Genomic DNA, 113,483 nt, shown 5'->3' with positions numbered 1-113,483 from the left:
GCACATCAGGCTGGCCGAATCGCGCAGGCGGCGCTCATCGTCGGCAATCATGCTGGCGAAAGCCTCGACTCCTGGCCCAGCGTCATGGGCACGGCATCCTGCAACTGGGTGCGGGCGATCTTCAGGATGGGGGCGAACTCGCGCGCCTTGGCCTCGAAGGCGCGCGCAGGCTGGCCAGCGACGCCAGCAGCGTCTGGATGCCGAACCAGGTGGCCATCTTGACCGCCGTCGGATAGGTGTCGTTGGTGCTTTGCGAGGCGTTGACGTGGTCGTTGGGGTGGATCACGTCGTAGCGGCCACGCTCCAGGCCCAGATGCTCCAGCGCGCGGTTGGCGATGACCTCGTTGGCGTTCATGTTGGTCGAGGTGCCGGCACCGCCTGGATCACGTCGGTCACGAACTGCTCGTGCAGCTGGCCGGCGATCAGGTCGTCGCAGGCGCGCGAGATGGCGTCGGCCTGCTGCTGGTTCAGTGCGCCCAGTTGCAAGTTGGCCTGGGCGGCGGCCTTCTTGACGAAGGCGAAGGCGCGGATCAGCTCGGGCATCTGCGCCACGCTGTGGCCAGTGATGGGGAAGTTCTCCACGGCGCGCGCCGTGTGTACGCCCAGTAGGCGTCGGGCGGGATGGTCTTGGAGCCGAGGAAGTCCTGTTCTTGGCGCATGGTCGAAAATTCAGCGGTTGAAGATGATGAAGCGGCAAGCCGGGCCGCTGCGCCACTAGCCAGGGGGCCGGGCGCCAGCGGACGCCAGCGGAAAATGTTTCAGGCATGGCAGCAGGCGTGCGCCTCTTGGGCGCTGCCGGGGCTGCGCACGGGACTGACGGCGCGGTGTGCGCGCTCCAGCACCTGTGAAAATGCCCTGTCGGCGTAGTGCGCGATGGGCACGGCTGCACAGGGCATGGGCGCGATTATGACCCAATGCACAGGACGCGCATGAAGTCATCACTTGAGCGCATAACCTGGACATGCGCTGGCGCATGTTGGCGCCGGCATCCTTGTCTTTTTGGGTTTTTCTGCATGACCTCCCCTCCCCACCCCGCCTGTTGCGCTTTCACAAGCCCTGGGGCGTGCTCAGCCAGTTCACCGCCGAAGGGCGCTGGCGCGGGCTGAAGGACTTCATCGACGTGCCGCGCGTACACGTGGCCGGGCGGCTGGACGCCGACAGCGAAGGCCTGCTGCTGCTGACCGACGATGGCGGCTGCAGGCGCGCATCAGCGACCCGCGCCACAGGATGGCCAAGACCTACTGGGTGCAGGTCGAGGGCCTGCCCGACGAGGCGGCACTGCAGCAGCTGCGCGCCGGCGTGCAATTGAATGACGGCCCCACCCTGCCGGCCAGGCGCGCCGGCTGGAGCCACCCCCGGCCCTGCGCGCGCGAGCCGCCCATCCGCGTGCGCCAGAGCATCCCCGACTGCTGGATCGAGCTCACCATCCACGAAGGGCGCAACCGCCAGGTGCGGCGCATGAGCGCCGCCGTCGGCCACCCGACGCTGCGCCTGGTGCGCGTGGCCATCGGCCCCTACCGCCTGGACGGCCTGGAGCCGGGCCGCTGGGCCGATGCGCCCCTGCCACCGCGCTGCCCCGGCCAGCCTTCAGCGCAGCCGCACCCGGCGCAACTGCAGCGCGCCGTCGAGCACCAGCAGTGCCACGGCCGCAAAGATCGGGCCGTAGGTAGGCCACTGCGCCGGCGCGATGCTCTCGCCCAGCGCCAGCGCCACCAGGGCCAGCAGCACCGGCTCGACATAGCTGAGCAGGCCGAACAGCGCCAACGGCAACATGCGCGCCGCCGCCATGTACAGCGCCAGCGCACGGCGCTGACCAGGCCAGCACCGGCACCATGCCCACAGGTGGACATTGGCGGCCACCAGCGCAGTGGAGGCCGGCGCACGCAGCACGAACCACAGCGCCGCCGGAGCCAGCAGCAGCATGTCCAGCCAGTGCCCGCCCAGGTGGTCGGTGCGCAGCCACCGGCGCATGACGAAATACAGCGTGTAGCCAGGGCGACCAGCCAGGTCTCCCAGGCATGCCGCTGGCGCGCAGCACCTCGTGCGCCACGCCAGCGCCGGCCAGGGCTGCTGCCGTCCACTGCAAGGCCGACAGCCGCTCGGCAAACAGCAGCCGCCCGGCCAGCACCATGACCAGCGGCAGCAAAAAATAGCCCAGCGACACCGGCAGCGCCCGCCCGTGCAGCGGCGCCCACAGGAACAGCCACAGCTGCACGCCCAGCATGGCGGCGCTGGCCAGCAGGCCCAGCGCCAGCAGCGGCTGGCGGCGCACGCGCAGCGCTAGCAGGCGCACGCGCGACCACTGGCGCAGGCCCAGCAGCAGCGCGTGGTGAAGGGTAGCGTGGCCAGCACGCGCCAGCCAAAAATCTGCTCGCCGTCGAGCGGCGCAAGAAAAGGCGCCACGTAGTACATGGCGCCAAACAGCACGGATGCCGCGATGGACGCGGCCAGACCTTTGATCACGGGGGCAGACGAGCTTGGGAGGGGAGAAAAGACACGCCCGGGAAAAAACGCCCGGGCACGCATGACAGCAACTGGACGGCAGCGCCCAGCCTGGCAAGGGCGCGTGCAGCCGGCGCCGGGGACTGGTGCCGGAGCCGCTGCAGCCAGGCAAGCGCGGATTATCAGGCCGCACAATCCGCAGTGCCGCTGCCGGCAGCATCCGCGCTGTGCGCCTGCATGGCGCGCAAGACGCCGGACGCAAAACCGCCGGACGCACCACCACTTCCTCACATGTCCACCGCCGCCCTGCTGTGCCTGGTCATCGCCGTGAGCGATGGCGACACCCTCACGGTGCGCTGCGCCGCGCGCCGCCCCGAGCGCGTGCGCATCGTCGCCATCGATGCGCCGGAGCTGCGCCAGGCCTTTGGCCGACAGGCGCGCGAGAACCTGAAGCGCCTGTGCTTTCGCCAGCGCGCTGAACTCCATACCCTGGGGCGCGACGCCTATGGCCGGCACCTGGCGCGGGTGCGCTGCGCCGGGCAGGACGTGGCCACAGCGCAGGTCGCCGCCGGCCTGGCCTGGCTGTCCACGCGCCAGCCGGCGCAATACCGCGATCTGGCCGCCCTGCAGGCGCGCGCCCAGGCTGCGCGGATCGGCCTGTGGTCGCAGGCCAGGCCCATGGCGCCGTGGGACTACCGGCGCCGCTACCCGGCCAAGCGGTAGCGTTGGGCGTCGGGCGGGTTTTCATGCAAAACACTCATCGCTCACCCTTCCCCAGGCAATGGCGCGCTCAGAGCAAATCGGCGCGCAGCTCGGCTGCGCTGCGCGGCGACAGCAGGCCCGGGGGCACGTCGAACACCGTCTTGCAGCCGTGCTGGCCGGCGGCGTGCAGCCGGTGTACGGCGCGCGCATAGGCCACCAGCACGCTGGCCGTGAACTCCGGGTTGCTGCCCAGCGTCAGGCCGTACTCGATGACCTGCTGCACGCCGTCCGAGGTGTTGCCGCTGCGGATCACGAAGCCGCCGTGCGGCATGGTCGAATGCTCGCGCGCCAACTCCTCGGCGCTGATGAAGTTCACCGTGGTGTCGTATTGGTCGAAGTAGTGCGGCATCTCGACGATCTGGCGGCGCACGGCCTCGGCGTCGGCCCCATCAGCGAGCACGACGAAGCACTCGCGGCGGTGCTTTTCGCGCGTGGTCAGCTCGGGCCGCGTGCCGCTGCGCACCTGCTGCACCGCCGCCTCGATGGGAATGGTGTATTGCACGCCGCCGGCCACTCCAGGCACGCGGCGGATGGCGTCCGAGTGGCCCTGGCTCAGGCCCTTGCCCCAGAAGGTGTAGGTGGCGCCCTCGGGCAGCAGCGCCTCGCCCATTAGGCGGTTGAGCGAGAACATGCCCGGATCCCAGCCGGCGGAGATCAGCGCCGTGGTCTGGCCAGCGCGCGCGGCGGCATCGACGGCGGCAAAGTGCTCGGGGATGCGCGCATGGGTGTCGAAGCTGTCCACCAGGTTGAAGCGCGCCGCCAGCTGCGGGCTTTGCTCGGGCAGGTCGTCCTTGGAGCCGCCGCACAGGATCAGCACATCGAGCTGGCCCTGGTGGCCGGCCAGCTCGTCCATGTGATGCACGGGCACGTCCGCGCCCTGGACTTTCAGTTGCGCCGGCGCGCGCCGGGTGTAGATGCCGGCCACGCGCATGTCGGGGTTGCGGGCAATCGCCGCCTCGACGCCACGGCCCAGATTGCCGTAGCCGACGATGCCGATGCGGATGGGTTGCGTGCTGGGGTGCTGATCCATGGTGGATGTCTTTCAGTGGAAGGGAAGCAAGAAACGGACAAGAGACTATGAAGGGACGATTTTTCTTATCAAAAATGATAGCTGCTTACGCTTTCCTGGCAAGGGTTTGAGTGCTTTTTCACTCATGAAACCGCCTGAAAACGCCCGGACAGCAGCTCCGGCAGGCGCGCCGCAGGCAGGCGAAAGCCGCAGGCCTGGGCGTGGCCGCCGCCGCCCATGCTCACCGCCAACGGCGAGCAGTCGTAGCCGCGCTGCGAACGCAGGCCGACCTTGACCTGACCGTCCTCGGCCACCGTCCACATCAGGGCAAAGCTGCCGCTGCGCTGCGAGACGATCTCGCCCACCAGACTGTGGAAGGCCCCCGGCGCATTGACCATCAGGCCGGCCTGGCCGTTGAAGACCAGCGGCTGGGCGGCGCGTGCCACGTCCTGCGCCAAGTGGCGGAATTTCTCGTCCATGGCCCGCCCGCGCGCCACGAAGTCCTGCACCTGCCGGGCAGAGAAATCGGCGATCTCGCTCCAGCGCGCAAAGTCGAACGGTTCCAGATCGAGCGCGGCGACGAAGCCCGCCGTCTGCTCATGGCGCCAGTGCCACAGGTCGCGATCCTCGACGAAGCGCACCAGATCGGGCAGGGGCTGTTCGGGAAAAAAGTAGTCCCAGGCCAGGCGCGCACCGGACTTGTCCATGTCGAAATGCACGGCGCCGCAGCGGCACTCGAAGCCGGCCAACTGCTCGGCGGCACTCTTGTGGTGATCCAGCAGCACCAGCCGCGCCGCCTGGGCGGCTATGGCAGCCAGCAGTTCGGGGCCAAAGGCAAAGTCCAGCACATAGACAAAGCGACCGGCCAGTGGCGGCAAATCCTGCAGCGACTGCACCTGGCCATGCGTCAGGCCGACGCACTCGGCGCGCCCGCCATAGAAGCGCCAGGCCGCCAGCGCGGCGGCAAAGCCGTCGGCGCAGCGCCCGTGGTAGAGCACCAGCGGTGCGGGATCGTCAGGGCAAGGAGCCAGCAGCAGGGACAGCGGCAGCCGGGTGGAGCGCAGAGTGGCAGTCATCGGTACACATTGTGCTGCAGCGCACAATGCGCGCCAGCTGTCCGGAAAAAAATTCCTGGACAGCAGCGGGGTGGCTGTGGCGGCTGCGGTCGCCGCCCCACCAGGGCCGGGACTCAGGGCGTGACCAGTATCCGGCTGCGCGGCTTGGCCTCGCGCTGCGGGCGCGCCCATTTGCGCATCCCATCGCGCCCGCTGGCCGAGCGCAGCAGCAGCGCGCCCCCGACGACGGCGTGCAGCACAGCGCGAGTGCGCGAGGGCGTGAAGAAGGCGCAGGCGATCAGGCCGACGCCGGTCAGCAGGGTGATTTCGTGCTCCAGCGGAGCGCTCTCGCGCGCATCGTCGTAGGCGATGACGTTGCTCATGGTCTCGCGCAGGTCGGAGGAGTTCATGTCGGCTGTTCCTTACAGGATGCGGGCGGCGCACCGCGCACCGCCCGGGGTCGGCAACCCAGGACGCCACCGTAGGCTGCGCGCGGTGCCGCGCACGCCATCGCCCATGCCCTGGCGCTGTAGGAATGGCGCGCCAGCGGCTCGATTACGCTTGCCCCGCCCTGCCCATCCCACCCACAGCCGAAGAATGCGCCCAGAAAAACCCATGCAAGAAGCCTCCTGCGCGCCCTCGCCCCTACCCATTCTGTGGCGCGACGAGCACCTGGTGGCCGTCCACAAGCCCGCCGGCTGGCTGGTACACCGCACCGGGCTGGATGCCGGCGAGACGCGCTTCGTGCTGCAGACGCTGCGTGACCAGCTCGGCCAGCGCGTCCATCCGGCACACCGCCTGGACAAGGGCACTTGCGGGGTGCTGCTCATGGCGCTGCACGCCCAGGCCGCCCGCGCCCTGGCCGAAGCCTTTGCCGCGCAGGCCGTGGACAAGCGCTACCTGGCCCTGGTGCGTGGCTGGGCGCCGGCGCGTGCCGAGGTGGATCACGCCCTGCGCCCGCACGACGCCGCGCCCGATGCCGCAGCGCAGCCAGCCCACACCCGCCTGTCGTGCCTGGCGCGGCTGGAGCTGCCCGAGGCCAGCGATGCACGCTTCGCCAGCACGCGCGCATCGCTGGTGCTGGCCGAGCCGGGCACGGGCCGGCGCCACCAGATCCGGCGCCACCTCAAGCACATCGCCCACCCCATCATCGGCGACGCCACCCACGGCAAGGGGCCGCTGAACCGCTGGTGGGCGGCGCGGCTGGGGCAGTCCCGGCTGTGGCTGCACGCCTGGCAACTCAGCCTGGCGCACCCGGTGACCGGCCAGCCCCTGGTCATCAGCAGCGGCCTGAGCTGGCCAGGTGCCGAGCTGGGTGCAGCCACGGCGCCCGGGCATCTGCAAGACTGGCAGCACCTGCTGACCGGCCTGCCCTGGCAGGCTGGTCAACTCTCGAAACCATAGCTGCCAGCGCTTGACTGGCGTGGCTTTGAGGCCAAAAAGATGTCAAAAATCCCCTTTCCAGCCCTTGCCTGCCGATTTGTTTGCCGACTTGCCTGTCGATGCGTGCGGGAGCGGACGGCGGCGTCCTACCGGCGCTGGCGCCGCCCGGCCCTGGTGCGGCGTCGGCTCCTGGACACACTGGCCGCAGGCAAACCTGCCCGCCATTCCAGGAGGACACCCATGCAGCAAAAGACCAGCCCAAGCGGCCAGAGCGGCCAGACCGACCACCACGGCGCCACCCTTCACGGCCAGGTTCACTACCGCGAGGGCGACGGCCCGCAGTTGACCATCCCGGCGGGCCGGGTGGAGCTGTACCCGGCAGCCGACAGCGTGATCGTGCGCTGGACGACGCCTGACGACTCGGCAGGCCAGGCCGCCCTGACGCACGCGCAATACCAGCAATACGTGCAGGCCGGCCAGATCGTGCCGGCCCGGCAGGGGCAACGATAGTCCGCTAGTCCGCTGGCAACGACTGCCGGCAGCGCCCGCCTGGGGGTCTTGGGTCGTGCGCTGGGCGGCGCTGGGCGCTGGCACAACGCGCCACGCGCCATCTTCTGCAGGCGCAGCAAGGCGGATCCGCCACCACACCTGGGCAGGTTGGCAGTTGGCTACCATGCCCCATGCCCGCCCCCGCAGCCTCCCCGCCTGAGCAGACCACCTCGCCGGACGCCGGCACCGGCCTCTTTGCGCACACTCCCCCAGCCCGCAGGCATTGCGCTGGCTGCTGCACGCCGCCCTGCCCGACAAGAGCCGGCACAAGGCAGCAGGCTGGTGGCAGCAGGTGGACTTCCTGGTCACGCGCAGCCATGTGGACGAGGATGGCGACGCCTTCCACGACGGCCTGTTTATCAGCGACTGGAAGCAGCACGACTTCTGGCTGGCCCTGCCCGACAGCGCGCCGCCGCCATCCGGGGCCGGCGGCATCAGCCGGGCGCGCAATTGGCTGCAGCGCCTGGCGCCAGCGCCGCGCGCCAACGCCTGGGGCTGCTGTGCCAGTGGCGCAGCTACGACGCAGCCGGCCAGCCCGGCGCCTGGAGCCGGCTGGAGCCGGAGGCGGACAGCGCTGCCGCTGCCGCCCACGACACGGCCCCGGACGCTGCTGCCCTGGCACCACCGCTGCCCAGGCCCTACTGCCCCTGTGGCAGCTCGTGCTGCACTACTGGCGCACTGCCGAACACGAGCGCCGCAGCGGTCGGCTGCTGCGCGCCCGGCTGCACGCCAGCCTGACGCCCGAGCGCGTCATGGCGCTGGTGCAATTGCCCCTGTTCACCGACCGCCTCAACGACTGGAGCGACCCCGAGCGCGCCGGCCTGTGGCTGGACGACACCTGGGCAGGGCGCGCGTGCCCGGCTGGCATGGTGGCCGGCGCCAGGGCGCGGCTCTCAAGCTGAGCTGGCGCAACGGCCAGGAGCGCCCCGGCGACGCCGAGGACGACGCCCACGCCAGCTACCAGATCGAAGTGCTGGCGGACGACGCACCGCTACCCTCCGCACAGCCCACCCGCCCGGGCTGGCGCTGAGCTACAGCCAGCGCCAGAGCCAGGTGCGCACGCCCCTGCCTGCCGATGCCGCGCTGCACCTGCAGCAACTGTGCGCCCTGTTCACCGAGGTCGAGCAGCGCCTGCTGGCCGATCAGGCCCAGCAGGAGCAGCGCCTGCACGCCGGCCTGGACACGCTGGCGCCCACCCCCTGGAGCCGGCGCTGCTGCCGCCCCTGCCGCCGCACGCCAGCGATGCGGAGGTGCTCGGCCCGCAGATCATGGCCTTGTCGCGCGTCTGGCAGGAGGCCGGGCGCAGCTACGCCGCCGCCGTGCGCGCCCGCTGGGCCGGGCAGGCGGATCGGATTGCGGCGGCAGATGACGCGGCAAGCGATGCAGCAGACGGCGCAGCAGGTGCTGCAGCAGCGGCAGCGCCGCAGCCGCCGCAGCCGCCGGCGCCACAGGAGCCGCCCGGGCCGCCAGCTCCCGCTGTGCGCGACACCCGCACCCCCTTGCAGGCCGCTTCCGTACTGCGGCTGCGCCGTCGCATCCAGGCGCTGGGCGACGCCGGCCTGAGCGAACGCCTGCACCAGCGCTTCGTCTTCGCCCCGGCCGCCTATGCCGCCCACGCAGCGCGCCACGGCCTGCGTGTGCAGGCGCTGCGCTGGCAGGCTGATGGGGCGTTGCTGTGCTGGCTGCAGCCGGACGCATCCCGGCAGTGGCCGCCGTGCTGGCGCATCGCGGCGCAGGGGTTGGACATCGCCCCGGTGGACGAGCCGCCGCCCGCCCCGCCAGCCACCACCCGGGCCACCTGGCACGACGTGGTGCTGCAGGCCGATGCCGGCGGCGACCTGGCGGGTCACGGCGCCGCTGGGCAGACGCTGTGGCGCCACCACCTGGGGGCAACGCCGACCTGCCTGGCGCTGGCACCGGACGATGGCGGCCTGCTGGCCGTCGGCACCCAGGCCGGCCATGTCGTCCTGCTGCGCAAGCGCGCCGCCCCGGATGCGCTGGCGCCCGCCACCTCGCGCTATCAGGAGGTGCGCCGCATCCTATTTTGGGACGATGCCGGCACGGCGCTGGCGTGGTGATCCGCGCGTCCGACGCATAACGCACCACACCCCTGCGCGCGAGCACGCCCTGCGGCCCTGCCCAGGCTTCGGGGGCACGGCGGCAGCGCCGCGCCCGCGCCTCACTCGCCCGTGCGGCGCGCCCGGCGTTCGTCGCGCTTGCGCTGCTCGGCGCGGCGCTCGGCGCGCTCGGCCTCGCGCTCGTGTGCAGCCGCCAGCCAGGCGGCATATTCGTCCGGCGTCTCCAGCGTCACGCGCCCGATGCTGCCGCTGCGCAGGTCGGTCAGCACGATCTCGGCGGCCTTTTGCAGGTTCAGCCGCCCGCCGCTCATGACCGCGCCGCGCTTGCGTGCGATCAAATCCAGCAGCTCATCGTCGTGCAGCGCAGCGATCTCGGCTTCGGGCCGGGCCAGCTTGTAGCGCGCCACCAGCAAGGCGGCGTAGTGCTGCTTGAGGTAGGCCAGCAGCGCCATGGCCACCTCCTCCTCGTCATAGGCGTTGCGCCCCACGGCGCCGCTGGCAGCCAGGCGCTCGCCGCTTTCGGGCACGACGATGCGCGGCCACAGCATCCCGGGCGTGTCCCAGAGGTAGAAGTCATCGTCCAGCACGATGCGCTGCTCCTGCCGGGTGATGCCGGCCTCGTCGCCAGTCCTGGCCTCGCGCCGGGCCGACAGGGTGTTGATCAGCGTGGACTTGCCGACATTGGGCACGCCCACGATCAGCACGCGCATGGGCCGCGCCATGCCCCGGCGCGTGGGCGCCAATTGCCGGCAGCCCTCGATCAGCCGGCGCGCCGGGGCCGTGTCCGAAGCGTCGAGCGCAATGGCGCGCGTGCCGGGGCGGGCGTTGTACCAGTCCAGCCAGGCCGGCGTGCGCGCGGCATCGGCCAGATCCTGCTTGTTGAGCACCTTGAGCGTGGGCCGGCCCTCGGTCAACTCGGCCAGCAGCGGGTTGGCGCTGGAGGCCGGCAGGCGCGCATCCAGCAGCTCGATCACGACGTCGATGTCCTTGATGCGCTGGCCGATCGCCTTGCGCGTCAGGTGCATGTGACCGGGGAACCACTGGATGGACATGGGCAGGCTTTCTCAGACAGGAGCAAAGCCCGCAAGCTTAACTGCCACCTGGGCGACCGCCCGGTTGCTCAGAAGTCATACAGCCAGAACGACAGACCTTCGACGCCGACCAGGTCGGCCATATCGGCGGCAAAGGGGGCGACGTAGTTGGGATTGTCCGGCGTGGTCGAGCCCCAGGGGTTATAGACCGTGACCGTGGTGTTGTGCGCGTCCGCCGGGTCGGCGTCCATGATGATGTAGGCGTGGCCTTCGGTGAACAGGATGCGCTGGTCGGCATCGTGGGTGTTGGCCGAAGAGCCGACGAACAAGGTGTTGCCACCGTTGAGGTATCGCGCCAGCACCTGCACATCGCTCAGGCCCTCGGGCAGCAGCTGGACGGTGGTCAAGGGTTGTGGTTGACCTGGTAGCCGACGTCCTCGGCGTCGTCGCTGTATGTCCACGAACCCGTGCCCAGGATATAGCTGCCGGCCTCACTGAAGCCGCCCTCAATGGCCCACATGGCGTTCTTGCCGTTGCTCATGGCCTCGCGGCCCAGGAAGCCCTGCTCGTTCATCTGGGCATAGGCCTTTTCCAGCAGCGGCAGCCACAGCTTGGTGTCCTGCGGAGTCAGCGTGTTGGCCAGCTTGGAGTACAGCGGCACGTCGTCCTCGGCGCTGGCCACCACCAGCTGGTTGTTCACGGTGACCCAGTGCGTCTGCCCGCGCCCGTCATACAGGCGCACGCCATAGGTCTGCTGGCCCAGGGCGTTGGCGCCATTGCTGACGAACACCGCCTCGATGGCGCCTGGCTTGGAATGCGCCACCGCCGCCGCCGAAGCCATCAGGTAGCAGGTACCCGCCGAGCCTTGGTTGACGTCGGTAAATTGCGGCCCGGCGCTGCCGAACAGCGGCGCGTCGAAGACCTTGTACACCCCGGTGGCGGCGCGCGCCTCGGGGTTGGCGGTGTCGCCCTCGGTCGTGGGGTTGGGCAAGTCCAGGCCCAGCAGCCACTTGCCGCCGAGCTTTTGCAGCTGCTCGGCGCTCGACTCGGCGTTCAGGCTGCCCAGGGCGCTGGCGCGCGTCTGTCCGCCGGTATAGAAGCTGTTGGCCCGGCTGGTGCTGACCATCTGGTCGAACACGAAGCTCAGGTAGTCCGTGCTCTCGGCGTCCTGGCCGAACAGCGCCTGGCCGCGCGCTGCGATGGCGCGCAGGTCGCCCACCAGCGCCGCGCCGACCTGCTGGCCCGGCGGCACGCTGGCGATGGCGGTGGCCACGATGTTGACCAGGTCGGCATGGCCCAGGCGCTGCCCGTCGGCGGTGAGCTGCTCGACCAGGCCGCGCACGGCCTCGGTCTGCAGCATGGCCGTCCAGCCCTCGGTCAGCGGCGTGTCGGTGCGGTTGTTCAGATCGACGTTGCGCGCAGCCTCGGCGGCGCGCACCTGCTCGGGCGTGAGCGCCGTGACCGTGCTGCTGTGCCCGCCGGTGCTGAAGCCCACCTGCACCACGTTGCCCTGGTAGTCCGCCACCCACAGCTGGTAGCCGTTGCTGGTGGCCAGCACATCGGTGATGTCCAGCGCATCGCCCAGGGTGTCCACGGTGACGGCAGCGCCACCAAAGAACAGCGGCACCAGCGTGCCCAGGCCGTTGTCGATGCACAGCTGCCCCAGCTCGTTGACGCTGATGTCCAGTTCCTGGCTGTCGGTGTAGAGCACGGTGCCGCCGCCGATGCCGCCATTGCCGTTCAGGTCGGTGCCCAGGGCGATCTCGGCCTGGATCAGCTCACGGTCGTCCAGCGCGCGCACCTCCAGCACGCTGCCCGCGTGATCCAGGCGGGCGCTGTAGAACTCGCGCGTGCCGCTGGTCGAGGTGGCATACAGGGTGTAGCCGTCGGCGGTCTTGTCCACCGCCAGGGCCACCACGCCGATGGCATCGCTCAGGGGCACGCCCTGGTAGGTGATGGCGCGGTACTCGGCGATGGTCTGGCCAAAGTCGCCCACCTTCCAGCTTTCGCGCGCGTCCACGTAGAGGATGGCCTGGTCGATGTAGCGCGCACGGCCTTCAACGGAGTCGTAGGGGATGGTCATGAAAAAGCTCCTGCCAACGCAAGAATGGATAAGGGTCTGTCTGGAAAACACCGATGGGCAGAGCGCCTGCGGATCGGCAAGACGCAGGCAAGGCACTGCCGCACGCATGGGTAACGGCACACCCGCGCCCGGTTCCACGACACAACCTGCTCAAGCCTTGGACTCAGGGTTTCCCGTATTCCAGCAAAAGCTGCCAGATTCTCAAAAAGATAGCTGTCAGCGCTTACTGGACAAGGGTTTACAGCGTTTTTGACCAAAAAAAACGGGCCTTGCAAACGGCCCGTCCTTGTGTTCTGACTCAACCGCCCGGCATCACTGCCCGCGCAGCGCCGCGCGCAGCTGCTCGCCCACCTGGGGCCGCTCGGCAAACGGGTCGGGCGGGTTGGCGCCCTGCACGATGGCGTCCATGCGGCTGCTGACGTTGCCCAGCGCCTGCGGGTGGCTGTAGATGTAGAACTGGCCTGCCGCCGCCGCGTCGAAGACCTTTTGCGCCACCTCGGCGGCGCTGACGCGGCCACTCTCGACCGCCTTCACGGTCATCGCCGCGTTGATGCGCTGGCTGGGTGTCAGCTGCTCATCCGCCATGTCGGCGGGGCGGTTGCGCTCGCTGGCGATGATGCCGGTGGGCACGAAGTAGGGGCACAGCACGCTGGCGCCCACCTGGGTCGTGACCAGCGACAGGTCGTGGTACAGCGTCTCGCTCAAGCTGACCACGGCGTGCTTGCTGACGTTATAGACGCCCATGTTGGGCGGGTTGAGCAGGCCGGCCATGCTGGCGGTGTTGACGATGTGGCCGCGCCAGGCCGGATCGGCGCGGGCGGCGTCCAGCATCATGGGCGTGAACAGGCGCACACCGTGGATCACGCCCCACAGGTTCACGCCCAGCACCCACTGCCAGTCGCGCACCGAGTTCTCCCAGACCAGCCCGCCCGAGCCGACGCCGGCGTTGTTGAACACCAGGTGCGGCGCGCCCCAGTGCTGCTGCACGTCGGCTGCCAGCTGCTCCATCTGCTGGGCATCGGACACATCGACGCGCCGCGCCAGCACCTCGGCGCCCAGGGCCTGCATCTCGGCAGCGGCGGCGTCCAGCGCATCGCGCTGCACATCGACCAGCACCAGCTTCATGCCCCGGCGCGCGCCGATGCGCGCGCACTCCAGGCCGAAGCCCGATCCGGCGCCCGTGAGCAGTGCCACCTTGCCTTCGAAGTTCTCGATCATGGCGCCTCCCGTCAGACCAGCTTGACCAGCTGCTTGCCAAAATTCCTGCCGCGCAACATGCCCAGAAAGGCCTCGGGCGCTGCGGCCAGGCCTTCAGCGACGCTCTCGCGCGGACGCAGCTTGCCGGCTGCCACCAGGGCGCCCAGCTCGCGCAGCGCCTGCGGCCACAGCTGCATGTGCTCGCTGACGATGAAGCCCTCGACCCGCATACGGTTGATCAGGATCAGCGCCGGGTTTTGCAGCGGCAGCGGCTGGCCGTCGTAGCCGGCGATCATTCCGCACACGGCCACGCGGGCAAACGCGTTGGAGCGCAGCAGCACGGCGTCCAGGATGTGGCCGCCGACGTTCTCGAAGTAGCCATCGATGCCGTTCGGGCAGGCGGCCTTCAGGGCGGCGGACATGGATTTCAAGTCCGGGTGCTGGCGGTGGTCGATGCACTCGTCAAAACCCAGCTCCTCGGTGGCGTAGCGGCACTTGTCCGGCCCGCCGGCAATGCCGACCACGCGGCAGCCCCGCGCCTTGGCAAGGGCGACGAAGGCGCTGCCCACGGCGCCGGTGGCCGCGCTGACCACCACGGTTTGCCCCTCCTTGGGGTCGATGATCTGCGTCAGGCCATACCAGGCGGTGACGCCGGGCATACCCACGGCGCCCAGGTAGTACGACAGCGGCACGTGCGTGGTGTCCACCTTGCGCAGCATCCCGGGCTGGCCGGCATCGACCACGCTCCACTCCTGCCAGCCGCCCATGCCGACCACCTGGTCGCCGCTGTGGTAGTCGGGGTGGCGGCTCTCGACCACCTCGCCTACGGTGCCGCCCTGCATGACCTCGCCCAGCGGCTGGCAGGCGGCGTAGCTCTTGGCGTCGTTCATGCGCCCGCGCATATAGGGATCCAGGCTCAGGTAGTGGTGGCGCACCAGCACCTGGCCCTGCGCCAGCGCCGGGGTGTCGGTGGTGACCAGCTTGAAGTTGGCCGCCGTGGCCTCGCCCTGGGGGCGGTTGTCGAGCAGGATTTGCTGATTGCGTGGCATGGTCACTCCTTGAGTTGCACAATGATATTCAAAATTGATAGCTATCAGCGCTTGCCTGGCAAGGCTTTCCAGCACTTTTGACCCATAACCCGGAGGGGAATCCCAGGTTTCGGGCGGTTTCAGTCGGTGGCCGGCTGGGCGCTGGCGTCGGCGCGCGGCACGTAGCGGAAGGTGCCGGTGGACTGGCTGCACAGGCGCCCCTCTTGGTCGTGGACGGTGGCCTCGGCAAAGGCCGTCGAGCGCGTGCGGTGCAGCAGCCGCCCGCGCGCCACCAGGGCGCCGCGCGAGGGCTGCATGAAGCTGGTCTTCATCTCGATGGTGACCACGCCCATGTCGGGCGTCACGCTGCGCGCCGCCACGGCCATGGCCACGTCCAGCAGCGTCATGGTGACGCCGCCGTGCGCCACGGCAAAGGAGTTGGTGTGGCGCGGCTGCACCTGGTAGCGCAGCTCGGACTCGCCATCGGCCATGTGGTGCAGCGTGACACCCAGCTCGCGGATGAAGGGGATGTCGGCGCCGAAGTCCAGCACGTCGCGCCCGGGCTGCTGCGACCCTTGCGCCTGCGTCTGCATGTCCATTGCCATCAGCCGACCAGCGCGCTCACGCCGCCGTCCACCGCCAGCCACTGGCCGGTGATGTGCTTGCCGGCGTCGCTGGCGTACAGCAGCGTGATGCCCTTGAGGTCTTCGTCGTCGCCCAGGCGGCGCAGCGGCGCCTGGAGGGCCATTTTTTCCTCGCCCAGCTGCTCGATCAGCACAGTGGCCATCTTGGTCTTGAAGAAGCCCGGGCAGATGGCGTTGACGGTGATGCCGTAGCCGCCCCACTCGCCGGCCAGCGCGCGCGTGAAATTGATGACTGCGCCCTTGGAGGTGTTGTAGGCGATGGTCTTCATCTGCGCCGGGTTGCCGCCCAGGCCGGCAATGGAGGCAATGTTGATGATGCGCCCGCCCTTGCGCCCGATCATGCTGCCCTTGGCAATCGCCTGCGACAGCAGGAAGTAGCCGCGCACGTTCAGGTTCATGACCTTGTCCCAGGCGGCGGTGGGGTGGTCTTCGGCCGGTGCGCCCCAGCTGGCGCCGGCGTTGTTGACCAGGATGTCCACGTGGCCGAGCAGGGCCAGCGTCTCGCGCGCCAGGCGCTGGATGTCGTCCTCGCTGGCGCAGTCGGCGGCGATCCACTGGGCGTCGATGCCAGCGGCCTGCAGTTCGGCGGCGGCCTCCTGCAAGTCCTGCGCCTTGCGCGAGCTGAGCACGATGCGCGCGCCGGCCTCGCCCAGGGCATGGGCCATCTGCAGGCCCAGGCCGCGCGAGCCGCCCGTGACCAGGGCAGTCTTGCCGGAAAGATCGAAAAGTTGCTGCACCGTGCGTGCCATGGTGGGGGTCTCCGTAGGGTTGTGAGTGAGGGAAAACAAGCGGCAATCATTGTGCCGGCCCGGGTACGGGCGCCCCTGTCGCATGGGCGATTGCCCGGCCCGGTGCTCAGGCAGCATCGGCGCATCCCGGCAGGCACCATCGATGCGGGGGTGAAGAATTATCAAAAATAATAGCTATCAGCGCTTGCCAGACGGGGCTTTCAGGCTGATTTGATTGTTAAAACAGAGCGGAAACAGGCTGCTTCGGACGGTTTTGGGGCGGCCTGGGGTCTGGAGGCGGGGTTTTGCGGCGTTTTTTTGCTGATTTTCAGGTCAAATCGGCTGCAAACCCTTGCCGGGCAAGCACTGACAGCTATCAAAACAGGAGTTCTGCGGGGCTGATGCAGGCGGTGTGCTGCCATGCGCTGCGCCCGATGCAGGCGTGCGCTGTCCTGGCTCCTTCCCCCGCTGGGGGAAGGCCGGGATGGGGGCCGGCTGGTTCTGGCGCGCCATGCCGTGCGGCCAGCGTCGCTGGCCCCCACCCCAGCCCTCCCCCAGGGGGGGAGGGGGGAAGAGGTGCTCCTCAAAGGATGAGGGGGTGAAGACGCACCCTCAAGAGGCAGAGGAAGCAAGCGCCTCAGCTACCCACGGTCAGCGTATCGAATGCCACGATGTTGCGGCTCTCGCGGCTGAACTCCACGCCCACCAGATGCACCGGCCCGCTGGCGCGGTATTTGTCGGCGTAGTTTTTCTGTTGCAGCTGCTCGATGGCCCGCCCTTCAGGCACCAGCTCCACGACCTTGAACTCGAACAGCCAGGTCTGCCCCAGCCAGCGCAGCGCCATGTCGATGCGGCCTTGGTTGGTGGCGTCCTCCAGCACCATGTCCAGCCCCAGCGCAGCAAAGTAGCTGTAGAAGACGCTGGCCCAGTAGCCCTCGTATTGGGCGATGGGGTTGCCCCGGTACCAGTCGTGCGGGATGCTGGCAAAGAAGCTGTGCAGCAGTTGCTGCAGCCCCGCGAGGTCGCCCGCTTCGAGCAGGTCATAGACCGGGTTGATGTAGCGCTCGGGCACTTCGGTGGCGCCGCACAGTGCGCCCAGCAGGCTGTTGTTCAGGCTGGTCTTGACTTCCAGGTTGGGATAGGACAGCTGCAGCGCCAGCCGCCCGGGGCGGTAGCGCTCGCCGGTGATGGTGAGGTAGCCGGCCTGGAACAGCAGCGCTTCGGTGGCGATGTTGTCCACCTCGAAGCTCGACAGCAGCGTGGCCGACTCGAAGACGTTTTCCAGCGCGGGCGTGAACTGGCGCCGCCGCGTGAGCAGCTTGACCAAAAAGGTGGGCGTGCCGGTCTCGAACCAGTAGGGCTGGAACTGGCGGTTGCGAAACAGCAGCAGCACATCGAAGGGTTGTAGACCGACTCGCCGCGCCAGCTGTAGCCGTTGTACCAGCGCCGGATCTCGCCTCGATCCAGGCCGGGCAGCTCGGGCGCAAAGACGGTGTCCACATCGTGGTCGGTGTAGCCGCAGATGCTGCTGTACTCGGGGCTGATGGTGATGTCTTCCAGGTTGTTCAGGCCCGAGAAGATGCTCACCTTGCTGAACTTGGATACACCGGTCAGCAAGGCAAAGCGGATGTGCGCGTCGCTGTCCTTGATGACGGAATAAAAGTCCTTGAGCACCTCGCGCAGCTGCAGCGCCACGTCCTGGTCTTCGATGCGGTCGAGGATGGGCTTGTCGTATTCGTCGATCAGCACCACCACGCGCTGGCCGGTCTGCTCGGCCAGATGGTGGATCAGGCTGCGAAAGCGCTCGGCGTGGCTGCTGTCGGTGCGCGGGCAGCCGGTTTCGTCCTCATAGCGCTTGAGGTGCGAGTCCAGGCGTGATTGCAGGTCGGCAGCATCCTGCACCATGCCACCGCCAAAGCTGAAGCGCAGCACCGGGTACTTGACTGACCAATCCCAGTGCTGCTCGGCGTGCAACCCCTCGAACAGCGCCCGGTTACCCTCGAACAGCTCCTTGAGCGTGTCCAGGAACAGGCTCTTGCCGAAGCGCCTCGGACGCGACAGGAAAAAGTACGAGCCTTGCGCTATCAGCCGCAGCGCAATCGGCGTCTTGTCCACGTAGTAGCAGTCCTTGGCACGGATCTTGGCCAGGGTCTGGATGCCGATGGGGAGTTGCTTGCGGGCCATCGGGGCATTGTAGGAAGGCCCAGACTCCACAGCGCCCGCAGAAACCAGGCTCCAGCCGCCACGCCGCAGCCGCTTCATACTGCGCAGATCCCTAGCTGAACCTCCATCACCCATGTTCGATCTGGCTCTCCTGATTGGCCGCTTCCAGCCCGTACACAGCGGCCACGTTGCCCTGCTGCGCCACGCCCTGGCCCAGGCGCGGCGGGTGCTGGTGATTGCCGGCTCGGCGCACCAGGCACGCACGCCGCGCAACCCCTTCACCTGGCAGGAGCGCGCCGCCATGCTGCTGGGCGCCGCCCCGAGGCCGGCGCCCAGCGCCTGTACGTGCTGCCGGTGCGCGACTACTACGACCAGACACGCTGGGCCGACGCCGTGCGCGCCGCCGTGGCGCCGCACGCCGGGGCCGGTGCGCGCATCGCCCTGGTCGGTCATTTCAAGGACGCCAGCAGCAGCTATCTGGATTGGTTCCCGGACTGGCAGCTGGTCAGCCTGCCGCGCCAGGGCGGCATGGACGCCACACGCATCCGCGATGCCTGGCTGGGCGCCCTGCCGCCTCCAGCGCCGGGCACCACGCACCCACCCGCCGAGCTGGATGCCGCGTTGGACGCAGCCCTCGCCCCGCTGCTGCCCGACCTGCCCCCGCCCACCCAGGCCCGGCTGCGCGCCGCTGCCCATACGCCGGCCTACGCCGAGCTGCAGCGCGAGTGGCAGATGCTGCGCGAGTACCGCTCCGAGTGGGCCTGCGCGCCCTATCCGCCGGTTTTCGTGACCGTTGATGCGCTGCTGCTGTGCCAGGGCAAGGTGCTGCTGATCCGCCGCGCCCAGGCGCCGGGCCGGGGACTGCTGGCCCTGCCCGGCGGCTTCATCGAGCCGCGCGAGACGCTGTGGCAGTCCTGCCTGCGCGAGCTGGCCGAGGAGACGCACTGCACCCTGCCCGAGGCCACGCTGCGCGCCGCGCTGCGCGACGTGGCCGTGTTCGACCACCCCGAACGCAGCCAGCGCGGGCGCGTCATCAGCCATGTGCATTGCTTCGATCTGGGGGACGCCGCCCTGCCCGAAGTGCGCGGCGGCGACGACGCCAGCGCCGCGCAGTGGGTGGACGTGGCGGCGCTGGCAGCGCTGGAGGACCAGTTCCACGACGACCATTTCCACATCCTGGATCACTTCCTGGGTCTGAACCTGGGCCGGGCGAGCGCCCAAGGCATCCGGCAGGCAGACGTCGCCCCAATGGTTGTGCCATGAGCGTTGTGCGTTGTGCGCGAACAGCCCAGAGCTCCGACGCACAACGCACAACCAGCCTCATGGCCCCGGCCAGGGGCCGGGCGCTACGATTGTCCAATGCCTGCCTCGGCCCCCACCCCACCACTGTCCACGTCATCGAGTACCCTGCCCCTGGACGCCCAGGGCATCCACGCGCTGGCCGCACGCTCCATGTTCGAGCTGTTTTCCAGCATCAGCCAGGGCATGTTCCTGATCGACAGGAGCGGGCGCATCGTCTGGGTCAACGACAGCTACCAGCGCTTTCTGCCGGCGCTGGGCCTGCAGTCGGTCGATGACTTCCTCGGCCACATGGTCGAGGACGCCATCCCCGGCACGCAGATGCGCCGCGTGCTGGAGACCGGCCAGCCCGAGCTGATCGACCTGCTCACCAACCGCGCCGGCACCTTCGTGGTCAGCCGCATCCCGCTGCGCGACGAGGCGGGCGGCATCATCGGCGCCATCGGCATGGTCTTCTTCGAGCACCCGCAGACCACGCTGCGCCCGCTCATCAGCAAATTCGCGCAGATGCAGCAGGATCTGGACGACGCCCGGCGCGAACTGGCCGCACGGCGCAGCCACCCCTGGCCAACAGCGCCGGCCACGGCCAGCGCCGGGCCAAGTACACCTTCGCCAGCTTCATCGGCACCAGCCCGGCGGCGGCCGAGGTCAAGCGCCAGGCACGCCGCGCCGCCGGCTCCAGCAGCCCGGTGCTGCTGCTGGGCGAGACCGGCACCGGCAAGGAGCTGCTGGCGCACGCCATCCATGCCGCTTCCAGCCGCGCCGGCGGGCCGTTTGTCAGCGTCAACATCGCCGCCATCCCCGAGACGCTGCTGGAGGCCGAGTTCTTCGGCGTCGCTCCCGGCGCCTACACCGGCGCCGACCGGCGCGGGCGCGACGGCAAGTTCAAGCTGGCCGACGGCGGCACGCTGTTCCTGGACGAGATCGGCGACATGTCCATCCACCTGCAGGCCAAGCTGCTGCGGGCGCTGCAGGAGGGCGAGATCGAGCCGCTGGGCAGCAACCGGCTGGTGCCCTTCGACGTGCGCGTGCTGGCCGCGACCTCGCGTGACCTGCCCGCCCTGGTGCGCGCCGGGCGCTTTCGCGAAGACCTGTTCTACCGCCTGCACGTGCTGCCGATTCGCGTGCCGCCGCTGCGCGAGCGGCGCGGCGACATCCCGGCGCTGGTCGAGGCACTGGGCGAGGAGCTGGCGCTGCGGGGCGGCGACGCCCCGCCCGAGCTGCTGCCCGATGCCCTGGCTCTGCTGGCAGGCCAGCCCTGGCGCGGCAACATCCGCGAACTGCGCAACGTGCTGGAACAGGCCGCCATGCGCAGCGACCGCCAAAGCCTGGATGCCGCGCAACTGGCGCGCGTGCTGCGCGAGGCCGGCAGCGAGCCAGTTGCCGCCGCCCCGCTGGATGATGCACCGCACGGCGCGCCGGACGCCGCCAGCACCGCCCAGGCAGCGGACAGCGAGGCACTGCTGCTGCGCCCGCTGCCGCAGCAGATCGCCGAGCTGGAGCGGCGCGCCATCACCGCCGCCCTGCGCGCCCACGGCGGCAACAAGCTGGCCACGGCGCGCACCCTGGGCATCTCGCGTGCCAAGCTGTACGAGAGACTGGGTAGCGTGATACTGGAAAACCCTGATCATTGATCGAGCAACTGCCTGGATTCCAGGCAGTTTTTTGCCTGAAATCCGGACAGATACAAGAATGAGGGCGGGCCATCAGGCCATTTTTTCGAATTGAGCGCTTGGCGTGAGCATTCGCAGAACCCATACCGCACAACGCACAACGCACAGCCATTCAGAACTGGCACGGCTTGTGCAATAGCTTGTCCATTTACTTCACTCACAAATTCACAACAGGAGACCTTCGCCATGTATCGCCGCTCCCTGGTGGCCCTGGCCGCCCTCGCAGCCACCGCCGCGCTGTCCACCTCCGCCCTGGCCCAGTCCGAGATCCGCATCGCCCACATCTACAGCAAGACCGGGCCGCTGGAGGCCTACGGCAAACAGACCCAGACCGGCCTGATGATGGGCTTGAACTACGCCACTGGCGGCACCATGGCCGTCAACGGCAAGAAGCTGGTGGTGCTGGAAAAGGACGATCAGGGCAAGCCCGACCTGGGCAAGAGCCTGCTGGCGGCGGCCTACTCGGACGACAAGGCCGATCTGGCGGTCGGCCCGACCTCCTCGGGCGTGGCGCTGGCCATGCTGCCGGTGGCCGAGGAGTACAAGAAGATTTTGCTGGTCGAGCCGGCCGTGGCCGACTCCATCACCGGCGACAAGTGGAACAAATACATCTTCCGCACCGGGCGCAACTCCAGCCAGGACGCCATCAGCAATGCCGTGGCCATCGACAAGCCGGGCGTCACCATCGCCACACTGGCGCAGGATTACGCCTTTGGCCGCGATGGCGTGAAAGCCTTCAAGGACGCGCTCAAGAATGCCAAGCTGGTACACGAGGAGTACCTGCCCACCAACACCACCGACTTCACCGCCGGCGCCCAGCGCCTGATCGACAAGCTCAAGGATCAGCCCGGGCGCAAGATCATCTGGATCGTCTGGGCCGGCGCGGGCAACCCGTTCAAGATCGCCGACCTGGACTTGAAGCGCTACGGCATCGAGATCGCCACCGGCGGCAACATCCTGCCGGCCATGGCCAGCTACAAGAACTTCCCCGGCATGGAGGGCGCGACGTACTACTATTTCGGCATCCCCAAGAACCCGGTCAACGAGGCCCTGGTGGCCGAGCACTATCGTGAGTTCAAGTCGCCGCCGGACTTCTTCACCGCCGGGGGCTTTTCCGCTGCCATGGCCATCGTCGCCGCGCTGAAGAAGACCGGCGGCGAAACCCGCGCCAACACCCTGATCAAGGCCATGGAGGGCATGAGCTTCGAGACGCCCAAGGGCTTGATGACCTTCAGGCGCGAAGACCACCAGGCCATGCAGAGCATGTACCACTTCAAGATCAAGGCCGACCCGGCCTTTGCCTGGGGCGTGCCCGAGCTGGTGCGCGAGATCAAGCCCGAAGAGATGCAGATCCCCATCCGCAATCAGCGCTGAAAACCCGCTCTTGTTGTCTCGCTTCCTCCCCCCAGAGGGGGAAGGAGTCACAGCCCAACCATCCGTTTCTCGCCCGAAACCCATGCTGGAAACCCGATCCCTGAGCGTGCGCTTTGGCGGCCATGTGGCCGTCGATGGCGTGAGCTGCGCGTTTGCGCCGGGCACGCTCACCGCCATCGTCGGCCCCAATGGCGCGGGCAAGACGACCTACTTCAACCTGATCTCGGGCCAGCTCAAGGCCAGCAGCGGGCAGGTGCTGCTGGCCGGGCGCGATCTGTCGGGCCTGCCGGCCTCGGCGCGCACCCGCGCCGGGCTGGGGCGGGCCTTCCAGCTGACCAACCTGTTTCCCGGCCTGTCGGTGCTGGAGAACGTGCGCCTGGCCGTGCAGGCCACGCAGGACGGGCGCCACCGCCGTGGCCTGAACCTGTGGAGCGTGTGGAGCGACCACCGCCAGCTGACCGAGCGCGCCCAGGCCATCGTGGACAGCGTGGCGCTGACCCTGCGCCGCGATGCCCCCGTGGCCAGCCTGCCGCATGGCGACCAGCGCAAGCTCGAAGTGGCCCTGCTGATGGCGCTGGAGCCGCAGGTCTACATGTTCGACGAGCCCACCGCCGGCATGAGCCACGACGAGGCGCCGGTCATCCTGGAGCTGATCCGCCAGCTCAAGCGAGATGCCAGCAAGACCATCTTGCTGGTCGAGCACAAGATGGACGTGGTGCGTGAGCTGGCCGACCGCATCATCGTGCTGACCAACGGGCAACTGGTGGCCGATGGCCCGCCCGCCGAGGTGATTGCCTCGCCGGTGGTGCAGCAGGCCTATCTGGGCGTGCGCGAGAGCGCACCGGGGGAGCCGGCATGAGCGCCCAGGCAGTGCTGACGCTGCAGGGCGTACACACCCACATCGGCGCCTACCACATCCTGCACGGGGTCGATCTGGCCGTGCCACGCGGCCAGGTCACCATGCTGCTGGGGCGCAACGGCGCCGGCAAGACGACCACGCTGCGCACCATCATGGGCCTGTGGCGGGCCTCCCAGGGCAGCGTGCAATGGCAGGGGCGCGACATCACGCGCCTGGCCACGCCCCGGATCGCGCAACTGGGCATTGCCTACGTGCCCGAGAACATGGGCATCTTCGCCGACCTGACGGTGCAGGAAAACCTGGTTCTGGCGGCACGCGGCGCACGCAGCGCCCAGCACATCGACAGCGCGCGGCTGCAGTGGATCTTCCAGCTCTTTCCAGCCGTGGAAAAGTTTTGGCACCACCCGGCGGGCAAGCTCTCGGGCGGGCAAAAGCAGATGGTGGCCGTGGCGCGCGCCATCGTCGAGCCGCGCGAGCTGCTCATCGTCGATGAGCCCAGCAAGGGCCTGGCGCCCAGCATCATCAACAACATGATCGACGCCTTTGCCCAGCTCAAGGCCAGCGGGGTCAGCATCCTGCTGGTCGAGCAGAACCTGAGCTTCGCCCAGCGCCTGGGCGATGGCGTGGCGGTGATGGACAACGGCCGCATCGTCCACGCCGGCAGCATGGCCGAGCTGGCGGGCGATGCGGCGCTGCAGCAAGCGCTGCTAGGGCTGGCCTTATGAATCCCGGCGCATCCGAATCTTTCTCCCACAAGGGGAAGGAGCCAACCCCATGATCACCCGCGACCTCGACTGGAAACCCCTGGCCCTGGTGCCGCTGCTGGCCCTGGTCACGCTGCCGCTGGTCGGCTCGCCCTCGACCTGGCTGACGCTGACCATTGCCGGGCTGGCCATGGGCATGATCGTGTTCATCATCGCCTCGGGCCTGACCCTGGTCTTCGGCCTGATGGACGTGCTCAACTTCGGCCACGGGGTGTTCATCGCCCTGGGGGCGTTCGTGGCCACCAGCGTGCTGGGCGCCATGAGCGACTGGACGGGTTCGTCCGAGCTGTGGCGCAACCTGCTGGCGGTGCTGCCGGCCATGGTCGTTGCCATGCTGGTGGCCGGCGCCGTGGGCCTGGCCTTCGAGCGCTTCATCGTGCGCCCGGTCTATGGCCAGCACCTCAAGCAGATCCTGATCACCATGGGCGGCATGATCATCGGCGAGGAGCTGATCAAGGCCATCTGGGGGCCGCAGCAGATCCCGCTGCCGCTGCCGGACGGCATGAAGGGCGCCTGGCTGCTGGGCGATGCCGCCGTCGAGAAATACCGCGTAGTGGCGGTGCTGGTCGGCCTGGCGGTGTTCGCCCTGCTGGCCTGGCTGCTCTCGCGCACCAAGGTCGGCCTGCTGATCCGCGCCGGCGTGCAGGATCGCGAGATGGTCGAATCGCTGGGCTACCGCGTCCAGCGGCTGTTCATCGGCGTGTTCGTCGCCGGCAGCGCGCTGGCTGGCCTAGGCGGCGTGATGTGGGGCCTGTACCAGCAAAGCGTGGTGCCGCAGATGGGCGCGCAGGTCAACGTGCTGATCTTCATCGTCATCATCATCGGCGGCCTGGGTTCGACCTCGGGCGCGCTGATCGGCGCGCTGCTGGTCGGGCTGATGGCCAACTACACCGGCTTTCTGCTCCCCAAGGCTGCGCTGTTTTCCAACATCGCGCTGATGGTCGCGGTGCTGCTGTGGCGCCCGCAGGGCGTGTATCCAGTGGCCAACCGCTGAAGGGCTGCACACCATGCTGATGAACCGCATCCTCTCGGGCGACCGCCCCGGCAGCCGCGTGCTGGCGGCGCTGCTGCTGGCGATCTTCTTCGGGCTGGCGCTGGCGCCCTTCCTGTTTCCAGGCGTCAAGGCGCTCAACGTGGCCGCCAAGGTGCTGGTGTTCGTGGTACTGGTGGCCAGCTTCGACCTGCTGCTGGGCTATACCGGCATCGTCAGCTTCGCCCACACCATGTTCTTCGGCATCGGCGCCTATGGCATCGCCATCGCCACCACGCGCCTGGGCGCCACCTGGGGCGCGCTGGCCGTGGGCACACTCGGAGCGCTGGCGCTGGCGCTGGCGCTGGCGCTGGCCGTGGGCCTGTTCTCGCTGCGCGTGCGCGCCATCTTCTTTGCCATGATCACCCTGGCCGTGGCGGCGGCCTTCCAGACGCTGGCCTCGCAGTTGTCGGACTTCACCGGCGGCGAGGACGGGCTGACGTTCCGGATGCCCCTGCTGCTGTCGCCCAGTTTCGAGCCCTTCGAGGATGACTTCCTGGGCGTGACCATCGACGGGCGGCTGGTTTCGTACTACCTGCTGTTCGTGGTCGCGCTGGCGCTGGTGCTGGCGCTGCTGCGCATCGTGAACTCGCCCTTTGGCCGGGTGCTGCAGGCGATCCGCGAAAACGAGTTCCGCGCCGAAGCCATCGGCTATCGCGTAGTCATCTATCGCACGCTGTCATCGGTGCTGTCCGCCCTGTTTGCCACGCTGGCCGGCTGCCTGCTGGCCATCTGGCTGCGCTACAACGGGCCGGACACCTCGCTGTCCTTCGAGATCATGATGGACGTGCTCTTGATCGTCGTCATCGGCGGCATGGGCACGATCTACGGCGCGGCCATCGGCGCGGTGCTGTTCCTGGTGGCGCAAAGCTATCTGCAGGACTTGCTGCGCCTGGGGCACGAGGCCACCGCCGCCCTGCCCTGGCTGTCCACCCTGCTCTCGCCCGACCGCTGGCTGCTGTGGCTGGGCCTGCTGTTCGTGCTGTCGGTCTATTACTTCCCCACCGGCGTGGTGGGGCGGCTGCGCGCGGCGGCCCTGCACCGGCGCAGCGCCTGACCTGTTTCGCGGCTATCCAAGGCTTTCGACCATGAGCACTTCCTGCACTCCCCGTTCGCGCTACGCCACCTGCGCCGGCTATGAGATTCACTACACGGAATGGGGCGATCCGCAGGCGCCCGTGGTCATCGCCTGGCACGGCCTGGCGCGTACCGGGCGCGACATGGATCCGCTGGCGCAGCACCTGGCCGGGCGCTGGCGCGTCATCTGCCCGGACACCCTGGGGCGCGGCCTGAGCCAGTGGTCGGCGTGGCCCGACCAGGAGTACTGCCTGGCCTTCTATGCCCGTCTGGCCGCCGAGCTGTTCGAGCGCCTGGACATCGGACAGGCGCACTGGATCGGCACCTCCATGGGCGGCGCCATCGGCACGCTGTGCGCCGCCGGCCTGGCCGAGCCGCAACTGGCCGGGCGCATCCGCAGCCTGCTGCTCAACGACAACGCGCCGCAACTGGCCGAGGCGGCACTGGCGCGCATCCGCGCCTACGCCGGCCAGCCGCCCAGCTTTGCCACCATGGCTGAGTTGGAAGCCTTTTTCCGCCAGGTCTATGCGCCCTATGGCTGGCTGAGCGACGCGCAGTGGCAGCACCTCACCGAGACCTCGGCGCGGCGCCTGCCCGACGGGCGCCTGACGCCGCACTACGACCCGGCCATGGTGCGCCAGTTCACGGCGCATGACGACGACTACCTGATCTGGCAGCACTACGACGCGCTGGCCCTACCGGTGCTGCTGCTGCGCGGCGTGGACTCCGACCTGGTGCTGCCCGGCACCGTGGCCGAAATGCGCACGCGCGGCCCGGGCGCGCGCGGCCTGCTGGAGGTGGTCGAAGTGCCGGGCTGCGGCCACGCCCCGGCGCTCAACGTGCCGCAGCACTATGCGCTGGTCGATGCTTTTCTGGCCAAAGCATCTCAAAAAGCATAGCTGGCAGCGCTTGTCCAGTAAGGGCAAAAGCCCGATTTGATTCAAAAAATTGGGCGGTATCTGCCCGTCCAGCCCCTCTCCTGGGCGCAGCGCCTCTTGAAAGCGCGCCAAATGCCCCTATCATTAGCACTCGAAGCAGATGAGTGCTAACAAGCCCCGCCTGCTGCAACCCCAGACCCCAGCGCCCGCCAACCAGCGGGCGCCTTGTTTGACCCCAACCTTTTTGCACACAGGAGAGAGCCATGAATCTTCGCCCCCTGCACGATCGCGTGATCGTCAAGCGTATCGAGAGCGAAACCACCACCGCTTCGGGCATCGTGATCCCGGACAACGCTGCCGAGAAGCCCGATCAGGGTGAAGTCATCGCCGTCGGCCCCGGCAAGTTCGACGAGGACGGCGACCGCATGGACATGAGCGTCAAGGTCGGCGACCGCGTGCTGTTTGGCAAGTACAGCGGCCAGACCGTCAAGATCAACGGCGACGAGCTGCTGGTCATGAAGGAAGACGACCTGTTCGCCGTGGTCGAGAAGTAATTCTCCCCAGCGCACACCGCATCAATTTTCATAGCTGCTCACGCTTGCCCAGCAAGGGTTTGCAGCCGATTTGAACCAAATTCAGGAATAGAAAAATGGCAGCAAAAGACGTAGTGTTCGGCGGCGAAGCCCGCGCCCGCATGGTCGAGGGTGTGAACATCCTGGCCAACGCCGTGAAAGTGACCCTTGGCCCCAAGGGCCGCAACGTGGTGCTGGAGCGCTCCTTCGGCGCCCCCACGGTGACCAAGGACGGCGTGTCCGTGGCCAAGGAAATCGAGCTCAAGGACAAGCTGCAGAACATGGGCGCGCAGCTCGTGAAGGAAGTGGCTTCCAAGACCAACGACATCGCCGGTGACGGCACGACCACCGCCACCGTGCTGGCCCAGGCCATCGTGCGCGAAGGCACCAAGTACGTGGCCGCCGGCCTGAACCCGATGGACTTGAAGCGCGGCATCGACAAGGCGGTCGTCGCCCTGGTCGAGCAGCTCAAGAAGCAGTCCAAGGCCACCACGACTTCCAAGGAAATCGCCCAGGTCGGCTCGATCTCGGCCAACGCCGACGAGTCGGTGGGCAAGATCATTGCCGACGCCATGGACAAGGTCGGCAAGGAAGGCGTGATCACCGTCGAGGACGGCAAGAGCCTGGACAACGAGCTGGACGTGGTCGAGGGTATGCAGTTCGACCGTGGCTACCTGTCGCCCTACTTCATCAACAACCCCGAGAAGCAGTCCGCCAATCTGGACAACCCCTTCGTGCTGCTGTTCGACAAGAAGATCAGCAACATCCGTGACCTGCTGCCCACGCTGGAGCAAGTCGCCAAGGCCGGCCGTCCGCTGCTGATCATTGCCGAGGAAGTCGAGGGCGAAGCCCTGGCGACCCTGGTGGTCAACACCATCCGCGGCATCCTGAAGGTCGTCGCCGTCAAGGCGCCGGGCTTCGGCGACCGCCGCAAGGCCATGCTGGAAGACATCGCCATCCTCACCGGCGGCAAGGTCATCGCCGAGGAAGTGGGCCTGTCGCTGGAGAAGGTGACGCTGGCCGACCTGGGCCAGGCCAAGACCATCGAAGTGGGCAAGGAAAACACCATCATCATCGACGGTGCCGGCAACGCCGACGACATCCAGGCGCGCGTCAAGCAGATCCGCGTGCAGATCGAGGAAGCCACCAGCGACTACGACCGCGAAAAGCTCCAAGAGCGCGTGGCCAAGCTGGCTGGCGGCGTGGCCGTGATCAAGGTGGGTGCTGCTACCGAGGTCGAGATGAAGGAAAAGAAGGCCCGCGTGGAAGACGCCCTGCACGCCACCCGCGCTGCTGTGGAAGAAGGCATCGTGGCCGGCGGCGGCGTGGCGCTGCTGCGCGCACGCCAGGCCATCGGTGATCTGAAGGGCGACAACGCCGAGCAGGACGCCGGCATCAAGCTGGTGCTCAAAGCCATCGAATCGCCCCTGCGCGAGATCGTGGCCAACGGCGGCGGCGAGCCTTCGGTGGTCGTGAACAAGGTGCTGGAAGGCGCGGGCAACTTTGGCTACAACGCCTCCAACGACACCTACGGCGACATGCTGGAGATGGGCATCCTGGATCCGACCAAGGTGACCCGCACGGCGCTGCAGAACGCCGCGTCCGTGGCTTCGCTGCTGCTGACGACCGAGGCCATGGTCGCCGAGGCACCGAAGGAAGAAGCCGCCGGCGGCGGTATGCCCGACATGGGCGGCATGGGTGGCATGGGCGGCATGGGCATGTGATGCCGGCCTGAGCGGCCCGGGTGGCCGCTCGCCCCCTGCCCTTTGCGGCAAAAAGGAAACCCCGCAGGTTGCAAGACCGGCGGGGTTTTTTTGCTCCTTCCCCTGTGGGGGAAGGCGGGAATGGGGGCCGGCGGGTCATGGTGCCGGTTCGCTCCCTCTCCCGCGCGCGGCAGAGGGTGGGGTGGGGGAGAAAGACAGGCGCCGGCTCAGCGCAGTTGTTGCAGCAGCGCGGCGGTGGATGCATCCAGCCCCGCCGTATCGCCGCTGGCCAGGCGCGGCTCCAGGCCCTGCGCCAGCACCTTGCCCAGCTCCACGCCCCATTGGTCGAAGCTGTTGATGCCCCAGACCGCCCCGCAGACGAACACCCGGTGCTCGTACAGGGCAATCAGCGCACCCAGCGCCTCGGGCGTGAGCGCCTCCAGCAGCAAGAAGGTGCTGGGCCGGTTGCCGCCGAAGTGCCGATGCCCGTCCTGCAGCGCATCGCGCCCGAGCATCAGCGCCTGCGCCTGCGCCAGCGCATTGGCCAGCAGGCGCGGGTGCTGCCCGGGCAGATCGCGCCCGGGGCGGCACAGGGCAATGAACTCCACCGGGATGACATCCGGCCCCTGGTGCAGCATCTGGAAAAAGGCGTGCTGGCCATTGGTGCCCGGCTCGCCCCAGATGACCGGCGCCGTGGCATAGGGCAGCGGCGCACCGGCGGCGTCCACGCCCTTGCCGTTGCTCTCCATCTCCAGCTGCTGCAAATAGGCCGGCAGCCGGCGCAGGCCGTGGCTGTAGGGCGCGATGCAGCGGCTGCCAAAACCGTGGAAGTTGCGATACCACACGTCCAGCACGCCCAAGCGCACGGGCAGGTTGCGCTCCAGCGGCGCGGTGCGAAAGTGCTCGTCCATGGCGTGCGCGCCGGCCAGCAACGCCCGAAAACCCTCAGCCCCGATGGCAATGGCAATCGGCAGGCCGATGGCCGACCACAGCGAATAGCGCCCGCCCACCCAGTCCCAGAAACCCAGCGTGGTGGCGATGCCGAACTCGGCGGCGGCGTCCAGGTTGGTCGTCAGCGCCCAGAAGTGCCGCGAAAGCTGCGCCGCGCTGCCGCCCTGCGCCAGAAACCAGGCCCGCGCCGCGTGGGCGTTGGTCATGGTCTCGGCGGTGGTGAAGGTCTTGGAGGCGATCAGGAACAGCGTGCTGCCGGGCCGCAGCCCGCGCAGCAAGCTGCCCAGCTCCATGCCATCGACGTTGCTGATGAAGTGCAGCCGCTTGCCCGGATGGCGCAGGTCATCGAGCGCCTTGACGGCCATGGACGGCCCCAGATCCGAGCCGCCGATGCCGATGTTCACGATGTCGGTGATGGCACCGTCGGCGCGTACCTGCTCGGCCAGCGCCAGCATGTGCTCCAGCACGCTGTGGACTTGCGCATCGGCCTCGGCGATTGCTGCGCTTTTCATAGCTGACAGCGCTTGCCCAGCATGGCTTTGCGGTGGATTTCGCAACAACCAATGCATGACCGCGCGGCCTTCGGTGTGGTTGATGGCAGCGCCGGCGAACAGGGCGCGGCGGTACTCCTCGACCCCGCACTCGCGCGCCAGTTGCAGCAGCAGGGCTTCCGTGTCCCGCTCGATCAGGTTCTTGGACAGATCGGCATACACATGCGGCGCCTGCTGGCTGAAATGCGCCACGCGCGCCGCGCCGCCGGCGGCAAAGGCAGCGCGCAGGTCAAAACAGCGCCCGGCCTGCGCCCAGTGCGCCTGCAGCCGGCCCCAGGCCGGCGTGCGGTCGCAGCGCGTGCGCGTGTCGCGCCAGTCGGCCCCGGGGCTGCTCATGCGCCGGCCTGCGCCTGCAGCAGCTGCTCCAGCTTGGCCGCATCGGCGGCGAAGGCGCGGATGCCCTCGGCCAATTTTTCCGTGGCCATGGCGTCCTGGTTGAGCGCGTAGCGGAAGGCCGGCTGGTCGTACTGCACGGGCTGCAGCTGCAGCGCGCGCGCCTGTGCCGGGTCGAGCGCGCGCTCCAGCGGCGCGGTGCTCGATTGCAGCTGCGCCATCAGCTCGGGCGCGATGGTCAAGAGGTCGCAGCCGGCCAGGGCGATGATCTGGCCGACGTTGCGGAAACTCGCGCCCATGACTTCGGTGGCGATGCCAAAGTGCTTGTAGTGCTGGTAGATGGCGCGCACGCTTTGCACGCCGGGGTCGTTGGCACCGGCCATGGCAGCCTCGTCCCAGTTGCTGCCGGCCTGTTTTTTGTACCAGTCGTAGATGCGGCCCACGAAGGGCGAGATCAGCTGCACCCCGGCCTGCCCGCAGGCCACGGCCTGGGCGAAGGAAAACAGCAGCGTCAGATTGGTGTGGATGCCCCGGCGCTCCAGCAGCCGCGCGGCCTCGATGCCCTCCCAGGTGGCGGCGACCTTGATCAGCACGCGCGCCGTGTCCACGCCCTCGGCCTGGTACAGCTCGATCAGGCGCTCGGCACGCGCCACGGTGGCATCGGTGTCGAACGACAGGCGGGCATCGACCTCGGTGGACACGCGCCCGGGGATGAGCTGCAGGATCTCGCAGCCAAAGCGCACGATCAGCCGATCCATCAGCGCGTCGATGTGCTGGCCGCTGCCCTGCGCCACGGCCTGCGTCAAAAGTGGCGCGTACTCGGGCTTTTGCACCGCCTTGAGAATCAGCGAGGGATTGGTGGTCGCATCCTGCGGCTGGAATTGCGCGAGCTGGCGAAAATCTCCCGTATCGGCCACCACGGTGGTGAACTGGCGCAGGGCATCAAGCTGGTTCATACACAGACCTCTCGTATGTCGTTTGGCGTTGGGCGTTTGGCGTTGCTCGTTCAGCGTCGGCTTGCCATCGGCAGGTGCGCGCGGCAAGAGCGCAAACAGTGTATGCGCGTGCAGCCGGCCCGCCTGCCAGCCGGCGCCGGGGGTGAAACTCGATAACATTCGGCGCCATGAGCTTTGATCTGGTTCTGTTCGGCGGCACGGGCGATCTGGCCTGGCGCAAGTTGCTGCCCGCGCTGGCGCAGGCGCACCGCCATGGCACGCTGCCCGAGGGCGGGCGCATCATCGGCGTGGCGCGCGACGAGTTGTCGGATGACGGATACCGTGCGCTGATCGGCCAGCGCCTGGCCGCCGTGGAGCCCGACAAGCGCCCCAGCGAGGCCGAATTCGCCCGCTTCGCCCCCTGCTGCACTACCAGCGCATGGACTTGAGCCAGCCCGGCGACTACGCCCTGCTGCGCGCGCGCCTGGCCGAGCGATCGGCGGACGTGGTGGTCATGTACCTGGCCACGGCACCGCAACTGTTCACCACCGCCTGCGAGCAACTGGGCGCCGCCGGCCTGGCCACGCCCCGCACCCGGGTGGTACTGGAAAAGCCCCTGGGCCATGACCTGGCGTCCAACCAGGACATCAACGCCCGCGTGCGCGCCGTGTTCGGCGAGCAGCAGATCTTTCGCATCGACCACTACCTGGGCAAGCCGGCCGTGCAGAACCTGCTGGCGCTGCGCTTTGGCAACGCCCTGTTCGAGCCCTGGTGGCGGCGCGAGACCATCGCCAGCATCGAGATCACCATCGCCGAGCAGCTCGGCGTGGAAAAGCGCGGCGCCTTCTACGACCAGACCGGCGCGTTGCGCGACATGGTGCAAAACCACGCGCTGCAACTGCTGTGCGCCATCGCCATGGAGCCGCCCATCAACGCGCACGCCGACGCCATCCGCGACGAAAAGCTCAAAGTGCTGCGCTCGCTGCAGCCCTGGACGCCCGAGCGGCTGGCGCACGACGTGGTGCGCGGCCAGTACGCCGCCGGGCAGCGGGCCGGCCAGCCGGTGCCCGGCTACCGCGCCGAGGACGGCGTGGCAGCGCACAGCATGACCGAGACCTTCGTCGCCCTGCGCACCGGCATCGCCAACTGGCGCTGGGCGGGCGTGCCCTTCTACCTGCGCACCGGCAAGCGCCTGGCGGCGCACGAGGCGCACATCGCCATCCACCTGCGGCCCACGCCGCACGCCATCTACCGCACGCCGCTCGCGTGCGGCGCCAACCGGCTGGTCATCCACCTGCAGCCGCGCGATGGACTGGAGCTGCACCTGTTCGCCGCCGCCGCCAACGACCGGCGCACCGGCGCTGGTGCCGCAGCCAGGCCCAGCCCGGCCCGCGAGGCGCCGGCCCTGACGCCGGTGACGCTGGATCTAGACTTTGACCAGCGCTTTGGCGCCAAGCGCGTGGGCGCCTACGAGCGCCTGCTGCTGGACGTGATCGACGGGCGGCTGAACCTGTTCGTGCGCGCCGACGAGCAGGAAGCCGCGTGGCGCTGGGTCGAGCCGATCATGGAATTTTGGGACGAGCAGAACGCGCGCGGCGACGGCCCGCGCCCCTACGCCGCCGGCACCTGGGGGCCGGGCGCAGCCAGCGCCCTGGTGGCGCGCGACGGCAATACCTGGGCCGAGGAATGCTAGAGCGCATCACCGCCTCGCTGCCCTCGCTGGCGCCGGCCGAGCAGCGCGTGGCACGCCTGGTACTGCAGGATCCGCGCGCCTTTGCCCGCCTGCCGGTGCGCGAGCTGGCCGCGCGCGCCCAGGTCAGCAAGCCTACTGTGGTGCGCTTTTGCCGCAGCATGGGCTATGGCGGCCTGGCGGACTTCAAGCTGCGCCTGGCCGGCAGCGTGAGCGAGGGCGTGCCCTTCATCCACCGCAGCGTGGACGCCGATGACGGCACGGGCGAGGTGCTGGTCAAGGTGGTGGATAACGCCGTTGCGGCCTTTCTGCAGTACCGCAATGCCGCAAGCGTCCAGGCGCTGGATCGCGCCGCCGAAGCGATTGCCGCCACCTGGCAGACCGGGCGGCGCATCGAGTTCTATGGCGCGGGCAACTCCGGCATCGTGGCGCAGGACGCGCAGCACAAGTTCTTTCGCTTAGGCATCACCAGCCTCAGCGCCAGTGACGGGCACATGCAGGTCATGAGTGCGACGCTGCTGCAGCCGGGCGACTGCGCGGTCATCATCAGCAATTCGGGGCGTACGCGCGACCTGATGGACGCCGCCGACATCGCGCGCCGGCGCGGCGCGACGACGATTGCCATCACGGCCAGCGGCTCGCCCCTGGCGCATTCGTGCCAGATCCACCTGGCCGCCGACCACCCCGAGGGCTACGACCGCTACAGCCCCATGGTGTCGCGCCTGCTGCACCTGCTGGTCATTGATGTGCTGGCCACGCGCGTGGCGCTGCGCATCGGTGAGCCGCTGCAGCCACTCTTGCAGCAGATGAAGAACAACCTGCGGGCCAAGCGCTATACCTGAGCGGGGGCTTTTTCTCCCTCCCCCACTGGGGAAGGGCAGTGCCTCAGGCCGGGCGACCGTAGGTCGCCGTGAAGCTGGCCTTGGCCAAGGTGTTCATGTTGACCATGAAGCCGGCCAGCGCCGCCGGCGCGTCATCCGGCACGTCGATGCGCGCCACCGACAGGGCATGGACGGTGAAGATGTAGCGGTGCGGTTTGTCGCCCGGCGGCGGGCACATGCCGCCCCAGGCGTATTGGCCATAGTCGTTGCGGATGTGGCGCGCGCCGGCTGGCAGATTCGCCCCGCCCTTGGCGCCGGCGTCGGCGGCCAGCTCGGTCGTGTCAGCCGGCAGGTCGATCACGTACCAATGCCAAAAGCCCGAGCCGGTGGGCGCATCCGGGTCGTAGCAGGTCACGGCAAAACTCTTGGCACCCTCGGGCGCACCCGACCAGCGCAGCACGGGCGAGCGGTTCTCGCCACCGCAGCCGAAATCGTTGAACTCGAAACGCGCGTCTATGCTCGCGCCGTCCACGATGTCCGGGCTGCTCAGGTTGAAGTTCTGGCTCATGGTCGATTCCTTTCCTGTGGGGTCAATGGTCGGTGAACTGCTGCGTGCTGTAGCGGCTGGTGGGCCGGCGCGCCAGCAACGGCAGGCCGGTGGCAGTATCGCGCGGCTGCAGCGCGATCCAGTCCAGCAGCAGGTCGGCGTCGAGCACGCCGATGTCCAGCCGACGCTCGGGCGGCACGCCGGCCAGGGTCAGGTTGCGGTCGCCACCGCGTGCCGTGTACTGCGGCACGAACAGGCGGTACATGCGCTTCTCGTCCAGCGCGCCCCAGCGGTCGCTGGCCGGGTCGTGGAGCTGCAGCTCGCTGATGCGCGCGCCACGCGGGCGCGTCACATCGACGGCAAAGCGCAGCCCGGCGGCGTAGGGGTACGGCCCAGTGGAGCCACCCGGCCCCAGACGGCCTCGATGCCGTCTTCCAGCATCCCCTTGAGCTCGGCCCCGCTCACGTCCAGACGCCACAGCGTGTTGCCAAAGGGCAGCACGCCGATGATCTGCTCGGCAGTCACCGTGCCCAGCAGCGGCGTGCGCACACCGCCGCCGTGCTGCAGCGCCACGTCAGCCCCGCCATAGCGCAGCCGCGCCACGTCCAGATAGGCCTGGGCGACGAGCTGCTGGATGTCGCCGCCATGCTGATCGACGTGGCCCAGGGCGTTGCAGGCGGCGCTGGAGCGGCCATGATCCAGACTGCCCGGCCCGCCCGGCACGCGGCGCGCGCACAGCTCCTCGGGCACCACGGCGACCGGCGTGCGGGCAAAGTCGGCCACGCGCGCCTCGAAGGGCGCCAGCGCCGCCAGGGCAGCGGCGGAGGGCTGGGTCACGCGCAGAAAGCCCGTGGCTGCGCGGCTGGCGGCCAGCTGCTGCGCCAGCGCCGGCGCGGGCGGCTGGCCATCGACGCGCATGGTCTCGCCCACCAGCACATGCGCCGTACCGCTGCAATCGAGCACGTTGCCGCGCGCGTCGAAGCGCACGCGCAGCTCGCCCAGCACCTGCGAGAACTCGGCCGCCTGCACCACGCAGACCGGCTGGCCGTCGGCATTGCGCGTGCGCGCCGGGTACGCGCCCGTGGGCGTGCCCAGTCCGGCCTGGGCCATGGCCGGCGGCCCCAGCAGGGTGTGCGAGTCGCCGCCGACGATGACATCGACGCCGCGCAGGCGCTCGGCCAGGCGCAGCTCGGCCTCGTGGCCGACGTGGCTCAGGACGATGATCTTGTCGATGCCGCGCGCGCTGAGGCGGTCGATCTCGCGCTGCACCGCTGTGGCCTCGTCCTCGAACTGCGTGCCGGGGTCGGGCGCCGAGGACACCCGGGTCTTGTAGGCCACGGTGACGCCGACTATGCCGATGTCCTGCCCGCTACGGCGCAGCACCACCGAGGGCTGCACCATGCCGGGCGCGCGGCTCTCGTGCAGCGCGGACGCAGCGCCGAAGCGGGTATTGGCACTGAGCACCGGCACCGGGCAGCGGCCTGCGGCCAGGCGATCCAGAAAGCCCTTGAGCGTGCTGTCGCCCTTGTCGAACTCGTGGTTGCCCAGGGTGAAGGCATCGAAGCAGGCCACGTCCATGAGGGCTGCATCGGCCTCGCCGGCGCTGCCGGCGCGCTCGAAGTACAGCGTGCCGGTCAGCGCGTCGCCGGCGTGCAGCTTGAGCACATTGGGGCCGGCAGCGGCGGCCAGTTCATCCAGGGCGCCGGCCACGCGGGCAAAGCCGCCGACCTCCATGGCGACAGGGATGCGCCGGCCCGCGCCGTCGTCGAGCTGCACCGTGGCGGCGCGCGGCTGCAGGTTGGAGTGGTGGTCGTTGAGGTGCAGGATGGTCAGCTGGTAGGCCGCATCAGCGGGCGGCAGCGGCTGCACCGGGCCGGAGCCGCCACAGCCGGCCAGCAGGAGGGACAGGGCGAGGGCCGCAGCGCCCGCAGCAGGCCCCCTCACCCCCACCCTCTCCCGCACGCGGGAGAGGGAGTCGGAACCGGGCGCGCTCTTGCTCGCTGGGAAAGGTCTGGAGGCACCGTCGGCGCACGCAAGCTGCGCCAACTCGTCTGCCCGCTCCCCCCTTGGGAGAGGGCTGGGATGGCCCGTGGCGCGCTGGGCCGGGTATTGCTTCGGTGCTCCCTCCCCCTCTGGGGAAGGGCTGGGGTGGGGGCCAGTTCGGGCGCTGCGCTCACTGCGGGCGCGGCTCCCATCCCGGCCTTCCCCCAGCAGGGGAAAGAGCGCAAAAACACGCAGCCACCTGGACATTGCAACTCTCATTTGCATAGCTATCTCCGCTTGCCCAGCAACGCTTTGCGGCATTTTTCATGCAAATTCACGGCCCTGCCGGGTCGATGCGCCCCTCCTGCACCGCATGGCAGGCCACGCGCGTGCCGTCGCCGGCGTCGAGCAACTCGGGCCGCTCGACGCGGCAGCGCTCGTTGGCCCAGGGGCAGCGCGGGTTGAAGGCACAGCCCGGCGGCGGATTCAAAGGGTTGGGCACCTCGCCCTGCACCGGCGTGCGCGCCCGGCCCGTGTCGTGCATCTTGGGGATGGCGTCGAGCAACATGCGTGTGTAGGGGTGGCGCGGCGCGGCAAACAGCGTGGCCTTGTCGGCCAGCTCCACCAGGCGACCCAGGTACATCACGCCGACCTGGTCGCTCACATGCCGCACCACCGCCAGGTTGTGGCTGATGAACAGATAGGTCAGGCCCTGCTGGCGCTGCAGGTCTTTCATGATGTTCAGCACCTGGGCCTGCACGGACACGTCGAGCGCCGAGGTCGGCTCGTCGCAGACCAGGAACTCAGGCTCGGTGGCCAGCGCCCGGGCGATCGAGATGCGCTGGCGCTGCCCGCCCGAGAACTGGTGCGGGTACTTGGCCGCGTCCAGCGGCGACAGGCCCACGGACTGCAGCAGCTCGCCCACGCGCTGGGCAAGTGCCGCCTTGTCGGTCAGGATGCCGTGCTCGCGCAGCGGCTCGGCGATGATGTCGCGTACCAGCCAGCGCGGGTTCAGGCTGGCATAGGGGTCTTGAAAAATCATCTGGATGCGCCGGCGCATGGCGCGGGCATCGCGCCCCTTGAACGCCGCGTGCGCATCCTGCCCGTCGAAGGCAAAGCCGCCGCGCGTGGGTGCGTACAGGCCCACCAGCAGGCGCGCCACGGTGCTTTTGCCACAGCCCGACTCGCCCACCAGCGCCAGCGTCTTGCCGCGCTCGATGTCGAAGCTCACGCCATCGACGGCGTGCAGCAGCAGGCGCGGCTTGCCCTCCAGCACGCGGTTGAGCCAGGGCGGCGAGACATCGAAGGTGCGCGCCAGGTCGCGCGCCTGCACCAACGGCTCTCCTCTTGCTCCCTCTTCCCCTGGGGAAGGGTTGGAGTGAGGGCCGGCGCCGCCACCCATACCGTTGGTATCCATCAAACCGGCCCCCATCCCAGCCTTCCCCCAGAGGGGGAAGGAGCCAATGCCGGCAGGGCTATGCGATTCGTTCATGCGGCCTCCTTGCGGTCGGCGGCGTGCAGCCAGCACGCGGCCTGGGTGGCGCCGGCGGGCATCAGGTCGGGGCGCTCGACGCGGCAGCGCTCGAAGACCTGCGGGCAGCGCGGATTGAAGGCGCAGCCGCGCGGGATGGCGTTCAGGCGCGGCATGGCGCCGTCGATCTGGTTGAGCCGCTCGCGCTCGCTGTCCATGTCGGGGATGGAGGCCATGAGGCCGGCGGTGTAGGGGTGCGCCGGGTGGTTGATGACCTCGTGTACCGGGCCGATCTCGGCCACGCGCCCGGCATACATCACGGCCACGCGGTCGCAGGTCTCGGCAATCACGCCCATGTCGTGCGTGATCAGCATGACGGCGGCGCCGCGCGTCTTGCAGATGTTCTTCAGCAGTTGAATGATCTGCGCCTGGATGGACACGTCCAGCGCCGTGGTCGGCTCATCGGCCACGATCAGCTGCGGCTCGGCGGCCAGCGCCAGGGCGATGACCACGCGCTGGCGCATCCCGCCGGAAAACTGGTGCGGGTAGTGGTCGATACGCTGCTCGGCCGCCGGGATGCCGGTGTCCCGCAAGAGCTGCACGGCGCGCTCGCGCGCCTCGGCGGCGCTCACCGGCAGATGCGTGCGTATGGTCTCGGTGAGCTGCTGGCCGACGGTATAGAGCGGGTTCAACGAGGTCAGCGGATCCTGAAAGATCGCGCCGATGCGCCGGCCACGGATGTGGCGCATCTGCTCATGGCCCAAGTGGTCGATGCGCTGGCCCTCCAGCAAGATTTGCCCGCCAGCCACGCGCCCGGGCGGCTCCAGCAAGCCGATGATGGACGCGCCGGTGAGTGACTTGCCGGCGCCGGACTCGCCCACCACGCCCAGGATTTCGCCCGGGGCGATGGCAAAGCTCACGTCGTCCAGGGCGCGCAGTGTGCCGCGCCGGCTGGGGAATTCGACGATCAGGTTCTTGACTTCAAGTAAGGACATACAGCATTCGCCCCGGTTTCAGCGCAGGCGGGGATTGAGCGCGTCGCGCAGCCAGTCGCCCAGCAGGTTCACCGACAGCGCGATCAAGACCAGCATGACGCCCGGGAACACGGTGATCCACCACTCGCCGGAGAACAGGTAGTCGTTGCCGATGCGGATCAGGGTGCCCAGCGAGGGCGAGGTCGGCGGCGCGCCCACGCCCAGGAAGGACAGCGTGGCCTCGGTGATGATGGCCGTGGCCACCTGGATGGTGGCCAGCACCATGACCGGCCCGAGCACGTTGGGCAGCACATGCCGGCGCATGATGCGAAAGGCGGGCACGCCCGTGACGCGCGCGGCCTGCACGTATTCCTTGCTGCGCTCGACCAGGGTGCTGCCGCGCACGGTGCGCGCGTACTGCACCCAGCCGGTGAGCGAGATCGACAGGATCAGCACGCCGAAGGCCAGCGACTCGGGCGCGTTGGGGAACATCGCCCGGCCCACGCCGGCGATCAGCAGGGCGATCAGGATGGCCGGGAAGGACAGCATCACGTCGCACAGGCGCATCAGCACGGCGTCCACCCAGCCGCCGGCAAAGCCGGCCCACAGGCCCAGCGCCACGCCGATCACCACCGAGATCAGCACCGAGGCCAGGCCGACGATCAGCGAGATGCGCGCGCCATAGATCAGCGCCGACAGGATGTCGCGGCCCTGGTCGTCCGTGCCCAGCAGGTATTTGCGGCTGCCTTCTTCCAGCCAGGCCGGCGGCAGGCGGGCATCGCCCAGCTCCAGCGTGGACAGATCGAACGGGTTGTGCGGCGCCACCCAGCCGGCAAACAGCGCGCAGACCACGCACGCCAGCGCGATCAGCGCAGCCACGATGGCCACGGGAGAGGTGCGAAAGCTGTAGGCGACATCACTGTCGTACCAGCGCGAGAGGGTGTGGATCATGATGGGTCGACGCTGAAGAAAAGCGCCTGCGGTTGGCTGGCTGCGGATGTTGCTCCCTCTGCCGCGCGCGGGAGAGGGCTGGGGTGAGGGCAATGGAGACTGGCGCAGTGCCCGAACCGCCCCCTCACCCCTGCCCTCGCCCCCGAGGGGGAGAGGGAGCAAGAGGCGGATGCGGGCCTGCACGCCGCGCCATCGAACTGAAACCTCATGGTCACACCTGCGCCGCCGCCAGCGGCATACCCTGCTCGACCAGCCCGGCCAGCAGCGCCGCGCCCAGCGGCAGCACCTCGTCGTTGAAGTCGTAGCGGCTGTTGTGCAGCGTGCTGTGCCCCGCGCCCATGCCCTGGCCCAGGCGCAGGTAGGCGCCGGGCCGGGCCTGCAGCATGAAGGAAAAATCCTCCGCACCCATGCTCGGCTCCAGGGCGCGCTCGACGTTGTGCTCGCCGACCAGGCTGGCCGCCACGTCGCCAGCAAAGCGCGCCTCGGCAGGGGTGTTGATGGTCGCCGGGTAGATGCGCTCGTAGCGCACGCTGGCACTGGCGCCAAAGCCCAGGGCAACGGCGCTGCAGACCTCCTGGATGCGCTGCGCCACCATGTTCTGCACGGCCGGATCGAACGCACGCACTGTGCCGACCAGCGTGGCCGTGCCCGGCAACACGCTGAAGGCGCCCAGGTCGCCCGCCTGCACGGCGCAGACGCTGAGCACGGCGCTGTCGATGGGCCGCACGTTGCGCGCCACGATGCTTTGCAGCGCGGTGACGATGTGCGCCGCCACCAGCACCACGTCCACCGTCTGGTAGGGGTGCGCGCCGTGGCCGCCGCGGCCGGTGATGTCGATGGTGATGCGGTCGGCAGCGGCCATCATGGCGCCGTCGTTCAGGCCGACGGTGCCCGGCTTCATGGCCGGCCAGTTGTGCATGGCATAGACCGCATCGACCTTCCAGCGCTCGAACAGGCCGTCCTCGATCATCACGCGCGCGCCGCCCAGGCCCTCTTCGCCCGGCTGGAAGATCAGCACCGCCGTGCCGTCGAAATCGCGCGTGGCCGCCAGGTAGCGCGCCGCGCCGACCAGCATGGTGGTGTGGCCGTCGTGGCCGCAGCCGTGCATCAGGCCGCTCTTGCCCGAGCGCCAGGCGAATTCGTTGTGCTCGGTCATGGGCAGCGCGTCCATGTCGGCGCGCAGGCCGATCATGGCTTTGCTCCCGCGCCCGCGTCCGTGGATGATGCCCACCAGGCCGGTCTTGCCGATGCCCTCGTGGATCTCGTCCACGCCGCAGGCACGCAGCGCCTCGCGCACGCGCGCGCCGGTATAGATTTCCTCAAAGCCCAGTTCGGGATGTGCGTGCAGGTCGCGGCGCAGCGCCGTCAACTCGGGGTGGAACTGGGTGATCTGCGCGAATGCGCGCCCGCCAGCCTGGTAGCGCGGGGTTGCCACGATGCTCATGTCAGTGCCCTCCTGCCTTGCCCGAGACGCGCAGGCGCGGATCGACGGCAAAGTACAGCAGATCCACCACCAGGTTGATGACCACGAAGATCAGTGCGATCAGGCACAGGTAGGCGGCCATGACCGGGATGTCGGCAAACGTCACCGCCTGGATGAACAGCAGGCCCATGCCCGGCCACTGGAACACCGTCTCGGTGATGATGGCGAAGGCGATCAGGCCGCCGATCTGCAATCCGGTGATGGTCATGACCGGCACCAGCGTGTTCTTCAGCGCGTGGCCGAAGTGGATGGCCCGGTCTGTGAGGCCGCGCGCGCGGGCGAACTTGATGTAGTCGGTGCGCAGCACCTCCAGCATCTCGGCGCGTACCAGCCGCATGATCAGCGTGAGCTGGAAAATCGCCAGGGTGACCGCCGGCAGGATCAGGTGGTGCCAGCCCTTGAGGCTGAGCAGGCCGGTGCTCCACCAGCCGATCTGCAGGGTCGGCCCGCGCCCGTAGCTGGGAAACCAGCCCAGCGTCACCGAGAACACCAGGATCAAGAGGATGCCGATCAGGAAAGTCGGCAGCGACACGCCCAGCAGCGACAGCGTCATGAAAACCTGGCTGAGGAAGGTGCCGCGCTTGAGCGCCGCATAAACGCCCATGGGCACCCCGACCAGCAACGCGATGGCTGCGGCCACCAGGGCCAGCTCCAGCGTTGCCGGAAAGCGCTCGGCGATCAGGCGCGAGACCTTGGCGCCCTGGCGCAGCGACAGGCCGAACTCGCCCTGCGCGGCATTCACCAGAAAATGCCAGAACTGCACGATGAAGGGCTGATCCAGGCCCAGCGAGGCGCGCATCTCGGCCACCTGCTCGGGCGTCGCATCCTGCCCCAGCAGGAAGACCACCGGGTCGCCCACGAACTGGAACAGCATGAAAGAGATGAAGGCCACGGTGACCATGACGATCACGGCCTGCGCGAGGCGGCGAAGAATGAAGGCAAGCATGGATCGGTCAGGTGCCTTGAAAAAAGGGGCGCATGGTAGCCGATGGGTTCCATCGGCAGCCCATGCACGGCGCAGCCGGTGCATGTGCCGCACCGGCTGCGCCCGGGCGCAGGGTCGTCAAGGGGCGATCAATTGATCTTCACCGTGCGGATGTCGATGCGGTTGTCCGCGCGATGCACCAGCTCGACGTTCTTCTTCATGGCCCAGGGGATGACCTGGTCGTACAGCGGGATGTGCGAGACGGTGTCGTTGGACAGCTGCAGGGCCTCGGTCATCATGCGCGCGCGCACCGGCGCGTCGGTCTCGACCTTGATGCGATCGACCAGGTAGTCCATGCGCTCGTTGCTGTACTTGCCGACGTTGTAGTTGCCGTCGCCCCCCGTGCCGACGCTGCGCACCAACGACTGCAGGCTGTACAGGCCGTCGAAGGTCGGCACGCCCCAGCCCAGCAGGTAGATGCTGGCCTCGCTGCGCTGGATCATGGGAAAGTAGGTCGCCACGGGCAGGGTGCGCAGCTTGGCCTTGACCCCCACGCGCGCCCACATCGCCGTGATGGCCTGGCAGATCGCCTCGTCGTTGATGTAGCGGTTGTTCGGGCAGGCAAAGTCCACCTCGAAGCCGTCGCCGTAGCCAGCCTCGGCCAGCAGCTTCTTGGAAGCTTCCACGTCGTAGGGAAAGCGCTTGCCCACGCCTTCAGTCCAGCCCGCCACCTGCGGCGCCACCAGCGTGCCGGCAGGCTTGCCCAGGCCGCGCAGGATGTTGCGCGTGAGCGTGTTGACGTCGATGGCCTGGTACAGGGCCTTGCGCACGCGCACGTCCTTGAGGGGTTCTTGCCCCGGACGCTGCCGCCCACCAGCTCGTCGCGGAACTGATCCATGCCCAGGAACAGGGTGCGGTTTTCCAGGCCGTCGATGACCTTGAGGTCGGCGTTGGAGCGCAGGCGCGGCAAGTCCTGCGGGGCCGGGTCGAGCAGCATGTCCACCTCGCCCGACAGCAGCGCGGCAATGCGCGTGGCGCCGGACTTGATGGGGGTGTAGACGATCTCGGTCACGTTGCCGTCCATCTTGCCCCACCAGTTGGGGTTGCGCTTCAGAACCATGCGCACGTCGGGCTGCCAGGATTCGAGCGTGAAGGGGCCGGTGCCCATGGCGTTGCGGTGGGCGAAGTTCTCGTCCGTGCCCTTGATGTCCTTGGGTTCGACCGAGCGGTTCTTTTCGGCCCACGCCTTGCTCATCATGCGCAGCTCGGTCATCTGGCGCAGCAGCACCGGGTTGGGGGCCTTGAGGAACACGTCGATGGTGCCGGCATCGACCTTGGCCACGCGGTCTATGCCCTGCACGTAGGGGCCGTAGTTGGAGGTCTTGGCCATGGCGCGCTGGATGGAGTAGGCAGCGTCGTCGGCGGTGAAGGGCGAGCCGTCATGGAACTTCACGCCCTGGCGCAACGTGAAGCGCACCTGGGTCGGGCTGATGTTGGCCCAGGCGGTGGCCAGTTGCGGCTCGACCTCGAAAGTCTTGCTGTTGTAGTACACCAGGCTCTCATACACATAGGCATGGATGCCGTTTTGCAGCGCGTTGTTCTGCGAGTGGATGTCCCAGGTGGAGATCTCGCCCTGGCTGGCCCACTTGAAGGTCTTGGCATGGACAGCCGGCACCATCGTGAATGCCGCAGCAGCCGTCATGGAAAGAAGCAACCTTGTGAGTCGCATGAAATACCCCTTGTCGAGTGTGTAGGTGAAAGCCGTGACTATGCCGCAGCCGCGAGGCAGTCCAGGCGTAGGGAAAGCACGGTGCAGGTGTATTGTGCTTCCGTGCTTGTGATTCGATGTCCATCGGCCCGAGCCATGCCGAACCGGGCACCGGGCCGGCAGCGATCAGCAGGGGGCGGACACAAAAAAACCTCCTGAGGGAGGTTTTCTTGTAGGCAACCGGCCAGGCGGGGCGCCTGACCGGAGAGCCGCGTCAGAAGCGGTGGCGCAGGCCGACGGTGAAGCCGGTGCGGTTGCGGGCGCCGTTGGCATCCAGCGCCATGCCGGCACCGCCGCTCACGCGGGTGTGATCGACACCGAGATAGGCGTCGGTGCGCTTGGAGAAGGCATAGTCCACCACACCGACCAGGAAATTGGCCTTGCCGTTGAAGGCGCCCGAAGCCGAGCCGGACTGGCGCGCATGGTAGTAGTGCAGGCCTGCATTGATTTGCGGCGTGACCTGGTAGCCGAAGCCGACCTTGTACATCTGGCGCTTATCGGCGTGATTGACGAGGTTGGCAAACGATGCCGGATTGGTCGCCACAGCGCCCATGCCGGGCATGAAGCCGCCATTGGAAGAACCCGACCAGTAGGCTCCCAGCAGGCCGCTGTCGATCAGGCCGGCAGCACCCAGCACATACGCGTCCTTGCGCTTGTTCAGGCCATAGCCGGCATTCACATAGATCGGGCCGCTGCGCCAGGAGCCACCCAGAGTCCAGGCATCGACCTTGGTGCCGCCCGGCAGTGTGGTGCGCTGATAGCCACCACCGGCAGCAATGCCACCGGCGCCATAACGCAAATAGCCGCCTGCGGTCTTGACGGCACCAGCTCCGCTCACCCCGGCTGCCCCAACTTTGGCGATGGTGTTGTTCTCGTCGAAGGAATACTGCAGCGCACCACGGATGGCACCAAACTCTGCCGTGTACTTGATCATGTTGCTGGCGCGCGCACCCATGGACATGCCGATTTCCGGCTTGTAGGCTTCCATGTAGGGCGAGTACGGGAAGGACGCGTAGGTCGTGGTCACCACGTCGAACAGCACGTTGTACTGGCGACCCAGGGTGATGCGTCCGAAACCACCCTGCAATGCGACCCAGGATTGCTGGAAATAGTTGGTAGAGGAGGCAACGGCTCCGTCATCGGTCGTAAAGCGATTTTCCAGATTCACCAGCGCCTTCATGCCGCCACCCAGATCCTCGGTCACGTTGATGCCCCAGCGGCTTTGCGACATGCCGCCGCCAATCATCTGTGTCCTGGAGCCATCGGCAGCCGCCCCTTCATGGTTGGTGTGGCGGATGGCGGCATCGACGATGCCGTACAACTGGACGCTGCTGCCGCCAGCCTGGGCGAACAGCAAGGGAGAGGCAGCTGCGAGAGCAGCCAGGACAGCGGTTTTCTTGACGAGGGAACGCATGATCTTTTGTAACTTTCTGTGGAGGATGGGGGAGGCTTGATTCTAAAAACAGGCCCTCATCCAGCAAGACCGCATCGCATTTCTGCCACAGGCGTTTACCCTAGTTTGGTTACATTGTTACCCAATCAGCAATAAAAAAGCCGCTGCATGAAAGCAGCGGCTTTTTGTCGTTTTCAACAGAAGCTGGTCAAGCCAGCACGTTGATTAGAACGAGTGGCGCACGCCCAGGGACAGGCCAGTCTGGTTTTCGCCCATGCCAGGAGCACCGTTGCCGATGCCGCCTGCGCCCAGGCCCAGGTTGGATGCGTCCTTGTTGCGCATGTGCGCCACCGTGCCGTACAGAGCAGTGCGCTTGGACAGATTGTGGACATAACCCAGGCTCAGCTGGTGTGCCTTGGAGGAGATGGCCTTCTGGTCGTACATGGCGTACTGGGCGCGCACTTGGCCGGCACCGACCGGAGCCGTCAGGCCCAGCGCGTAGGAGTTGAGCTTGTCGGAACCCGACAGGCCAGTCACCTTGTAGCGAGCCTGCTGGATGATGGCATTGAGCTTGACCACGCTCAGGTCATAGGAGCCGCCCAGAGTCCACATTTCCTTGCGGCCATCGGCAGAGCCGCCCAGCAGGGGGTACGCGATGTCGCGGCGGTCGGCAGCCAGGGTCACGCTCAGCGGGCCGTTGTCAAAGGCAGCGAAGGCGCCCATGTAGCGGCCATTCTTGCCGGTCACCTGCTCGTCGAAGCCATAGCCCAGGCCGCCGGTGAAGCCGCCGAAGTTGGGCGTGTAATAGGCCAGCATGTTGCTCTGGCGATAGGCGTCAACCGTCGAGATATTCCAGCCATGGAACATGCCGAAGCCGACTTGGCCGAACACGTCATACGAGCTGACCTTGGTGTAGGAGGGCACCAGGTCGCGGCCCAGGCGCACTTCACCGAAGCCGCCCATCAGGTTGACCGTGGAGCGGCGCTTGAATTCCAGGCCCGTGCCGCTGGCGCCGCCGGACTTGCCGTCACCGGCGTCGGGGTTGTGACCAGCTTCCAGCCAGAAGCCTGCCTTCAGGCCACCGCCCAGGTCTTCCACGCCGCGGAAGCCGATGCGGCTGGTGGCGTTGCCGTTGACGCCCACGCCGGTCAAGCTGTCGCCGGCTGCATTGGCGTGGTTCACGTGGCTGATGTTGGTGTCAACGATACCGAACAGCGTCACGGAAGATTGGGCCATCGCCGTGCCGGAAGCGGCCAGCACTGCCAGGGCAATCAGGGATTTCTTCATTGCGAATTTCTCCAAGGTTAAACAGAGGGCCCCGGCGTGTGGGGCTCATGGATGGAAGTTTCATGCATGGCCCCGTAGGGATCCGGGCCAACCTCCTGGTGCGGAAGTTGATCCTATTGCAACAGACCAGGCCGGGATACGCAAAGGAATTCCCGTAGAGAACCCGGCAAGGGCGACATTCCGTTGTCGCAGTGCAACACCGACCTGCCCCGCTCCAGCCCCTGCGGCCCACGCATCAGATCTCGACCAGCTCCAGCCCAGTGCTGATCTGCGCCGTGTGGCCCAGCATGATGCTGGCCGAGCAGTATTTTTCATGGCTCAGGGCAATGGCGCGCTCCACCGCCTCGCGCGGCAGGTTGCGCCCGGTCACGGTGAAGTGCATGTGGATGCGGGTGAAGACCTTGGGGTCGGTCTCGGCGCGCTGCGCGTTCAGGCGCACGCTGCAGCCGCGCACGTCGTGGCGTCCGCGCTTGAGGATCAGCACCACGTCATACGCGGTGCAGCCGCCGGTGCCCGCCAGCACGGTCTCCATGGGGCGCGGCGCCAGGTTTTGCCCGCCGTTGTCCGGCCTGGCGGCGTCGATGGCGCCGTCCATGACCAGGGTGTGCCCGCTGCCGGTTTCGGCGACAAAACCCATGCCTGAGCGCGTGCCCGCCGCGCCCGTCCAGCTCACGGTGCATTCCATGAGGTGTCCTTTTCAAAGAGAGAGAAATTCGATGTGGATTGGATACAGGCTTGGCCTGTGCAGGGGATTTTGCTGCAATGCAGCACGGACTGCGCTACCATTGCCGCATTGATGGCCCGCACCGCTGCAGATCAAGCGGTCGGGCGCTTCAGCCAGTTGTCTCCTCCATCTCCTCAAAGGATGGATTAGGCCCCGGACGCTCAGCATCCGGGGCCTTTTTTTCGCCCATGCGCGGCGCGCCAGCGCTCTATGATGGCGCCCCGCCCTGCCTGCTGCAGCGCAACATCTCCCGAGCGCCGATGACCCAGCCCCAGCCCCTCACTTCCTTCGACTACCTCAAGAAGATCCTGACCGCGCGCGTCTATGACGTAGCGGTGGAATCCGACCTGCAGCCAGCGCGCAGCCTGTCGCGGCGCCTGCACAACAAGGTGCTGCTCAAGCGCGAGGATCAGCAGCCGGTGTTCAGCTTCAAGCTGCGCGGCGCCTACAACAAGATGGCGCAGTTGCCACCCGAGCAGCTGGCGCGCGGCGTGATCTGCGCCTCGGCCGGCAACCACGCGCAGGGCGTGGCCATGAGCGCCGCCCGGCTGGGCACGCGCGCCGTGGTGGTCATGCCCACTACCACGCCGCAGGTCAAGATCGACGCCGTGAAAACCCTGGGTGGACAGGTCGTGCTGCATGGGGATAGCTACTCCGACGCCTACGGCCACGCCGTGCAATTGCAGCAGCAAGACGGCCTGACCTTCGTCCACCCTTTCGACGACCCGGACGTGATCGCCGGCCAGGGCACCATCGCCATGGAGATGCTGCGCCAGGTGCAGCAGTTGGGCAGCGGGCTGGATGCGGTGTTCGTGGGCATAGGTGGCGGCGGCCTGATTGCCGGCGTGGCCAGCTACATCAAGGCGGTGCGCCCGGACATCCGTGTGATCGGCGTGCAGACGCGCGACTCGGACGCCATGGCGCGCTCGGCGCGCGAGCACGAGCGCGTGCAACTGCCCGACGTGGGCCTGTTTTCCGACGGCACGGCCGTCAAGCTGGTGGGCGAGGAGACCTTCCGCCTGGCGCACGAGCTGGTGGACGACTACGTGCTGGTGGACACCGACGCCGTGTGCGCCGCCATCAAGGACATCTTTGTCGACACGCGCAGCATCGTCGAGCCAGCCGGCGCGCTGGCCGTGGCCGCCATCAAGCAGTACGTGGCGCAGCACAAGACGCGCGGGCAGACCTATGCAGCGATTTTGTCGGGCGCCAACATGAACTTCGACCGGCTGCGCTTCGTGGCCGAGCGCGCCGAGATGGGCGAGGAGCGCGAGGCGCTGTTTGCCGTGACCATCCCCGAGGAGCGCGGCAGCTTCAAGCGCTTTTGCGAGGTCGTCGGCGCCCTGCCCGGCGGGCCGCGCAACGTCACCGAGTTCAACTACCGCATCAGCCACCAGCAGCGCGCGCATGTCTTCGTCGGCCTGTCCACGCACGGCAAGGGCGAGTCGGAAAAACTCACGCGCAGCTTCCACAAGGCCGGCTTTGCCGCGCTCGATCTGACGCACGACGAACTGGCCAAGGAGCACCTGAGGCATCTGGTGGGCGGCCACGCCGACCTGGCGCGCGACGAGCGGCTGATGCGCTTCACTTTCCCGGAGCGGCCCGGCGCGCTGTTCAAGTTCCTGAGCCTGATGCAGCCGACCTGGAACATCTCGCTGTTCCACTACCGCAACCAGGGCGCGGACTATGGCCGCATCCTGGTCGGGATGCAGGTGCCCCCCGAAGACGCCGCCGCTTTCGACGCCTTCCTGCAGGCGCTGGATTACCCCTTCGTCGAGGAGACGGACAACCCGGCGTATCGGCTGTTCCTGCAGGCCAATGGCGCCTGATTTGATGCAAAATCAGCCTCAAACCCTTGCCAGGCAAGCGCTGACAGCTATTATTTAAGTAGCAAAATCATGCAGGCCGTGCGCCACTATCTGCTGGCGGTGCAGTTTTTCACGCGCATTCCCGTCACCGGGCGGCTGGCTGGCTGGGTCGGCTACAGCCCGGACATGCTGCGCGCCTGCAGCGCACACTTTCCCGGCGTGGGCTGGCCGGTGGCGCTGGTGGCCGCTGGCGTGTACGCCCTGCTCTACCGGGGCCTGGGCGGCGGGGTGGCAGCGGCGCTGGTGGCAGCGGCGCTGTCCACCGCTGCCACGCTGGTGCTGACCGGGGGGTTTCACGAGGACGGCCTGGCCGACGTGGCCGACGGCCTGGGCGGCGCCTACACGCCCGAGCGGGCGCTGGAGATCATGAAAGACTCGCGCCTGGGCGCCTTCGGCGTCATGGCGCTGGCCCTGGCGCTGCTGACCAAGATCGCCCTGCTGGCGCAACTGTCCACGCACGGGCTGGCGGCAGTGCTGCTGGCGCTGGCCGGCGCGCACCCGCTGTCGCGTCTGTGGCCGCTGGCCACCATCCGGCTGCTGCCGCATGTGGGCGACAGCGCAACCTCCAAAAGCAAGCCGCTGGCCGATCGCATCAGCACCCGGGCCCTGCTGTCAGCCTTGCTGTGGAGCCTGCCGCCACTGCTGCTGGTGGCTGCCTGGCTGGGCACGGCGGTGGTGGCAGCCATCCTGGCCAGCGCTGCCGGCGCGGCCTGGATGCACTGGCGCTATGCGCGCCGGCTGCACGGCTTCACCGGCGACTGCCTGGGCGGCACGCAGCAATTGGCCGAACTGGGTTTCTACCTGGGCCTGGCCCTCGCCCTGGCGCAGCAGGCCGCATGAGGCAGCCGGCCAGCCCACCCGCAACAGCGCCCGGTCAGCAGGACGAAAACCCGACAGCGCAGCGCCCCGGGGCCGGCCCGTCCCCCGCCTATGGCTGGTGCGCCATGCCCAGCCCGACATTGCGCCGGGCATCTGCTATGGCCGGCTGGACGTGCCCGCCCTGGCGCACGCCAGCCGCAGCGCAGCCCATGCGCTGGCCCGCGCGCTGCCACGGCAAGTTGCTGGCGTATGGCACTCTCCGCTACAAAGATGTGAGCTACTAGCGCTTGACCTGATTGGCTTCAGGCCTGATTTGACCATAAAAATCCAGGCAGAATCACGCCTTGCCGAGCTGGACTTCGGCACCTGGGAGGGCCGCGCCTGGGCGGCCATCCCGCGCGCCGGGATCGACGCCTGGTCGGCCCAGCTGCACGACCATGCCCCCGGCGGCGGCGAGAGCCTGTCGGCCATGCTGGCGCGCGTGGCAGCTGCCCTGCAGGACGCGGCGCGCCTGGCCTGGGCGCCGGATGCGCCGGATGGCGGGGGCGATGTGGTCTGGCTGACCCATGCCGGCGTGGCCCGCTGCGTGGCCTGGCTGCAGCAGCACGGCCCGCAGGCCCGGGCCGACGCCGCCCGCTGGCCGGTGGCAGCGCCCGGCTACGGCGCCTGGGTCACGCTGGCCCTGCCGCAGCCGCCGTCGGGCCAGGCGGCATCAGGGCAGTGCGGCGAACAGGGCTGACTGCTCGAACTGCGCGAAGCGCTGCTCCAGCTCGCGCAGCAGCCGGGCCCGGGCGCCCTCGTCCACAAAGGCAGTGCGGATCGAGTTCAGCGCCATTTCCCGCATCTCGTGGTAAGTCACATCGGTGTGCTGCACGGCCTTGACGCACTCCTGCACGATGTCGGTGGCGAACATGCCCTCGTCGTCGGTCGACAGGCTGACCGGCAGGCCCAGACGCAGATAGGTCAGGAAGGGGTGCTGGCGCAGGTGCGGCACTGCGCCCAGCTTCAGGTTGCTGCTCAGGTTGATCTCGATGGGCACGGCACGCTCGATGGCGTACTGCAGCGTCCAGGGGTCGTCGATCAGGCGCACGCCGTGGCCCAGGCGCTCGGCGCCCAGCAGCAGCGCATCGCGCGGGTTGTGGCGCGCGCCCAACTCGCCGGCGTGCATGGTGCGCCGCCACGGCCGGCCCTGCAGGCGCGCCTGGGCCAGCACCGGGCCATAGACCGCCTGGCCGTGCTCCAGCGCCGGCGTGTCGCTCTCGTCGGCCAGCAGGTCGATGCCGGGGATGTAGGGCGAAGGCCCGGCGCCCAGCATGGCCTGCACCTGCGCGTCCTGCTCGGCGGCGCTGTCGGTGCGGAAGTAGGCATTGTTGAAGCGCACCTCCAGGCCGAAGCGCGCCTGCAGCCGCTGGGCCAGGGCTTCATAGCTGGTTATTTCCCCAGGGCTGATGCTTTCGGTGAACTCGACATAGGACAGGCCGGCAGCCACGGCGCGCTGCGCGAAGTCGTCGTAGGACTGCACCAGAGCGTCCCAGTCGCCGTCGATGGCCAGCGCCACCAGGCGGAAGATGGCCTCGAAGCGCTCGAAGCGATGGGCGCCCGGCGGCAGCACCGCCAGCGCCACCAGCCGCTCGCGGTCGGCGGGCGGCAGCGACAGGTAGGACGCCTGCGCCGGCAGTGTGCCCAGCCAGGCCAGCTCATCCGGGTACAGCCAGGCGCGGCTGCCGGTGTCGGCCAGCGACTGGGCCAGTTGCGCCGCCGGGATGGGCGGGTTGCGCCGCTCCAGCAGCGTGCGGAACGTCTGCGGCGTGAGGTTGCCCCAGGGGTGGACGTGCAACATGCCGCCCTTGGGCATGGCGGCACACAGTTGGCCGATGCGCTGCGCCGCCTGCTCGGCGGGACGCGCGCGCAGGGCGTCCAGATCCAGGGGCGAGCGCTGCACGGCCTGGGTGCGGCTGGCCTGCACCTGACGCGCGTGGCGCTCCTGCAGCTGCGCCAGATCGGCCTCGGTGAAAGCCTCGTGCGGGGCCGGGGCCAGCCACTGCTGCCACTCCTGGCGCGAGATGGTGCGCTGCGCCAGCGGCACGCGCAGATCGGCATGGCGCTCGGCCACCCGCTGCTGCACCAGCTCGAAGCGCGCCTGCTGGCGCGCCAGCTTGGCATCCAGGTCGAGCGGGTGCAGGGCATCGTCGCTGCCGCCAGCGCAGGCGCCCAGCAGCAAGGCCAGGCCCAGCGAGGCTGCGGCACGCAGCGCGCGGTTCGGATTCAGGACGTGCATGGCGGGGTTCCTCCTGGTTTCGGTTTTGCGCGCGCCGCACTGTCGGGCACAAGGCCGGCCTTGGACAGCGCTGCTTGCGGGGCGGAAGTTGTGGCGTGCAGCCCTTTCCTGGGCGGCTGCGCGATGAGCGCCGAGCGCGTTTGGCGTGAACGGCCCGAAAGCGCTCAGCGCTCGCCGCCTCCCGGCCTGAGCGGCATCTGCAGCGCCAGGCTGCTGGCCGCGCCCACGGCCGGGCCCAGCAACACCTCGCGGCGCGACAGCGACTGCACCACCAGCCCCGGCTCGACCACGGCGCCGACGCGATAGGGCCGGGCCGGCTGGCCGTCGATGGCGATCAGCGCCGCGCCGCCGCCGCTCTGGCTGCCGGCCAGCACGCCGTGCAGCACCAGCCGGGCGGGCGCAGCCGGTGCTCCCTGCTGGATCGACGGCTGCGCCGCGCCCGCGCCCAGCAGCCGGGCGACGGCCTGGCTGTCGATGCGCAGGGCCGGGGGCGCCGCGCCCGGGGCCGGCCCCGCTGCCGGCGCCGCCAGGGCCAGCGCCCAGTACAGCGCCCCCGCCCCGGCCAGCGCCCACAGCGCCAGCGTCGCCAGCCGCACACGCCACAGGGCGGAAGATGCAATTTGTGCCATCGGGCGATTATTTATCATTGCCTGATGCGCTTTTTCTCTTCCCTTCGCCGCCTCGGGCGGCTGCGCCGCGCGGCCGGCTTCACCCTGATCGAGCTGATGGTGGTGCTGGTCATCATCGGCGTGCTGGCCGCCCTCATCGTGCCCAACGTGCTCGACCGCGCCGACGACGCGCGCAGCACGGCGGCGCGCACCGACGTCGCCAACATCATGCAGGCGCTGAAACTCTACCGGCTGGACAACCAGCGCTACCCCAGCGCCGAACAAGGCCTGCAGGCGCTGGTGGCCAAGCCCAGCGCCGGCCCCATCCCCGGCAACTGGCGGCCCTACCTGGAAAAGCTGCCCGCCGACCCCTGGGGCCGGCCCTACCAGTACCTCAACCCCGGCATCAAGGGCGAGGTCGATGTCATGAGCTTCGGCGCCGACGGGCAATCGGGCGGCGAGGGCAAGGATGCCGACATCGGCAGCTGGCAGTGAATGAGGCCCCCACGGTCGCTCACTGCGTGTGCTCCCTGCCCCCCCAAGGGGCCGCGTCTCGCCTTGGGGCGGCCCGGCGGCGAGACCGTGAGGCCCCCACGGTCGCTCACTGCGTGTGCTCCCTGGCCTGGCCCTCTATCGCAGCGTGGTCTCGTAGTCCTGGTATGCCGCGCCGCGCCACGAGGGGCTTCACCCTGCTGGAGTTGCTGGTGGTACTCAGCATCATGGCGCTGGCCACCGCCGGGGTCGGCCTGGCATTGCGCGATGGCGGGGCCACGCTCTTGCAGCGCGAGGGCGAACGCCTGGCCATGCAGCTCGAAGTCGCCCGCGCCCAGTCGCGCGCCAGCGGCGTGCCGGTGCGCTGGCGCAGCGATGCGGCGGGCGGCTTTGCCTTCGACGGCCTGCCCGGCGCCCTGGGAGCGCGCCGGCCCTGGCTGGATGGCGCCACCGGTGTCAGCCGCATCAGCGGTGCAGGCGGTACGGGCGGCGGCCAGGCCGGCCTGTGGCTGGGGCCGGAGCCCTTGATCGGCGCGCAGCAGGTGGTGCTGGTCAATGCCGGCCTGCCCGGGCGCATGGCCGTCGTCGCCACTGACGGCCTGCGCCCGTTTGCCGTGCAGGCACTGCCGTGATGCCGCCGCGCGCCGCGCGCCGCTGCCCGCGCGGCTTCACCCTGGTCGAGGTGCTGGTGGCGCTGGCCATCACCGCCATCGCCCTGCTGGCCGGCAGCCAGGCCACCTCCGCCCTGGTGCGCAACGCCGAGCGCGAGACCGACATCGTGCTGGCCCACATCTGCGCCGAAAACGAGCTGGTGCGCGTGCGCCTGGCACCGCAACTGCCGGCCATCGGCGATACGCAGGCCAGCTGCGAGCAGGCCGGGCGGCGCTACGGCGTCAGCATCAGCACCACGCCCACGCCGAACCCGCAGTTTCGCCGCGTCGATGCCCAGGTGCTGGCCGACCAGGGCCGCCAGCCGGTGCTGCGCCTGAGCACCATCGTGGGGCGCTATTGATGGGGCGCGGGGTGTGTCTGCCGATGATCCGGGCGATCTCTTCGCGGCAAGGCCAGCGGCGGCCGCCCGGGCGGGCAGTCGTGCGCTTGGCGTCTGGCGTCTGGCGCACCACGCACCACGCACCACGTACCACCGCCCCCACCCGTGGCTTCACCCTGGTCGAGCTGCTGGTGGCGCTGGCGGTGATGGCACTGCTGGCGCTGGTGAGCTGGCGCGGCATCGACGCCATGGTGCGGTCGCAGGAGCTCACGCGCACGCGCGCCGACCAGCTGCTGGTGCTGCAGACCGTGCTGGCGCAGTGGAGTGCCGACCTAGACGCCCTGCAGGCCATCGAGCACACCGAACCCATCGCCTGGGACGGCCAGCTGCTGCGCCTGACGCGGCGCAGCACGCGCACGCCCGAGGACGGCGCGCTGGTCGTGGCCTGGGCGCGGCGCAACGTCGGCGGCCAGGCGCAGTGGCTGCGCTGGCAGTCCGCGCCGGTACACACGCGCGAGCAGTGGCACGCCGCCTGGCAGCAGGCCACGCTGTGGGCGCGCAGCCCCGGCGAGGCCGAGCGGCGCGGCGAGACATCATTGCTGGCGCTGGCTGAGTGGCAGCTTTTCTACTATCGAGGCGGCGCCTGGGCCAATGCCTTGTCGAGCAGCACCGCCACGCCCAGCGGGCCGCGCAGCATCGGCGGCCCAGGCGAGGCGGCGCTGCGCATCCCCGAAGGCGTGCGCCTGCAGCTAACCCTGCCCCCCGGCGGCGCCCTGGCCGGCACGCTGACGCGCGACTGGGTCAATCCGCTGGTGGGCGGGGGCAAGTCTTGAACTCATTTTTTGATAGCTGGAAGCGCTTGATGGACAACGGCTGGGGCGCTTCTCTCCCTCCCCCTCTGGGGGAGGGCTGGGGTGGGGGCCAGCGCCGCCCTGCAACTCCAGCGCCGTCGCGTATCACCAGCCGGCCCCCATCCCAACCTTCCCCCAGAGGGGGAAGGAGTAAAAAAACGTGCAGCCACACCCGCCAGGCCGGCGCCGCCCTGCTCGCCGCCATGCTCACCGTGACCCTGGTGGCCACCTTTGCTGCCGCCGCACTGTGGCAGCAGTGGCGCGCCACCGAGGTCGAAACCGCCGAGCGCGCCCGCATCCAGGCCGCCTGGATCCTGGTCGGCGCGCTGGACTGGTCGCGCCTGATCCTGCGCGAGGACTCGCTGGCGCGCGCCGGCGACGGCACGGACAACCTGACCGAGCCCTGGTCGGTGCCGCTGGCCGAGGCGCGCCTGTCCACCTTTCTGGCGGCGCAGCGCGGCGTGGCCCAGGTGCCGGACGCCAGCACCGACACGGCGGACGCCTTCCTGTCCGGCCAGATCAGCGACCAGCAGGCCCTGCTGAACCTGCGCAACCTGATCCAGAACGGCCAGCCCGACGCCACCGCGCAGCGCCAGTTCGCCCGCCTGTTCCAGTACCTGAACCTGCCGGCGCAGGAACTCGATGCGCTCACGCAGCAACTGCGCCTGGCGCTGGCCGACGCCCCCCAGAACAACGCACCGCTGCTGCCGCAAAGCCTGGCGCAACTGACCTGGTGGGGCCTGCCCGAGTCCAGCGTGCAACGCCTGGCGCCCTACGCCACGCTGCTGCCGGCGCGCACGCCCGTCAACCTGAATACCGCCGGCGCCGTGGTGCTGTGGGCCAGCGCCCCGCAGCTGAGCATGGCGCAGGCGCAGCAACTGGTCGATGCGCGCGAGGCGCGGCACTTCGGCAGCGAAGCCGACGCCATCCGGGTGCTGGGCGGCAGCGGCGCTGCAGGCAATGTGGGCAACGGCGGCATCACCAGCGCCACGCACGCCGTCTCGTCACAGTATTTCGAGGTGCGTGGCCGCCTGCGCCTGGAGGGCGCGACGGTGCAGGAGCGCTCGCTGATCCACAAGCTGCGCGGCGAGGCACGCACCCTGTGGCGCGAGCGCGGCGCCCTGCCCGCCGACGCCGCCGCGCTCGGGAGCGCCCCCTACAATGCCGCGCCAGACCGCGCCCCATGAGCACCCTCGTCATCACCCTGGCTCCGGCCACCTCCGGCCTGGCCGACAGCTACGCCTACGTCCTGTCCGCCGACGGCCACAGCCTCACCCGCCACGCCAGCGCCAGCGCCGCCCTGCTGCCCGCCCCGGGCCGCGCCGGCGAGACCGTGGCGCTGGTGCCGGCGCGCGCCCTGTCCTGGCAGCGCGTGACCCTGCCCCCCGGTGCGCTGGGCCAGCCGGCGCGCCTGCGCGCGGCGCTGGAAGGCCTGCTGGAAGAACACCTGCTGGACGATCCGGCCACACTGCATTTCGCCCTGGCACCGGGCGCGCAGGCCGGCAGCCCGACCTGGGTCGCCGTGTGCGACCGCGCCTGGCTGCGCGCCGCGCTGGCCGCGCTGGAGGCCGCCGGCCACGCCGCCGACCGGGTGGTGCCCGAGTTCGCCCCCGGCCCTACGGCCAGCGGCCAGCTGGAGCTGACCGCATTGGGCACGCCCGACGAGCCCTGGCTGGTGCTGGCCAGCCCGGGCGCCGACCTGGAAGCTGGCACCACTGCCCCCGCCACCGCCAGCCAGACCAGCCCGGCCACGCCCACGTCCGCCCTCACACAGACCGACGCCGCGCCAGCGCTGGCCGTCCTGCCGCTCACCCCGGCCATTGCCGCCGCCCTGCCGCCAGCCACCGAAGGCGCGCCGCCGGTGCGCGCCGAGCCAGCCGTCGCCGCCCTGGCCGAGCGCCTGCTGGGCCGGCCCGTGGCACTGCAGACCGCCGCCGAGCGCGCCCTGGCCGCCGCACGCGGGTCTTGGGATCTGGCGCAGTTTGAACTCGCCAGCAGCGGCGGGCAACGCGCCCTGCGCCGGGCCAGCGGCGGCCTGAACAGCTTTCTGCGCGCCCCGCAATGGCGCGCCGCCCGCTGGGGCCTGGGCCTGGCGCTGGCCGTGCATCTGATCGGCCTGAACCTGTGGGCCTGGCAGGATCGCCAGCAGCTTGCCGCCAAGCAGGCCGGCGTGCGCGCCCTGCTGACGCAGACCTTCCCGCAGGTGCAGGTGGTGGTCGATGCGCCGGTGCAAATGGAGCGCGAGCTGGCACGCCTGCGCCAGGGCAGCGGCAGCGCCTCGCCCAGCGACCTGGAGCCGCTGCTGGCCGCTGCCGCCACTGCCCTGCCCGCGCAGCCCCGGCCCACCGCCATCGACTACGAGCGCGGTGCGCTGCGCCTGGGCGGCGTGGCGCTGCCGCCCGAAGAACTGGCCGCCGCGCAGCAGCGCCTGAGCGCCAGCCAGACCACCGCCAGCGTGCAGGACGGCGGCGTGCTGGTGCTGCGCGCGGCCACTGCCGACGATGCCGCAGGAGGCCGGCCATGACCCCGGCCAGCGCCCGCATGTCCAGCCCCGCAGCCGCCGCTGCGCCCGCCGGCAGTCCACCGCAGCGCAGCCCGCTGCGCGCCCACTGGCAGCGCCTGGCCGCGCGCGAGCAGACCCTGGTGCTGCTGGCCGCCGCCGTGATCGGCCTGGCGCTGCTGTGGTGGCTGCTGCTGGCGCCGGCGCTGCACACACTCAAGACCTCCGCCGCGCGCCACGCCGCCGTCGATGCCCAGCTGCGCCAGATGCAGCAGTGGCAGGCCGAGGCGCAGCAGCTCCAGGACGCCCCACGCACCCCGGCGTTGGACGCGCCGGCGCAGCTGCAGCGCAGCGTGCAGCAACTGCCGGGCGGCAGCGCCCGGGTCGTGATCGCCGGCGACCAGGCCACGGTGACGCTGCAGGCCGTGCCTGCCGAGGCCCTGGCGCAGTGGCTGGCGCAACTGCGCACCAGCGCACACGCCGTGCCGCAGCAGGCCCACCTGAAACGCAGCCCCGCCAGCGCCGCCCCCACCTGGGACGGCACCCTGGTGCTGACCCTGCCGCCCGACTGATGGCCGATCAGGTCGCTTTCCCGTCTCTTCCCTCCCTGAAGGGCACCCAGGCTGCCTCTGCGCTCCTTTCTCCCCTGAAGGGCGGCCAGGCTGCCTCCCCGCTCCTTTCTCCCCTGAAGGGCGGCCAGGCTGCCTCCCCGCTCCTTCCCCCTCTGGGGGAAGGCTGGGATGGGGCAGGCTGGTCATGGCGCGCCGCCCCATCAGCCCACCCACCCAGACCGGCCAGCGCATTTTTCAGTCGTCCACTCCCCGCCCGCTGCCTGACCCACCCACCACCTGACCCACCCGTGCCCCGCCCCTGCGCCCCACCCGCCCCGCCCCCACCGCCCGCCCCCCTGGGCCTGGGCGCTGACTGGCGCCTGCCTGGGTGCGCTGTGCATCGCCATCGCCGCCGCTCCGGCACGCTGGCTGGCCACCGCAGTGGCGCGCGCCAGCGGCGGGCAGGTGCTGCTGCACGACGCGCGCGGCACGCTGTGGAACGGCTCGGCGCAGCCGGTGCTGACCGGCGGGCCGGGCAGCCAGGACAGCGCCGCCCTGCCCGCCCGGCTGCACTGGCGTGTGCGCCCGGCCTGGCTGGGCGCACGTGTGCAGCTCCATGTCGATTGCTGCACGCCCGCGCCGCTGCAGCTGCACGCCCGCCTGGGCTGGCGCAGCGCGCAGCTGCAACTGGCCGATGGCCGCAGCCAATGGCCGGCGGCCATCCTGGCCGGCCTGGGCACGCCCTGGAACACGCTGCAGCCGCAAGGCCAGCTGCAACTGGCCACCCAGGGCCTGAACGCCTCCTGGACGCAGGGCCGGCTGCAGCTGCAGGGCCGGGTGCAGCTCGATGCGCTGGCCATGTCCTCGCGCCTGTCCACGCTGCAGCCCATGGGCAGCTACCGCCTGAGCCTGCAGGGCGGCGAGGCGCCGACGCTGAATCTGGCGACACTGGACGGCGCGCTGCTGCTGTCGGGCAGCGGCCAGTGGGTCGGCCAGCGCCTGCGCTTCACTGGCGAGGCCAGCGCCGCGCCCGGGCGCGAGGCGGCGCTGGCCAATCTCTTGAATATCATCGGGCGACGCAGCGGCGCACGCTCCATCATCACCGTGGGTTGAACGCGCTCATGACTTCCATGCTCTCCTTGCCCCCACCGCGCCGAGCGCGCACGATGCTTCGATTCACTACTATTTTCATAGCTATCAGCGCTTGCCTGGCGGGCGTTTCAGCCGGTTTTGATGCTCAAGCACAGACGGCGGCGCAGACATCCAGACAGACATCGGCACAAACCGGCAGCGTGCTGCCCAACGAGCCGGTCACGCTGAATTTCTCCGGCGCCGACATCGAGGCCGTGGCGCGCACCCTGGCCACCATCACCGGGCGCAACGTGGTGGTCGATCCGCGCGTCAAGGGCCAGCTCAACCTGGTGACCGAGCGCGCCGTCTCGCCCGCCAAGGCCTTCGAGCAGTTCCTGGCGGCGCTGCGCCTGCAGGGCTTCACGGTGGTCGAGTCCGCCGGCCTGTACAAGGTCGTGCCCGAGGCCGATGCCAAGCTGCAGGCCGCCACCGTGGCCGTGACCCAGGGGCCATCGGGCCGGGCGCCGGCGGGCGGGCAGATCGTCACGCAGATCTTCAAGCTGAACTTCGAGAACGCCGCCAACCTGGTGCCGGTGCTGCGCCCGCTCATCAGCCCGAACAACACCATCAACGTCAACCCAGGCAACAACTCGCTGGTCATCACCGACTACGCCGACAACCTGCAGCGCCTGGCGCGCATCGTCGCGGCCATGGATGTGTCCAACGCCAGCGATGTCGAGGTCATCCCACTGCAGCACGCCGTGGCCAGCGATCTGGCGCCGCTGGTGGCGCGGCTGATCGAGGGCGGCATGGGCGGCGGCCCGGCGCCGGCGCAGGGCCAGAGCGACAACTCCTTCAAGACCACGCTGCTGCCCGAGCCGCGCAGCAACGCGCTGATCGTGCGCGCGGCCAACCCGGCGCGCGTGGCGCTGGTGCGCTCGCTGGTGGCGCGCCTGGATCAGCCGGCGGCCAACGGCGCGGGCGCGGACAGCGGCAACATCCACGTGGTCTATCTGAAGAACGCCGATGCCGTGAAGCTGGCCACCACGCTGCGCGCGGCGCTGGCCGGCGGCAGTGGCGGCAGCGCGTCAGACGCCGGGGCCGCCGCCAGCCCGGTGCGCACCGGCGGCAGCGGCAGCGGCAGCGTGGGCGGCCTGCAAAGCGCCGGCCTGGGGCAGCAGTCGGGCCTGGGCGGCACCGGCGGCCTGGGCGCCAATGCGCCCGCGCTGTCGGGCAGCGCCGGCAGTGCCGGACAGCCCTCCACGGGCGGCATCATCCAGGCCGACCCGAGCACCAACTCGCTCATCATCAGCGCGCCGCCGCCGCTGTACCGCCAGATCCGCGCGGTGATCGACAAGCTCGATGGCCGGCGCGCGCAGGTGCTGGTGGAGAGCCTGATCGTCGAGGTGCGCGCCAGCCGCGTGGCCGAGTTCGGCATCCAGTGGCAGGGCGTGCTGGGCCACATGGGCGGCACGCTGGGCGTGCTGGGCAACAACTCCAGCATCTCGGGCACCAACATCCTGAACCTGGCGCTGGCCGCAGCCAGTGCCGCCAACGGCAACCTGACGGCTCTGGGCGCTGCCGGCGCGCGCCCGGCGCCGGGCATGAACGCCGCCATCGTGCCGCGCATCGACGGCAAGTACTACCTGGGCGCGCTGGCCAATTTCCTGGAGAACACCGGCGACGCCAACGTGCTGTCCACGCCCAACCTGATGACGCTGGACAACGAGGAGGCGCAGATCATCATCGGCGACAACGTGCCGTTCCCGACCGGCTCGTATGCCAACACCGGCGGCCTGGGCGGCGCCGTCAACCCCTTCACCACGGTGGAGCGCAAGGATGTCGGCCTGATGCTGCGCGTGCGCCCGACCATCAACGAAAACGGCACCGTCAAGCTGGCGCTGTACCAGGAGGTGTCCAAGGTCGCGGCCAACACGCTCAACAACGTCAACGGGCCGACGACCAGCAAGCGCTCCATCGAATCCACCGTGCTGGTGGACGACGGCAGCGTCATCGTGATCGGCGGCCTGCTGGAAGACAGCTACGGCCTGGCGCAGGACAAGGTGCCGCTGGCCGGCGACCTGCCGGTGGTCGGCGGCCTGTTCAGAAGCGAAAAGCGCACGCGCGAGAAGACCAACCTGATGGTCTTTCTGCGCCCTGTCGTCATCCGCGACAGCGCCACCAGCGACGCGCTGATGGTCGATCGCTACGAGGCCATCCGCGCGCTGCAGGAAACCAGCCAGCCCGCGCCCAGCCCGGTGCTGCGCGCCGTGTCGGAGGCGCCGGTGCTACCAGCCCTGGCGCCGGCCCCCGCCATCGCCCCGGCCGACGCCGCTGCCCCATCCGCCAGCCCCGCCTGCCCCGGCCCCGCTGGCCCCGGTACGCCCGACGCTGCGCGTGCCAGCGCCAGCGCCGGCGCCGGCAGCACCGGCCATCGACCCGGCCTACATGCCGCAGTAAATCCAGCCGCACCAGCCCAGCCCCATGCGCCACCCCCTGCCCTACGCCTTTGCGCGCACGCACCAGCTGCTGCTGGAAGACGATGCCGGCCGGCTGACACTCTGGCACGGCCCCCGGCTGGCCATGCCGGCGCTGTCCGAAGTGCTGCGCAAGCACGGCGACATGGAGCTGATCGCGCTGGATGCGGCGCAACTGGCGCAGCGCATCAGCCTGGCCTACTCGCACAGCGAATCCAGCGCCGCCACGGTGGTCAGCGAGGTCGAGGAGGGCGCCGACCTCTCGCGCATGATGCAGGAGCTGCCCGCCGTGGAAGACCTGCTCGAGAGCGCCGGCGACGCGCCCATCATCCGGATGCTCAACGCCCTGCTGACCCAGGCCGTGCGCGACGGCGCCAGCGACATCCACATCGAGCCTTACGAGCGCCACTCCAGCGTGCGCTTTCGCGTCGATGGCAGCTTGCGCGAGGTGGTGCAGCCCAACCGCGCGCTGCACGCCGCGCTGATCTCGCGCCTGAAGATCATGGCCGACCTGGACATCTCGGAAAAACGCCTGCCGCAGGACGGGCGCATCAGCCTGCGCCTGGGCACGCGCGCCATCGACGTGCGCGTGTCCACCCTGCCCAACGCCCACGGCGAGCGCGCCGTGCTGCGCCTGCTCGACAAGAGCGAAAGCCGCCTGAACCTGGAGGCGGTGGGGATGCAAGGCCCGGTGCTGGCGCGCATGGAGCAGCTCATTGCCCAGCCGCATGGCATCGTCCTGGTCACCGGGCCGACCGGCTCGGGCAAGACCACCACGCTGTACGCGGCACTGGCGCGGCTGGACGCGGCGCGCAGCAACATCATGACGGTGGAAGACCCGATCGAGTACGAGCTGCCGGGCGTAGGCCAGACGCAGGTCAACAGCAGGATCGAGCTGACCTTCGCCAAGGCGCTGCGGGCGATTTTGCGGCAAGACCCGGACGTCATCATGATCGGCGAGATCCGCGACTTCGAGACCGCGCAGATCGCCATTCAGGCCAGTCTCACCGGCCACCTGGTGCTGGCCACGCTGCACACCAACGACGCGGCCAGCGCCGTGACGCGGCTGGTGGACATGGGGGTCGAGCCATTCTTGCTGTCGTCGTCGCTGCTGGGCGTGCTGGCGCAGCGGCTGGTGCGCAAGTACTGCACGCAGTGCCAGGGCGGCGGCTGCGAGGCCTGCGGGCACACGGGCTACGCCGGGCGCACCGGCGTGTTCGAGCTGCTGGCGGTCGATGACGCCATCCGCGCGCACATCCACGCCGGCGCCGGCGAGGCCGCCATCCGCGCCCAGGCGCTGGCCAGCGGCATGACGCTGATGCGCGAGGACGGCCAGCGCCTGGTGGCCGCCGGCATCACCAGCCCCGAGGAAGTGCTGCGCGTGACGCGCGATTGAAATATTTATAGCAAAAAGTGCCTGAAACCCTTGCCAGGCAAGCGTTGACAGCTTTTATAAAAGTAGCAAAAAGATCCTACTGACAGCAGACGCTCCTGCAACGCGCCCAAGGCCTGCGCCGCCCATCCGCCCGGTTGTGGCCACAATCAGGCCATGAGCACAAGCAAACTCCCCCTGTTGTCCTTCCTCGACCTGGTTGCCGTGCGCGAGGGCGCCAGCGTCGCCCAGGCGCTTGATCTGGCCGTGCGCACCGTGCGCCATGCCGAGGCGCTGGGCTTTGCCCGCTACTGGGTAGCCGAGCACCACAACATGCCCGGCATCGCCAGCTCGGCCACCGCCGTGCTGATCGGGCACCTGGCGGGCGCAACGCGCAGCATCCGCGTTGGCTCGGGCGGCATCATGCTGCCCAACCATGCGCCGCTGGTCGTGGCCGAGGCCTTCGGCACGCTGGCCACGTTGTATCCAGGGCGCATCGACCTGGGCCTGGGCCGCGCGCCCGGCACTGATCCGGCGACCATGCGCGCCCTGCGCCGCGACCGCGTCGAGACCGAGGCCGACTTCCCGCGCGACGTGGCCGAGCTGCAGCGCCTGCTGGCGCCGCCCGAGCCGGGCCAGAAGCTGATCGCCGTGCCCGGCGCCGGCACCGAAGTGCCCATCTGGCTGCTGGGCTCCAGCCTGTTTTCCGCGCAGCTGGCGGCGCACCTGGGCCTGCCGTACGCCTTTGCCTCGCACTTTGCGCCGCGCATGTTGCACGCGGCCATCGAGCTGTACCGGCGCCTGTTCCAGCCCTCCAAGGTGCTGGCCAGGCCCTACGTCATGGTCGGCGTGCCGGTGATTGCCGCGCCCACCGACCAGGAGGCGCAATACCTGGCCAGCAGCACCTACCAGCGCGTGCTGGGCATTCTGACGGGCCAGCGCGGCCTGCTGGCGCCGCCCGTGGAGGGCTATCTGGAGAGCCTGGGCTACCAGGAGCGCCAGGCCATTGCCGACTTTCTGGCCGTGGGCGTAGTCGGCGGGCCGGACACGGTGCGCGCCGGCCTGCGCGCGCTGGCCAGCAGCACCCAGGCCGACGAGTTCATCCTGGTATCCGACGTGTTCGATGCCGAGCTGCGCCTGCGCTCGCTGAGTCTGACGCGCGAGGCTCACTGTTGAGCGTTGTGCGTTGTGCGCCGAATGCACAGCGCACAACCTCCCCCGGCGCACCCGCGCGGGGAGCGTGAACACGCTCTCAGCCCTGTGCCAGCTCCAGGCTGCGCAGGCGCTGCTCGCGGCGCAGCTGCACGGCGTCGAGCTGCGTGAGCAGCAGCTCGTCGGGCTGCAGCCGCAGCAGCCGCATGGTGTTACCTACGCCGCGCATCTGCCCGCCCAGCGCCTGGCCGGCGGCGGCTACCTGCTCGACCAGGGCGGCGTTTTGCTGGGTGATGGCGTCCAGGTGCGCGATGGCCGTGTTGACCAAGGCGATGTCGCCCTGCTGCTCGTGCGCCGCCGTGCTGATGTCGCCCAGCAGGGCATCGAGCTGGCGCGCTGCCTGCAGGATGTCGTCCATGCGCTGGCGCGCCTGGGCGGTGGCCGCGTCGCCGCTGGCCACCCGGGCGGCGGCTTCGCCGATGAGCTGGCGGATGTTGCGCGCCGCCTCGGTAGTGCGCCCGGCCAGGGCGCGCACCTCGCCGGCGACCACGGCAAAGCCGCGCCCGGCCTGGCCGGCACGCGCCGCCTCGACGGCGGCATTGAGTGCCAGCAAATTGGTCTGGAAGGCCACGCCCTCGATCAGTTGCACGATGTCCTGGATGCTGCGCGACGTGCCGGCAATGCCCTGCATGGCCTGATCGACGGCCTGCACGGCATCGTTGCCGTGCTGCGTCAGGGCGCTGGTGCGCGCAGCCAGGTCGGCGCCCCGGGCGGCAAAGGCGGCGCTGCCCTGCACCGTGCCGATGATCTGCTCCATCGAGGCCGTGGTCTGCTGCAGGCTGCTGGCCTGCGCCTCGGTGCGCGCCGACAGGTGCTGGTTGCCATGGGCGATGTCCTGCACCGAGTGCTCGAGCTGCTGCATCTCCAGGCGCACGTCCTGCACCAGCGTGCGCAGATTGACGCGCAACTGCTGCAGCGCGCGCTGCAGTTGCCCGATGCCGCCGGCCGCACCCGCGGCCAGCGGGTGCGACAGGTCGCCCGAGGCCAGCAAGTTGGCGTCGGCCACCACCTGCGCCAGGGGCGCGATGGTCAGCTGGTGGACGGCCCATGTGGCCAGCGCCACCGACAGCGCAGTCAGCGCGAGCGTCAGCGGCCAGGCCGTCCCGGCCAGCGCTGGCGCCAGCACCAGCGCCACGGCCAGCAATTGCACCAGGAACACGCGCGCCGTCATGCTGCCGGCGGCGCGCGCGGCCAGGTGCGCCAGCCGCCCCCGGCGGCAGACCTGGCCCTGGCGCAGGCACAGCCGGGGCCGCCCGGCGCGCTGCTCGCGCTGCATACGCTGGTACAGCGCAGCTGCCGCCTGCACCTGCTCGCGCCCGGGCAGGGTGCGCACCGACAGGTAGCCGGTGATCTGGCCGCCGCTGCGCACCGGGGTGACGTTGGCCTGCACCCAGTAGAAGTCGCCGTTCTTGCGCCGGTTCTTGACCAGGCCCGTCCAGGGCTGGCCGGCCTCGATGGTCGCCCACAGGTCGCGAAAAGCCTCGGCTGGCATGTCCGGGTGGCGGATCAGGTTGTGCGGCTGACCCAGCAGCTCGGCTTCGCAGTAGCCGCTGACGGTGGCAAAAGCGGCGTTGCAGTAGGTCATCCGCCCCTTGGTGTCGGTCACCGAAACCAGGGTCTCATCGGCCCCGAATCGATATTCGCAGTCGCTCACGGGCTGGTTGTTGCGCAAAACGTCCCCTGCAGATGTGTGGTACCACCCCGGACAGGCAGGGCGGTGGCCGTTGATGTGTGTCAACAATTGTAAGGAAAGCTCCAGATGCCGGCGTTTCCTCGCAGGCCGCTACCATGCAAGACTTGTTTGAAGACTTGTCTGCCAGCCCAGTTCAGCCACTGCCATGCCAGCTTTTTCCTTTGAAGCCCTGGACGCCGAAGGCCGCGTGCGCCGGGGCACGGTGGATGCCGACAGCCCGCGTGCCGCACGCGGCCTGCTGCGCGCGCAGGCGCTGGTGCCGCTAGACGTGCAGGCGCTGGGCAGCGACGCCCAGGCCGGCCAGCCCCAGGGCCTGGCGCAGCGCCTGCTGACCCGCCCGGTCTTGGGCAGCGCCGCCCTGGCGGTGTGGACGCGCCAGCTCGCCGGCCTGGTGGGTGCCGGGCTGCCGCTGGAGCGCGCCCTCACCGCCCTGGCCGAAGAGGCCGACAGCCAGCCCCAGGCCCATCTGGTGGCCGCGCTGCGCGCCGAGGTCAACGCCGGCGCACCCTTTGCCCGGGCGCTGGCGCTGCACCCGCGCGAGTTCTCGCCGATCTACTGCGCCGTCGTGGGCGCAGGCGAGGCCAGTGGCGCCCTGGGCGAGGTGCTGGAGCGCCTGGCCGACGACTTGGAGGCACGCCAGCAACTGCGCGCCCAGCTGGTCGGCGCAGCGCTGTACCCGGCCATCGTCACCGTGGTGGCGGTGCTCATCGTGCTGTTCCTGGTCGGCTACGTGGTGCCGCAGGTGGCCGGCGTCTTTGCCGGCAGCAAGCGCGCCCTGCCCCTGCTCACGGTGGCCATGCTGGCACTGAGCGACTTCGTGCGGCACTGGGGCTGGGCCTTGCTGGGCGCTGTTGTTTTGATAGCTGTCAGCGCACGGCTGGCGCTGTCCCGGGACGGATTCCGCGAGAAATTCGATGGCTGGTGGCTGCGCCTGCCGCTGCTGGGCCGGCTGGCGCGCGGCTACAACGCGGCGCGCTTTGCCGCCACGCTGGCCATGCTGGCCGGTGCCGGCGTGCCCATCCTGCGCGCGCTGCAGGCTGCTGCCGAGACGCTGCACAACCGCGCCCTGCGCGCCGATGCGCTGGCCGCGCTGGCGCTGGTGCGCGAGGGCGCGCCGCTGGCCTCGGCGCTGGCGCAGACCCGGCGCTTTCCGGGCCTGCTGTCCATGTTCGCGCGCCTGGGCGAGCAGACCGGGCGGCTGCCCCAGATGCTTGAGCGCGCCGCCACCCAGCTGGGCAGCGAAGTGCAGCGCCGCGCCCTGCAACTGGCCACGCTGCTGGAGCCGCTGCTGATCGTCGGCATGGGCGTGGTGGTCATGCTGATCGTGTTGGCGGTGCTGATGCCCATCATTCAGCTCAACCAGTTCGTCAAATAACCTCATCATGGCCATGACCCTGGACGACAAGCTGGTGGTGGCGATTTCCTCGCGCGCGCTGTTCGATTTCGAGGAGGAAAACCGCCTGTTCGAGGCCGGCGACGAGCAGGCCTACATGCGCCGGCAGCTGGAACAAGTCCACGCCCCGGCGCGCCCCGGCATCGCCTTTGCCCTGGTGCGCAAGCTGCTGGCCTTCAACACGCCGCAGGCGCAGCGCGTCGAGGTGGTCATGCTCTCGCGCAACGACCCGGCCAGCGGGATGCGCGTGTTCGCCTCGGCGCAGGCGGCGGGGATGCACATCGAGCGCGGCGTGTTCACGCGCGGGCGCGATCCGTTTTCCTATCTGCGCCCGCTGGGCGCGCACCTGTTCCTGTCGGCCAACGAGGCCGATGTGCGCCAGGCGCTGTCCATCGGCTTTCCGGCGGCGCGGGTCATGGTGGACGCCACGCCGGCGGGCGACCGCTACCCGGGCGAGGTGCGCATCGCCTTCGACGGCGACGCCGTGCTGTTTTCCGACGAGGCCGAGCGCGTCTATCAAAGCGGCGGCCTGCCGGCTTTCCTGCAGCACGAGGTCTCGCACGCCGCCACGCCGCTGGCCGAAGGGCCGTTCAAGCCGCTGCTGGCGGCGCTGCACCGGCTGCAACAGCAGGCCGACGCTTCAGCCATGCGCATCCGCACCGCGCTGGTCACGGCGCGCAGCGCCCCGGCGCACGAGCGCGCCATCCGCACGCTGCTGGAGTGGGGCATCACGGTGGATGAGGCGATGTTCCTGGGCGGCTTGGACAAGGGGCCGTTCCTGCGCGAGTTCGAGCCGGATTTCTTCTTCGACGACCAAAGCGGCCATGTCAGCTCGGCCGCCCGGCATGTGCCCGCCGGGCACGTCAGCGCCGGGATTGCCAATCTCATGGCCGCAGAGGGCGCGCCCCGCGCCCCGGACGCCGGCTCATGAGCCGCCGGTGCGCTTGACCTTGGGGTCGGAGTAGGTCAGCGGCTCGTCGTCGCGGGCCTGCTGGGCGATACGCTCGGCCAGCGTGGTCTTGTTGACTTCAAGCGCCACCTCGACGGCGCTGCCGCTGGCGCGCCACATGGACTGGATGAACTCCAGCAGCTGCTGGTACAGCGGGGGCGGCGGCGGGGTTTCCTCGGCCTGCTCGGCGGCTTCTTTCTGGGTCTCGGGCAGCGTCCAGTCGCGGTCGGCCTGGTCGGCATCGCTGGGGCGCGTCGGCTCCCCGCGCAGGTTCAGAGTGCTGCCTTCGCCCAGGCGATCCACGGATTCGACGGCGCCCGGCGCCGGCACCGGGCGCACGGGCACGGCGCCGCCGGCGCCGGTGGAATAAAGATCCGCCGCCGGGACGGCACGCCATAGCGGGGTCGAGCGGTCAACAGGTGGCAAATGCATGATGAAGGCCCTCCAATGGATACAGAGGCGCTGGCCGCAGCCAGAACCTCGTCGTACCCCGATTTCGGCAAAAAGCAGGGGAAATTGAGGCTTGTTTGACCGATGGCCCGAAAAAGCCGGGCAAATTCCGGGCAAATCCAGCCGGATTTCAGGCCTTTTCGGCCTCAAAGCCCCGTCCAGCCTGCCCTGGGTGCTATAGAAAACGCTCCAGTAGTCGGCGCGAATGCCGATCCAGCGCACCCACATCGGGCACCCGGAACTGCAGGCCGCCGCTGGCCGTGATCAGCAGGTGCGTGCGCCCGCCCAGGCGGCGGATGTCCTCCTCGGCCTTGAGCACCAGCACAGCCGCGCCCCGGTCGGTGTCCACCTGCCAGGTGCTGGGCGTGGCAAAGCTCGACACCGACGCCAGCCGGGTGATGGTGGGCACGAACTCGCGCACCGCCAGCTCCTGCTCGATCAGTGCGCGCATGGCGGGCGGCACCTGCGTCAGCTGCTCGATCCAGGCCAGCTCCTGGCCGTCGCGGCCGACCAGGGACACGCCCTCGCCGGGCGCGGCGATCGGGAAGGCGCGCACCGGGGTGATGCCCTCGTGCAGCGTGCCGTCCGGCTGGCGCAGCACCAGACGGCCATGCGGGTTGCGCTCCAGCGCGAAGTCCGAAAGCGTGGCGTGTTCCATGGCCTGCCCCCTCATGCCTGGCCCGCCGGGTGGCGCGGGTGGGTTTCGATCTGCAGGCCGGCGGCCTGGGCTTCTTCCTCGGCGCGGCGCGCCTGCGCCTCGTACAGCCGCCAGTAGGCGCCCTGCCTGTCCATGAGGGCATCGTGCGGGCCGACCTCGACAATCTCGCCCCGATCGAGCACCACCAGCCGGTCGGCCTTGCGCAGCGTGGACAGGCGGTGCGCGATGGCGATCGTCGTGCGGCCCTGCACCAGGTTGTCCAGCGCGCGCTGGATCTCGCGCTCGGTCTCGGTGTCCACCGCCGAGGTGGCCTCGTCCAGGATCAGGATGCGCGGGTCGATCAGGAGCGCCCGGGCGATCGAGATGCGCTGCCGCTCGCCGCCCGACAGGCTCTGGCCGCGCTCTCCCACCAGACTGTCGTAGCCGTGCGGCAGGCGCAGGATGAATTCATGCGCGTGCGCAGCGCGCGCGGCGGCAACGATCTGCGCGCGCGTGGCATCCGGCTTGCCATAGGCGATGTTCTCGGCCACGGTGCCGAAGAACAGGAAGGGCTCCTGCAGCACCAGGCCGATATGGCTGCGCCAGTCGGCCACGGCCATGCGGCGCAGATCGACGCCATCGACAAGAATGGCGCCCTCGTTCACGTCGTAGAAGCGGCAGATCAGGTTGACCAGCGTGCTCTTGCCCGAGCCGCTGTGGCCGACCAGGCCGATCATCTCGCCCGGGCGGATATCGAGCGACACGTCCTTGAGGATGACCCGGCTGCCCGCGCGCAGGCCCACGCCGCGCAGCTCGATGGCGCCCTGCAGCTGCGGCACGCGCACCGGGCTGGCCGGGTCGGGCACGTTGCTGACGTGATCGAGGATGTCGAAGATGCGCTTGGCGCCGGCAGCGGCCTTCTGCGTCACCGACACGATGCGGCTCATGGAGTCCAGCCGCGTGTAGAAGCGCCCGATGTAGGCGATGAAGGCGGCCAGCACGCCCACGGTGATGTCGTTTTTCGCCACCAGCCAGATGCCGAAGGCCCAGACCACCAGCAGGCCGATCTCGGTCATCAGCGACACCGTGGGCGAGAACAGGCTCCAGGTCTTGTTCAGGCGGTCGTTGACTTCCAGGTTGTGCTGGTTGGCGGCGCGAAAGCGCTCGGCCTCGCGCCGCTCCTGGGCAAAGGCCTTGACCACGCGGATGCCGGGGATGGTGTCGGCCAGCACGTTGGTGACCTCGCTCCAGACCCGGTCGATGCGCTCGAAGCCGGTGCGCAGCCGGTCGCGCACGGTGTGGATCAGCCAGGCGATGAAGGGCAGCGGCACCAGGGTGACCAGGGCCAGCCACGGGTTGATGGAAAACAGGATGGCCGAGGTCATCAGGATGACCAGCACATCGGTGGCGAAGTCCAGCGCGTTGAGCGACAGGAAGACGTTGATGCGGTCGGTCTCCGAGCCTATGCGCGCCATCAGGTCGCCCGTTCTCTTGCTGCCGAAGTAGTCCAGCGACAGGCGCATCAGGTGCTCGTAGGTGGTGGTGCGCAAGTCGGCGCCGATGCGCTCGGACACCAGCGCCAGCACATAGGTGCGCGCCCAGCCCAGGGCCCAAGCCAGCAGTGCCGCCAGCAGCAGCCCACCCAGGTACAGCGCCACTTGGCTGACCGGAATCTGCTGGCCGCTTTGGTAGGGGATCAGCACCTCGTCCATCAGCGGGATGGTCATGTAGGGCGGCACCAGCGAGGCGGCGGTGGAGGCCAGCGTCAGCGCGAAGCCGGTGGCCAGCTGTTTCTTGTAGGGCCGGGCAAAGCGCCACAGGCGCAGCAGCACCCATGTGGAGGCCGCCGGCGCCTGCTGGCGCGCGCAGGCCGGGCACTCCTCGGCGTCCGGCGGCAGCGGCGTGTGGCAGGCGGCGCAGCGCGGCGTGTCCTCGTCGGCGGGCAGGGCCAGCGCCGGGTCGGCCAGCCGCGCCAAGTGCTGCTCGAAGCGCTGCTGCAGGCGCAGCGCCTGCTGCTCGCGCGCCAGGGTGAAGCGCCACAGCGCCAGGCGCTGCGCGGCGTCGTGCAGCTCCAGTGTGCCGACACCGCCGTGTTCGAGCAGCTCCAGCCGCTGGCCCGGCGCCAGCGCCCAGGCCTGCGGCGGCGCGTCGGCGCTGCACCACAGCAGGCGCGCGGTGGTCAGCACCAGCAGGCCGGGGGCGAAGTGCAGCGCCGCGCTCAGGTCAACCTCGAAAGCGATCAGCACGTTCTCGCCAGGCGCAAGCGCTGCCTGCGCCTGCAGGCCCAGCGGGCCGGACGGGAGGACGCCCGAGGCGTCGGATGAAGGGTTTTGTTGCATGTGGTCAATATCGTCGGCGCGCAGCGCCCGGGGCGCAGGCCATTGTCCGGCACGCCCGTGCCCTGGCGGGCCGCGCCGGCCCGCCGCCTGTAACGGCCCACGCCAGCCGGCGGCTGACAGCGCCCGGCCCTGATCGGGGCCATACTTTTGCCGGCGCGCAACTTCCGCTGCGCCACCTTTCGCGCCCTGCGCGCCTTCCCCTCAGCTTTCATGGCCACCTTCCAAGACATCCAACTGCTGCGCGTCAACTTCCTGCGCGGCCCCAGCGTCTGGACTTACCGTCCCATCCTCGAAGTCTGGCTGGATTTGCAGGAGCTGGAGGACTACCCCTCCAACCTGCTGCCCGGCTTTAACCAGCGCCTGACCAGCTGGCTGCCCGACCTGATCGAGCACCACTGCGGCGTGGGCGAGCGCGGCGGCTTTCTGCAGCGCCTGGAGGGCGGCACCTGGTGCGGCCATGTGCTGGAGCACATCATCATCGAGCTGCTCAACCTCTCGGGAATGCCGGCCGAGTTCGGCCAGACGCGCGAGACCTCGCGGCGCGGCGTCTATCGCATGGTCTTTCGCTGCCCCGAGGAGGCGGTGGCGCGCGTGGCGCTGGCCCAGGGCCATCGCCTGATCATGGCGGCCATCAACGACCAGCCGTTCGACCTCAAGGCGGCCATCCAGGACATCAAGACCGCCATCGACGACCGCTACCTCGGCCCCAGCACCGGCTGCATCGTGGACGCGGCCAGCGAGCGGCGCATTCCGCACATCCGCCTGAACGACGGCAACCTGGTGCAACTGGGCTACGGCGCGGCGCAGCGGCGCATCTGGACAGCCGAGAGCGACCAGACCAGCGCGATTGCCGAAGGCATCGCCCAGGACAAGGACTTCACCAAGCGGCTGCTGGCCTCGTGCGGCGTGCCGGTGCCGCAGGGCCAGGTCGTGGCCAGCGCCGAGCAGGCCTGGCAGGTGGCCCAGGACATCGGCCTGCCCGTCACCGTCAAGCCCAGCGACGGCAACCATGCGCGCGGCGTGACGCTGGAGCTCACGCGCGAGGCCGACATCAAGGCAGCGTTTGCCCTGGCCGAGCCGGAAGGCTCGGAAGTCATCGTCGAGCGCTTCATCGAGGGCATCGAGCACCGCCTGCTGGTGGTGGGCGGCAAGGTCGTCGCTGCCTGCAAGGGCGAGACGGTGAGCGTCACGGGCAATGGCCGCGCCACGCTGGCCGAGCTGGTGGCCATCGAGAACCAGGATCCGCGCCGGGGCATCGAGCAGGAATACCCCTTGAGCCCCATCGACGTGGACGCCCCCGCCGTGCAGCTCGAATTGCGCCGCCAGGACGTGAGCCCCGACAGCGTGATCGAGCCAGGCCGCAGCGTACTGCTGCAAAGAAACGGCAACATGGCCATCGACTGCACCGACGACGTACACCCGGACGTGGCCTATTACGCCCAGCTGGCGGCAAGAATCGTCGGCCTGGACATCGCCGGCATGGACATGATCCTGAAGGACGTGTCCCAGCCCATGGCCGCCCAGGGCGGCGCCATCCTGGAGGTCAACGCCGGCCCGGGCCTGTTGATGCACCTCAAGCCCACGGCCGGCGCGCCGCGCCCGGTGGGCATGGCCATCGTCGATCACCTGTTCCCGCGCGGCGAGGGCGCCGGCCACGCCGGGCGCATCCCCATCGTCGGCATCGTCGGCACGCAGGGCAACGCCTTCACGGCGCGCCTGGTGGGCTGGCTGCTGCAGCTGTCGGGCAAGCTCACCGGCGTGGCCTGCAGCGAGGGCATGGTGCTGGCCAGCCGCCGCACGCAGACCAGCAGCGCCGCGCACTGGGCCGGCGCGCACCGCCTGCTGACCAACCGCCTGGCCGAAGCCGCCGTCATCCAGACCACGGCGCGCTCCATCCTCGACGAAGGGCTGGCCTATGACCGCTGCCTGGTCGGCGTGGTCACCGACATGGACGGCTTCGAGCAGCTGGCCGACCACGACATCACCGAGATCGGCCAGATGCGCCGCGTGCTGCGCACGCAGATCGACGTGGTGCTGGCCGAAGGCGCCGGCGTGCTCAACGCCGACATCGAGCCGGTGGCCGGGCTGGCCGAGCTGTGCGATGGCGAGGTGCTGCTGTACTCGCTGCACGCGGACAACCCGCGCCTGGCCGCGCACCGCGCGGATGGCGAGGGCCGGGCGGTGTTCGTGCGCGACGCGCAGGTCATCCTGGCCAGCGGCGCCAGCGAGCGCGTGCTGGGCACGCTGGCCGCCCTGTGCCTGCCCGGCGGCCAGCAGCCAGACACGAGCGCCCTGCTGGCCGCCGTCGCTGCCGCCTGGGCGCTGGACATCACGCCCGAGCTGATCGCCGCCGGCATCAAGACGTTCGAGGGCAGCGTGTAGCGTGCCATTACGCACGACGCACGACTGCAACCATCAAAAACCATAGCTGCCCGCGCTTGATACACAAGGCCTGGAAGCCCATTTGGCTTGAAAAGAGACCCTTTATGGACATCATCCGTATCCGCGCCCTGCGCGGCCCCAACCTCTGGACGCGCAGCACCGCCATCGAGGCCATCGTGCAGTGCGGCGCCGGCGAGTGCAATCACGCCGCCCTGCCCGGCTTCGAAGACCGGCTGCGCGCGCGCTTTCCGGCCATCGGCGCGCTGCAGCCGCACGGCGCCGACAACGTGCTGACCCTGGCCCACGTGCTCGAAGCCGCCGCACTGCAGTTGCAGGCCCAGGCCGGCTGCCCGGTCACCTTCAGCCGCACGGCGCGCACGCCCGAGCCTGGCACCTGGCAGGTCATCGTCGAATACACCGAGGAAGCCGTGGGCCGGCTGGCCATGGAGCAGGCCGGCGCGCTGATCCAGGCAGCGCTGGCCGATGCGCCCTTCGACGCCGAGGCGCTGATCGCCCGGCTGCGCGAGCTGGACGAGGACGAGCGCATCGGCCCGTCCACCGGCTCGCTGGTCGATGCCGCCGTGGCGCGCGGCATTCCGTTTCGGCGCCTGACCAGCGGCTCGCTGGTGCAACTGGGCTGGGGCGCGCGCGCGCGGCGCATCCAGGCCGCCGAGCTGGATGCGACCAGCGCCGTGGCCGAGTCCATCGCCCAGGACAAGGATTTGACCAAGCGATTGCTGCACGCCGCCGGTGTGCCGGTGCCGCTGGGCCGGCCTGTGGCCAATGTGCAGGATGCCTGGCGCGTGGCCGAGGAAGTCGGCCTGCCGGTGGTCGTCAAGCCCCAGGACGGCAACCAGGGCAAGGGCGTCACCGTCAACATCACCTCGCGCACGCAACTGGAGGCGGCCTGGGCCGCAGCGCGCGAGCATGGCGACGAGATCATGGTCGAGCGCTTCCTGCCCGGCCACGACTTTCGCCTGCTGGTGGTGGGCAGCCAGATGGTCGCCGCCGCCCGGCGCGACCCGCCGCAGGTGCTGGGCGACGGCCAGCACACGGTGCGCGAGCTGGTGGACAGCGTGAACCAGGATCCGCGCCGGGGCAGCGGCCACGGCACGGCGCTCACGCGCATCCGGCTGGACGACATCGCCCTGGCCCGCCTGGCCGCCGAGGGCCTGACGCCGGAGTCGGTGCCAGCGCAGGGCCAGCGCGTGGTGCTGCGCAACAACGCCAACCTGTCCACCGGCGGCAGCGCCACCGACGTGACCGACGACGTACACCCGGACATTGCCGCGCGCGCCGTCGAGGCCGCGCAAACCATAGGCCTGCACATCTGCGGCGTGGACGTGGTGTGCGAGACCATGCTGCGCCCGCTGGAGGAGCAAAACGGCGGCATCGTCGAGGTCAACGCCGCGCCAGGCCTGCGGATGCACCTGTCGCCCTCGTTCGGGCGGCCACGCAATGTCGGCGCTCCCATGATCGACGCGCTGTTTGCGCCCGGCGACGATGGGCGCATCCCCTTGATTGCCGTCACCGGCACCAATGGCAAGACCACCACCACGCGGCTGATCAACCACCTGCTGGCCGCGCACGGCCTGCGCACCGGCATGACCAACACCGACGGCGTATGGGCCAATGGCCGGCAGATCGACAGCGGCGACTGCTCCGGCCCCAAGAGCGCGCGCAACGTGCTGTTCCATCCCGAGGTGGACGCAGCGGTGCTGGAATGCGCACGCGGCGGCATCCTGCGCGAGGGCCTGGGCTTTGACCGCTGCCAGGTGGCGGTGGTGACCAATGTCGGCGCCGGCGACCACCTGGGGCTGAACTTCATCACCACGGTGGAGGACGTGGCCGTGCTCAAGCGCGTCATCGTGAGCAACGTGGCGCCGGACGGCTGGGCCGTGCTCAACGCCGCCGATCCGCACGTAGCCGCCATGGCCAGCGTCTGCCCGGGCCGGGTCATCTACTTCGCCGCCGAGCGCCACCACCCCGTCATGGCCACGCACCGGGCGCAGGGCAGTCGCGTGGTCTATGTCGATGGCGAGCACATCGTGGCCGCCGAAGGCTCGTGGCGCGAGAGCGTGCTGCTGCGCGACATCCCGCTCACGCGCGCCGGCAGCATCGGCTTCCAGGTGGAAAACGCCATGGCCTCGATCGCCGCCGCCTGGGCCGCCGGCCTGCCCTGGGAAACTATCCGCCGTGGCCTGGCGAGTTTTCTGAACGACAGCGACAACGCTCCCGGGCGCTTCAACGTGCTCGATCACGCCGGCGCCACGGTGATTGCCGACTACGGCCACAACCCGGACGCCATGCGCGCCCTGGTGCAGGCCGTGCAGGCCATGCCGGCGGCGCGGCGCAGCGTGGTGATCTCCGGTGCCGGCGACCGGCGCGATGAGGACATCACCGAGCAGACGCAAATCCTGGGCGGCGTGTTCGACGACGTGGTGCTGTACCAGGACGCCTGCCAGCGCGGGCGCGCCGACGGCGAGGTGCTGGCGCTGTTGCGGCGCGGCCTGCAGGGGCGGAGCGCGCCAGCTACGTGACCGAAATCCAGGGCGAATTCGCCGCCATCGACCACGCGCTGGCGCGCCTGGCGCCGGGCGACCTGTGCCTGGTGCTGGTCGATCAGGTGGAGCAGGCCCTGGCGCACCTGCAGCGGCGCTGCGCCGAGGCAACGGCGGCGGCTTCGGCCACGTCGCTGGCAGCGGCGGGGCAGGCATGAAGGCGCCGGCCCGGCCCCTGCGCCCTGCGCATCCTGCGCTGGCCGCTGCCGCGCTGGCCGTGCTGCTGGGCGCTGGCGGCGCCGCCGCTGCACCGACCGAGCGCATCGGCAGCGTGGACACGGCCTTCCAGTGGCTGGGGCGCGACCATGACATCGTGGTCGAGGCCTACGACGATCCGCTGGTGGCCGGCGTGACCTGCTACGTCTCGCGCGCGCGCACCGGCGGCATCAAGGGCACGCTGGGCCTGGCCGAGGATCGCGCTGAAGCCTCGATCGCCTGCCGCCAGGTCGGGCCGATCAGCTTCGACAAGCCGCTGCCGCGCCAGCAGCAGGTCTTTTCCGAGCGCATGTCGATTCTGTTCAAGCGCCTGCGCGTGGTGCGCATGGTGGACAGCCAGCGCAACACCCTGGTCTATCTGTCGTACTCGGACAAGCTGATCGACGGCTCGCCGCAAAACAGCCTGACCGCCGTGCCGGTGCCGCGCGAGACGCCGATACCGGTGAAGTGACGCCCGTCCCCGCTCCCCGGCCCTGCTCCCTCTCCCTCTGGGAGAGGGCTGGGGTGAGGGCCGGCGACGCTGGCCGCGCAACATGGCCCGCCAGCACCAGCCACCCCCTGCCCCCCGGAAAAAAGAATAAAAACGCTTCAAACCCTTGCCAGTCAAGCGCTGATAGCTATTGAAAGAGGAGCAATCTCCCTCACCCCTGCTGCGCAATCTGCCGCAGCGCCCGCTCGAACACCGCCGCCGGTTGCCCGCCCTGGATCAGGTGCCGGCCCTCGACGATGACCGCCGGCACCGAATGGATGCCCTGCGCCTGCCAGTGGCGCTCGCGCTCGCGCACCTCGGCGGCGAACTCGTCCCCTTCCAGCACCTGGGCGGCGCGCGCCACGTCCAGCCCCAGCTCGCCCGCCAGGCGCAGCAGCACGGCGTGCGCGCCCGGGTTCTCGCCCTGGCTGAAATAGGCCGCGAACAGCGCGCCCTCCAGCGCGTGCTGCTGTCCGGCCTGGCCCTCGCGCCCCAGCCAGAACAGCAGGCGGTGCGCATCGAAGGTGTTGTAGATATGCGTGCGCCGCTGCAGGTCGAACTCCAGCCCGACCTCGCGCCCGCGCGCGGCAATCGTCTGGTGCATCTGCTCGAACTGCGCCGGCGTGCCGCCGTACTTGGCACCCAGGTGCGCGACCAGCTCCTCGCCCGGCGCGCCCAGGCCGGGGTTGAGCTCGAAGGGCTGGGTGCGCCAGACCAGCTCGATCTGCCCGGCCAGGCGCTGGCCCACCTGCTCCAGCGTCCTGAAGGCAATGGCGCACCAGGGGCAGACCAGGTCGGAGACGAAGTCGATGTGCAGGACGGCGGGCGTGGCAGGCGGGGTGTTCATGGCGATGACTCCTGAAGAGGGGTGGCGGCAGGGGGATGGTCTGGGAGGCTACTTAAAATATAGCTATCAGCGCTTGTCAGCAAAGGCTTTAAGGCTGTTTTGACTGGTATTTTTTGACCTGCCGCAGGGAGCTGTCCTACAGCAGCGCCGTCGCGCACCGGCCCACAATGGAGCTGTCCGGCCACAGCCAGCCGCTCATCTTTCATTCCTGCCCGAGGTATCCATTGCACATCCTGTACGTCGAAGACAGCCCTGAACTGCGCGAGACCATCGCCATGCTGATGGAAGGCCCGGGGCGCACCATCGTGGCCTGCGCCGATGCCGAGCAGGCCCTGCAGCACGAGCAACAGCAAGGGCCTTTCGATCTGGTGGTCAGCGATGTCAGCCTGCCCGGCCTGAGCGGCATCGAGCTGTGCCGCAGGCTGCTGCACGCCGACCCGCAGCGCCACGTCGTGCTGTGTACCGGCCATGCCCTGCAGGGCGAGCCGGCCTTGGACAGCCCGCAGGTGCGCGTGCTGCACAAGCCTTTCGACATCACGGCGCTGGAGGAGCTGCTCGACGACATACAGGCCCGGCTGCAGGGCCAGGGCAGCGGCGTGGCCTGAGCCGGCGCCAGACGGGCCGCAGCCCGCCTGGGCAGTCGTGCGCCCGGCGCGCGGCACGGCACGCTCACTGCGCCAGCGGCGTGCGCGGCAGCCGCACGGTGAAGCAGGTGCGCCCATCCTGGCAATCGGCCTCGATGCAGCCGCCATGCGCCTGCACGATCTGGCGCACGATGAACAGGCCCAACCCCAGGCCCTTGTGCTCGCTGGTGCTGCCCTGGCGGCCCCGGAAGGGCTCGAACAGACGCGGCAGCAGCGCCGCCGGGATCTCGCCGCCATTGGTCACGCGCAGCACCACGGTGTCCGCTGCCGCACCATCGAGCTGCAGCTCCACCGGCTGCTGCGGCGTGCCGTGGTGCATGGCGTTGGACAGTAAGTTGGCCAGCACCTGGCCCAGGCGCGCGGCGTCCCACGAACCCGACAGGTTGCCGCTGCGGCGCAGCAGCAGTTCGCGCTGCGGATGGGCGGCGCGCACCTCCTGCACCACGCTCTCGGCCTGCTGCGCCAGATCGACCGGCGCCACCAGCATGACCAGGCCGCCGTTCTGGCGCGCGCGCGTCACATCCAGCAGATCCTCGATCATGGACTGCATACGCTGTCCGGCCTGCTGCGCCTTGGCCGCCAGCAATTGCACCTTCTCGGGCGGCAGCGGGCGCTGCAGCATGGCGGCGGTGGCCAGGATGGCCGACAGCGGCGTGCGCAGGTCGTGCCCCAGCACGGCCATGAACATCTCGTTGATGTACAGCTCCTCGGTGCGCTGCTGCAGTTGGTAGGCCAGGGCGCGCTTTTGCCGCTGCAGGTCGAAGAACACGCGCGCCTTGGTCAGCAGCGTGTGCGGGTCGATGGGCTTGTAGAGAAAGTCCACGGCGCCGCTTTCGTAGCCACGGAACTGCCGGCGCTGGTCGTGCGCGCCGGCGGTCATGAAGATCAGCGGGATGTGGCGCGTGCGCTCGGAGCCGCGGATCAGCTCGGCCAGCTCGAAGCCGTTCATCTCGGGCATCTGCACGTCCAGCAGCGCCAGTGCCACGTCGCTGTGGATCAGCAGCAGCTCCAGCGCCGCCGGGCCGGAAGACGCCTTGAGGATGTCCACATCCTCGCTGTGCAGCAGCGCTTCCAGGGCCACCAGGTTTTCCGGGATGTCGTCCACCAACAGGCATTTGACCCGCGTGTGCGCGACTGCAGGGGCAGCCGGGTGGCCGTCGGCGCCGCAGGGCGAAGGGGCGGCAAAGATCACGGATTCCTCCCGCAAAGCAGTTGGTGAAGCACGCCGGCCATGGCCTGCGGTGTCAGCACATGGTCGGGCGTCAGCAGGGCCAGTGCCGCCTGCGGCATGGCAGCGGCGTAGGCGCTGTCGGGCGCCTGCACCAGCGTGGTGCCGCCGGCGCGCTGCACGGCCAGCAGGCCGCGCGCGCCATCGGCATTGGCGCCCGACAGCAATACCGCCACCAGCCGCTGGCCATAGGCGTGGGCGGCAGACTCGAACAGCACGTCGATGGCCGGACGCGAAAAATGCACCGGCGGGTCGATGGACAGCGCCAGCGCCGGCCCGGCATCGACCAGCAAATGGTAGTCGGGCGGCGCAAAGTAGATGTGGCCGGCCACCAGCGGCTCCTTGTCCTGGGCCTCGCACACCGGCAGGCGGCAGCACGGCGCAAAGATGTCGCCCAGCAAGCTGGGCTGCTCGCGCGGCAGGTGTAAGGCGACGATGACGCAGGCGGGCAGCGCCGGCGCCAGCGCCGGCAGGATTTCGCCCAGCGCCTCGATGCTGCCGGCGGAGCCGCCGATGACGATGGCCGACGGGGGCGCGGCGCTCATACCTCGGCCTTTTTCTGGTAGATGCGCTCGCTGGCCACGAACTCATCGAACTGCCCGCCGTGCGCGGAAAAGCGCAGCGACTCCTTGCTGCCCAGGCCCAGGAAGCCGCGCCGGCACAGCGACTCGCTGAACAGCCCGACGGCGCGATCCTGCAGCGGCCGGTCGAAGTAGATCAGCACGTTGCGGCAGGAGATGAGCTGCATCTCGGCAAACACGCTGTCGGTGGCCAGGCTGTGGTCGGAGAACACGATGTGCCGGCGCAGGCTCTTGTCGAAGACCACGCGCCCGTAGGCGGCGCTGTAGTGCTCGGACAGCGAGCCGGTGCCGCCCGAGCGGGCGTGGTTGTCCGTGAAGCCGGGCACGCGCTCGATGTCGTACACCCCGGCCTCGGCCTTTTGCAGGGCGGCGGCGTTGATGTCGGTGGCATAGATCAGCGAGCGCTCCAGCAGCCCCTCCTCGCGCAGCAGGATGGCCATAGACCAGACCTCCTCGCCCGAGCTGCAGCCGGCGATCCAGATCTTGAGCGAGGGGTAGGTGCGCAGGATGGGCAGCACCTTGTCGCGCAGCGCGCGGAAGTACTGCGGGTCGCGGAACATGTCGCTGACCTGCACCGTCAGGTACTGCAGCAGCGCCGGGAACACCGCTGGGTCGTGCAGCACCAGGTGCTGCAGCTGCGACAGCGAGGCGCAGTTGAAGCGCGTCAGCGCCGTCTGCAGCCGCCGGCGCAGCGAGGCCTGGGCGTAGCCGCGAAAGTCATAGTGGTAGCGCCGGTAGATGGCCTCGACCAGCAGCTCCTGCTCGATGTCGGCGGTTTTACGGATATGGGGCACGTTGACGCTGCGGATCGTGGGGGGCTGGGGCGGGGTTCACTTGGGCATCCACACGCGCACCAGCGACAGGAGCTTTTCCACATCCAGCGGCTTGGCGATGTAGTCGCTGGCACCGGCGGCCAGGCATTTTTCCTGGTCGTCCTTCATGGCCTTGGCGGTGAGCGCGATGATGGGCAGGCGGCGCCACTCGGGGCGCTTTCGGATCTCGCGCATGGCGGTGAGGCCGTCCATCTCCGGCATCATGATGTCCATCAGCACCAGATCGACGCCGGGGCGCCCTTCCGCACCGGCCTGGGCCAGCTGCTCCAGCGCCTCGCGGCCATTGCGGGCGATCTGCACGCGCGCGCCGGTGGGCTCCAGCACGCTGGACAGGGCGAAGATGTTGCGCACGTCATCTTCCACCACCAGGATGGTGCGCCCGTCGAAGGCCTCCTCGCGGTCGCGCGCGCGCTGCAGCAGGCGCTGGCGGTCAGCCGGCAGCGACGACTCCACCTGGTGCAGAAACAGCGTGACCTCATCGAGCAGCCGCTCGGGCGAGCGCACGTCCTTGATGATGATGGACTTGGAATAGCGGCGCAGCTCCTGCTCCTCCTGGCGCGACAGCGAGCGGCCCGTATAGACGATGACCGGCGGAAACGGCATCCCCTCTTCCTCGGCCATCTGCTTGAGCAACTCGTAGCCCGACAGGTCGGGCAGGTTCAGATCCATCACCATGCAGTCGAAGGTGCCGCCGCGCAGCAGCGCCAGCGCTTGCTGCGCATTGGCGGCGCTGTCGATCTGCACGCCGTCGGCGGCCAGCAGGGCGCACACGCTCTCGCGCTGGCGCTGGTCATCCTCGACCACCAGCAGGCGGCGCATACCGTCGCTGAACTTGGCTTCCATGCGTTCGAGCGCCTGCACCAGCTCGTCGCGCTGCACGGGCTTGAGCGCGTAGCCCACGGCGCCCTGCTCCAGCGCCTTTTGCGAATAGTCGGCCACCGAAATCACATGCACCGGGATATGGCGCGTGGCCGGGTCGTGCTTGAGCTGATCGAGCACGCCCAGGCCCGAGTAGTCGGGCAGGTTCATGTCCAGCAGCACGCCGCTGGGCAGGTGCTGGTGCGCCAGCTCCAGGCCCTCACGGCCACTGGAGGTGGCGATGCACTGGAAGTCCATCTCATGCACCAGGTCGTACAGGATGCGCGCGAAATGGGGGTCGTCCTCGATGACCAGGATCAGGCGCCGGCCCGGTTCGATGTGCGCGCGGTCGTCCAGCGGCATGGCGTCCGGCACATCCGGCCTGCCCGGCGTATCGGCTGCGCCTGCCGCACCCATCGCATCGATCAGCGGCCTGGATTCGACGCTCTGCCCGCCGTGCAGGGCTGGCTGCAGCGCTGGCGCCATGATCGGCAGCGGCTCATCGGACAGGCCCAGCGGTGCGGCCAGCGGCAGGGTCAGCGTGAACACACTGCCTTCGCCCAGGGTGCTTTGCACGCCGATGCTGCCGCCCAGCAGCTGCGCCAGGTTGCGCGAGATCGACAGGCCCAGCCCCGTGCCGCCATATTTGCGGTGCATGCTGCCGTCGGCCTGGCGGAAGGCCTCGAACATCTGCTCCTGCTGATCTGCGGCAATGCCGATGCCGGTATCGCGCACCGCCAGGCTGACGCTGCCTGGCGCGCTGGCATAGACGCGCAGGCGCACCTCGCCCTGCTCGGTGAACTTGAGCGCGTTGAACAGCAGGTTCTTCAGGATTTGCGCGATGCGCTGCTCGTCGGACTGGATGCGCTCGGGCACGCCCGGCTCGATCTCGACTTCCAGCCGCAGGCCTTTTTCCTGCGCCAGTGGCTTGAGCGGCTCGACCACCTGATGCACCAGCCGCGCCAGCGATACATCGTCGATTTCCATGCGCGTCTGCCCGGCCTCGATCTTGGCCAGATCCAGGATGTCGTTGATCAGCGCCAGCAGGTCGTTGCCGGCGCTGTGGATGGTCTGGGCGTAGCGCACCTGCTCGGGCGTCAGATTGCCGGCCTTGTTGTCGGCCAGCAGCTTGGACAGGATCAGGCTGGAGTTGAGCGGCGTGCGCAGCTCGTGGCTCATGTTGGCCAGGAACTCGCTCTTGTACTGGCTGACCTGGGTCAGCTCCTGGGCCTGGTTCTGCAGCGTGTCCTGGGTGCGCAGCAGCTGCTCCTTCTGGTATTCCAGCTCCTGTGCCTGCTCTTCGAGCTGCGCGTTGGACTCCTCCAGGTTGGTCTGCTGCGCCAGCAGCTGCGACTGCGACTCCTGCAGTGCCCGGCTTTGCTGCTCCAGCTCCTCGTTGTTCACGCGCAGCTCTTCCTGCTGGGCCTGCAGCTCCTCGGACTGGCGCTGCGTCTCGTCGAGCAGGCCCTGCAGGCGCGCGCGGTCGAACGCTGCGCGCACCGCCTGGGCCAGTTGCTCCTCGGCGCGGCGCAGGAATTCGATGCCCTCCTCGCCCAGTGGCGAGAACAGGCCCAGCTCGACCACCGCCAGCACCGCCCCGCCCAGGGTGATGGGCATGATCACCAGCTCCCTGGGGGCGCTGCGGCCGGTGGCCGAACCCACCGGCAGATACTCGGCAGGCACGTCGCGCACCTGCATCAGGCGGCGCGATTGCAGCGCCTGCCCGATCAGCCCCTCGCCCGGGTGGATGACAGCTGCGGCGCTTTGCGGCTGCATGGCGAACACACCCACGCGCTCATAGCTGCCATGCCCCTGCGAGGCATACATGGCGCCCACCCGGGCATCGAGCCACCAGGCCAGGTATTCCAGCACGGCGGGCGCCAGCTCATGCATACGCTGCTCGCCCTGCACGCGCACGCCCATGCCCACCAGGCCGCTCTTGATCCAGCTCTCGCGCTCGCGCGAGCGGTGCTCGGCAATGGCCAGCCAGCCCCAGCCACAGATCAACACCAGCAAGATGGCGGTGCTGCCCCAGACCAGATAGTTGGCAGTGCCGAAGGCACTCTCCCAGGCGGTGCGCCGCTCCTGCAAGTCCTGGCGCTCGTCGGCCAGCAGGTCGCGCACGGCATTGCGCGTGCTCTCCATGATGACGCGCGCGTCGTTGCGCAGGACGGCCACCGCTGCCTCGCTCTGGCCCTGGCGTTGCAGTTGCAAGGCACGCGCCAGCTCCAGCATTTCCTTGTTGATCAGGCCCTGGAGCTGGTCGGCGCGCTGCTTGCGCACCAGCAAGCCACGGGTGAAGCCCTGCAGCTTGTCCAGCTCCAGCGGCAATGCTGCCTGCGCCACGGTATAGATGTTCAGCAGCTCTTCGTCATTGGTCAGCAGGAAGCCGCGCAATGCCGACTCAGCGTTCTTGACGTGTGCCCAGACCAGCTGCACCTGGGCGATGGCGTCCACCGTGGTGTTCATCTCGGCCACCACTTCGGCGCGGTCTTCGCTGGAGCGCCAGGTCAGCACGGCAATCAGCATGGCGGCCACGGCAGCCAGGGCGAATCCGGTCAACATGCGCACGGGCAAGCCGGAGCCAGGCCGTACGGTGGGCCGGGGAGGTAGCGAGGAAGCGGGCATGGATGACTTGCGGTAAGGAATGCCGCGCGATGATAGGGAGGCCCGGCCCGTGCGCCTGTAGGGCGAGGTGCCGTGCCAGCCAATTGCTCAGGTATTGACCCGGGTGGAACGGCTGTTCAATGGTGCGCCGGGGGATCGACTACCGGCACATCGACGGGCTGCGCCGGCGGGTCTTCGATCGGGATGGTGTCCGGCCAGGGGGGCTGGGGCGCCGGCTGCGGGGCGGGAGCGGACATGGCTTGCGCCCCCTCAGGGCGCAGCCCGGCTGGCCGGCGCATCGGAGGAGGCCTCATCGGGCAATTGCTGCGTCTGCACGCCGTGCGCGCGGTTGGCGTAGGTGGACAGATCACCTCCAGCGCCATAGCGCCGCGCCTGGGCGCCCGTGCCGGGGTTGGCGCGGTCGGCCTCATCGGGCCGGGAGTCGATGCGCAGGCCGTACTGATTGAAATGCCCCCGATCACGCATACGCGCGCGCTCGGCGGCGGCCAGCCGCTCATCAAGGGAGGGAGGGGTCAAAGGGTGTGTCATGGCAAGGCTCCTGTCCTGTGGAGCTTGGCAAGGACAGGCCGCCCATCCAAGGCCGGCAGCGCGCAAGGCCCTGTAGGACAGGCGCGCACCGCCCGCAGAAATCAGATCCGGCCCTCCGCCGCCGCCAGGCTGGCGCTCTGGCGCGTCCACACGTCGAGCACGAAATCGGCATCCGCAACGCTGCACGCCAGTGTCCAGGGCAGCGCAGCGCGCAGGCACTCGTGGACTTGCGCCCCACTCAGGGCGCAGCCGGCGATCGGATGGCGCCAATGGCAGGCCAGCACGGTCAGCGGCCCTTCGGACAGGGCCAGCAGCCGGGCCAGCAGCCTGTCGAGGTCGGTCGGGGCCAGGTAGTACAGCAGCTCGCTCAAGACCAGCAGATCGAAGTGCCCTGCCGGCCACTGATCCGGCAGCGCTCCCTGGACAAGCTCCACATGGGTCTGCTGGCGCAGGCGCTCACGCGCATTGGCCAGCGCCCGGGGCGAGCAATCGCTGGCCAGCAGGCGATCGCAGCGCGCGGCCAGCTCCCGGGTCAGCAGGCCCTGCGCGCAGCCCGGCTCGAAGGCGCTGGCGTAGCGCGCCTGCGGCAGGCTGGCCAGCACCAGGGCGCGCTTGCGCTGCTCGTACCAGCTGCCCTCCAGCGCCCACGGGTCGGGGCTGCAGCGATACAGCTCGTCGAAACGCCGGACGTGCCATTCGTGCTGCATCGCGATCACGTTCTCAGACGAAGAAATATTCATGCTGCCAGTGCGCGCGCTCGATGATGGCGTCATCGAGCACCGGCGGCAGCTGCGGCGAGCGCGGCAGCCACTGCGAGTGATGGGCACGCAGGGCTGCGATCTTGGCCCGGACGGCCTGGCGCGTGGCTGGCAGCGCGCACAGGCGCTGCCAGGGTATGCCCGGCGCCCCCGGGCTGGCCCAGTGCCACATCCACACCGGCGCCTGCAGCAATTCCAGCCCCAGGCGCCACGCCAGGTCGGCAGCCACGCGGCCGCAGCATTCGTGATCGGGGTGGCCATCCAGGCGCCAGGTGGTCAGCAAGGTATCGCCGGGCCGCAGCAGCTGTTGCAGCGCGGCGTGCAGACGCGAACCGGCCTGGGCTACGCCGCCATCGGGCAGGTGCAGGCGGGTGATCGGCATGTGCAGCAGGTGCAGGCGCGCCAGACCAGCGCAGCGCTCGCTGTCGCGCAGCCTGGCCAGCCAGCGCACGCCCTGGCCGGTCTCGCCGTGGCTGGCCTCGCCGTCGGTCACCGCCACCAGGTGCAGCGCCCCGCCGCAGGCTGCGTGCTGCTGCATCAGCAGGGCGCAGGCCAGCACCTCATCGTCCGGGTGCGGGGCGATGACCACCAGGCGCCGGCTCGGATCGAGCAGCGGTTCGCGGCAGACCCGCACATGCCGCCCCAGCCAGGACTGCCAGACGGCAGGCGCGATACGCGGTGCGGCAATGCGGCGCGCGGCGGGATGGCGGATGTCGTTCATAGCAGCCATCCCGGCTCGGCCAGCGTGCGCAGCGCATCGCCCAGGGCGGCATCGTCGCGCGCGCCGTGGCTTTGCCGGATGAAGACCGGCAGATCGGCTGCACGGCGCGCAAAGCCGGCGTCCAGGCACAGCGGCGCAGCGCCCAGGGCGCGGCAGGTCTCGTCGAGCACCAGCCGGGCGCAGGCTTCGACAGCTTGGCGCACGCGCAGCGCCACCAGCCGGGCATCCGCCGCCGGATGGGTGTCCAGCCAGGCCGCACCCTCGCGCAGCAGTGCCGCCGTGCTGGCCAGGGCCACATCCACACGGCCCAGAGCGGCCAGCAGGAATTGCGTCTGCGGCCTGTCCGCCGCCTGTTGTGCCGCGCGCTGCAAGGCCTGCGCCAGCGCCACTGCCGCACCATGCCAGCAGGCGGCTACACCGGCACCGCCCTGCCAGAAACCGGGCCGCTGCAGATAGGCACCGGGCGCGCCGACCAGCGTGACCGGCACTTCGTGAAACCCCACGCTGGCGCTGGCACTGGCCGCCATGCCGACGGCCTGCCAGGGCTGCGGGTCGATATCGACGCCGGGCTGGCGCAGCGCCACGGCCACCAGTTGCGGCGCCTGGGCATCCGGCGCCCACGCGGTCAGCAGGGCATGGCTGACATCGGCAGCGCCCGAGCACCAGGCCTTGGTGCCGCTGATGCGCGCTGTGGCAGCGCTCTCGTCCGGTTCCAGGTGGACACGGGCGTGGGGCGCCTCGGCAGCCCAGACGGCCCACAGCCGGGGCACATCCCGAGCCAGCCCCGGCTCCAGCGCGGCCTGTCCTGCCCACAGTTCATGCAGGATGGCCAGGGCGTCGGTATGGCCCTCGTACAGCTTGGCCAGGGACAGGTCGCTGGCGCCCACGGCGGCCAGGGCCTGCCAGCGCGCCAGCGTGGCGCCTCGGGCCGGCAGCGGCAGCGCATCCAGGCCCAGCTCGACCAGCCGGCGCAACCGGGCTGCTGGCGGGCCGCTGGCGCTGGCGCCGTCGCGCTCCAGCGCCTGTTGCAGGCACGCCACCAGCGGCTGAGCAACCACTGCAGCCCCAGTCGCAGGGTGTGCCGAATGCGCCGGGCGCGCTGTCTGTGCGCTCATGCCCAGCCCTCCAGGGCGATGAACGCTGCGCCCTGCACCTGCTGGCGCAGCCTGGCCAGATGCGCGCCAAAACCCTCGGGCGCCCGGCAGTCCAGCCGGGCGCTGGTCTGCACGCGGGGCCGGTTCGACCAGGCAATGCGGGCGCCGCTGGCCTGCAGGGCGCGCACCAGCGCCACATCCTCATGGGCGCGCAGCGGCGCAAAACCGCCGGCGCGCTCGTAGGCGCGTGCGCATACCCCAAGGTTGGCGCCGTGGATATGGCGGTGGCCAGGCGCATCGCGATAACGACTCTCGTACCGGGTGCGCAAGCCGCTGTCGCCGGCACTCCAATCCGCCACCTCGACGGTGCCGCAAACGCAGTGCGCGGCCTCGCCCAACTGCGCGGCGATCCAGTCGGGCGCCACCACGCTGTCGGCATCGGTGAAGCTGAGCCAGCGCGCACCCTGCGCCAGCGCGACTGCGGCACCCAGCGCACGCGCCAGGCCCACATTGCGCGCGCGCAGCCCGATGACCTGCACCGGCCAGCCCTGGGCAATGCGGGCCGTGCCATCTCGGCAATCGTCCAGCACCACGATGATGCGCACCTCCTCGCCGCCCAGCTGCGTGCAAGCGCCGGCCCGGCTCAGCGAACGCAGGCATTCGCCCAGGCGCATCTCCTCGTTGTGCGCGGGGACGATGGCGGCAATCATGCGGCGCTCCTGGACGGAGCACGGGCGGGCAGGAATGGCAAGGACATGGGCGCAAGCTGGTCGATTCGGGATGGCGCGATGCTAGAAAGCACCCCCCGGCGCCCCTGTAGGACAAGCCGTGCTGCGGCCATGCGCCGCCGGCGCATCCGCCGGTGCGCCGCAGGATGGCATGGCAGCACAGTTGCTTGTGCAACGCAACTACAGCCAGGCCCGGCGCCGGAAGAACCAGAGCATCCCGGCCACGATGGCGCTCATGAGCGCCAGCACGTACAGATAGCCGTAGCGCCAGTGCAGCTCGGGCATGTTCCAGCGGCTGGCGGTGTCGAAGTTCATGCCGTACAGGCCGGTAATGAAGGTCAGCGGCAGGAAGATGGTGGCCACCACGGTGAGCGCCTTCATGATGTTGTTCATGCGCTGGCTGACCGCCGACAGATACACGTCCAGCAGGCTGGAGGCCATCTCGCGGTAGGTTTCGACGAAGTCGATGATGACCACGCTGTGGTCGTGGCAGTCGCGCAGATAGACGCGCGTGGCCTCGTTGATGCAGGGCGCGTCGTCGCGCATCAGGGCCGCGATGACCTCGCGCTGCGGCCACCAGGCGCGGCGCATGACGATCAGCTCGCGCTTGGCGTAGTGCAGCCGGTTGCGCGCCTCCTGGTTGGCGTCGAGCAAGATCTCGTCCTCCAGCGCCTCCAGCTCGTCGCCCAGCGCGTCGAGCAGCGGAAAGCCCGAGTCCACGATGGTGTCCAGCAGCGCATACAGCAGATAGTCCGCGCCCAGGCGGCGGATCTTGCCGCCGGCGCGAATGCGCTGGCGCACCGGCTCGAACACGTCGCGCTCGCCGTCGTGGATGCTGACCACGAAGTTGCTCCCCAGGAACAGGCTGAGCTGATCGACCTGGCAGACCTCATCCTGGCTGTCGCGCCGCACCAGATTCAGGATGACGAACTGGTGGGCGTCGTAGGCCTCGGCCTTGGCGCGCTGGCCCCGGTGCAGCACGTCTTCGAGCGCCAGCGGGTGCAGGCCGAAGGCCTGTTGCAAATCCTGCAACTGCTGCGCGCTAGGCATCCCCTGCAGGTGCAGCCAGACGACGCCAGGCGTCTGATCGGCGGCTGCAGCGGCTGCTCCAGCGGCCTCGATGGCGGCGCCCGGCTGCTCGTGGACATCGCCCGTGCCGGCGTAGTGCAGCAGCAGGGATTGTGCGGGTGCGGGGGCTGCGCCCTCGTGCGGGCGAGCAGCGGCGGCGAAGGAACCCGGCGCACTGCCGGGGCGATTGGTGCGGCGGCGCAGCGCCTGCCGGCGCAGGGCGCGCAAACGGGTGGTGATGGGGTGCTTCACGCCATCAGGATGCCATGCAGGTCTGCCTGGGCGGGTCAGCCGGCAGCACAACAGCTGCTAGGAGCTGAAAAATTGATAGCAGCTACCGCTTATCCCTCAAGGGTTTGAGGCGGTTTTGTTTGCAAATGAACGTAGAACGGCACAGGCTCCAGACAGAGCACGTCATATTTGCGCATCTTGCGCTTGTCGATGAAGCCGAGTTGGTGCAAGGCGGCAGCGAGCGCGCGCCGGTCATTCGACCGTCACGCTCTTGGCCAGGTTGCGCGGTTTGTCCACATCCGTCCCGCGCGCGCAGGCCGTGTGGTACGCCAGCAATTGCAGCGGCACGACGTGCAAGAGCGGCGACAGCACGCCGTAGTGCTCGGGCATCCGGATGACGTGGATGCCCTCGCTGCTGGCGATGCGCGTGTCGGCGTCGGCCAGCACGTACAGCACGCCGCCGCGCGCGCGCACTTCCTGGATGTTGCTCTTGAGCTTTTCCAGCAACTGGTCGTTGGGCGCCACGGTCACCACCGGCATCTGGTCGGTGACCAGCGCCAGCGGGCCATGCTTGAGTTCGCCCGCCGGGTAGGCCTCGGCATGGATGTAGCTGATCTCCTTGAGCTTGAGCGCGCCCTCCAGCGCAATCGGGTAGTGCAGGCCCCGGCCCAGGAACAGCGCGTTTTCCTTGCGCGCAAAGTCCGCCGCCCAGCTGATGAGCAGCGGCTCCAGCGCCAGCACGGCCTGCAGCGCCACGGGCAGATGGCGCAGGGCCTGCAGGTGCTGCGCCTCCTGCTGCTCATTCAGCCGGCCGCGCGACTGCGCCAGCGCCAGGGTCAGCAAAAACAGCCCGGCCAGCTGCGTCGTGAAGGCCTTGGTCGAGGCCACGCCGACTTCGACGCCGGCGCGGGTGATGTAGGCCAGCTCGCACTCGCGCACCATGGCGCTGGTGGCCACGTTGCACACGGTGAGCGTGCGTCGCATCCCCAGCTTTTGCGCGTGGCGCAGCGCCGCCAGGGTGTCCGCCGTCTCGCCCGATTGGCTGATGGTCACCACCAGCGTGCGCGCATCGGGGACACTGGCGCGGTAGCGGTATTCGCTGGCGACTTCGACCTGCGTGGGGATGGCGGCGATGTCCTCCAGCCAGTAGCGCGCCACCAGGCCACTGTAGTAGCTGGTGCCGCAGGCCAGGATCAGCACCCGGTCGATGTCCTTGAAGACGCGCCAGGCCGCCGTCTGCGCGCCATCGAACAGCTCGGGCACGATGGCCTGAATGCCGTCCAGCGTGTCGGCCAGGGCGCGCGGCTGCTCGAAGATTTCCTTTTGCATGTAGTGCCGGTACGGCCCCAGCTCCGCCGCGCCGCTGTGCGCCAGCACGGTGCGCACCGGGCGCGCAGCCGCGTCCAGCGCCTGCTGGCCATCGGCGCCAAAGATCCAATAGCGGCCCAGCTGCAGATCGACCAGATCGCCCTCCTCCAGATAGACGATCTGGTCGGTGACGCCGGCCAGCGCCATGGCGTCGCTGGCCAGGAAGTGCTCGGCAGCGCCCGCGCCCTCGGCCTGGCCGATGCCCAGCACCAGCGGCGAGCCGGCGCGTGCGCCGACCACGCGCTGCGGCTCGTCGCGGTGCAGCACGGCAATGGCAAAGGCGCCGGCAAGCCGCGCCACCGCCGCGCGCACGGCAGCGAACAGATCGCCGTCGTAGAGGCTGTCCACCAGATGGGCGATGACCTCGGTGTCGGTCTGGCTGGCAAAGACGTAGCCGCGCTGCTCCAGTTCGGTGCGCAGGGCCTCGTGGTTCTCGATGATGCCGTTGTGTACCAGCGCGACGCGGCCCGGGCGCTCGGCCTCGGCCACCGGGGCCACGCCCGGGCCATGACTGAAGTGCGGGTGCGCGTTGTGGACTTGCGGCGCGCCGTGCGTGGCCCAGCGCGTGTGGGCGATGCCGGTGCCGGCCTGCAGCCCGGTCTGCTCGACCTGCGCCATCAGCTCGGCCACGCGCGCCGTGCTGCGCGCACGCACCAGGCCGCCGCCAGCGCCCCCAACTGCATCGGGCAGACTGCCGCCCTGCACGGCCACGCCGCAGGAGTCATAGCCCCGGTACTCCAGCCGCTGCAGGCCCTGCACCAGGATGGGAACGATGTTGCGCTGCGAAACAGCGCCGACGATGCCGCACATGAACACTCTCCGATTCGATGAGTTGTGAATGCTAGAGGGCGTCTGGTGAAAGAAAAATTCTTTTTGCCGCTGGTTTTGCCCGATTTCTCGATCGCGCGCTGCTAGTGAAATTTTCCATCTCATATCATCCGTAAATGGAATTTGAATTCACCACTGATCTGCTGGATCTGCGCCTGCTCGACCAGTTGCAGCGCGATGCCTCGCTGAGCAACCAGGCGCTGGCCGAGCGGCTGGGCATCTCCCCGGCCACCTGCCTGCGCCGCGTGCGCCGGCTGCTGGGCAGCGGCCTGATCGAGCGCCAGGTGGCCATCGTCCAGCCCGAGCGCCTGGCCGCCGTGCAGGGCCACGGGCTGACGGCGATTGCCGAGGTCTCGCTGGATCGCCAGGGCGCCGAGCACCTGGACGCCTTCGAGGCGCGCGCCGTGGCCGAGGACGCGGTGCAGCAATGCTGGCGCGTCTCGCCCGGGCCGGACTTCGTGCTGCTGGCCCAGGTGGCCGACATGCCGCAGTGGCTGCTGCTCACCCAGCGTCTGTTCACCCAGGATGCCAACGTCCGCAACGTGCGCACCTTCTTTGCCACCAGGCGCGCAAAATTCGAGACAAAACAGCCGATTTCCCTTGTCCAGCAAGCGTGAGCAGCTATCAATCCGGGAGTTCAAGCACTCTGTTGGGTTGGAGGTTGGGGGTTGGGGGTTGTACGTGGTGCGTGGAGCCACGCCCAATCGCCTGTCAGGGCCGCCCCTTGACCTACAGCCGTAGCGGCTGCATCTGGCTACATTGGCGACCATCAGCCGTGGGCGACGCGCCTGCGGTCGGCCCAGCATGGAGGACGCATGGAGTTCAAGGACTACTACAAGACCCTGGGCGTAGCCCGGGACGCGACGGCTGACGACATCAAGAAGGCCTATCGCAAGCTGGCACGCAAATACCACCCCGACGTGAGCAAGGAAGCGGACGCCGCCGCCCGCATGGCCGAGGTCAACGAGGCCAACACCGTCCTGTCCGACCCGGAAAAGCGCGCGGCCTACGACCAGCTGGGCCGGGCTGCGCCGCATGGCGCCGGTCAGGGCTTTCGGCCACCGCCCAACTGGGATGCGGGCTTCGAGTTCACTGGCGCGCCGGGTGGCGCCGAGGGCATGGATGGCGCGCAGTTCAGCGATTTCTTCGAGGAGCTGTTTGGTCGCGCGCAGCGCGCCCGCCATGCCGGGCCGGCGGGTGGCAGCGGCCCGCGCGAGCAGCGCGGCAGCGACCATCACGCGCGCATCGAGCTGGAGCTGCCCGACGCCTACCACGGCGCCGAGCGCACCCTGAGCCTGCGCGGCGCGCACCTGGACGCGCAGGGCCGGCTGGTCAACCAGGAGCGCCAGTTGCAGGTCACCATCCCCAAGGGCGTGCGCGAGGGCCAGCTGATCCGCCTGGCCGGCCAGGGCGCGCCTGGCCTGGGCGGCGCGCCGGCGGGCGACTTGTTCCTGGAGGTGCAATTCCGGCCCGACGCGCGCTGGCGTGCCGAGGATCGCGACGTCTATCAGAACGTGCCGGTCGCGCCCTGGGAGGCCGAGCTGGGCGGGCCGATCGAAGTCACCACGCCCGGCGGCCAGACCGTGGAGGTGACCGTGCCGGCGCGCTGGAAGCCGGGGCGCAAGCTGCGCCTGAAAGAGCGCGGCATTCCGGCGGCGACGCCGGGCGATCTGTATCTGGAGCTGCAGGTGGTGCTGCCGGCAGCCAGCACCGAGGCGCAGCAACAGGCCTGGCGCGATCTGGCCCGCGCCTATCCCGCCTTCAACCCGCGCAGCACGCAAGGAGCATGAACATGGCAGCGCACAAATTTCTCGACAACACCCTGGCCGAGCTGCTCGACGAGCACATGCGCCTGTCCCTGGAGGAGCTGGCCCGGGCCTGTTGCGTGCCCCCGGCCTGGGTGGTCGAACGTCTGGAAGCCGGCCTGATCCAGGGTGAGCAGACCCAGGGCCGCTGGCTGTTCAGCAGCACCTGCGTAGTGCGCGCCCGGCGCCTGGCGCGGCTGGAATCCACCTTCGATGCCGATCCGCAACTGGCCGGCCTGACGGCAGACCTGATCGAGGAGGTGACGCAGCTGCGCCAGCGCCTGCGCCAGCTGCAGGCCGGGCAGAGCGGGCTGCAGGAGGCCCGTCAGCCCTGAACGCCCGACCCTGAAAGGCGGGCCAGCAGCAGACAACCTGCACCGGCCCCGGCTTCAGAAGCCGCGCGCTTCAACGGCAGCCCGCCAGTTGCGTCCAGTCGGTCAGGGGGCCCAGATCGCCCCAGGCAGCCCCGGGCACGCCCTGGAAGCGCAGTTGGGCATCGGCCTGGCTGAAGCTCAGGATGCTGCCGCCGCCACTGGCATAGAGGCGGTAGCGCTGGCCAGGCACATCGGTGCGCGTGAAGGTCGGCGGCGCCAGCAGCTCGGGCACGGTGCGCTCGGCCCAGTTCATGACGCACTCGGCCTGCGCGTCCTGCGGCGACAGGGCGCTGCCCGACACCTGCACGCGCAGCGCCTGGCTCCACTCGGCATAGTGGCCGTACAAGCCCTGGCGGCCCTGCAGCAACACGCTGTCGCCAGCACCAGCGCCGAACTGGAAGCGGCCCGCCGGGGCCGGTGCCGGCGGCGTCGCGCCCAGCACCTGCCGGGTGCCGGTCAGCTCGATGTCGTCGATGTACCAGCCGATGCCGGCTTCGGTCTGCGGGTAAAAGCCCGCGCTGCCCTCGACCGCATAGCGCCAGCGCACCTGGATGGTGCGATCGGCATAGGCGGCCAGCGGGATGGTGCGACGCGAAAAGCCGCGTTCCCACTGGTTCGGCCCCTGCCCGGCCTGGCGGTAGATTTCCTGCCAGGTCAGGCCCTCGTCCTGCGAGACCTCGACCAGCGCCAGCTGGGAGGTGGTGGCCAGGCCCAGCCGGCTGGAGAAGCTCAGCTGCGCGGAGCTGTCGGGCACCAGCAGCTCGCGCCACTGCAGCACCTGGTCGCGCCAGGCCGGATGGGCCAAGTGGAAGGAGCGCGCACCACTGGCCTTGTCATCGCCGGTCACGACCGCATAGCCGGGTGATGTGTCGGCCAGCCAGGCCGCGGAGTCGGCCTCGACGTCCTCGCGCAGGATGGCCGGATCGGCCAGGCTGACGGCCCGCCACTGCAGATCGGCGCCGGCCACCGTGGGCGCCAGGGCGTACTCGGCTGCCTGCCCCGCCGCCAGCGCTGCCGGGCCTTGCGGCGTAGCCAGTGGCACGCCGACCGCCGGGTCGAACACCGTGACTTGGTAGCTGAAGCTGCGCGGCTGGCCGCCGACCAGCACGTTGTCCACCTGCACGGCATAGACGGTGTCCTGCGCCGGCCTGGCCCAGCTCATGCCGTCGCGGTAGCTGCCGGGCAGCCAGGCCAGGGTGTTTTCACCGAAGCCATTGCTCACCGGCTCCAGCCGGGTGGCGATCTGCTGGCCGTTTTCCGTCATGCGCACCGTGGCCTGGGAGAAGTCGGCGTTCGGGTAGGACAGCGACCAGCGCGGATAGACCTGCGTCCAGGGCGCATAGCCCGGCGGCGGCCAGGCCACGAAGTCATCGCGCACGGCAGGGCGTGGGTCGCGCAAATGCGCGTCAAACACCCACAGGGCGTTGGCCGGCGTGGCACCCTCCTGCCCTTCCGGGGCGGCGTCGCCCACGCCCATGACGCGCGTTTGCGGGTACAGCACCCAGCGGCGATGGCCCAGGGGGCGTTGCTGTCGCCAAAATCTTGCATGTAGCCGGCGGCTACCGCCTGCGCGCCGGCCGAGCCCAGGCCCAGGTTGGAGTTGGCCGCGCCCTCGGCACCCTCGGGGCTGTAACAGGCCCAGGAGGCGTCGGGGAAGTGGCTGAGCTGCCTTTGCGCCGACATCATCAGCGCGGTCTGCTGCGCCTTGCGGCTGAAGCCCTCGTCCAGCACCACCGCCGCCGGCACCCCGGCCATGGCGCGGAACCAGTTGATGCGCCGCTGCGTGGCCTGCTGGTAAGCCACGCTGGTGCTGCCCGGGTCGCAGCGCGTCACGCTGCCCGTCCAGCCGCTGGACACGCCCTGCGAGGATGCGAACACCGAGGCATAGAACAGCCGCACGGCCTCGCGGTCGTGGGTGTTGACGGCATAGCCCGGGGCCGCCTCGCCCAGGAAGCGGGCGCGCGGCGCGGCCTGGCGCTGCAGGCGCTCGGTCTGCTGCACCGTCGGCGCCGTGGGCGCCTGGGGGCCGACCAAAATAGTCCGGGCGCCGCCTGGCGCCGCATCGGCGGGCTGGGCCGTGGCCAGGCCACCCGCGCCCCACAACGCCAGCAGCAGCGGTGCCAGCACAGCCGGTTCAGGTCGAAACAAGGGAGTCATCGAAAAATTCCGCACCAGGAAGATGTATGAACGAAAGCCGGAAAAACCAAGCAGGCCGGCGCCCGGCCAGTGTCAGGCAGGCGGGGCTGCCGGCCAGTCCAGCTCGACCCGGCAGCCCTGGCCCGCTGCGGCGCTGATGCGGATGTCTGCCGCGTGGCGGCGGGCGATCTCGCGGCACAGCGCCAGCCCCGTGCCCAGGCCTTCGAATTCGGCCTCGCGGTGCAGGCGCTCGAACAGGCCGAACAGCTGCTGCGCGCGCTGCGGATCGAAGCCTGCGCCGTCATCCTCGATGCTAAGGCGTACCCGGCCGTTCAGGGCGCCGGCCTGTATGGCGATGTGCGCCGGGTCACGCCCCCGGGTGAATTTCAGGGCGTTGTCCAGCAGTTGCACCAAGGCGCTGCGCAGCAGGGCCGGATCGGCCAGCAGCCAGGGCATGGCCGGCTGCACCTGCCAGCACACTGCGCGATCCGCAGCGCGCTCGCTCAACTGCGCCTGCACCTGCGCCACCAGGCGGGTGGTGTCCACGGGCTGCGGCTGCAGCGGGGCCGTGGCCGCCTCGTGCAGCGCACGCAGGGCATCGAGCATGGCGGCCATGCGCCGCGCCGAGCGCTCCATGGTGGCCATGCAGTCCAGCGCCTCGGCCACCTGTTGCGGCGCCTGGGGCAGCTCGCCGCGCAATTCGTCCAGCAACTCGCGCACCAGGACGCCGTAGGAGGTCACATGGCGCAGCGGCGCGCGCAGGTCATGCACCACGCGCGCCATGAAGGCCTGCTGCGCGGCCAGCAGTTCGGCGTTGTGCTGGCGCAGTCGGGCCAGTTCGCCGGCTGCTCCGCCCGCCGCCTCAGCCGGGTGACCCTGCGCGGGCCCGGCCCCGGGCCGGGACTGTCCAGGCTCAGGAAAGTCCCCCGCGCTCATGGCTGCGACTGCGGTGGCGTCTTGCTCGGCCTTTTCCAGTTGGTGATGCTCACCTGGCGCCCACGCGCCACGCTCAGGGCGCCGGCAGGCGTGTCCTTGGTGATGGTGGAGCCGCCCGCCACCGTGCCGCCAGCGCCCAGGGTCAGCGGCGCCACCAGCACGCAGTTGCTGCCCACGTGGACATCGGCCTCGATCACCGTGCGGTGCTTGTGGGCACCGTCGTAATTGGCGGTGATGCTGCCGGCGCCGTAGTTGACGCGCGCGCCCACGCTGGCGTCGCCCAGATAGGCCAGGTGGTTGGCCTTGGCGCCGTCGGCCAGTTGCGCATTCTTGACCTCGACGAAGTTGCCGATGTGGACATCGCGCCCCAGCTGCGTGCCCGGGCGCAGCCGGGCAAACGGCCCGACCAGCGCGCCCGCGCCGACCTGCACGCCGGCGGCCTCGCCGTCGATGTGCGTGTAGGGATGGATGACGGCGCCGGCCTCGATGCGGGCGTTGGCGATGTGGCAATAGGCACCGATGCGCGCGCCGGCGCCGACCTCCACCCGGCCCATGAAGATGCAGCCAACGTCGATTTCCACGTCCTGCCCGCAGACCAGCTCGCCGCGCGTGCCGCTGCGCGCGTCCTGGCGCAGATCGAAGCGCGCCGGATCGAGCAGGCGCACGCCCTGCTCCATCAGGGCCTGCGCCTGGCGCTGCTGGTGCGCGCGCTCCAGCTGCGCCAGTTGCGCCGGGCTGTTCACGCCCTCGACCTGCAGCGCGTCCTGGATGCGGTGTGCGACCACCGCCACCCCCTCCTGCACGGCCTGGGCCACGATATCGGTCAGGTAGTACTCGCCCTGGGCGTTGCCGTTGGACAGCCGCGCCAGCCAGGGCGCCAGCCAGCGCGCCGGCACGGCCATGATGCCGCTGTAGATCTCGGTGATGGCGCGCTGCGCATCGCTGGCGTCCTTGTGCTCGACGATGCGCTGCACGGCATCGCCCGCGCCGCGCACGATGCGGCCATAGCCGGTCGGATCGGGCAGGCTCACGCTGAGCAGGGCCAGGCGCTCGGGCCGGGCGGCGGCCAGCAGCGCGGCCAGCGTGTCGGCCCGGGTCAGCGGCACGTCGCCCGAGAGCACCAGCACCGTGCCGTCGCCGGCCAGCGCCGGCAGCGCCTGCTGCACGGCGTGGCCTGTGCCCAGCTGCGGCTCCTGGCGTGCGGTTTTCAGGTCAAATCCGGCTCCAGCCCTTGTCCAGTCAGCGCAGGCAGCTTCCACTTCTGTAGCGCCGTGGCCGGTCACTACGACCACCCGGCGCGGCGCCAATTGCGCCGCCTGATCCAGCACATGGTGCAGCAGGGGCCGGCCAGCCAGGCGCTGCAGCACCTTGGGCAGGCGGCTTTTCATGCGCGTGCCACGGCCTGCGGCCATGATGATGATGTCCAGGGGAGAGGTCATTGGGTCGGTCTGCAAAAAGGCCAGGAGTGCGGCCTCGGGAATCTAATTTGATAGCTGCTGGCGCTTGCCTGGCAAGGGTTTGAGCCGATTTTCATGCAAAACTACAAGCTGGCAGCAGGAGCCGGCGCCCAGCCAGCCTGGCGGCAAGCATAGCCGTGTGCGGCGCGTGCCTGGCGCCTGTCTGCCCTCTGATCCAGATCAAAGACCGATCACGACCACGGGACAACCCTGGCATGGGCCGCGTCCGGGGTGCGCATCCTGCAGGCAAAAACCCTGATGGAGACATACCCATGACCTTCATGCCCTGGACAGCACAGCTCGAACTCGGCTTGCCCCTGATCGACCAGCAGCACCGCCAGCTGGTCAACCTGACCAATGCGCTGCATGACGAACTCAGCAGCAGCGCCCCCAGCCGCGCGCGCATCGGCGAGGTGCTGGAGGGCCTGGTGGACTACACGCACAACCATTTCATCGTCGAGGAAGTGCTGTTCGAGGAGCACAGCTACAGCGAAACAGCCGCCCACAAGGCCGAGCACGATGGCTTCACCCGGCGGGCCATGGACTTGCTGATGCGCTTCGACGAGGGCCAGGAAGTCACGCTGGAGGCGCTGGACTTTCTCAAGGCCTGGCTGATCCACCACATCTGCAAGGTGGATCGGGCCTATCTGCCCGCCCTGCGCGCCGCGCTGCAAGCACAGAGCGCGCGCCAGGAGCAACAGCAAAGCCGCAGGGAGGAGGCTCGGGGCGAGGCCGCACTGCAGGCTGCCTGATATCCTGCCGCCGCCCTGCCCCTCAAGCCAGGTGTACGCGCGCGAACTTGCGCTTGCCGACCTGCACCACGTAGCTGCCGGCCTGCAGCCTCAGGCCCCGGTCGCTGACCGTGCCGCCATCGACGCGCACGCCGCCGCCGTCGATCAGCCGGCTGGCTTCGCTGGTGGACGGCGCCAGGCCCGCCTGCTTGAGCAGCGCGCCTATGCCCAGGGGCGCGCCGGACAGCGCCACCTCGGGGATGTCATCCGGGATGCCACCACGGCTGCGGTTGTGAAAATCCAGCTCGGCTGCATCGGCGGCGACCGCGCTGTGAAAGCGCGTCGTGATCTCGCGCGCCAGCATGACCTTGGCATCCTTGGGGTTGCGCCCGCCCTCGACTTCGGCGCGCAGGGCGGCGATCTCGGCCAGGCTCCTGAACGACAGCAGCGTGTACCAGTCCCACATCAGCGTGTCCGAGATCGATAGCACCTTGGCGAACATGGTGTTGGCGTCCTCGGTGATGCCGATGTAGTTGCCCTTGGACTTGGACATCTTGTCCACCCCGTCCAGGCCGACCAGCAGCGGCATGGTCAGCACGCACTGCGGCTCCTGGCCGTATTCCTGCTGCAGATGCCGGCCCATGAGCAGGTTGAACTTTTGATCCGTGCCGCCCAGCTCCAGGTCGGCCTTGAGCGCCACCGAGTCGTAGCCCTGCAAGAGCGGATACAGAAATTCATGCAGGCTGATGGAGCTGCCGTCGGTGAAGCGCTGATGAAAATCGTTTCGCTCCATCATGCGCGCCACGGTGTAGCGGGCGGCCAGCTCGATCATGCCGCGTGCGCCCAGTCTGTCGCTCCACTCGCTGTTGTAGCGGATCTCGGTGCGCGCTGGATCGAGCACCTTGGCCGCCTGGGTGTAGTAGGTCTCGGCATTGAGCTTGATCTGCTCGGGGGTCAGCGGCGGGCGCGTGCTGTTGCGCCCGGACGGGTCGCCGATCAGGCTGGTGAAGTCGCCAATCAGAAAGATGACCTGGTGGCCCAGATCCTGCAGCTGGCGCATCTTGTTGAGTACCACGGTGTGGCCCAGGTGGATGTCGGGCGCCGTGGGATCCAGGCCCAGCTTGATGCGCAGCGGCTGCCCCGTGGCCTGCGAGCGCGCCAGCTTCTTCGCCCACTCGTCTTGCGGCAGCAATTCATCGACGCCGCGCAGCGACACTTCGAGCGCTTGGCTGACAGCGGCATCGGGCAGGAAAGTTGTAACGGCTGCTTGATTCATAAGGGTTTCCAGGGGTGTCTGCAGGACACGACCGACTATACTTGCCGGCACTTTTGCTGCGGTGGATTCTAGTGGCCCGCCCACTTGTCCGGCCTTTGCGCCTTCAGCCGCTGTCCGTATTTGCCGTGTCTCCCGCCTGAGCCGCCCCGCACCGTTGCCACGGCGCCGCGACTCCTCCACAGGCCCGCAGACACCACCAGCCTGGGGTAAGACTTTTGTTGAAAAGCAACCTGACCGCCGCCTGCGTGGCCCTCGCCAACCAAGTCGCACAGACCCTCCAGCAGCACCCCAAACGCATCACCGCCGCCATCGCCGCCGTCCTGCTCACAGGTGGCGGCGGAGCTTTTGCCGTGGCCTCGCTGGGCCCGGATGCTGCCGACCTGCCGGTCAGCACCGTGCAGGAAAGCGTCGAATCGCTGGCCGGCGACGTGAGCCTGGCCAGCCTGCTGGACAGCAACCCGGGCTTTTCGCTGTACCGCTCGGATGTCTCGCGCCACGCCGACACGGCGGAAGCCATGCTGGAGCGCCTGGGCGTGGCCGACCCGGCGGCCTCGGCCTTTTTGCGCAGCAACGACCTGGTGCGCCAGAACCTGCTGGGCCGCGCCGGCCGTGCGCTGACGCTGGAGGCCACTGACGACCACCGGCTGCAGCGCCTGGTGGCGCGCTGGGCGCTCGATGATTCCGCCAACTTCAAGCGCCTGGTGGTCGAGCGCAGCGCCGATGGCAGCTTCGCCGCCCGCCTGGAAAACGCCCCGCTGACCGTGGGCACCCGACTGGCCGGCGGGGTGATCCGCTCCTCGCTGTTCGCCGCCACCGACGCCGCCGCCATCCCCGACACCGTGGCCGTGCAGATCGCCGAGATCTTCTCCAGCAACATCGACTTTCGCCGTTCGCTGAGGAAGGAAGACCGTTTTTCCGTGGTCTATGAAACCCTGGAAGCCGATGGTGAGCCGCTGCGCACCGGCCGGGTGCTGAGCGCCGAGTTCCACAACAATGGCAAGACCTTCAACGCCCTGTGGTTCCAGGAGCCGCAGGCCGCCAAGGGCGCCTACTACACGCTGGACGGCCAGAGCATGGGCCGCGCCTACCTGACCTCGCCCGTAGCCTATACCCGCATCTCCAGCGGCTTTGCCATGCGGATGCACCCCGTCCAGAAAACCTGGCGCGCCCACCTGGGCACCGACATGGCAGCGCCCAGCGGCACCCCGGTGCGCACCGTGGGCGATGGCGTGGTGGACTTCGCCGGCGTGCAAAACGGCTACGGCAATGTGGTCTATGTCAAGCACCAGAACCAGCACGTCACGGTCTATGCCCACCTGAGCCGCATCGACGTGCAAAAGGGCCAGCGGGTCGGTCAGGGCGACACCATCGGCGCCGTGGGCGCCACCGGCTGGGCCACCGGGCCGCACCTGCACTTCGAGTTCCGGGTCAACGGCCAGCACCAGGATCCCATGGCCATCGCCCGCCAAAGCGAGGCGGCGCAACCGGTCTCGGCAGCCTCGCGCAAGAGCTTCGATGCGCTGGCCGACAACATGCGCGTGCTGCTGTCATCGGCCACGCTGGTGCAGCAGGCCAGCGCCGAGTGACCATCGGGCTGGCCATAGCGTGATGCCCGGTGCCGGCAACGACCGGGACAGCGCAGCGGGCTGGTACATCGGTCTGATGTCCGGCACCTCGCTGGACGGCGTGGACGGCGTGCTGGCCGAGATTTCCACGTCAAAATGCGCTGTAAGCGGCTACCAGTCAGCGCCGCTAGCTCCTGAAACAAGAGCACAGCTGCTGGCCCTGAACACCCCTGGCGGCAGCGACGAGCTGCACCGCGCCGCCCTGGCGGCCAATGCCCTGGCGCGCACCTACGCCGACGTGGTGCAGGCCCTGCTGGCCGCTGCCGGCCTGCCGGCGGGTGCGGTGCGCGCCATCGGCGCCCACGGCCAGACCGTGCGCCATCAGCCACAGCTGCACGACGGCAGCGGCTACACCCTGCAACTGCTCAACCCCGCCCTGCTGGCCGAGCGCAGCGGCATCACCGTGGTGGCCGACCTGCGCAGCCGCGACGTGGCCGCCGGCGGCCAGGGCGCGCCGCTGGTGCCGGCCTTCCACCGGCAGATGTTCGGCCAGCCCGGGCGCAGCGTGGCCGTGCTGAACCTGGGCGGCATCGCCAACCTGAGCCTGCTGGCGGGCGATGGCAGCGTGCTGGGCTTCGATTGCGGGCCGGCCAATGTGCTGCTCGACCTGTGGTGCGCGCGCCATACCGGCCAGCCCTATGACGCCGCCGGCGCCTGGGCACGCGGGGGCAACGTTCTGCCCGCGCTGCTGCAGGTCATGCTGCAGGAGCCATTTCTGGCCGCCGCGCCGCCCAAGAGCACCGGGCGCGACCTGTTCCACGACGTCTGGCTGCAGGCCGCGCTGTCCGCCAGCGGCTGCCGGCAGGGGCCGGCGCGGGACGTGCAGGCTACCTTGGCCGAGTTCACCGCGCAGGCCAGCGCCCGGCACCTGCAGCGCCACGCGCCCGATTGCACGCTGCTGATCGTCTGCGGCGGCGGCGCGCTGAACGGGCACCTCATGCAGCGGCTGCAGGCGCTGCTGCCGCAATTGGCCGTGCAGACATCCGACGTCCACGGCTTGGCGCCGCTGCAGGTCGAGGCCGCCGCCTTTGCCTGGCTGGCGCACCAGTGCCTGGCCGGCCTGCCCGGCAACCTGCCCGCCGTGACCGGCGCGCGCGGCCCGCGCATCCTGGGCGCCATCCACCCGGCCTGAGAGCGTGTTTACGATCCCCGCGCGGGTGCGCGAGCGCGGCCTCGGGCGGTCTGCGGCGTTGCAAATCCTCGCGATAGCACGGGCTATCGCTGCGGTTTGCGCCTGGCAACCCATCCCGATCCGCACCCGCGCCCCTGCGCGCGGAGATCGTAAACACGCTCTGAGGGCGCGGCCAGCCACGGCTGCGCACGGCCCAAAAAGAAACCGCCCGAAGGCGGTTGCAGGCCGGAGCGGCGCAGTCAGCAGCCGCTCGATCAGTGCTCGGTCGGCGAGAAGCTGGAGCCGCAGCCGCAGGTGGTCTCGGCGTTGGGGTTCTTGATGACAAACTGCGCGCCCTGCAGGTCTTCCTTGTAGTCGATCTCCGCGCCGACCAGGTACTGGAAGCTCATGGCATCGATCAGCAGCGACACGCCATTCTTGGTCATGGTGGTGTCGTCGTCGTTGGTGATCTCGTCGAAGGTGAAGCCGTACTGGAAGCCCGAGCAGCCGCCGCCCTGCACGAACACGCGCAACTTCAGGTCAGGGTTGCCCTCCTCGGCGATCAGCTCGGCCACCTTGTTGGCGGCACTTTCGGTGAAGAGGATGGGGCGGGCATTTCGGTCATGGTGGTTTCGGCAACGGCGCTCATGAGGGCTCCTTCAGGATAGCGGGCGATGTTAAGACAAACCCTGCAAGGCGGCAGGAAGCGGCCAACTTGCTGCCAGGGTGCATAAGGCTTTTGCAGCTACATGCGGGCGCAATGCCGCGCCGGCAAGATACGCAGATGGCAGCAGACACAAAAAAACCGCCGAAGCGGCGGTTCTTTTGCGTTGCACAAGGGCTGAAGGATCAGCGCTTGGAGAATTGCTTGGCGCGGCGTGCGGAGTGCAGGCCGACCTTCTTGCGCTCGACCTCGCGGGCGTCCCGGGTCACGAAGCCGGCGGCGCTCAGGGCGGGCTTGAGGGCGGCGTCGTAGTCGATCAGGGCGCGCGTGATGCCGTGGCGGGCAGCGCCGGCCTGGCCGGATTCGCCACCACCGCGCACATTGATCTGGATGTCGAAGGTCTCGACATTCTCAGTCAACACCAGCGGCTGCTTGGCGATCATGATGGAGGTCTCGCGGCCAAAATACTGCTGAATGTCCTTGCCATTCACCGTGATCTTGCCCGAGCCTTTTTTCAGAAACACGCGGGCGACGCTGGACTTGCGGCGGCCTGTGCCATTGTTCCATTCACCAATCATCTCGGCTCCTTAAATTTCCAGTGCCTTGGGCTGCTGGGCGCTGTGCGGATGCTCGGCGCCGCCATAGACCTTGAGCTTCTTGATCATGGCGTAGCCCAGGGGGCCCTTGGGCAACATGCCCTTGACGGCCTTTTCCAGGGCGCGGCCCGGGTGCTTGGCCTGCAGGTCGCGGAAGTTGGTGGCCGTGATGCCGCCGGGAAAGCCCGAGTGGCGGTAGTACATCTTGTCCGTGGACTTGGTACCGGTGACCTTGAGCTTGGAGGCGTTGACGATGATGATGAAATCACCAGTGTCGACGTGAGGCGTGTAGATGGCTTTGTGCTTGCCGCGCAGACGGTGGGCCACTTCGCTGGCAACCCGACCGAGCACCTTGTCGGTGGCGTCAATCACAAACCACTCGTGCACGACCTCAGCGGGCTTGGCGCTGACTGTTGTGGACATGAGTCTTCTCTTTCGATGCGAGAGGGTTTGGCAGTCCTTTTCCACGGTCGGTGCTCTTATTGGCTTGAGCCTCTTAGGTGGGGTCTAAGCTTCGCCGCGGGACTTGCAAAAACGCTGCGAAGCCCGCGATTATAGCCCGGCGCCAAAAATTGCCTTGGCCCCGGGCCGCGCCGGGCCAGGCCCGGGCTGTTTACCATCGCGCCATGTTCAGTTATCGCCACGCCTTCCATGCAGGCAACCATGCCGACGTGCTCAAGCACACGGTGCTCATCGCCACCTTGCAGCATCTGCTGAACAAGGAGGCGGCCCTTCTGGTGCTCGACACCCACGCCGGCGCCGGCCTGTACCGGCTCGATGGCGACTACGCCAGCACCAGCGCCGAGAGTGCCGATGGCGTGGCGCGCATCCTGGCCGCCAGCGCGCCGCTGGCCCAGGCCCTGCAGGACTACGCCGACGCCGTGCGCGCCTTCAATCGCGGCTCGGCAGCGCGCGTCTATCCCGGCTCACCCTTCATCGCGCAGCGCCTGCTGCGCGCACACGACCGGCTCAAGCTGTGCGAGCTGCACCCCAGCGACGCGCGCGCGCTGGAGGGCAACGTGGCCCAGCTCGAAGCTGGCCGGCAAGTCGCCGTGCTGCGCGAGGACGGCTTCGAGGCGGTACGCAAATTTCTGCCCCCACCGGCCCGCAGAGCACTGCTGCTGTGCGATCCCAGCTATGAAATCAAGAGCGATTACGCACGCGTGCCGGCCCTGCTGCAGGAGGTGCTCAAACGCTTTCCGACCGGCGTCTATGCCATCTGGTACCCGCTGATCGCCCGTCCCGAGGCGCACGAACTGCCGCGCCGGCTCAAGGCGCTGACAGCCAAGGCCGGCAAGCCCTGGCTGCACGCGACGCTGACCGTCAAGGGCGGCAAGGCAGCCGCCGGCGCCGGTGGCGAGCGCCGCCCCGGCCTGCCGGCCAGCGGCATGTTCCTGGTCAACCCGCCCTACACCCTGGAGCCAGCCCTGCGCGCCGCCCTGCCGCAACTGGCCGAGTTGCTGGCGCAGGACAGGCACGCCGGCTGGGGGTTGGAAAGCGCAGGGGGTTGACGGCGCGCCGACCTCCCGCCTTCCTTCCTGCTCAGCGGCGGCGGCGCGACGGCGCTGGCTTGCGCGCCTTGTTCGCCTTGCCGGCCTTGACCGCCCGTGCCGCCGGGCGTTCGCGCAGCGCCCGGGCGGCGGCCTCGGCATCCAGCCCCAGGCCGGCGCCTTCGATGGGCTGATCCAGGCTGTCCGGGCAGGTGTCGTCGGCGTCGGCCAGGCGCCACAGCTCGACCGGCTTGATGCCTAGGCCCATCATGCCCAGCTCCTCGGCGGCGGCGCGGCTGAGGTCGATGATGCGCCCCGGCGCAAATGGCCCCGGTCGTTGACGCGCACGGTGACGACGTTGCCGTTGACCAGGCTGCGCACGCACAGCCGCGTGCCAAAGGGCAGGCTGCGGTGCGCTGCCGTGAATTCGTCCCGGTCGTAGCGCTCGCCATTGGCGGTGCGCCGACCATGCAGGCTGTCGGCATACCAGGAGGCCGTGCCGCTGGCCAGCAATTCGGGCGGCTCCACCGGCTCGGGCAGGCGCAGGGCCGGGGGGCCGGCACTGTCGAATGGACTGCGCTCGGGCTTGAGGCGCAGGGCCGGCTCGGCAGCGGCCTGGGCTTGTGGGGACAGCAGGGGCACGGGCGTGGGTTCGACCGTGGCAGTCGGCGCTTCGGCAGGGGCTGCGCCCTCCTGGGCGCCCGGCACGCCCTGTGCGTCCTGGGCCTCCTGCACGGCAGCGGGGGGCGCCGGGGGCGCTTCAGGCAGGGCGCAGCCGACCAGTGCGGCGGCAATGACAGCAGCAGCGCTGGCCGCCCGCAGCCAGCGCGCGCCTGGGCGCCTCGGGGGTTGCTGGAGGGTCATGGGCATGGGGCCGCACTGTAACGGCCATGCCGGAAGGCGCGGGAGGCGGCGGGGCTGCCTGCCCTACAGCCCCAGCCGCTCGCACAGCGCCAGCGTGGCAGCGCTTTGGTTCATGGTGTAGAAGTGCAGGCCCGGTGCGCCGGCGGCCCGCAGTTGCTCGCACAGGCGCGCCACCACGTCCAGGCCGAAGGCGCGGATGCTGGCCGTGTCGTCGCCGTAGGCCTGCAGGCGCAGGCGGATCCAGCGCGGGATCTCGGCGCCGCAGGCATCGGAAAAGCGCATCAGTTGCGTGGCGCCCAGGATGGGCATGATGCCCGGCACGACGGGCACGTCCAGGCCCAGCGCGCGCACGTCATCGACAAAGCGCGCATAGGCATCGGCGTTGAAGAAATACTGCGTGATGGCCGAATCGGCGCCGGCGCGCACCTTGGTGGCGAAGGCCTGCAAGTCAGCCTGCGGGCTGCGCGCCTGGGGGTGGATTTCCGGGTAGGCCGCCACTTCGATATGGAAGTCGCGCCCGGTCTCGGCGCGGATGAAGGCCACCAGATCGCTGGCGTAGTGGAATTCGCCGCCCATGCCATAGCCGCTGGGCAGGTCGCCGCGCAGGGCCACCAGGCGGCGCACGCCCATGGCCTTGAGCTCGGCCAGTTGCGCGCGCACGCTCTGGCGCGTGGCGCCGATGCAGGAAAAGTGCGATGCCGCGTCCATCCCTTCGGCCAGGATCTCGCGCACGGCGGCAAAGGTGCCCTCCTGGGTCGAGCCGCCGGCCCCATAGGTCACCGAGCAGAACTGCGGCGCGCGGGCGTACAGCTGCTGGCGCACGGCGCGCAGCCGGACGGCGCCCTCTTGCGTCTTGGGCGGGAAGAACTCGAAGCTGACGGGAGTCCTGACAGAGTTGCTGGCAGGGGTCTGCGTGGCCGTGTCGCTCATGCGGCGCTCCTGGATGCGTGGATGAAGAATTCGCGGTTGCCGTCGCCGCCGACGATCGGGCTGTCCAGCCAGGCCTGCACCTGCAGACCGGCGTCGGCGCAGGCGCTGCGGATGCGCTGCTCGACCTCGGCGTACAGACCGGCATCGCGCACGATGCCGCCCTTGCCGACCTGGCCGGGCTGCAGCTCGAACTGCGGCTTGACCAGCGCCAGCAGCCGCCCGCCGGGGCGCAGCAGCGGGGCCAGCGCCGGCAGCACCAGGGTGAGCGAGATGAAGGACAGGTCGCCCACAATGAGATCGAAGGCCGGCGTGGTGTCCACCTGCTCGCGCCCGGCGCGGCGCTGGCGCACGGTGGCAATCGCGCCGGTAGCGCGTGCCTTGTCCCGGGCGGCGCGCTCGGCCTTGAAGACTTCGATCTCATGCTCCTTGGCGTCGCCGCTGTCGTCGTAATCGTCGTCGATCAGGCCGCCGTTGCGCATCCAGGCATAGGGGGCCTGGGGCTGGGTCTCGTTGTCCTCGGGTTCGGCCTCGATGCGCTCGCACAGGGCTTCCTCGCAGGCCTCCTGCAGCGCCTCGGGCGTCAGGTGGCGGGCGTTGACGCCTTCGACCACGATCACGCGCACGTCGCCCTGCAGGCGCTCGTGCGCCTGGCCCTGGCCGACATCGACGCCGATGACCTGCGCCGCACCATGCGCCAGCAGGCAGTCGGTGAAGCCGCCCGTGCTCTGGCCGACATCCAGGCAGCGCAGGCCGGTCGGGTCGATGCCGCTGGCGGCCAGCGCGCCTTCGAGCTTGAGGCCGCCGCGCGAGAGGTATCTGGCCTCGGCGGCGTCGAGTAGCTGCACCTGGGCGCCGGCGGGGATGTCGTCGCCGTTCTTGGCCACGCGCGTCCAGGGCATGGTGTCGGCCAGGCGCCATTGCACGCCGGCAGCGATCAGGCGCTGGGCCTGCGAGCGGGTGGTGGCGTGGCCGCCCTCCACCAGAAATACGTCAGCGCGCATGGCGCAAAATCCTTTTTTATGGGTCAAATCGGGCTGAAAGCCTTGTCAGACAAGCGATGACAGCTATCATTTTTATGAGGCTTGGCTGGTTGTGGTGGGCCATGTCGTGAGGCGGGCGGCGCTGGCCCCCACCCCAACCCTCTCCCTGCAGGGGGAGGGAGCAAGACCCGAGGCACAGCCACCTCCCCGCTCCTTCCCCCCTGGGGGAAGGTTGGGATGGGGGCCGGCTGGCTCTGGCGGGCCGCTCAATAGCGGTAGGTATCGGCCTTGTACGGCCCGGCCTTGTCCACACCGATATAGGCGGCCTGCTCGTCGGTCAGCTCGGTCAGCATGGCGCCCAGCTTGGACAGCTGCAGCCGCGCGACCTTCTCGTCGAGCAGCTTGGGCAGCACATAGACCTTGCCCACCTCATACGCATCGGGGCGCGTGAACAGCTCGATCTGCGCCAGCGTCTGGTTGGCGAACGAACTGCTCATGACGTAGCTGGGGTGGCCGGTGGCGCAGCCCAGGTTCACCAGGCGGCCCTTGGCCAGCAGGATGATGCGCTTGCCGTCCGGGAAGATGATGTGATCGACCTGCGGCTTGATCTCCTCCCACTGGTAGCGCTCCAGCGAGGCGACCTCGATCTCGTTGTCGAAGTGGCCGATGTTGCACACGATGGCCTGATCCTTCATGGCAGCCATGTGCTCGTGGCGGATCACGTCCTTGTTGCCGGTGGTGGTCACGAAGATGTCGGCTAGTGGCGCGGCATATTCCATGGTCACCACGCGGTAGCCTTCCATCGCCGCCTGCAGGGCGTTGATGGGGTCGATCTCGGTCACCCAGACCTGCGCCGACAGCGCGCGCAGCGCCTGCGCCGAGCCCTTGCCCACGTCGCCATAGCCGGCCACGACGGCCACCTTGCCGGCGATCATCACGTCGGTGGCGCGCTTGATGCCGTCCACCAGCGATTCGCGGCAGCCGTACAGGTTGTCGAACTTGCTCTTGGTGACCGAGTCGTTGACGTTGATGGCGCGAAACAGCAGCGTGCCCTTGGCCGACATCTCATTGAGGCGATGCACTCCCGTGGTGGTTTCCTCGGTCACCCCCATGATCTGGGCGCTCTTGCGCGAGTACCAGGTGGGGTCTTCGGCGAGCTTGGCGCGGATGGAGGCGTACAGGATGCGCTCTTCCTCGCTGGCGCCGTTGCCCGCTACCAGCGACGGGTCTTGCTCGGCCCGCTTGCCCAGGTGCATGAGCAGCGTGGCGTCGCCGCCGTCGTCCAGGATCATGTTCGGGCCTTCGCCCTCGCTGCCTTTGGGGCCGAAATCGAAGATGCGGTGCGTGTAGTCCCAATAGTCCTCCAGCGACTCGCCCTTGATGGCGAACACCGGCGTGCCGCCGGCGGCGATGGCGGCGGCGGCGTGATCCTGCGTGGAGAAGATGTTGCACGAGGCCCAGCGCACCGTGGCGCCGAGCGCCTGCAGCGTCTCGATCAGCACGGCGGTCTGGATGGTCATGTGCAGGCTGCCGGTGATGCGCGCGCCCTTGAGCGGCTGCTGCGCAGCGTATTCCTCGCGAATGGCCATCAGGCCGGGCATTTCGGTTTCGGCGATGGCGATTTCCTTGCGGCCCCAGGCGGCAAGGGTGATGTCGGCGATGGCGCTGTCGGCGGGTGCTGCGGCAGGGGTGTCTTTGAGAACTGCGCTCATGAGTTGTCCTTCAAACCAGGTTTGTGCAAGAAAGAACCACGCGCAGAAAGAAGGGGGAGCAAAGCTCACCACACAGGCCGGGCGTGGGTGAGCGTCGTTGCGGGTGTCGATGCTGGATATCGATGCCTTGATACCGATCGTTTCCGAGCCTCACGCCCCGCTGCTGTCGGGGGCGCTGCAACGCTCCTCGGAAAAGCGCGCGATTATACCGGGCAAGCCTTGTGCTGGCGCCGCGCCGTAGAATCGCGCCCTTGCGGCGCCGTGCGTGCCAGGCAGCCGCGCGCGGCCCTGCACTGCGCCCCTCCCTTCCCCATGCGCTGCGCCATCCAAGCCATGCACGCGCCAGCGCCACCGCCTGTTGCCCCACTGTGTCCTACGCTTCCGAGACGCGGCGCCGCCGCACCTTCGCCATCATCTCCCACCCCGACGCGGGCAAGACCACGCTGACGGAAAAGCTGCTGCTGTTCTCCGGCGCCATCCAGATCGCCGGCGCCGTCAAGGGCCGCAAGGCCAGCCGCCACGCCACGTCCGACTGGATGGAGATCGAAAAGCAGCGCGGCATCTCGGTGGCATCCAGCGTGATGCAGATGAGCTGGCGCGAGCACGTCATCAACCTGCTGGACACGCCGGGCCACAAGGACTTCTCCGAGGACACCTACCGCGTGCTCACCGCCGTCGATTCCGCCCTGATGGTGATCGACGCGGCCAACGGCGTGGAGACGCAGACGCGCCGCCTGATCGAGGTCTGCCGCCAGCGGGACACTCCCATCATCACCTTCGTCAACAAGATGGATCGCGAAGTGCGCGACCCGCTGGACATCCTCGACGAGGTGGAGCGCGAGCTGGGCATGCCCTGCTGCCCCATGACCTGGCCGGTGGGCCAGGGCAAGAGCTTCGGCGGCATCATCGATCTGCGCACGCAGAGCATGACGGTGTTCCAGGCCGGCAGCGATAAGCGTCCGGAGGACTTCGAGGTCATCGCGCTGTCCGAGGTCGATACGCTGCGCGCGCGCTTCGGCAAGACTTTCGACGACGCCATGGAGAGCATGGAGCTGGCCGTGGGCGCCTCGACCGAGTGGAGCCACGAGCAGTTCCTGGCGGCCAAGTTGACGCCGGTATTCTTCGGCTCGGGCGTGAACAATTTCGGGGTCATGGAGGTGCTCAACGCGGTGGTGGACATGTCGCCACCGCCTGGCCCACGCATCGCCTACGCCGAAGTCAACCGCCAGCGCGAGGAGCGGCTCGTGCATCCCGAGGACAAGGGTTTTGCCGGGGTGGTCTTCAAGGTGCAGGCCAACATGGACGCCAACCACCGCGACCGCATCGCCTTCGTGCGCGTGGCCTCGGGCCGCTACACGCCGGGCATGAAGATGCGCGTGCAGCGCACCGGCAAGGAGCTGCGCCCGACCAGCGTCGTCACCTTCATGAGCCAGCGCCGCGAGGCGGTGGAGGAGGCCTATGCGGGCGACATCATCGGCTTCACCATCCACGGCGGCGTGCAGCTGG

General features: G+C 69.4%; 96 protein-coding genes, 11 pseudogenes and 1 riboswitch (1 of these 108 running past the window's edge). Of the genes and pseudogenes, 48 read left to right on the top strand and 59 right to left on the bottom strand.

What is annotated here, in order from left to right; genetic code table 11:
• Together IDM45_RS17315 and IDM45_RS17310 are read right to left on the bottom strand one after the other, a co-directional pair.
• Nucleotides 1–659: pseudogene (locus IDM45_RS17315) on the bottom strand (lyase family protein); the annotation flags it as partial.
• A gap of 99 nt (nt 660–758) precedes the next feature.
• The gene (locus tag IDM45_RS17310) at nt 759–896 is read right to left on the bottom strand and encodes a hypothetical protein (protein ID WP_209423929.1); all 138 of its coding nucleotides are present in this window, start codon (nt 894–896) and stop codon (nt 759–761) included.
• A 77-nt stretch (nt 897–973) separates the two neighbouring features.
• Here IDM45_RS17310 and IDM45_RS17305 point away from each other — a divergent pair.
• Nucleotides 974–1,554, top strand: a pseudogene (locus IDM45_RS17305) (pseudouridine synthase); the annotation flags it as partial.
• A 33-nt stretch (nt 1,555–1,587) separates the two neighbouring features.
• On the opposite strand, the pseudogene rarD reads toward IDM45_RS17305, so the two are convergent.
• Nucleotides 1,588–2,412 (bottom strand): annotated as a pseudogene (rarD, locus tag IDM45_RS17300) (EamA family transporter RarD).
• A gap of 321 nt (nt 2,413–2,733) precedes the next feature.
• Between rarD and IDM45_RS17295 the strand changes: the two are divergent.
• Entirely contained in the window at nt 2,734–3,165 is a 432-nt protein-coding gene (locus IDM45_RS17295; protein WP_209422276.1) for a thermonuclease family protein, read from the top strand.
• A 67-nt stretch (nt 3,166–3,232) separates the two neighbouring features.
• On the opposite strand, the gene IDM45_RS17290 is transcribed toward IDM45_RS17295, so the two are convergent.
• The 3 genes from IDM45_RS17290 to IDM45_RS17280 form a co-directional block, all read right to left on the bottom strand.
• A complete protein-coding gene (locus IDM45_RS17290) occupies nt 3,233–4,234 on the bottom strand; it encodes a diaminopimelate dehydrogenase (RefSeq protein ID WP_209422277.1) in 1,002 nt (333 codons plus the stop codon).
• A 122-nt stretch (nt 4,235–4,356) separates the two neighbouring features.
• A complete protein-coding gene (locus tag IDM45_RS17285; RefSeq protein ID WP_209422278.1) occupies nt 4,357–5,289 on the bottom strand; it encodes a DHH family phosphoesterase in 933 nt (310 codons plus the stop codon).
• A gap of 113 nt (nt 5,290–5,402) precedes the next feature.
• The gene (locus tag IDM45_RS17280) at nt 5,403–5,678 is read right to left on the bottom strand and encodes a hypothetical protein (RefSeq protein WP_209422279.1); all 276 of its coding nucleotides are present in this window, start codon (nt 5,676–5,678) and stop codon (nt 5,403–5,405) included.
• A 205-nt stretch (nt 5,679–5,883) separates the two neighbouring features.
• Here IDM45_RS17280 and IDM45_RS17275 point away from each other — a divergent pair, with 205 nt between their 5' ends.
• The 5 genes from IDM45_RS17275 (at nt 5,884) to IDM45_RS17255 (ending at nt 9,278) form a co-directional block, all read left to right on the top strand.
• Nucleotides 5,884–6,672, top strand: a complete 789-nt coding sequence (locus IDM45_RS17275; protein ID WP_209422280.1) for a pseudouridine synthase — start codon at nt 5,884–5,886, stop codon at nt 6,670–6,672.
• Between the two features lie 219 nt (nt 6,673–6,891).
• Nucleotides 6,892–7,161, top strand: a complete 270-nt coding sequence (locus IDM45_RS17270; protein ID WP_209422281.1) for a hypothetical protein — start codon at nt 6,892–6,894, stop codon at nt 7,159–7,161.
• Between the two features lie 698 nt (nt 7,162–7,859).
• On the top strand, nt 7,860–8,102 hold the full coding sequence (locus IDM45_RS17265; protein ID WP_209423927.1) for a hypothetical protein: 243 nt from the start codon (nt 7,860–7,862) through the stop codon (nt 8,100–8,102).
• Complete coding sequence (locus tag IDM45_RS17260; protein WP_209423926.1) at nt 8,054–8,230, top strand: hypothetical protein; 177 nt, start codon at nt 8,054–8,056, stop codon at nt 8,228–8,230. The genes IDM45_RS17265 and IDM45_RS17260 overlap by 49 nt, the downstream gene beginning before the upstream one ends.
• 238 nt (nt 8,231–8,468) lie before the next feature.
• Nucleotides 8,469–9,278, top strand: a complete 810-nt coding sequence (locus IDM45_RS17255) for a hypothetical protein (protein WP_209423925.1) — start codon at nt 8,469–8,471, stop codon at nt 9,276–9,278.
• Between the two features lie 101 nt (nt 9,279–9,379).
• Here the strand turns inward: IDM45_RS17255 and ylqF are convergent, their stop codons facing one another.
• The 3 genes from ylqF to IDM45_RS17240 all read right to left on the bottom strand — a co-directional run bounded on the left by ylqF (nt 9,380) and on the right by IDM45_RS17240 (nt 12,392).
• On the bottom strand, nt 9,380–10,330 hold the full coding sequence (gene ylqF / locus IDM45_RS17250) for a ribosome biogenesis GTPase YlqF (RefSeq protein ID WP_209422283.1): 951 nt from the start codon (nt 10,328–10,330) through the stop codon (nt 9,380–9,382).
• 68 nt (nt 10,331–10,398) lie between these two features.
• Nucleotides 10,399–10,716, bottom strand: a complete 318-nt coding sequence (locus IDM45_RS17245; RefSeq protein ID WP_209423924.1) for a hypothetical protein — start codon at nt 10,714–10,716, stop codon at nt 10,399–10,401.
• Complete coding sequence (locus tag IDM45_RS17240) at nt 10,713–12,392, bottom strand: C2 family cysteine protease (RefSeq protein WP_209423923.1); 1,680 nt, start codon at nt 12,390–12,392, stop codon at nt 10,713–10,715. Before IDM45_RS17240 ends, IDM45_RS17245 begins: the two co-directional genes overlap by 4 nt.
• Here IDM45_RS17240 and IDM45_RS17235 point away from each other — a divergent pair.
• Nucleotides 12,391–12,645 carry a hypothetical protein gene (locus IDM45_RS17235; protein WP_209423922.1) on the top strand — a complete coding sequence of 85 codons (255 nt, stop codon included), beginning with the start codon at nt 12,391–12,393 and terminating at the stop codon, nt 12,643–12,645. The two genes, IDM45_RS17240 and IDM45_RS17235, sit on opposite strands and share 2 nt — an antisense overlap.
• 59 nt (nt 12,646–12,704) lie before the next feature.
• On the opposite strand, the gene IDM45_RS17230 is transcribed toward IDM45_RS17235, so the two are convergent.
• From IDM45_RS17230 to IDM45_RS17210, 6 genes are all read right to left on the bottom strand, one after another.
• Nucleotides 12,705–13,610 carry an SDR family oxidoreductase gene (locus IDM45_RS17230; RefSeq protein ID WP_209422285.1) on the bottom strand — a complete coding sequence of 302 codons (906 nt, stop codon included), beginning with the start codon at nt 13,608–13,610 and terminating at the stop codon, nt 12,705–12,707.
• A gap of 11 nt (nt 13,611–13,621) precedes the next feature.
• Nucleotides 13,622–14,638, bottom strand: coding sequence for an NADP-dependent oxidoreductase (locus tag IDM45_RS17225; RefSeq protein ID WP_209423921.1), 1,017 nt, complete (start codon nt 14,636–14,638; stop codon nt 13,622–13,624).
• 119 nt (nt 14,639–14,757) lie between these two features.
• A complete protein-coding gene (locus tag IDM45_RS17220; RefSeq protein WP_209424046.1) occupies nt 14,758–15,168 on the bottom strand; it encodes a PaaI family thioesterase in 411 nt (136 codons plus the stop codon).
• A gap of 53 nt (nt 15,169–15,221) precedes the next feature.
• A complete protein-coding gene (locus IDM45_RS17215) occupies nt 15,222–16,010 on the bottom strand; it encodes an SDR family oxidoreductase (RefSeq protein WP_209422286.1) in 789 nt (262 codons plus the stop codon).
• A gap of 616 nt (nt 16,011–16,626) precedes the next feature.
• The gene (locus tag IDM45_RS17840; RefSeq protein WP_233457700.1) at nt 16,627–16,872 is read right to left on the bottom strand and encodes a PD-(D/E)XK nuclease domain-containing protein; all 246 of its coding nucleotides are present in this window, start codon (nt 16,870–16,872) and stop codon (nt 16,627–16,629) included.
• A gap of 227 nt (nt 16,873–17,099) precedes the next feature.
• Complete coding sequence (locus IDM45_RS17210; RefSeq protein ID WP_233457521.1) at nt 17,100–18,173, bottom strand: ATP-binding protein; 1,074 nt, start codon at nt 18,171–18,173, stop codon at nt 17,100–17,102.
• Nucleotides 18,174–18,285: 112 nt separating this feature from the next.
• Between IDM45_RS17210 and IDM45_RS17205 the strand changes: the two are divergent.
• The 10 genes and pseudogenes from IDM45_RS17205 to groL all read left to right on the top strand — a co-directional run bounded on the left by IDM45_RS17205 (nt 18,286) and on the right by groL (nt 29,402).
• Nucleotides 18,286–19,415 (top strand): annotated as a pseudogene (locus IDM45_RS17205) (bifunctional nicotinamide-nucleotide adenylyltransferase/Nudix hydroxylase).
• A 96-nt stretch (nt 19,416–19,511) separates the two neighbouring features.
• Nucleotides 19,512–21,085: pseudogene (locus IDM45_RS17200) on the top strand (sigma-54 interaction domain-containing protein).
• A gap of 225 nt (nt 21,086–21,310) precedes the next feature.
• Nucleotides 21,311–22,498 (top strand): substrate-binding domain-containing protein, encoded by a 1,188-nt coding sequence (locus tag IDM45_RS17195; protein ID WP_209421127.1) that lies wholly within the window; start codon nt 21,311–21,313, stop codon nt 22,496–22,498.
• An 82-nt stretch (nt 22,499–22,580) separates the two neighbouring features.
• A complete protein-coding gene (locus IDM45_RS17190; RefSeq protein ID WP_209421126.1) occupies nt 22,581–23,357 on the top strand; it encodes an ABC transporter ATP-binding protein in 777 nt (258 codons plus the stop codon).
• Entirely contained in the window at nt 23,354–24,082 is a 729-nt protein-coding gene (locus IDM45_RS17185) for an ABC transporter ATP-binding protein (RefSeq protein WP_209421125.1), read from the top strand. The genes IDM45_RS17190 and IDM45_RS17185 overlap by 4 nt, the downstream gene beginning before the upstream one ends.
• A gap of 49 nt (nt 24,083–24,131) precedes the next feature.
• Nucleotides 24,132–25,115 (top strand): branched-chain amino acid ABC transporter permease, encoded by a 984-nt coding sequence (locus IDM45_RS17180; RefSeq protein WP_209421124.1) that lies wholly within the window; start codon nt 24,132–24,134, stop codon nt 25,113–25,115.
• Between the two features lie 16 nt (nt 25,116–25,131).
• Nucleotides 25,132–26,208: a branched-chain amino acid ABC transporter permease gene (locus IDM45_RS17175; RefSeq protein WP_209421144.1), complete on the top strand. Its 1,077-nt coding sequence runs from the start codon at nt 25,132–25,134 to the stop codon at nt 26,206–26,208.
• 31 nt (nt 26,209–26,239) lie between these two features.
• Complete coding sequence (locus IDM45_RS17170; RefSeq protein ID WP_209421123.1) at nt 26,240–27,127, top strand: alpha/beta fold hydrolase; 888 nt, start codon at nt 26,240–26,242, stop codon at nt 27,125–27,127.
• 242 nt (nt 27,128–27,369) lie between these two features.
• Nucleotides 27,370–27,660 carry a co-chaperone GroES gene (groES, locus tag IDM45_RS17165; RefSeq protein ID WP_209421122.1) on the top strand — a complete coding sequence of 97 codons (291 nt, stop codon included), beginning with the start codon at nt 27,370–27,372 and terminating at the stop codon, nt 27,658–27,660.
• A 95-nt stretch (nt 27,661–27,755) separates the two neighbouring features.
• Nucleotides 27,756–29,402 carry a chaperonin GroEL gene (gene groL / locus IDM45_RS17160; RefSeq protein ID WP_209421121.1) on the top strand — a complete coding sequence of 549 codons (1,647 nt, stop codon included), beginning with the start codon at nt 27,756–27,758 and terminating at the stop codon, nt 29,400–29,402.
• 206 nt (nt 29,403–29,608) lie between these two features.
• On the opposite strand, the gene pgi is transcribed toward groL, so the two are convergent.
• Entirely contained in the window at nt 29,609–31,219 is a 1,611-nt protein-coding gene (pgi, locus tag IDM45_RS17155) for a glucose-6-phosphate isomerase (RefSeq protein ID WP_209423920.1), read from the bottom strand.
• Nucleotides 31,216–32,172 carry a transaldolase gene (tal, locus tag IDM45_RS17150; RefSeq protein ID WP_209421120.1) on the bottom strand — a complete coding sequence of 319 codons (957 nt, stop codon included), beginning with the start codon at nt 32,170–32,172 and terminating at the stop codon, nt 31,216–31,218. The genes pgi and tal overlap by 4 nt, the downstream gene beginning before the upstream one ends.
• Nucleotides 32,173–32,339: 167 nt before the next feature.
• On the opposite strand from tal, the pseudogene zwf reads away from it, so the two are divergent.
• Together zwf and IDM45_RS17140 are read left to right on the top strand one after the other, a co-directional pair.
• Nucleotides 32,340–33,844, top strand: a pseudogene (gene zwf, locus IDM45_RS17145) (glucose-6-phosphate dehydrogenase).
• Nucleotides 33,838–34,683 carry a MurR/RpiR family transcriptional regulator gene (locus IDM45_RS17140; protein WP_209423919.1) on the top strand — a complete coding sequence of 282 codons (846 nt, stop codon included), beginning with the start codon at nt 33,838–33,840 and terminating at the stop codon, nt 34,681–34,683. The pseudogene zwf and the gene IDM45_RS17140 overlap by 7 nt, the downstream one beginning before the upstream one ends.
• Nucleotides 34,684–34,726: 43 nt before the next feature.
• Here IDM45_RS17140 and IDM45_RS17135 read toward each other — a convergent pair whose 3' ends face one another.
• From IDM45_RS17135 to IDM45_RS17085, 11 genes and pseudogenes are all read right to left on the bottom strand, one after another.
• Nucleotides 34,727–35,230, bottom strand: a complete 504-nt coding sequence (locus IDM45_RS17135; protein ID WP_209421119.1) for a YbhB/YbcL family Raf kinase inhibitor-like protein — start codon at nt 35,228–35,230, stop codon at nt 34,727–34,729.
• A 22-nt stretch (nt 35,231–35,252) separates the two neighbouring features.
• Nucleotides 35,253–37,159 (bottom strand): annotated as a pseudogene (locus IDM45_RS17130) (bifunctional metallophosphatase/5'-nucleotidase).
• A 367-nt stretch (nt 37,160–37,526) separates the two neighbouring features.
• Nucleotides 37,527–38,594, bottom strand: a complete 1,068-nt coding sequence (locus IDM45_RS17125; RefSeq protein WP_209424192.1) for an ABC transporter ATP-binding protein — start codon at nt 38,592–38,594, stop codon at nt 37,527–37,529.
• Nucleotides 38,595–38,680: 86 nt separating this feature from the next.
• Entirely contained in the window at nt 38,681–39,658 is a 978-nt protein-coding gene (locus IDM45_RS17120) for an ABC transporter ATP-binding protein (RefSeq protein ID WP_209423918.1), read from the bottom strand.
• A gap of 18 nt (nt 39,659–39,676) precedes the next feature.
• Nucleotides 39,677–40,588 carry an ABC transporter permease gene (locus IDM45_RS17115; RefSeq protein WP_209423917.1) on the bottom strand — a complete coding sequence of 304 codons (912 nt, stop codon included), beginning with the start codon at nt 40,586–40,588 and terminating at the stop codon, nt 39,677–39,679.
• A 211-nt stretch (nt 40,589–40,799) separates the two neighbouring features.
• Nucleotides 40,800–42,032, bottom strand: coding sequence for a M20 aminoacylase family protein (locus IDM45_RS17110; RefSeq protein ID WP_209423916.1), 1,233 nt, complete (start codon nt 42,030–42,032; stop codon nt 40,800–40,802).
• Nucleotide 42,033: 1 nt separating this feature from the next.
• Nucleotides 42,034–43,017 (bottom strand): ABC transporter permease, encoded by a 984-nt coding sequence (locus tag IDM45_RS17105; RefSeq protein ID WP_209423915.1) that lies wholly within the window; start codon nt 43,015–43,017, stop codon nt 42,034–42,036.
• A 128-nt stretch (nt 43,018–43,145) separates the two neighbouring features.
• Nucleotides 43,146–44,725: pseudogene (locus tag IDM45_RS17100) on the bottom strand (ABC transporter substrate-binding protein).
• A gap of 253 nt (nt 44,726–44,978) precedes the next feature.
• Nucleotides 44,979–46,181, bottom strand: coding sequence for a porin (locus IDM45_RS17095; RefSeq protein ID WP_232654394.1), 1,203 nt, complete (start codon nt 46,179–46,181; stop codon nt 44,979–44,981).
• A gap of 201 nt (nt 46,182–46,382) precedes the next feature.
• Nucleotides 46,383–47,444 carry a porin gene (locus tag IDM45_RS17090; RefSeq protein WP_209423913.1) on the bottom strand — a complete coding sequence of 354 codons (1,062 nt, stop codon included), beginning with the start codon at nt 47,442–47,444 and terminating at the stop codon, nt 46,383–46,385.
• A gap of 235 nt (nt 47,445–47,679) precedes the next feature.
• Nucleotides 47,680–48,129, bottom strand: a complete 450-nt coding sequence (locus tag IDM45_RS17085) for an OsmC family protein (RefSeq protein ID WP_209423912.1) — start codon at nt 48,127–48,129, stop codon at nt 47,680–47,682.
• A 299-nt stretch (nt 48,130–48,428) separates the two neighbouring features.
• On the opposite strand from IDM45_RS17085, the gene ilvA reads away from it, so the two are divergent.
• The 3 genes from ilvA to IDM45_RS17070 all read left to right on the top strand — a co-directional run bounded on the left by ilvA (nt 48,429) and on the right by IDM45_RS17070 (nt 51,594).
• On the top strand, nt 48,429–49,997 hold the full coding sequence (gene ilvA / locus IDM45_RS17080; RefSeq protein WP_209423911.1) for a threonine ammonia-lyase, biosynthetic: 1,569 nt from the start codon (nt 48,429–48,431) through the stop codon (nt 49,995–49,997).
• A gap of 69 nt (nt 49,998–50,066) precedes the next feature.
• Complete coding sequence (locus tag IDM45_RS17075) at nt 50,067–50,876, top strand: adenosylcobinamide-GDP ribazoletransferase (protein WP_209423910.1); 810 nt, start codon at nt 50,067–50,069, stop codon at nt 50,874–50,876.
• 97 nt (nt 50,877–50,973) lie between these two features.
• Nucleotides 50,974–51,594 (top strand): histidine phosphatase family protein, encoded by a 621-nt coding sequence (locus tag IDM45_RS17070; protein ID WP_325168995.1) that lies wholly within the window; start codon nt 50,974–50,976, stop codon nt 51,592–51,594.
• Here IDM45_RS17070 and IDM45_RS17065 read toward each other — a convergent pair.
• Complete coding sequence (locus IDM45_RS17065; protein ID WP_209423908.1) at nt 51,568–53,133, bottom strand: adenosine deaminase family protein; 1,566 nt, start codon at nt 53,131–53,133, stop codon at nt 51,568–51,570. The genes IDM45_RS17070 and IDM45_RS17065 overlap by 27 nt on opposite strands.
• A gap of 164 nt (nt 53,134–53,297) precedes the next feature.
• Nucleotides 53,298–53,762 (bottom strand): type II secretion system protein N, encoded by a 465-nt coding sequence (locus tag IDM45_RS17060; RefSeq protein WP_209423907.1) that lies wholly within the window; start codon nt 53,760–53,762, stop codon nt 53,298–53,300.
• Between the two features lie 24 nt (nt 53,763–53,786).
• On the opposite strand from IDM45_RS17060, the gene gspG reads away from it, so the two are divergent.
• From gspG to IDM45_RS17005, 11 genes and pseudogenes are all read left to right on the top strand, one after another.
• Nucleotides 53,787–54,236, top strand: coding sequence for a type II secretion system major pseudopilin GspG (gene gspG, locus IDM45_RS17055; RefSeq protein ID WP_209423906.1), 450 nt, complete (start codon nt 53,787–53,789; stop codon nt 54,234–54,236).
• A 164-nt stretch (nt 54,237–54,400) separates the two neighbouring features.
• On the top strand, nt 54,401–54,865 hold the full coding sequence (locus tag IDM45_RS17050) for a prepilin-type N-terminal cleavage/methylation domain-containing protein (protein WP_209423905.1): 465 nt from the start codon (nt 54,401–54,403) through the stop codon (nt 54,863–54,865).
• On the top strand, nt 54,865–55,245 hold the full coding sequence (gspI, locus tag IDM45_RS17045) for a type II secretion system minor pseudopilin GspI (RefSeq protein ID WP_209423904.1): 381 nt from the start codon (nt 54,865–54,867) through the stop codon (nt 55,243–55,245). Before IDM45_RS17050 ends, gspI begins: the two co-directional genes overlap by 1 nt.
• Nucleotides 55,246–55,331: 86 nt before the next feature.
• Nucleotides 55,332–56,057, top strand: a complete 726-nt coding sequence (locus IDM45_RS17040; protein WP_232653663.1) for a PulJ/GspJ family protein — start codon at nt 55,332–55,334, stop codon at nt 56,055–56,057.
• A gap of 122 nt (nt 56,058–56,179) precedes the next feature.
• Nucleotides 56,180–57,262, top strand: a complete 1,083-nt coding sequence (gene gspK, locus IDM45_RS17035) for a type II secretion system minor pseudopilin GspK (protein WP_325169011.1) — start codon at nt 56,180–56,182, stop codon at nt 57,260–57,262.
• Nucleotides 57,259–58,599, top strand: coding sequence for a type II secretion system protein GspL (gene gspL, locus IDM45_RS17030; RefSeq protein WP_209423901.1), 1,341 nt, complete (start codon nt 57,259–57,261; stop codon nt 58,597–58,599). The genes gspK and gspL overlap by 4 nt, the downstream gene beginning before the upstream one ends.
• A gap of 17 nt (nt 58,600–58,616) precedes the next feature.
• On the top strand, nt 58,617–59,147 hold the full coding sequence (gene gspM, locus IDM45_RS17025) for a type II secretion system protein GspM (RefSeq protein ID WP_209424191.1): 531 nt from the start codon (nt 58,617–58,619) through the stop codon (nt 59,145–59,147).
• 348 nt (nt 59,148–59,495) lie between these two features.
• Nucleotides 59,496–60,239, top strand: a complete 744-nt coding sequence (gene gspN, locus IDM45_RS17020) for a type II secretion system protein N (protein ID WP_209424190.1) — start codon at nt 59,496–59,498, stop codon at nt 60,237–60,239.
• Nucleotides 60,240–60,247: 8 nt separating this feature from the next.
• A pseudogene (gspD, locus tag IDM45_RS17015) lies at nt 60,248–62,332 on the top strand (type II secretion system secretin GspD); the annotation flags it as partial.
• A 349-nt stretch (nt 62,333–62,681) separates the two neighbouring features.
• Complete coding sequence (locus IDM45_RS17010; protein WP_209423900.1) at nt 62,682–64,070, top strand: GspE/PulE family protein; 1,389 nt, start codon at nt 62,682–62,684, stop codon at nt 64,068–64,070.
• 153 nt (nt 64,071–64,223) lie between these two features.
• Nucleotides 64,224–65,222, top strand: coding sequence for an LLM class flavin-dependent oxidoreductase (locus IDM45_RS17005; RefSeq protein ID WP_209423899.1), 999 nt, complete (start codon nt 64,224–64,226; stop codon nt 65,220–65,222).
• 76 nt (nt 65,223–65,298) lie between these two features.
• Here IDM45_RS17005 and IDM45_RS17000 read toward each other — a convergent pair whose 3' ends face one another.
• Complete coding sequence (locus tag IDM45_RS17000) at nt 65,299–66,912, bottom strand: methyl-accepting chemotaxis protein (protein ID WP_232653670.1); 1,614 nt, start codon at nt 66,910–66,912, stop codon at nt 65,299–65,301.
• Between the two features lie 184 nt (nt 66,913–67,096).
• On the opposite strand from IDM45_RS17000, the gene gspF reads away from it, so the two are divergent.
• Nucleotides 67,097–68,326 carry a type II secretion system inner membrane protein GspF gene (gene gspF, locus IDM45_RS16995; protein ID WP_209423897.1) on the top strand — a complete coding sequence of 410 codons (1,230 nt, stop codon included), beginning with the start codon at nt 67,097–67,099 and terminating at the stop codon, nt 68,324–68,326.
• Nucleotides 68,327–68,333: 7 nt separating this feature from the next.
• The gene (locus IDM45_RS16990) at nt 68,334–69,275 is read left to right on the top strand and encodes a 5'-nucleotidase (protein WP_209423896.1); all 942 of its coding nucleotides are present in this window, start codon (nt 68,334–68,336) and stop codon (nt 69,273–69,275) included.
• On the opposite strand, the gene IDM45_RS16985 is transcribed toward IDM45_RS16990, so the two are convergent.
• From IDM45_RS16985 to IDM45_RS16975, 3 genes are all read right to left on the bottom strand, one after another.
• Nucleotides 69,270–69,725 (bottom strand): hypothetical protein, encoded by a 456-nt coding sequence (locus IDM45_RS16985; protein ID WP_209423895.1) that lies wholly within the window; start codon nt 69,723–69,725, stop codon nt 69,270–69,272. The two genes, IDM45_RS16990 and IDM45_RS16985, sit on opposite strands and share 6 nt — an antisense overlap.
• A 193-nt stretch (nt 69,726–69,918) precedes the next feature.
• On the bottom strand, nt 69,919–70,401 hold the full coding sequence (locus IDM45_RS16980; protein ID WP_209423894.1) for a cyanophycin metabolism-associated DUF1854 family protein: 483 nt from the start codon (nt 70,399–70,401) through the stop codon (nt 69,919–69,921).
• Nucleotides 70,402–70,412: 11 nt separating this feature from the next.
• Nucleotides 70,413–72,719, bottom strand: coding sequence for a cyanophycin metabolism-associated ABC transporter (locus IDM45_RS16975; protein WP_209423893.1), 2,307 nt, complete (start codon nt 72,717–72,719; stop codon nt 70,413–70,415).
• A 210-nt stretch (nt 72,720–72,929) separates the two neighbouring features.
• Here IDM45_RS16975 and IDM45_RS16970 point away from each other — a divergent pair, with 210 nt between their 5' ends.
• The 3 genes and pseudogenes from IDM45_RS16970 to IDM45_RS16960 all read left to right on the top strand — a co-directional run bounded on the left by IDM45_RS16970 (nt 72,930) and on the right by IDM45_RS16960 (nt 78,329).
• A complete protein-coding gene (locus IDM45_RS16970) occupies nt 72,930–75,101 on the top strand; it encodes a cyanophycin synthetase (RefSeq protein ID WP_209423892.1) in 2,172 nt (723 codons plus the stop codon).
• Between the two features lie 104 nt (nt 75,102–75,205).
• Nucleotides 75,206–77,820, top strand: a pseudogene (cphA, locus tag IDM45_RS16965) (cyanophycin synthetase).
• Nucleotides 77,817–78,329, top strand: coding sequence for a CreA family protein (locus IDM45_RS16960; RefSeq protein ID WP_209423891.1), 513 nt, complete (start codon nt 77,817–77,819; stop codon nt 78,327–78,329). Before cphA ends, IDM45_RS16960 begins: the two are co-directional and overlap by 4 nt.
• Nucleotides 78,330–78,519: 190 nt before the next feature.
• Here IDM45_RS16960 and IDM45_RS16955 read toward each other — a convergent pair whose 3' ends face one another.
• Nucleotides 78,520–79,194 (bottom strand): DsbA family oxidoreductase, encoded by a 675-nt coding sequence (locus IDM45_RS16955; protein ID WP_209423890.1) that lies wholly within the window; start codon nt 79,192–79,194, stop codon nt 78,520–78,522.
• A 224-nt stretch (nt 79,195–79,418) separates the two neighbouring features.
• Between IDM45_RS16955 and IDM45_RS16950 the strand changes: the two genes are divergently transcribed.
• Nucleotides 79,419–79,799 (top strand): response regulator, encoded by a 381-nt coding sequence (locus IDM45_RS16950; protein WP_209423889.1) that lies wholly within the window; start codon nt 79,419–79,421, stop codon nt 79,797–79,799.
• Nucleotides 79,800–79,863: 64 nt separating this feature from the next.
• Here IDM45_RS16950 and IDM45_RS16945 read toward each other — a convergent pair whose 3' ends face one another.
• The 11 genes from IDM45_RS16945 to glmS form a co-directional block, all read right to left on the bottom strand.
• A complete protein-coding gene (locus IDM45_RS16945; protein ID WP_408631655.1) occupies nt 79,864–81,030 on the bottom strand; it encodes a hybrid sensor histidine kinase/response regulator in 1,167 nt (388 codons plus the stop codon).
• On the bottom strand, nt 81,027–81,611 hold the full coding sequence (locus IDM45_RS16940) for a chemotaxis protein CheB (RefSeq protein ID WP_209423888.1): 585 nt from the start codon (nt 81,609–81,611) through the stop codon (nt 81,027–81,029). The genes IDM45_RS16945 and IDM45_RS16940 overlap by 4 nt, the downstream gene beginning before the upstream one ends.
• Nucleotides 81,608–82,441, bottom strand: a complete 834-nt coding sequence (locus tag IDM45_RS16935) for a CheR family methyltransferase (RefSeq protein ID WP_209423887.1) — start codon at nt 82,439–82,441, stop codon at nt 81,608–81,610. Before IDM45_RS16935 ends, IDM45_RS16940 begins: the two co-directional genes overlap by 4 nt.
• Before the next feature lie 36 nt (nt 82,442–82,477).
• Nucleotides 82,478–85,966 carry a response regulator gene (locus IDM45_RS16930; protein WP_232653675.1) on the bottom strand — a complete coding sequence of 1,163 codons (3,489 nt, stop codon included), beginning with the start codon at nt 85,964–85,966 and terminating at the stop codon, nt 82,478–82,480.
• A 249-nt stretch (nt 85,967–86,215) separates the two neighbouring features.
• Nucleotides 86,216–86,494 carry a hypothetical protein gene (locus tag IDM45_RS16925; protein WP_209423885.1) on the bottom strand — a complete coding sequence of 93 codons (279 nt, stop codon included), beginning with the start codon at nt 86,492–86,494 and terminating at the stop codon, nt 86,216–86,218.
• Nucleotides 86,495–86,595: 101 nt separating this feature from the next.
• Nucleotides 86,596–87,201: an SAM-dependent methyltransferase gene (locus tag IDM45_RS16920; RefSeq protein ID WP_209423884.1), complete on the bottom strand. Its 606-nt coding sequence runs from the start codon at nt 87,199–87,201 to the stop codon at nt 86,596–86,598.
• A 13-nt stretch (nt 87,202–87,214) separates the two neighbouring features.
• Nucleotides 87,215–87,973: a PIG-L deacetylase family protein gene (locus IDM45_RS16915; protein ID WP_232653677.1), complete on the bottom strand. Its 759-nt coding sequence runs from the start codon at nt 87,971–87,973 to the stop codon at nt 87,215–87,217.
• Nucleotides 87,970–89,088, bottom strand: a complete 1,119-nt coding sequence (locus tag IDM45_RS16910; protein WP_209423882.1) for an acyl-CoA dehydrogenase family protein — start codon at nt 89,086–89,088, stop codon at nt 87,970–87,972. Before IDM45_RS16910 ends, IDM45_RS16915 begins: the two co-directional genes overlap by 4 nt.
• The gene (locus IDM45_RS16905; protein ID WP_209423881.1) at nt 89,085–89,777 is read right to left on the bottom strand and encodes a glycosyltransferase family 2 protein; all 693 of its coding nucleotides are present in this window, start codon (nt 89,775–89,777) and stop codon (nt 89,085–89,087) included. Before IDM45_RS16905 ends, IDM45_RS16910 begins: the two co-directional genes overlap by 4 nt.
• 198 nt (nt 89,778–89,975) lie before the next feature.
• Entirely contained in the window at nt 89,976–91,115 is a 1,140-nt protein-coding gene (gene corA / locus IDM45_RS16900) for a magnesium/cobalt transporter CorA (protein WP_209423880.1), read from the bottom strand.
• A 231-nt stretch (nt 91,116–91,346) separates the two neighbouring features.
• Nucleotides 91,347–93,272 (bottom strand): glutamine--fructose-6-phosphate transaminase (isomerizing), encoded by a 1,926-nt coding sequence (glmS, locus tag IDM45_RS16895; RefSeq protein ID WP_209423879.1) that lies wholly within the window; start codon nt 93,270–93,272, stop codon nt 91,347–91,349.
• 134 nt (nt 93,273–93,406) lie between these two features.
• Between glmS and IDM45_RS16890 the strand changes: the two genes are divergently transcribed.
• The 3 genes from IDM45_RS16890 to IDM45_RS16880 all read left to right on the top strand — a co-directional run bounded on the left by IDM45_RS16890 (nt 93,407) and on the right by IDM45_RS16880 (nt 95,430).
• Nucleotides 93,407–93,907: an Lrp/AsnC family transcriptional regulator gene (locus IDM45_RS16890; RefSeq protein ID WP_209423878.1), complete on the top strand. Its 501-nt coding sequence runs from the start codon at nt 93,407–93,409 to the stop codon at nt 93,905–93,907.
• Between the two features lie 198 nt (nt 93,908–94,105).
• Complete coding sequence (locus IDM45_RS16885; RefSeq protein ID WP_209423877.1) at nt 94,106–95,080, top strand: DnaJ C-terminal domain-containing protein; 975 nt, start codon at nt 94,106–94,108, stop codon at nt 95,078–95,080.
• Between the two features lie 2 nt (nt 95,081–95,082).
• Nucleotides 95,083–95,430 (top strand): chaperone modulator CbpM, encoded by a 348-nt coding sequence (locus IDM45_RS16880; protein WP_408631656.1) that lies wholly within the window; start codon nt 95,083–95,085, stop codon nt 95,428–95,430.
• A 70-nt stretch (nt 95,431–95,500) separates the two neighbouring features.
• Here the strand turns inward: IDM45_RS16880 and IDM45_RS16875 are convergent, their stop codons facing one another.
• The 4 genes from IDM45_RS16875 to glmU form a co-directional block, all read right to left on the bottom strand.
• On the bottom strand, nt 95,501–96,847 hold the full coding sequence (locus IDM45_RS16875; protein WP_209423875.1) for a hypothetical protein: 1,347 nt from the start codon (nt 96,845–96,847) through the stop codon (nt 95,501–95,503).
• The gene (locus tag IDM45_RS16870) at nt 96,730–97,617 is read right to left on the bottom strand and encodes a CAP domain-containing protein (protein ID WP_209423874.1); all 888 of its coding nucleotides are present in this window, start codon (nt 97,615–97,617) and stop codon (nt 96,730–96,732) included. The genes IDM45_RS16875 and IDM45_RS16870 overlap by 118 nt, the downstream gene beginning before the upstream one ends.
• A gap of 81 nt (nt 97,618–97,698) precedes the next feature.
• Nucleotides 97,699–98,541, bottom strand: coding sequence for a sensor histidine kinase (locus IDM45_RS16865; RefSeq protein ID WP_209423873.1), 843 nt, complete (start codon nt 98,539–98,541; stop codon nt 97,699–97,701).
• Nucleotides 98,538–99,980: a bifunctional UDP-N-acetylglucosamine diphosphorylase/glucosamine-1-phosphate N-acetyltransferase GlmU gene (glmU, locus tag IDM45_RS16860; RefSeq protein WP_209423872.1), complete on the bottom strand. Its 1,443-nt coding sequence runs from the start codon at nt 99,978–99,980 to the stop codon at nt 98,538–98,540. The genes IDM45_RS16865 and glmU overlap by 4 nt, the downstream gene beginning before the upstream one ends.
• A gap of 290 nt (nt 99,981–100,270) precedes the next feature.
• Between glmU and IDM45_RS16855 the strand changes: the two genes are divergently transcribed.
• Nucleotides 100,271–100,750, top strand: a complete 480-nt coding sequence (locus tag IDM45_RS16855; protein WP_209423871.1) for a bacteriohemerythrin — start codon at nt 100,271–100,273, stop codon at nt 100,748–100,750.
• 22 nt (nt 100,751–100,772) lie between these two features.
• On the opposite strand, the gene tyrS is transcribed toward IDM45_RS16855, so the two are convergent.
• The gene (tyrS, locus tag IDM45_RS16850) at nt 100,773–102,005 is read right to left on the bottom strand and encodes a tyrosine--tRNA ligase (protein WP_209423870.1); all 1,233 of its coding nucleotides are present in this window, start codon (nt 102,003–102,005) and stop codon (nt 100,773–100,775) included.
• Between the two features lie 218 nt (nt 102,006–102,223).
• Between tyrS and IDM45_RS16845 the strand changes: the two genes are divergently transcribed.
• Both IDM45_RS16845 and IDM45_RS16840 read left to right on the top strand, forming a co-directional pair.
• On the top strand, nt 102,224–103,591 hold the full coding sequence (locus tag IDM45_RS16845; RefSeq protein WP_209423869.1) for a M23 family metallopeptidase: 1,368 nt from the start codon (nt 102,224–102,226) through the stop codon (nt 103,589–103,591).
• 22 nt (nt 103,592–103,613) lie between these two features.
• Nucleotides 103,614–104,762 carry an anhydro-N-acetylmuramic acid kinase gene (locus tag IDM45_RS16840; protein ID WP_209423868.1) on the top strand — a complete coding sequence of 383 codons (1,149 nt, stop codon included), beginning with the start codon at nt 103,614–103,616 and terminating at the stop codon, nt 104,760–104,762.
• 254 nt (nt 104,763–105,016) lie between these two features.
• On the opposite strand, the pseudogene erpA reads toward IDM45_RS16840, so the two are convergent.
• The 3 genes and pseudogenes from erpA to rplM form a co-directional block, all read right to left on the bottom strand.
• Nucleotides 105,017–105,390: pseudogene (gene erpA, locus IDM45_RS16835) on the bottom strand (iron-sulfur cluster insertion protein ErpA).
• A gap of 200 nt (nt 105,391–105,590) precedes the next feature.
• Nucleotides 105,591–105,983, bottom strand: coding sequence for a 30S ribosomal protein S9 (gene rpsI, locus IDM45_RS16830; RefSeq protein WP_209423867.1), 393 nt, complete (start codon nt 105,981–105,983; stop codon nt 105,591–105,593).
• Nucleotides 105,984–105,992: 9 nt separating this feature from the next.
• Nucleotides 105,993–106,424, bottom strand: a complete 432-nt coding sequence (gene rplM, locus IDM45_RS16825) for a 50S ribosomal protein L13 (RefSeq protein ID WP_209423866.1) — start codon at nt 106,422–106,424, stop codon at nt 105,993–105,995.
• Between the two features lie 203 nt (nt 106,425–106,627).
• Here rplM and IDM45_RS16820 point away from each other — a divergent pair, with 203 nt between their 5' ends.
• Nucleotides 106,628–107,512 carry a 23S rRNA (adenine(2030)-N(6))-methyltransferase RlmJ gene (locus IDM45_RS16820; RefSeq protein WP_209423865.1) on the top strand — a complete coding sequence of 295 codons (885 nt, stop codon included), beginning with the start codon at nt 106,628–106,630 and terminating at the stop codon, nt 107,510–107,512.
• Between the two features lie 31 nt (nt 107,513–107,543).
• Here IDM45_RS16820 and IDM45_RS17835 read toward each other — a convergent pair whose 3' ends face one another.
• The 5 genes from IDM45_RS17835 to ahcY form a co-directional block, all read right to left on the bottom strand.
• A complete protein-coding gene (locus IDM45_RS17835) occupies nt 107,544–107,762 on the bottom strand; it encodes a hypothetical protein (protein ID WP_233457520.1) in 219 nt (72 codons plus the stop codon).
• Nucleotides 107,759–108,361: a septal ring lytic transglycosylase RlpA family protein gene (locus IDM45_RS16815; RefSeq protein WP_233457519.1), complete on the bottom strand. Its 603-nt coding sequence runs from the start codon at nt 108,359–108,361 to the stop codon at nt 107,759–107,761. Before IDM45_RS16815 ends, IDM45_RS17835 begins: the two co-directional genes overlap by 4 nt.
• 57 nt (nt 108,362–108,418) lie before the next feature.
• Nucleotides 108,419–109,285: a methylenetetrahydrofolate reductase [NAD(P)H] gene (gene metF / locus IDM45_RS16810; protein WP_209423864.1), complete on the bottom strand. Its 867-nt coding sequence runs from the start codon at nt 109,283–109,285 to the stop codon at nt 108,419–108,421.
• Entirely contained in the window at nt 109,282–110,286 is a 1,005-nt protein-coding gene (locus tag IDM45_RS16805; protein WP_209423863.1) for a TlyA family RNA methyltransferase, read from the bottom strand. The genes metF and IDM45_RS16805 overlap by 4 nt, the downstream gene beginning before the upstream one ends.
• A gap of 245 nt (nt 110,287–110,531) precedes the next feature.
• On the bottom strand, nt 110,532–111,977 hold the full coding sequence (ahcY, locus tag IDM45_RS16800) for an adenosylhomocysteinase (protein WP_209423862.1): 1,446 nt from the start codon (nt 111,975–111,977) through the stop codon (nt 110,532–110,534).
• A gap of 82 nt (nt 111,978–112,059) precedes the next feature.
• A riboswitch (S-adenosyl-L-homocysteine riboswitch) is annotated at nt 112,060–112,172 on the bottom strand.
• A gap of 173 nt (nt 112,173–112,345) precedes the next feature.
• On the opposite strand from ahcY, the gene IDM45_RS16795 reads away from it, so the two are divergent.
• Nucleotides 112,346–113,483, top strand: partial view of a peptide chain release factor 3 gene (locus IDM45_RS16795; RefSeq protein ID WP_209423861.1) — the 5' portion only. The gene runs 488 nt beyond the window's last position; the window shows 1,138 of its 1,626 coding nt (coding positions 1–1,138); the start codon lies at nt 112,346–112,348; the stop codon falls past the right edge of the window.

This window comes from Melaminivora jejuensis (assembly GCF_017811175.1).
GTDB classification, from domain to species: Bacteria; Pseudomonadota; Gammaproteobacteria; order Burkholderiales; family Burkholderiaceae_C; genus Melaminivora; species Melaminivora jejuensis.
Note: the sequence above shows the minus strand (reverse complement) of the source record. Positions and strands in the feature narration are given on the sequence as shown.

Bases quoted from the DNA above. Each gene is read 5' to 3' on its own strand.
- IDM45_RS16815 (WP_233457519.1), bottom strand. From the start codon at position 108,361: ATGCCCATGACCCTCCAGCAACCCCCGAGGCGCCCAGGCGCGCGCTGG.
- IDM45_RS17310 (WP_209423929.1), bottom strand. From the start codon at position 896: ATGCCCTGTGCAGCCGTGCCCATCGCGCACTACGCCGACAGGGCATTT.
- IDM45_RS16820 (WP_209423865.1), top strand. From the start codon at position 106,628: ATGTTCAGTTATCGCCACGCCTTCCATGCAGGCAACCATGCCGACGTG.
- IDM45_RS16985 (WP_209423895.1), bottom strand. From the start codon at position 69,725: ATGCATTTGCCACCTGTTGACCGCTCGACCCCGCTATGGCGTGCCGTC.
- IDM45_RS17085 (WP_209423912.1), bottom strand. From the start codon at position 48,129: ATGGAATGCACCGTGAGCTGGACGGGCGCGGCGGGCACGCGCTCAGGC.
- IDM45_RS17195 (WP_209421127.1), top strand. From the start codon at position 21,311: ATGTATCGCCGCTCCCTGGTGGCCCTGGCCGCCCTCGCAGCCACCGCC.
- IDM45_RS17140 (WP_209423919.1), top strand. From the start codon at position 33,838: ATGCTAGAGCGCATCACCGCCTCGCTGCCCTCGCTGGCGCCGGCCGAG.
- IDM45_RS17240 (WP_209423923.1), bottom strand. From the start codon at position 12,392: ATGACCATCCCCTACGACTCCGTTGAAGGCCGTGCGCGCTACATCGAC.
- IDM45_RS16865 (WP_209423873.1), bottom strand. From the start codon at position 98,541: ATGAGCGCGGGGGACTTTCCTGAGCCTGGACAGTCCCGGCCCGGGGCC.
- ylqF (WP_209422283.1), bottom strand. From the start codon at position 10,330: ATGTCCATCCAGTGGTTCCCCGGTCACATGCACCTGACGCGCAAGGCG.
- gspI (WP_209423904.1), top strand. From the start codon at position 54,865: ATGCCGCCGCGCGCCGCGCGCCGCTGCCCGCGCGGCTTCACCCTGGTC.
- pgi (WP_209423920.1), bottom strand. From the start codon at position 31,219: ATGAGCAGCCCCGGGGCCGACTGGCGCGACACGCGCACGCGCTGCGAC.
- metF (WP_209423864.1), bottom strand. From the start codon at position 109,285: ATGAGCGACACGGCCACGCAGACCCCTGCCAGCAACTCTGTCAGGACT.
- IDM45_RS17125 (WP_209424192.1), bottom strand. From the start codon at position 38,594: ATGGGTGGCGGCGCCGGCCCTCACTCCAACCCTTCCCCAGGGGAAGAG.
- IDM45_RS16960 (WP_209423891.1), top strand. From the start codon at position 77,817: ATGAAGGCGCCGGCCCGGCCCCTGCGCCCTGCGCATCCTGCGCTGGCC.
- rpsI (WP_209423867.1), bottom strand. From the start codon at position 105,983: ATGATTGGTGAATGGAACAATGGCACAGGCCGCCGCAAGTCCAGCGTC.
- IDM45_RS16940 (WP_209423888.1), bottom strand. From the start codon at position 81,611: ATGAGCGCCGCGCCCCCGTCGGCCATCGTCATCGGCGGCTCCGCCGGC.
- IDM45_RS17010 (WP_209423900.1), top strand. From the start codon at position 62,682: ATGCGCCACCCCCTGCCCTACGCCTTTGCGCGCACGCACCAGCTGCTG.
- IDM45_RS17835 (WP_233457520.1), bottom strand. From the start codon at position 107,762: ATGATGGGCCTAGGCATCAAGCCGGTCGAGCTGTGGCGCCTGGCCGAC.
- IDM45_RS17230 (WP_209422285.1), bottom strand. From the start codon at position 13,610: ATGATCGAGAACTTCGAAGGCAAGGTGGCACTGCTCACGGGCGCCGGA.
- IDM45_RS17290 (WP_209422277.1), bottom strand. From the start codon at position 4,234: ATGGATCAGCACCCCAGCACGCAACCCATCCGCATCGGCATCGTCGGC.
- IDM45_RS17180 (WP_209421124.1), top strand. From the start codon at position 24,132: ATGATCACCCGCGACCTCGACTGGAAACCCCTGGCCCTGGTGCCGCTG.
- IDM45_RS17275 (WP_209422280.1), top strand. From the start codon at position 5,884: ATGCAAGAAGCCTCCTGCGCGCCCTCGCCCCTACCCATTCTGTGGCGC.
- IDM45_RS17215 (WP_209422286.1), bottom strand. From the start codon at position 16,010: ATGGCACGCACGGTGCAGCAACTTTTCGATCTTTCCGGCAAGACTGCC.
- IDM45_RS17285 (WP_209422278.1), bottom strand. From the start codon at position 5,289: ATGACTGCCACTCTGCGCTCCACCCGGCTGCCGCTGTCCCTGCTGCTG.
- IDM45_RS17225 (WP_209423921.1), bottom strand. From the start codon at position 14,638: ATGCCACGCAATCAGCAAATCCTGCTCGACAACCGCCCCCAGGGCGAG.
- IDM45_RS17065 (WP_209423908.1), bottom strand. From the start codon at position 53,133: ATGCACGTCCTGAATCCGAACCGCGCGCTGCGTGCCGCAGCCTCGCTG.
- IDM45_RS17050 (WP_209423905.1), top strand. From the start codon at position 54,401: ATGCCGCGCCGCGCCACGAGGGGCTTCACCCTGCTGGAGTTGCTGGTG.
- glmU (WP_209423872.1), bottom strand. From the start codon at position 99,980: ATGACCTCTCCCCTGGACATCATCATCATGGCCGCAGGCCGTGGCACG.
- IDM45_RS16885 (WP_209423877.1), top strand. From the start codon at position 94,106: ATGGAGTTCAAGGACTACTACAAGACCCTGGGCGTAGCCCGGGACGCG.
- gspM (WP_209424191.1), top strand. From the start codon at position 58,617: ATGTCCAGCCCCGCAGCCGCCGCTGCGCCCGCCGGCAGTCCACCGCAG.
- IDM45_RS17190 (WP_209421126.1), top strand. From the start codon at position 22,581: ATGCTGGAAACCCGATCCCTGAGCGTGCGCTTTGGCGGCCATGTGGCC.
- IDM45_RS16915 (WP_232653677.1), bottom strand. From the start codon at position 87,973: ATGAACGACATCCGCCATCCCGCCGCGCGCCGCATTGCCGCACCGCGT.
- IDM45_RS17105 (WP_209423915.1), bottom strand. From the start codon at position 43,017: ATGCTTGCCTTCATTCTTCGCCGCCTCGCGCAGGCCGTGATCGTCATG.
- IDM45_RS17840 (WP_233457700.1), bottom strand. From the start codon at position 16,872: ATGGTGCTGGAGGACGCCACCAACCAAGGCCGCATCGACATGGCGCTG.
- gspF (WP_209423897.1), top strand. From the start codon at position 67,097: ATGCCAGCTTTTTCCTTTGAAGCCCTGGACGCCGAAGGCCGCGTGCGC.
- gspG (WP_209423906.1), top strand. From the start codon at position 53,787: ATGCGCTTTTTCTCTTCCCTTCGCCGCCTCGGGCGGCTGCGCCGCGCG.
- IDM45_RS16980 (WP_209423894.1), bottom strand. From the start codon at position 70,401: ATGGAACACGCCACGCTTTCGGACTTCGCGCTGGAGCGCAACCCGCAT.
- IDM45_RS16840 (WP_209423868.1), top strand. From the start codon at position 103,614: ATGCCCGGTGCCGGCAACGACCGGGACAGCGCAGCGGGCTGGTACATC.
- IDM45_RS16975 (WP_209423893.1), bottom strand. From the start codon at position 72,719: ATGCAACAAAACCCTTCATCCGACGCCTCGGGCGTCCTCCCGTCCGGC.
- IDM45_RS16855 (WP_209423871.1), top strand. From the start codon at position 100,271: ATGACCTTCATGCCCTGGACAGCACAGCTCGAACTCGGCTTGCCCCTG.
- ilvA (WP_209423911.1), top strand. From the start codon at position 48,429: ATGACCCAGCCCCAGCCCCTCACTTCCTTCGACTACCTCAAGAAGATC.
- IDM45_RS17135 (WP_209421119.1), bottom strand. From the start codon at position 35,230: ATGAGCCAGAACTTCAACCTGAGCAGCCCGGACATCGTGGACGGCGCG.
- IDM45_RS17120 (WP_209423918.1), bottom strand. From the start codon at position 39,658: ATGTCCTTACTTGAAGTCAAGAACCTGATCGTCGAATTCCCCAGCCGG.
- tal (WP_209421120.1), bottom strand. From the start codon at position 32,172: ATGAACCAGCTTGATGCCCTGCGCCAGTTCACCACCGTGGTGGCCGAT.
- IDM45_RS17185 (WP_209421125.1), top strand. From the start codon at position 23,354: ATGAGCGCCCAGGCAGTGCTGACGCTGCAGGGCGTACACACCCACATC.
- IDM45_RS16920 (WP_209423884.1), bottom strand. From the start codon at position 87,201: ATGCAGCACGAATGGCACGTCCGGCGTTTCGACGAGCTGTATCGCTGC.
- IDM45_RS16955 (WP_209423890.1), bottom strand. From the start codon at position 79,194: ATGAACACCCCGCCTGCCACGCCCGCCGTCCTGCACATCGACTTCGTC.
- IDM45_RS17060 (WP_209423907.1), bottom strand. From the start codon at position 53,762: ATGGCACAAATTGCATCTTCCGCCCTGTGGCGTGTGCGGCTGGCGACG.
- rplM (WP_209423866.1), bottom strand. From the start codon at position 106,424: ATGTCCACAACAGTCAGCGCCAAGCCCGCTGAGGTCGTGCACGAGTGG.
- IDM45_RS16905 (WP_209423881.1), bottom strand. From the start codon at position 89,777: ATGATTGCCGCCATCGTCCCCGCGCACAACGAGGAGATGCGCCTGGGC.
- ahcY (WP_209423862.1), bottom strand. From the start codon at position 111,977: ATGAGCGCAGTTCTCAAAGACACCCCTGCCGCAGCACCCGCCGACAGC.
- IDM45_RS17210 (WP_233457521.1), bottom strand. From the start codon at position 18,173: ATGGCCCGCAAGCAACTCCCCATCGGCATCCAGACCCTGGCCAAGATC.
- IDM45_RS17270 (WP_209422281.1), top strand. From the start codon at position 6,892: ATGCAGCAAAAGACCAGCCCAAGCGGCCAGAGCGGCCAGACCGACCAC.
- IDM45_RS16805 (WP_209423863.1), bottom strand. From the start codon at position 110,286: ATGCGCGCTGACGTATTTCTGGTGGAGGGCGGCCACGCCACCACCCGC.
- IDM45_RS17005 (WP_209423899.1), top strand. From the start codon at position 64,224: ATGAGCACAAGCAAACTCCCCCTGTTGTCCTTCCTCGACCTGGTTGCC.
- groES (WP_209421122.1), top strand. From the start codon at position 27,370: ATGAATCTTCGCCCCCTGCACGATCGCGTGATCGTCAAGCGTATCGAG.
- IDM45_RS17110 (WP_209423916.1), bottom strand. From the start codon at position 42,032: ATGAGCATCGTGGCAACCCCGCGCTACCAGGCTGGCGGGCGCGCATTC.
- IDM45_RS17090 (WP_209423913.1), bottom strand. From the start codon at position 47,444: ATGAAGAAATCCCTGATTGCCCTGGCAGTGCTGGCCGCTTCCGGCACG.
- IDM45_RS16890 (WP_209423878.1), top strand. From the start codon at position 93,407: ATGGAATTTGAATTCACCACTGATCTGCTGGATCTGCGCCTGCTCGAC.
- IDM45_RS17170 (WP_209421123.1), top strand. From the start codon at position 26,240: ATGAGCACTTCCTGCACTCCCCGTTCGCGCTACGCCACCTGCGCCGGC.
- IDM45_RS16880 (WP_408631656.1), top strand. From the start codon at position 95,083: ATGGCAGCGCACAAATTTCTCGACAACACCCTGGCCGAGCTGCTCGAC.
- IDM45_RS16910 (WP_209423882.1), bottom strand. From the start codon at position 89,088: ATGAGCGCACAGACAGCGCGCCCGGCGCATTCGGCACACCCTGCGACT.
- gspL (WP_209423901.1), top strand. From the start codon at position 57,259: ATGAGCACCCTCGTCATCACCCTGGCTCCGGCCACCTCCGGCCTGGCC.
- IDM45_RS16990 (WP_209423896.1), top strand. From the start codon at position 68,334: ATGGCCATGACCCTGGACGACAAGCTGGTGGTGGCGATTTCCTCGCGC.
- IDM45_RS17075 (WP_209423910.1), top strand. From the start codon at position 50,067: ATGCAGGCCGTGCGCCACTATCTGCTGGCGGTGCAGTTTTTCACGCGC.
- tyrS (WP_209423870.1), bottom strand. From the start codon at position 102,005: ATGAATCAAGCAGCCGTTACAACTTTCCTGCCCGATGCCGCTGTCAGC.
- IDM45_RS17255 (WP_209423925.1), top strand. From the start codon at position 8,469: ATGGCCTTGTCGCGCGTCTGGCAGGAGGCCGGGCGCAGCTACGCCGCC.
- groL (WP_209421121.1), top strand. From the start codon at position 27,756: ATGGCAGCAAAAGACGTAGTGTTCGGCGGCGAAGCCCGCGCCCGCATG.
- IDM45_RS17295 (WP_209422276.1), top strand. From the start codon at position 2,734: ATGTCCACCGCCGCCCTGCTGTGCCTGGTCATCGCCGTGAGCGATGGC.
- IDM45_RS17115 (WP_209423917.1), bottom strand. From the start codon at position 40,588: ATGATCCACACCCTCTCGCGCTGGTACGACAGTGATGTCGCCTACAGC.
- glmS (WP_209423879.1), bottom strand. From the start codon at position 93,272: ATGTGCGGCATCGTCGGCGCTGTTTCGCAGCGCAACATCGTTCCCATC.
- IDM45_RS17280 (WP_209422279.1), bottom strand. From the start codon at position 5,678: ATGAACTCCTCCGACCTGCGCGAGACCATGAGCAACGTCATCGCCTAC.
- IDM45_RS16930 (WP_232653675.1), bottom strand. From the start codon at position 85,966: ATGCCCGCTTCCTCGCTACCTCCCCGGCCCACCGTACGGCCTGGCTCC.
- IDM45_RS16925 (WP_209423885.1), bottom strand. From the start codon at position 86,494: ATGACACACCCTTTGACCCCTCCCTCCCTTGATGAGCGGCTGGCCGCC.
- IDM45_RS16970 (WP_209423892.1), top strand. From the start codon at position 72,930: ATGGCCACCTTCCAAGACATCCAACTGCTGCGCGTCAACTTCCTGCGC.
- IDM45_RS17235 (WP_209423922.1), top strand. From the start codon at position 12,391: ATGAAAAAGCTCCTGCCAACGCAAGAATGGATAAGGGTCTGTCTGGAA.